We start from the raw sequence: 115343 nt of genomic DNA, 5'->3' as shown, positions 1-115343 counted from the left end.
GATGCGGGGCAACCGTCATCCCATTAAATGATAAGCTGGGTGTTAGAGAGATCGAGTTTATCTTGAGAGATGCCGAGCCCCAAGTGTTCATTATGGCAACCCAGAAACACATAATTCCTGTGCTTGACTATCAAAAAGAGAAGGATAATGAAATTGTAACGGTTATCGGCCTCCCAGGCTTCGGAATTGAATACCCTGATGAAATCCAATCTATTAATTTAGATGACAAAAGAGGCAGTATGGCATTTCCTGTTGCCACATTAGATGATTTAGCCACTATCTCGTACACCGGTGGTACAACAGGCACGCCAAAAGGGGTTATGCACTCTCAACGGGGTTTTGGAGCCTCTCTCATGGCTTCATGTATGGAATATCCATACGATGACCAAGATAAGATCTTGTTTTGTACTCCGCTTATTCATTCAGCAGGTGTGCTCATGCAGCGGTCATTAGTTTCTGGCTGCCATATCTACATTATGAAAGCGTTTCATCCAGAGGTGTTTTTACAGACGGTACAAGAAGCACGGATTACAAGTACTTTTATTGTTCCGACAATTATTTACCGATTGATTGAGGAGGCTAAGAAAAAAAGCTACGAGGTGAGCTCGTTGCGAAACATTAATTATGGTTCATCCCCTATATCTACAGAACGTCTAAAAGAAGCGTTTGAAATCTTTGGACCTATTTTTAGGCAGCAGTATGGGATGACTGAATGCAGTATCTTGATCGCAAGACTAACAAAAAGCGATCATCTCTGGGCGTACGAGAACTACCCTGAAGTGTTAAAAAGCTGCGGAAAACCGTGTAAAATGACGCAAATTCGCTTGATTAACGACAATGGAGATGACGTGGAATCTATGCAGCCAGGAGAAATTGCTGTCAAAGTCCCTTCTGTCTCAGTGGGTTATTACAAAAGACCAGACCTGACAGAAGAGGCATATCGTGATGGCTGGTTTTATACGGGAGATATTGGGAAACTGGATGAACACGGTTATCTTCATATTGTTGAACGGAAAAAGGATATGATCATTTCTGGCGGTTTCAATGTATACCCCGCTGAAGTGGAAAGGATCGTGAACCAGCACCCTGCGGTAGCACTGAGCGCTTGCGTTGGCATACCACATCATGATTGGGGTGAGGCTGTATGTATATTTGCTGAGCTTCGTGAAGGTGAAACCTGCACAAAGCAAGAATTAATCGAGTTCTGTAAAGACCGAACTTCTGTCTATATGGTTCCAAAAGAGGTCTATTTTGAGACTTCATTACCTCTAACAATGGTAGGGAAGATAGACAAGAAAGAGCTGAAAAAACCTTTCTGGGAAGGGACAGAACGTCTGGTAAATTAATAAGACATCAACAGGCAAAGGGCATCCCCAATATGTCCCTTGCCAAGACTTCTATCAGTATTTTTTAATAAGATGTTTTACAATAAAATGAAAGCCCTTTCATTTCGTGCTTTTGAATGGTTAAGTATAGTATTGATTACGGCTAACCGTGTTGATTCATACTGCGAAAGGAGGCGAATGGAATGCATGCGTATGCGACCAATAAAAAGCGTAAAACCATTATTATCATTCTACTATTTATTGGAATGACACTAAGTTACATTGATAAAGCGTCGATAAACGTAGCCATTATTCCAATTCAAAAAGCCCTGCACCTTAACTCTTTTGAAACAGGCTTGGTTTTGAGTATCTTCTTTTTTAGCTACGCTCTGATGCATCCAATTGGAGGGTGGCTTACCGATAAGTACGGTGCACGAAAAGTGTTAGTACTTTCCATCTTAGCTTTTTCGCTTTTTACTACTTTTACGAGTTTTGCTTGGTCATTTGCATCACTACTTTTGTTTCGTTTCCTGTTTGGTATCGGGGAAGGCAGTGTTTTTCCTGCAAGTATACGATCGATTTCGGATAACTTTCCCGAAAATGAAAGAGGGAGAGCAAGTTCATTCTTTCTATCCGCACAAACGTTCGGGGGTGCGATAGGTTCCATTACGATCGGGGTTTTGGTGGTTTCCCTTGGATGGAGATCGATGTTTGTCAGCATAGGGATTATAGGTGTTTTAGTCGCATGGGCATTTTGGGTCTTTCTAAAATCTCCGGCAGATGCACAAATCAATAACGAAAAGCAGAATAAAAAGAAGGTTTCTTATAAAAAGGTATTTAAAACAAATAATTTTTGGAAAATCTTCTTTACTAAATTTTCTTCCAATATCGTGAATTGGGGGATGATTACCTGGATGCCCTCTTATTGGGTAAGTAAAGGGTTAGACTTATTGTCAGTAAGTGCCTTAATGACCATCCCGTATCTTGCTTCCTTTCTTATGTTTAATGCAAGCGGATGGATTTTAGATAAATATATGACAGGGAGAGAAAAATATCTGGCAGTAGCAGGATCCATATCTTCTGGTGTATTTCTATATATGATGTTTAATGCAACATCTGTGACACTAGGGATTGTGTATATGACTTTTAATGCTATTTCCATCGCATTTATCGGAACGTCCCTTTACACGATGGTCATTAAATACTCGCCAAAGGAAGTAACTGGTTCTGTGACAGGACTTGTCGGTTTTGGCGGGCAAATTGCCGGGGGGATTTCTCCTGTCGTCATTGGGACTGTGCTTACTCTTTTCAATGGTTCATACAATGCTGCTTCCTGGTTTTTAATTGCTGCTGCTATTGCAGGGGCCATAGCTTCCATAACGATAAAAAATAATGTCAAAGATACAAAAGATTCTATGCTTATAGAGCAATCCTTTTAACGGATAGGAGGTTTTTATTATGCAGGCCATTACAAAGAATGAAATAAAGATTTTTCCGCCAAATTCAGAGGATATCGTGACGAAGGATAATTGGTTTACTACTCAAAAAAAATTGCAAGGGTACTGTCATAGCGGTGAACTGAGTTCCAACCGTATTATCTGGAGAGGAAACCATAAGCCGACCCCATTATCATATGCTAAAGATTCATTAGATTTAGCAAAGATAAACGTTACCAATGCTGAAAGTGTTTTAGTGTATCTAAAGAGAACGAACACTGATGCTTTTTTAGTGATGCATAAAGGAGAAGTATTATACGAGAACTATTTTAATGGATATAAATCGTATCAGCCACATGCATTGAACTCCGTTACAAAATCATTTGTCGGCTTGATTGTTAGTTTGCTTGCTGATAAAGGAGTATTGGATTTAAACGAAAAAGCTTCCTTCTACATTTCCGAGTTAGAAGGAACAGGACTTGGTGAGGGAACTGTTCAGCAATTGCTAGAGATGCAAGTTCCTGTGAAATATATGGAAGCTGACACGCCAATGGGATTAGGCCGCGGGACACCGATTTTTATTGCATCCGGTTCAATGCCAAAACCTGAAAACTATAATGGGCCGGAAAACTTATACGAATTTATGATATCGAGCAAAAAGGATAAATTGCCTGGTACTGTTTTTAAGTATGAAAACGGACAAACAGAAACGTTGGGATGGATTGTCAAACGCTTGACAGGGAAAAACTTAGCGGAATTAATTCAAGATTTCATCTGGTCTAAACTGGGGGCAGAAGAAAACGCATTGATGCATATGGATCAAATCGGTACGGATATAGCCAGCGGAGGTATGCGGGCTACACTGTGTGATTTGGCACGATTTGGTGAAATGATGCGCAACAATGGTTACTATAATGGCCAACAAATCATTCCGGAACATATGATTAGGGATATTCAAAAAGGAGGAAATCAAAAATATCTAGCGGAAAGTGGCCATCATTATCTATCAGGATTTTCTTATTATAATAAATGGTGGGTTAGCCATGATCGATATGGGGGATATTCAGCTCGAGGAAAGTTTGACCAACGAATACACATTGCCCCAATAGCTGATACAGTGATTATAAAATTATCTTCATATCATTCTGCTGATTCAGAGGGTATAGATGCATTTCAAGCAATAATAGAGTATTTAGTAAAGTAAGAGCATCAATCCGGGAGAATTGTGGCTTTAAAGGCACTATTAGCAGTTACTTTCAAAGAAAACAAGACAAGAAAAGGATAGGATAGGGGGGATCGATTTCAAATACAAAAAATGAAATTCGTAAAAAAATAATGGGATACAGACGAAACATTACTAAGTCCAATACTTGAGGGATTTTAGGGGGTAGAGGACTTAGAACTAAAAGCTTTAAAAATAACCAAAACAAAAACTAAATTGTATGAATTTAGGGGTAGAATATATTCTACCTCTTTTTGGTAGGTGTTTGGATTTTATCATTTGGTGTACCCGTTGATTTCATAATGGCTATGACTCGAACTGCAACAATGTGGTAGGGAATGCATTGGCTACAGTAGTAATAGCAAAGTCGGAGGAAATGTTTCACAAAAAAGAAATTGTAGTTGTTGAACAAGAGGAAATAACAAGCTCTTAAGACTTTAAGCAGGCTTCCCCTATGGGGAGTCTGCTTCATTTTAAATATATGCATCGCTTCTACTCAGAAACCATGGCCTTTACTTTTTTGAAAGAATATAAATCCTAACATCGTACGAACATACTTGATAAAACGAATTATGTTATTCAATATGGACATCTTTAATAGTTAGGACGGTTGTATAAAAAGTCAGAAAAATATAAAATATATTTAAGATTATTAGAGTATTAGAGTATGTACCTGTTACTATCGAATCATTACATTTTTAGCATGAAATTACATTTAAAGAAAAGAGTGAGTTTAGTAATGAAAGACATTAAAAATATCTATTGTGTAGGTCGAAACTATGCTTTACATGCAAAAGAATTAAATAATGAAATACCAACTTCCCCTTTTTTATTTTCAAAACCAACTCATTCGCTTGCAGAAGCAAATGGCCAGTTAATTACGTTGCCAAGTAATCAGGGTTCCATTCACTATGAAACAGAACTTGTCATACATATCGCAAAGCAGTACCAAACAGGAATGAAAGTAGATGAAATAGTTGATGCTATGGCCATTGGGTTGGATTTAACACTAAGAGATGTTCAAGCACAGTTAAAGCAAAAACAGCATCCTTGGCTTTTGGCTAAAGGATTTAAAAATTCAGCTGTTGTTAGTGATTTTATTCCATTTCAGGGTGTCGAAGCATGTGAACAATTAGATTTTTCTCTTTTAAAAAATGGGGAGCGTGTACAAGTCGGAAATATTAAAGACTTACTTTTTGATTTGCAAACGATTATCGAGTTTACGGCAGAGCATTTTGGGCTTGGGAAAGGAGATATTATTTTTACCGGAACCCCTAGTGGCGTTGGTCCTCTTTCAGATCAAGACAAGCTTTCACTAAACTGGGGTGGAAATGAAATTGGTTCCTGTTCAGTCACACTATAACCATAAAGAAGAGCAGTCATTTTTGACTGTTTTTTTTATGGAAATGCTATAGAAAATGTAGTGGACACGTTAGTTCAATGTTTGCAAGATCCTAATACCATTTGAAAAGTCATCACAATGAGCTATGGTAAAACTCCTATATCAGATGCTTTGCGAAATTTATAAGAATAGCTTTTCTAGGTGCTAATCAAATAAAACGAGCCTGAGTTAGAAAACTTTTTTATCGTTAAATGGACGATTTATATTGGGTTTTAACCCATAAAAAAACAGAAAGCGAATATTTCTGAATGAATAGAGCCGATGATTCTTACGTAGGAATCATCGGCTTTTTACAATTAACCTGAAACTAATAGAAAGGAGAAATTTAATAGAATTATCTCTCTCTCCTTCATTGACATCGCTTATTGACGGACCTGAGTTTTTTAATTGGCATACAGGCGATATTGGTCACTTAATGTATCTCCATTACCGTAAATGTAGGCTTTTGATCCTGATGTATAAGAAGAATCGTCGTACTTCCATTTGATTCTGAGACCCATGTACCCGCCTGCTCCATAGGTGTTCTCGCCATTCTTTTTAATATATTGCGAGAAACTGGCCCACGTCTTGGGGCCAACCACACCATCCACTATAAGATGGTTTTCTTTTTGATATTTCTTTACACCCGCTTCGGTTTTCGGCCCAAAAATCCCATCAACGTCAACCACTGCTGAATCAGTATAAAAACCCATGACATTGAGGATATACTGCATATTTTTGACTTCCACCCCATGAGTGTCCTTCCGCAAAATCGAGTTTTTATCCCAGCTTTGCGGGTGGTGAAATCCTCCAGCAGATGCTGAAGCGGTGGAAAAAGATATCCCCAGGGCTATTGTTAATACTATCAAACAGCTAAGTAATTTCTTCAAAGCGCCATCTCCCTCTTTTTTGTATTTTCAATACACCTTACTAGTTCCCCCCAGATTTTATATTCCCCTTCCGACAAATGTCCTGTTTATTTTGAAACGGCTAAACAAACATAGTCACCAGTAGGACCGCAAAATGGAAAATCCTTAGGGCTTTAAAAGTATATGCTAGCTCTTACTCATTGTGTTCAAAGGAGGAACAGAACATCTGATACTTCTTTTAAATGATGCTTATGCTTCAATAACATAAAGAAAAAGTGATACCATGATACTTTCAGCAAAATAGCGCGAAATTGTTGTTGAGTGCGTTCGTAGAAGGGAGAAGTTAAGTAGGCAGGAGGGGACCAGGGTGGGGTGCCCCAGGTTTTGAAGGAAAATTAACCCCTTGGGCTTTTTAACGCGAATAGAATCCCGATAGAATTATCTATAGGCGCCGAAGAATTTGTCAACTTTGTTTTTTCTGAAGTGGATTAACAAGCAAAATTATACAATCGAAATACTTCGGTCAAAAAAATTCGACATCAAGCAGAATTTTTAAGGATTTATAACTCTAAAGAAGGGATGCATGAATTTATTTATAAAAAAAACTTGTAAATAGTAATTGTTACGATTTATAATGTTAAAGTTATAACTATAACTCATAGCGGGAGAGAAGCTGGGTATTATTACGCATTAAATCGTAATTGTTTCGATTTGAGGAAGGAGAATTATTATGGCGAAAAAATCAAAAGTTGTTAAAGAACAAAAAAGGCAGGAGATGGTGATGAAATATGCAGCCATTCGTGCAGAGTTAAAAGAAAAAGGTGATTTTGAAGGACTAAGAAAACTTCCTAGAGATTCTTCACCTACACGGCTTAAGAACAGATGTGAAGTAACTGGAAGGCCAAGGGGATATCTAAGAAAGTTCAAAATGTCTAGGATTGCTTTTAGAGAGTATGCTCACATAGGTCAAATACCGGGTGTGAAAAAATCCAGTTGGTAAAATATTCAATCTCCTAACTACCAGATGTTCAAATTTGGTAGTTGGTGTTTTTATGGAAATATTAAGGGGTGAAAATATGGAGCGGATTAATCCTATCTTAATGGAATTTTTACTTCGAAGTGTTATCAAAAAATTACCTAATATACACAGAGAAGTTTACCAGTATATTGAGAGTATGGAATATCAATTAGAGGAAGTATCTGTGAATGAAAAGCAATTTCTTCAGTTAATGATTGAGAAATCTCCATTTAAAGCGGCAGCAGATCACTTCTCTCTCCATATCTCTACAATAAAGGAAATAATGGATGAGGCACAAATGGAAATAGATAAATCTATAGATGAACGGTGTAATCGAATTAAATGGATTGATTATACTGATAAATTAAAGCAATCCGATAAAACTACCCAGCGAGCTTTTATCTTCTTATCTTAACCTTAAAACCATCTGTGCACTTTATTAGTCTCCTTTTTAGATAAGGGAAAAATACTAAGCTGGTGACTCCCCTACAATTTAAGATTGGATGCATGGACATACAGCTCTGTACGGATATTATAAACCGTCCTTCACTGATGCTATCAATGAACACTGTAATTAGCTCATGGAAGAAGTGGTAATTAAAAAAGCCTGGATACATTGAAAAGACAGATGATCGTTGGTCTGTTTCCTTACCTAATGGACAGAAGGTATATGGAAAAAATCTTGTCTTAGCTTTGGGGATAGGTGAACAATTTATGTGGACTGAATGATAAAAAACAGATAAGGTATTACAATTTTAGTGATGAAATACTGGATTTCACTTCAATTATGGCACCTATTGCTATCATGGGGTGGTGGCATGATAGTGACCAAGCGTGCCTTGGACCAAAGAAAACATTCACGTAAATCGAAATGACTACTATTTATTAGAAGGTGAGGGAAATGATATGAAAAAAATTCCGGTTACGGTATTAAGTGGTTATCTAGGGGCAGGGAAAACAACTTTACTGAATCATATTTTAAAAAATAGCCTAGGATTAAAAGTAGCAGTGATAGTAAATGACATGAGTGAAATAAATATTGATAGCGAACTGGTCAAACAAGGTGGTCATGTTTCTCGGGTAGAAGAGAGGCTTGTTGAATTGTCCAACGGCTGCATTTGCTGTACTTTACGTGAAGACTTACTTCAAGAGGTAGAAAAGTTGGCTAAAGCAGGAGATATTGATTATATTCTCATAGAATCAACTGGGATTAGCGAGCCTATTCCCGTGGCACAAACATTTTCATATATAGATGAGAATATGGGTATCGATTTAACTAAATATTGCCGATTGGATACTATGGTTACGGTTGTAGATGCGAATCGATTCTGGCATGATTTTCAATCAGGGGATTCCTTACTGGATAGAAAGGAAGCAGTAGGCGAGAGTGATGATAGAAATATTGCTGATTTATTGATAGATCAAATTGAATTTTGCGATGTACTCATTCTTAATAAATGTGATTTGGTAGAGGATGAAAACTTAAATCAATTAGAGAATGTATTACGTAAATTACAACCTGATGCTAAGCTGATCCGTACAGAAAATAGCCAGATAGATCCAACAAACATTTTGGATACTAGACTGTTTGATTTTGATAAAGCAAGCACCTCAGCAGGTTGGCTTCAAGAATTAAATGAAGGGCATGCTACACATACACCCGAGACCGAAGAATATGGAATATCATCGTTTGTTTATGCAAGAAGATTGCCTTTTAATTCAGAGAAATTTTCAAATTGGATCCATTCAATGCCTAAAGAAATCGTACGAGCTAAAGGGATTGCATGGTGTGCGACCAGAAATAATGTAGCTTTGCTATTTTCACAAGCAGGGCCATCAGTGACACTTGAGCCATTGTCTTATTGGGTTGCCTCTCTATCGGAACTACAACAAGAGGAGATATTTAATAAAGAACCACAAATCATTAAGGAATGGGATATTGAGTATGGAGATCGTCATACTAAGCTTGTCTTCATTGGGATGGATATCAACACTAGAAAACTCACAAAAGAATTGGATGCGTGCTTGTTAACGGTAAGTGAGCTAGAAAGCAACTGGGCAGGGCTTCCAGACCCATTTACTTGGAATGTATAAGATAAATCCGTTTATGAATAGGTAAGATTATATGATAAGTAATCAATTTTGCGGAAATAAGTTTATTTAAAATGAGCAAACATGAAAACCTGGTAAAAAGGATAACAAAAGTTTGCATCAAATATAGACATATTATTACTAACATAATTTTAAAGTAACATGTTTATTAAGGAGTAGTTAAAATGGCGCAAGTAGAGGTAGTTATCATAGGTGGATTTCTCGGAAGTGGAAAAACTACTTTGTTGCAGAATCTATTAATGGATGAAAAAGGTAGCGGAAGAAAAGTGGCAGTTTTAATGAATGAATTGGGCGAGAAATCCGTTGATTCAGACATAATAGGGGACAATGTTCCTCTACAGGAATTGTTGAATGGATGTATCTGTTGCACGGCTAAAGATGAATTGGAAATCTCTTTATTAACATTATTCCAGATGCATCAACCTGATGTAATATTCATAGAGGCATCTGGTGTGGCCCATCCTATTGAAATCCTGGATGCTTGTCTGTCTCCTGTCATTGCTGACCGTATATCCATACGCTCAATCATAACAACGGTTGATGCATACAGATGGTTACAAAGGAGCAGAAATAGCCCTCAACTGAATCGCTTATATGAAGAGCAAGTAAAACATGGAGATACCTTGATCATCAATAAAACTATTCGGTTAAGTAAAAAAGAATTACAGCAAATTAAAGCTGATATAAAATCAATAAACCCAGGTGCAACTCTTCATATAACTAATTATTCGAACATATCATTATCAGGTATTCCTTATTCCAATCGTAATTCCATTTGTGAATTTGAGAAGTTGAATGTTCATCAACGTTTGCATATCCAATCATTAACCTATACCTTTACGAATGAAATTAAAAAAACAGATTTTGAAAATTGGTTAATGAAACTTCCTGATACAATTCACCGAATAAAGGGCTTTGTTCGATTCGAGGAAGAAAAAGGGAAAGTTAATCTATTCCAATATACATACGGGGTTCCTTCTTATTATCCACAAGATATTGTTTTTAAAAATCATTTCGTTGTTATTGGAGAAAATCTAGACAGTAGGGAAGTTTACTCTCAATTAAAAGATCTCGAAAATAAATAGTAATAAGACGTGAACTTAAAAAACTTCTATATTAAGATATGAGCTGCCATAAAGGAGAATCACCCAACTAGCGAAAAATCTGCTCATTCACACTATTGGAAGCCTGTTATACGGTTAAATGTGGACTTTTTAGGCGTGGACTATTTGTTTCTTTGACGTAATGAATTACGTTCTCCTGTTTTAGTGCATGTTAATTATCACCATACCCCTAATAATCCATTACATTACTCTAAAATTGTTTTAAGATTTAAAACGAAATAATTCCGATTTGAAAATGGAAACCTTCGGGGTGGGGATTGAAGGTTTTGCAGAGAAAGCAGCTGAAACCTTGAAAAAGGAAAAAGGTAGTATTTTAAAAGTAGCAGATGGAACTGAGCTCATTGCCCCAACTTATTCTGACGAACATGAACATGAGGGCGAAGGAACACACTTTGACGAACTTAGATACGAAGGCGAGGAAGGGGCAACTGAAGATCAAAGACAGCATTAAATGAATAAAACCAAACATAGTATAAGAGAAAAAATATTTAACATAGCTAGAATCTAAAACTTTCATAACCCTTCCATCTTTTTGTGGAGGGCTTTCTTTACTTTAGTCATATGAATTTAATTGTTAAAGTTTACCATATACTATGAAGTGTATCTTTCATTCATACTCTACAACTTTCTAATATATTTTATGGAAGAAGCACTACATTTTGAGGGAGGTACCCATGAATCGGATTATTCGAGGTTATATGATAGATATAACCGGTATTATCATAATAGCGCTAACTCTTTTCCTGTTTTCTTTCAGTTCTAATATAAAAGAAACCTTTGTTATTCCACCGTCATTGTTAAATTTAAATACTATTTTTCTAAGTATTTTAATAGAAGCCCTGCCCTTTGTTTTAATTGGGGTCCTCATCGCTGGAGTAATCCAAATTTTTGTTACTGAGGAACATATTCAAAGGTGGATACCAAAGAATAAGGTTATGGCTGTAATCATGAGCTGTATTGTAGGAGCGCTGTTTCCTGCCTGTGAATGTGGAATCGTCCCCATTGTTCGACGTTTAGTTGTAAAAGGAGTACCTATTCATGCTGCGATGGGTTTTATGTTAACAGGCCCTCTTATCAACCCGATTGTTATTGCTTCTACATATTTGGCATTTGGAAACGATTTTAAAATTGCTGGATTGCGTATGGGGTTAGGTTTTCTGGTGGCTATAATTGTTGCCTTTGCTGTCAGTTGGATTTTTAAAGGCAATCAATTTAAGGCTCCTATCAATTCCGTTTCAACCCATAATCACAGTAAAAATCAATCACTTTCCAGTCGCTTTTGGTCGATGCTCACACATTCAATTGATGAGTTTTTTGATATGGGGAAATACCTGGTTATAGGAGCTTTTTTAGCTGCTGTTGTACAAACCTATATGCCAGCAAAATCCTTGTTGGAGGCTGGAAACGGTCCGGCTTCTTCTATATTTGTTATGATGGGATTGGCTTACGTTTTATCTCTATGTTCTGAAGCAGACGCGTTTATAGGAGCTTCTTTTAGCGGTATTTTTCCAGTTTCATCAATCCTTGGCTTCTTGATTTTTGGACCCATGATTGATTTAAAGAACACACTTTTGATGATGAGCGTTTTTCGATTTAAATTTGTTATGGTTTTGCTAGCATTGGTTGTTTCCATGGTGTTTATCACATTAATGCTGCTGCAAAGCTTTTTATAAGGAGGGAAAATCATGCAACTCCAATTTCAGCAAGTTGCTAGAGCTTTAATTTTACTAGCTTTTTCGGCCCTCATATTTAAGCTTCATGTGACCGGTGAAATTACAAAATTCATCAATCCGAAATATGGAAGTTTAAGCCAGGTAGCTGCTGTAATATTTTTGATTTTGTTTTTTATTCAAATTACAAGGACATGGAAAGCAAAGAACAGCAGCTATCATCATTGTGATCATCACGACCATGGGTGCGACCATAACCATGATCATGGAGATTCTTCTTTTAACACAAAAAAACTAATTTCGTATTTTATTATTGTGTTTCCATTACTAACTGGGTTTCTGCTTCCACCCAAAGTACTCGATGCTTCTATTGCCAATAAGAAAGGGGCAATGCTGGCACTGTCAAACCAAAAACAAGCACCTAAAGAAGACAAAAATAAAGAAAATAGTAACCCGCCAGAAGAAATGGAAGAGAGTAACATAAATGGTCAGGATGATCCCTATATAGATGGCAACCCTGTATATCCAGCACTTCTAGAAAACCAGCAGGAAGAAATCTCAAAGGAAGAATATAATCAACTGATACAACAGTTAGAACAAAACCAAAATATAGAGATGAATGACTATGTTTATGCAGCCTATTATGAAGAAATGAGTAAAGATATTAATAAGTTCAAGGGAAGAAAGATCGAATTGAAGGGCTTTGTTTATAAAGAAGATGGATTTGCTCAAAATCAGCTGGTGATTTCAAGATTTTTAATTACTCACTGTGTCGCAGACGCAAGTATTATTGGATTTCTTTCAGAGTTCCCAGAGGCTTCTTCCCTAGACATGGATACATGGATCAAAGCAAATGGTGTCATAGAAATTACGACGTATAACGGGAAGGAGCTTCCTGTAATCAAAATTACTAATTGGGAAAAAATCAGTGAACCTTATGAGCCTTATCTCTATCCGATTAATGTAAAAATATAATAAAATTAAAAGTCCCTAAAATAAAACAGGTGAAGAAAAACGTTTCGTTTTTCTTCACCTGTTTTTCTAGTTTTATAATTATTCATTGTAAGTAGCTGGTGAAAGCTAGCTACCTTAGATTATGGGCCAAGGCTAAGATGCGAAAACATTCTTCACCGGAGTTAAGCAATTATTTCATGTTTTCTTAGAACAGTTGAGTTAAAACGAAGTCATATCTAGCCGATTTTGATAATTAAGGTATAATAATAGGGAAAGATATTTTGTAACGGATTAGGTGAAGATGATCATGAAGCTAATCATTGCGGAGAAACCAGATCAAGGTTCAACGTTAGCAGCTCAATTTAAAACGAAGAAACAGCAAGGATATATAGAAATCATGCCGAATGAACTTTTTCCCGACGGAGCTTATGTAACTTGGGCCGTCGGGCATTTATGTCAACTCGTTTCGCCGGAAACCTATCATTCAAAATGGAAAAAATGGTCGATGGAAACATTGCCGATGATTCCAGAGAAATTTCAATATGAAGTGACCCGACAAAAGGCAAAGCAATTCAATGTAGTGAAGACTTTGCTTAGGAAACCGGATGTCGATGAAATCATTCATGCAGGCGATGCTGGGCGTGAAGGAGAATTGATTGTACGCAATATCGTTAATCTATGTAATGTCAATAAACCGATGAAACGTTTATGGATTTCCTCTTTGACTCCAAAAGCGATTTATGAGGGATTCCAAAACCTGATGGGCGAGGAAAAAACCAGGCCACTCTATCATGAAGCGTACACGAGAGCTTGCGCAGACTGGGTTGTGGGAATGAATGCATCGAGAGCATATAGTATTTTATTGAAACAAAGAGGTGTTTCGGATGTGTTTTCAGCTGGAAGGGTGCAGACACCGACTCTCGCTTTGATAGTGAAGCGGGAAATGGAAATTGAGCAATTCAAGTCTGAACCGTTCTGGGAAGTGTTCGCTGACTTTAATATGGATGGTAAGAAGTATCAGGGGAAATGGCAGCAGAACAATGATCCGAGAATCAAGACAAAAGAACTTGCTGATAAAATTGCCGACTTTTGCAAGGGTAAAGAAGCTGAAATTGCGGAAATGGCTACAGAGAGAAAAGAATTTCAGCCACCTTTGTTATTTAATCTATCGTCATTGCAGGCAACCGTAAACAAGATTTATAAATATTCACCGAAACAGACGCTTGATATTGTACAAAGTTTATATCAAAAAGGGATCGTTTCTTATCCACGTTCAGACTCCAATTATGTTACGGAGGGGGAAGCCGAAACATTTCCTGATATATTGCAAAAACTAAGTGGATTTTCAGAATATGAATCCCTGTTTCCTTTGCCACAACCGAGCATTATGAATAATAAACGGTTTGTAAATGAAAAAAAAGTGACTGATCACTATGCAATTATCCCGACGGAGCAAGTGACCGATCCAAAGCGGCTTTCCGCTGAAGAACGGAATATTTATGACTTGGTGGTCCGCCGGTTGATTGCGGCTCATTATGAGAAAGCCATTTTCGATTACACCACCATTAAAACGCTTGTCGATAAGCGTGCCGAATTCATTTCTAAAGGCAAACAGCAGATCCAAGAGGGATGGCGCAAAGTGATTTTTCAAAATGAGAAGGATGATGATGATATCCTTTTGCCGTCCGTTTCAAAAGGGGATTTTGGAAAGGTCGCCAAAATAAAGGTGAAAGAAGGAAAAACTCAGCCTCCAAAGCGCTATACAGAAGGCCAGTTGATCACCTTAATGAAAACGGCCGGAAAACACTTGGATAATGAAGAGTTAGAAAAGGTGCTGATGAAAACCGAAGGCCTCGGCACAGAAGCAACTCGAGCTGGCATCATTACCATGCTCAAAGACCGTAAATATATTGATGTCAAAAAAAATCAGGTGTTTGCGACGGATAAAGGGAAAGTGCTGATCACTGCAATCGGGGAGAAAATCCTGGCTTCACCTGAAATGACAGCCAAATGGGAACAGCGTTTAAGGGAAATTGGTGAAGGGAAGGCCTCAGCCGGCGTCTTTATGGAAGCTGTTAAAAAGATGTCAGCAAAAATTATCAGTGATGCCGTGGAATCATCGGAAAGCTGGAATTTTCAAGGACTGGACACCGAGTCGATTCAACGGAGCGGACCTAAAAAGAGAAGCTCCGCATCTGTGGGCAGCTGTAAGCTATGCGGTTCTAAGATTGTCGATAAAGGGGAATTCTATGGATGTGTAAATTATCAAAAAACCAAGTGTAACTTTACGATCTCCAAAAAAATCCTTAATAAGAAAATCAGTCAAGCAAATATAAAAAAACTGTTGTCGAGCGGTGAAACGGATTTGATAAGTGGTTTTAAAAAAGGTGAAAAAACCTTTGATGCCATTTTGTCTTGGTCCGATTCTGAAAAGAAGATCAGTTTTACATTCCCAACAGAACAAAACGTAAAACAAACTTGAGAAGAAACTTCATTTAAAAGCGCCCTGAGACGTTATCTTCTTGTTTCAGGGCCGTTTATATAGTAAAATTTTTAGATATGCGTTTGAATGGGAGGATTCCGAATGCCTACACCTAGCATGGAGGATTACATAGAACAAATTTATTTACTTATTGAAGAAAAAGGATATGCAAGAGTTTCCGATATTGCCGAAAACCTTTCCGTCCACCCATCTTCTGTTACAAAAATGGTTCAAAAACTGGATCATGAAAAATATTTGATATATGAAAAGTACCGGGGTCTCGTTTTAACTGCAAACGGGAAAAAGGTTGGTAAAAGACTCGTATACCGCCATGAACTTTTAGAACAGATGCTTAGATTGCTTGGAGTCAAGGAAGAAAATATTTATCATGATGTTGAAGGGATTGAACATCACCTTAGTTGGAATGCCATCGATAGGATTGGCGACCTGGTTGAATTCTTTGAGGAATCTCCCGATCGTGTCGAGGATTTACGAAAGATACAAAAAAGAAATGAAGAAAATTCAAAATAAGCTGCCGCAGGCAGCTTATTTTATTTTGGTTATGTTAAATGAAAAGGTGGATTTATCGCCTGCCCTACATCTTATAAAATTATTTTAATTTATTTTACAAATAGATAATAATAGAACGTATATTCGTGTTATATTTTATTTGATAATACAAACAAGGGGGATAATTGTGAAATTAAAAAACATACACATTGAAGAACGAATGAAACATTATAATGTGCAAGGTTTAAGTATCACATTGCTTGAGGGCGGTGAAATTAGTGGAACAGAAAATTACGGCATATTAGAAGTGGAAAGCAATAGAAAAACAAATGAAGATTCTATTTTTAGTGCGTGTTCAATTAGCAAGTTCTTAACAGGAATTCTTTCTATGAAGCTAGTAGAGGAAGGAGTTCTTGATTTAGATGATGATGTGAATGAAAGTCTTGTATCGTGGAAAGTACCAGAAAATGCTTTTACTAAAAATAAAAAAGTGACATTGAGGAACTTACTAAGTCATCAATCTGGAATTAAAGACCCTGAAGGTAGTTTTCCTGAACTGAATTCAAAAACAAGGGTTCCTTCGATGGTTGAATTATTAGAGGGGCAAACTCCTTATTGTAAAACTCCTATTGACGTCAAGTGTGAACCAGAAAGTGAATTTCATTATTCGGATGCAGGTTTTTGTATCATTCAGCAACTGATAGAAGATGTTACTGAAAAACCCTTTCATCAAGTTATAAATGAGCAAATATTTGAACCATTAGGAATGGCAAATAGCCAATTCAATACAGCAATGTTGGAAGTGGATAGACAAAATTTTTCTTGTGGTCACAACAAAAATGGTGAATTAGTAGATGGAAAATATCCTATATATCCTTATCCAGCGGCTTCTGGATTATGGACAACTTCCTTGAATTTAGCTGAATTAGTTCGTGAGTTAATGAATGCTGTAAAAGGAGAAAGCAAGGTTGGCATTTCGGAAAGTTTAGCAAAAGAAATGATAACCCCACAAAGAGGTAAAAGTTGGACTGGGTTAGGTGTGTTTCTTGAAAGCTCTGAAAAAGAACTAGAAATTACATCACTTGGTTGGGGCGTGGGTTTTCAATGTATGATGGTGGCGTTTCCGTATTTAGAGAAAGGTGCAGTCATAATGACGAATGCAGAATTGGGTGTTCATCAAATGGAAGGCATTATAGGTGAAATATATAAATCTCTTTTGTCTTAAAAAGCGTTAAGGGGGGAGAAATATCCAGATAGCCTTAGCAAATCCAACTCATATACCTGAAGTGGTGTCGTTCATCAACGAAAATTCAGACCGCAATAACAGTGCGGTTTAGGCTGAAGAGTTTTTGTCCTCTTGGAATTAAAGCAGCCATAAGAAGAAAGCACAAATGATACTGGCGACAGTAGAAGTTCAAGTGGTAGGGGCTATTCTGTTTTACGAAAAAACAAAACAAAACAAAATATCTTTATACCAATTTAAATGATTTTACCTATCATTTCACTATGTCCGACTGATTCCTTTTTAAATGATTAGAAAAAAATGAGGAATTTAAGTGTGGATTTTTAATGACTAACACGATATTCTTTTTATCAAATAAGTAGTATAATCATTTTCTTCTTCAACTAGGGTGTACAGGGCTTTCCTATTTAATGGCATGTTACTATCATCCAACTCACGGTGTCTTTTTATCGTTAGATCCAGATCCTGGTGATGAAGATGACATTCTTACTCAAAATGGGTATAGTTATGTTGGAAATAATCCTGTACTAAATTAATTAGAAGCTCAAATGCGATTAAGAGAAGAAGATAGGAGATTTAATCATGTTAGTATGGTTGCTTCATATTTTGATATGTTTCATGGTGTTAGGAATAACATTGTTTCCTACACAAATAGTAGAAAGTAAGAGTAGTATCCTAAGTAATCTAATTGCGATATCTGTACTATTAGGGGTTATGTTAGTAGGTACAGGTATTTACATTGGAAAGGGAGAGTCTTTACATGCATATATCTATATAACATTTATATTACAATTGATTATTCTAGGTCTTCTCTTATTAATCTACCATCTTTTTAAAAAGGTGGGGTATTCAAAATTAATAAATATCTGTTCGCTTTGCTTAGTCACAATTAGTCATTTAACTTATGTTTACTATATTATCGGGAGTTTTATATATTATTAATAGGAGAAAGATATAAAAAAAAGATACTGAACAGTCTGTGTTTTTTAGTTAAATCTATTTAGCCCGTCTAATTAGTCAGCTTAGTTATTGGATCTAATCAATGTACCAGGCTAATATACTCCCAATCAAACGCATCTTCCCAAACAGTAAATTTTATAGTCGAACTAAACTCCATAGCATCATATTTTGTTTTCAGATTCTTCAATTTGGTAATCATCTAGTGTAGGCTTTTGTTGGCGGTAGTATAAACCTTCTAACATTTTAATGTGTTCTGGCATACAGAAGCCTTGCCATTTTACCTTACCTCGATCTTTTAATGACTCCATTCGTGTATAATTGTATTCGTTCTTACAATTCCACTATCCATTAAAGGAGCATTCTTAAATGTTTAATCAATAAATTAAACAAAAATTCTTATCCACTCACCAGAAGTTTATACACCTCTATTCCTAAAGTTACAGCAACTTGAGCAGCACTACAATATAGACTTATGCGACTTCCATGTACACGAGGTGAAAGCCTTGTATGCGACTTAAGCCAGCTACAGAGCAACATGCAGAATCAATCTTCAGGCTACTGGCTCTATATACTAACTGGAGTATATCTGAGGGATTAATGGAATCAAATGTGTCGTCTTTTATGGCATTCATGGAGGATTGGAGCTATCAGTTTATAATCCTTTTCCTATTGTCGAGGAATTGAAACCACACTAAATTAAGTTGTAAATACTTCGTAGAAACACCATTAAAACGACTTATCCATTTTTTTAAACGGAAATTGATATTTTTTTATGACATCACTGTTATTTAGAACTGGGCATTTATCAATAAGTATTTTAAAAAAGGATTTTTTAATGAAGAGCAGAATAGCTATAATGAAGCCTTGTATTTTGGTTTTTGGGAAAACTGTGTATTGATTAACGAACGGGATTGTAATTTCAGTATGCTTCAGGTACTAATATAATTGGGGGTTAATTGGGAGGGGGAATGTCTAATGAATTTACATACTTGGCATAAAGAGTCGAAAAAGGAATGGGATGTCTTTGCACCTATGTGGGCGAAGAATTCGCAAGAAATGTGGGAATCGGGGAGCCGAAAAAACATTATTCCGTTCTTTTCTGAATATGTACCATCGGGAGTGAAGGTAGCTGACATAGGCTGTGGAGATGGAGTCGGTTCTTTAAAATTGGCCGAAGCGGGATTTGAAGTAACTGGAGTCGATTTATCCAATGTCATGATTGAATTTGCAAAGGGAAAAACAGCTCTACAACCTGAACTTTCTTTCATTCAAGGAGATTTTTATGATCTTCCATTCAAGGATGAGGAGATGGATGCGGCATTGGTCATTAATTCTTTGGAATATACAGGTGAACCATTAACGGTGATGAAGGAAATTCAACGTGTAATTAAGCCGGGCGGCTATGCCTGTTTTGGAATTCTTGGTCCTACGGCTGAACCACGAAAAAAATTCAGTTTTCAACGATTATTAGGAGATAAAGTCATTATGAATACAATGCAGTCTTGGGAATTTGAAAAAATGGCAGCAGATACAGGATGGAAGGTGGTTGCTGACACCGGCGTTGCGAAGAGAGGGGTGGACTTTGCAAAATTGGGGCATTTTTCAAAGGAATTAAAACAAGCTGTATCGTTCATGTGGCTGTTCCTCCTTCAAAAAAAGGAGGATCAGTGATGGAGAAGTATCAAATTGATCAATTCGTTGAAAAGACGAAACAGCAGGATAAAGGGCAAGGCTTATTTGAACTTGAAACGGAACGAATTCTGGAAATTAATCTTGAACAGCAGATCTGGGCAAAAATGGGTACGATGATTTCTTATCGCGGGCATATTAAATTCGAACGGGAAGGTATCTTGGAGCATGGTTTTGGTAAACTCTTCAAGAAAGCCTTGACTGGTGAGGGTGCATCCTTGATGAAAGCGACCGGTAGCGGCAAGCTATACGTCGCCGATCAAGGGAAGAAGATATCAATTTTACAGTTGAATGGTGAATCAATCTGTGTTAATGGTAATGATTTACTTGCTTTTGAGCCGGGTATTCAGTGGGATATAAAAATGATGCGGCGCATTGCAGGGTTATTGGCGGGTGGATTGTTCAATGTAAGACTCGAGGGGAGAGGAATGGTCGCATTCACTTCCCATTATGAGCCACTCACTTTAATGGTTGAATCTGGGAATCCAGTCTATACGGACCCGAATGCCACAGTAGCTTGGTCAGGGGAGTTGCAGCCTGAATTCGTAACGGATGTTTCATTAAAGTCGTTTTTTGGAAGGGGAAGCGGTGAATCCGTTCAAATGAAATTCGAAGGGAAAGGATTTGTAGTCGTCCAACCTTTTGAAGAGGTTTATTTCGGTAATAAAGAATCATGAAAGAAACAACCTGAGTCAAAAACTCAGGTTGTTTCTCATGATAGCCGAAAGTTAATGCCTACAAAAAAACTAGTCGCTTTCTTTTTCCTTACCCAATCAATCCCACTCATATGGAGTTGATTGGTAAACATAATAGTTCAGCCAATTCGAGAACATCAGACTGCAATGGCTCTTCCAGCGGTGAAGGGGTACCTTGGTCGGATCGTTATCAGGAAAGTAATTTTCAGGGAGCTGCGTATTGATCCCTCGCTCCCTATCACGCTTATATTCTTCACCGAGGGTATCGGCATCATACTCGAAATGGCCGGTCACCATGATTCTTTTTCCATCAACTGAAGCAGCTATCAATACCCCAGCTTGATCGGACTGTGCCAGAACCTTCAATTCTGGATGGTTAACTAATTTTTGATAGTCAATATCCGTATAGCGCGAATGAGGGGCCATAAAATAATCATCGAATCCGCGGACTAGATTTTCAATTGGTTCAAGGACTTCATGGGTGTATATGCCGAAGCATTTCACTGGCAGTTCATGTTTTCCTATTCCATAATGATGGTATAGGGCTGCTTGAGCTCCCCAACAGATATGTAGGGTGGATGTGACATTTTCGGTTGACCAATTCATGATATTCTGCAGTTCTTCCCAATAATTAACGTCTGAAAATTCCAGTTTCTCGACTGGAGCGCCCGTAATGATCAAGCCGTCATATTTCTTCGTGCGAATCTCATTAAATGATTTATAAAACTGATCTAAATGAAATTTACTAGTGTTTTTTGATTCATGTGTGCTCAAACGCAGGAATGATATGTTTACTTGAATGGGAGTATTGCCAAGAAAGCGCAATAACTGAGCCTCTGTTTTTTCTTTCTCTGGCATAAGGTTTAAAATTAATATATTCAATGGACGGATTTCCTGATTGGTAGCTCTACCCTCATCCATTACAAAGATATTTTCCTGTTCTAAAATTTCCTTAGCCGGCAGTTGTTCCGGAATTCTGATTGGCATGATTAGCCTCCTTCTTCAAAAATCATAATATTTTAATTATATAGAAAATTACCGAATAGAAAAGCTATTTTAATAATTTCTTCTAAATCCTGAGGGAAACGGCGCGGGGATGGTAAAATGGTGAGATCATGAATACATAAACTTATGAAGTTGGAGAGGTGTATGGAGATTGTTCGATCCTACAGCATATGAGAACATGAAAGTGGTATTGGAAGGTGCGGTCTATGATCGTGACTTCATTGGAGATATATTGGTCATAAACCGTGATGATATTGTGAATCTCGCAAACATGTCCAGATCATATAAGATTGAGATGGAATTGAAAGAATCGCTGGCGCCTATTTCGGTTATCGGAGTCATCGAGTTACACGCGTCACTCCAAAATCTAAGTTCGGAGTTACTCGATTCCACTATTAATGAAACGAATTCCGGTTGCACGGTTAATATTTTCATTTCTTTTCCTAAAAAGCTTGATGAAGTGACTGCTGAACAATTCTTGATCGATTTGGAAGAAATTTGGGGAGATCAGAGAATCATTACAGTGACGACCAGCGAAACGGTCAGTAAAAAATTGCAACCCGTTCATTCATCTTTATTTAAAGTTTCATTTGGAAGGCTTGTAAAAGAAGAGCAAATGGATGATTTGGAAGATATGGTAGAATATTTGATACAATCCATACAAGCGCTGAAGATTCCGGGATAATTGGAAAAGGTAAGATTATAAAAGTTGGTAAACGTACCTTTAAATACTGTAAAATGACATCATCATACTAAAGGGGGAGATCATACATGTCCATTTACGAATTTGAAGTCAATAAAATCAATGGCGAAACCATCTCGCTTGAGGATTATAAAGGGAAAGTGATGATTATAGTGAATACCGCAAGCAAATGCGGTTTTTCGCCACAGTATGATGATTTGCAAAGCCTGTATGTACAATATAAAGAAGATGGGTTAGCTGTGCTTGGTTTTCCATGTAATCAGTTTTTGAAACAGGAGCCTGGTGATGATCTGGAAATCGATTCTTATTGTAAGTTGAATCATGGTGTAACATTCCCGATGTTTGCAAAAGTGAATGTCAATGGCAAGGAGGCCCATCCCTTATTCAGCTATCTGACTGAAAATGCTCCTGGAGTTATGGGGTCTAAATCGATAAAATGGAATTTTACAAAGTTCTTGATTGACCGTGATGGAAATATCGTCAGTCGGTATGCTCCTAAAACAAAACCACTGGAAATGGAAGAGGATATAAAAAAATTATTATGAAGAATGATATCGAGTTCAACGGAAGACGTACCTTCTGTTGGGCTCTTTTTGTAAGGCAAGATATTTATCCACAACGCTTTCTAAAAGGGACAGATGGTGGGAAAGTTGAATATAATAGGAGACACCGATTGAGGGGGGAAACCATGGAACGAATTGCATGGGTAACGGATAGCACGGGAACTTTAGACGAAGAATTATCATTGAATGAACATGTTTACGTCGTTCCGATGATCGTTATCATCGATGGGAAGGAATATGAAGATGGTGTAGACCTATCACCTGAGGAATTATACAGAAGAATGAGTGAGGAAAAGAAAAACGCGACTACATCACAGCCCTCGGTCGGTAGATTCCAAGAGTTATATAAGGAGCTTGAAAAACGTTATGATCGAATCATTGCGGTTCATCTTTCAAGTGAATTAAGCGGGACCGTTTCCGCGAGCAGGCAAGCTGCGCAAATGGTTACGATCCCCGTCGACATTTTTGATACTTTACTTATTTCCTTTCCAATGCTTTTAATAATGAAACGGCTCATGCATTATATTGATAATGGCCATTCCATCAATGAGGCCTTCGTTAAAACGAGAATATATGCAGATAATCATGAAACCTATGTATTAATAGGTTCTTTGGATCAGCTGCATCGCAGCGGAAGGTTAACGAGCGCACAGTATATTTTAGGAAGCCTATTGAGCTTTAAACCCATCATTTCAATCGAAAATGGCTTGCTTCATACTAAATCTAAACCCCGGAACCTTAATAAAGCGGAAAAACAGATCTTCACTGATTTTCGCAGATCAGTCGAAGCAGGTAAAGTAAAAGAATGCACCATATTATATGGAGCTGTGTCGGAGCAGGCACAAAGATGGAAAAAGATGATTTCTGCAGAATTTCCTCATGTGTTGACACATGTATCCCCACTGGGCAGTGCAATCGGGGTGCATACCGGAGAACAGACGATTGGACTCAGTTGGTTCAATGAAGATTAAAGCACAACATTATTGAGAACCATGGTAAAATAGAAAGGACATGGAGTGGTGAAATGAATCAAACGATGATTGATTTAACGGAGAAGTATGTATATGACCAATTGAAATCTGATGCCAGCGGCCATGATTGGTTCCATATCGATCGGGTTCGTAAGCTGGCTTTACATATTGCAAAAGAAGAACGCAAAGGGAATGAGTTTATCATTGAATTGGCGGCACTGCTTCATGATATCCCGGATGATAAATTAAACCGGGAAGCTGATGAGGGATCGAAAAAGCTGGATGATTGGTTTGATGAAATAAAATTGGAAATTGATAGCGTGAATGCCATTAAACAGATCATTAACACAATTTCATATAGTTCCGGGCAGTTGAAGCTTCCTTCCATCGAGGCTGAAATCGTTCAGGATGCGGACCGCTTGGATGCAATTGGCGCCATAGGGATAGCAAGGACATTTGCATTTGGAGGGAAAAAGGGACAACCCATGTTTGATCCTTCATTGTCAATAAGGAAAAAAATGACAAAAGAGGAATACAGGACAGGGAAAAGCTCTTCCATTCATCACTTTTATGAAAAACTATTACGTTTGCAAGATATGCTCAATACTTGTACTGCCAAGAGGATTGCAAGTGAAAGGCATGAATATATGGTTGGATTTTTAGAGGAATTTAATAAGGAATGGGATGTACGATTATGAAAGTTTTTAGCATGGAACATGTAATGAAAACACAAGGGGAAAAGCTTCTTTTTAAAGATGTTTCTTTTTCCATTACCGAAGGGGAAAAAATCGGGATCGTTGGTATAAACGGCACTGGTAAATCAACATTATTGAATATCATTGCAGGATTGGAAGACAGTGATTTAGGAACGAAGGATCATCCGAATGATTACACAATTTCCTACCTATCCCAAGATCCGCATTTTGATGAGAAATTGACGATCATGGAATATATGTATGAAAGTTCAACGCCTGTATTTTCATTGATTAAGGAGTATGAAAAGACGCTCGTCCAACTCCAAGTAGATCCACAGAATAGCGCAATACAGGACCGTTTGTTAAAACAGCAACAGGATATGGACACGCTTGGCGCTTGGGATACAAGTGCCAATGCCAGAACGATACTGACCAAGCTGGGCCTTCCTGATCACTCAAGGAAATTGGGGGAACTGTCAGGCGGCCAAAAAAAACGTGCGGCCCTGGCAAAAACCTTGATTGAGACCCCGGATTTACTGATTTTGGATGAGCCTACGAACCATCTTGATTTTGAAAGCATTACCTGGCTTGAAGAATATTTGGGAAAATATCAAAAGTCCGTTTTATTTGTAACCCATGATCGATATTTCTTAGATCGGGTTTCCAATAAGATTTGGGAAATCGCTCAAACGCAGCTCTTCGAATACAAAGGGAACTATGCAGACTATTTAGAATCAAAGGCCATTCGTGAAGAGAATGAATCGACGGAAAGAACGAAAAAAGAAAGTCTATTCAAAAAAGAACTGGCCTGGATCCGTAAAGGTGCCAAGGCCCGTACAACGAAACAAAAGGCCAGGATCCAACGCTTCGAAACATTGGAATCAGGTGTAAAGGATAAGCAGAAAACCGAGAACCTGGAAATGGAATTAAGCGGTGCCCGTCTGGGGAAAAAGGTACTGGAAATGCAGGATGTCTCTAAATCTTTCGGGGATCAGTCCATCATCAACCATTTTTCCTTCCTCTTCAAACCAGGTGATAGGATTGGAATCGTTGGTAATAATGGCAGTGGAAAGTCCACCTTGTTAAATATTTTGGCCGGCCGGGAATCTATAGATGATGGAAATCTGGAAATAGGGCAAACCGTGAAAATAGGGTACTATACGCAAGAAAGCGTCGATATGGACGAGAATCTGCGCATGATAGAGTATATTCGGGAAACAGCGGATTCAATCGCCCTTAAAGATGGTAGCTACATATCAGCTGCGCAGATGCTTGAAAGGTTCTTGTTTCCAATGGGGTCGCATGGGACGCCAATTCGTAAGCTGTCCGGAGGAGAGAAAAGGCGTTTATATCTCCTTAACATATTAATGTCGGCACCTAATGTCCTGCTTTTGGATGAACCGACGAATGATTTGGACACGCAAACCTTGACCGTTCTTGAGGATTATTTAGAAACATTTTCAGGTGTAGTCATTACCGTATCACATGATAGGTATTTCCTGGATAAAACATGCCATCAACTCCTTGTCTTCAAGAATAAAGCTGAAATTGATTTCTATTATGGCAGTTATTCAGAGTTCTTGGAAGAAAAGACTGAAGAGGCCGTGCCAGTAAAAGCACCAGAGCCTCAGATGAACCGGACCGAAAAGAAAAAGAAAAAACTAACTTATGCGGAAAGTAAGGAATGGGAAGAGATAGAAGGAAACATGGAGCGGGTCGAGTTGCGCCTGAAAGACATCACGTCTGAAATGTCAGCTGCGGGAAGCGATTTTGAACAAGTCCGCCTGTTACTTGAAGAAGAAAAGGGACTAACGGAAAAATTAGAGCATTTGATGGAAAGATGGACGTATTTAGCGGAAAAATTGGAAGAGGAATGAGCGGGGTGACTGGTCCAGGGGAACGAACTTGGACCAGTTTTTTTTTAGCCAATCTCAATTGCATGAGAATCTTTTGCCGTTGTGATAATATCTAGTACATGGAAACGTCTTGTTAAAGGAGAGAAATGCATTGAAAATTAAGTCGATAGAACCTACACCAAGTCCAAATACAATGAAAATCAATTTAACTGAAGAGCTATTAGCTGGTAAAAGCAATAATTATAAGAAGGATCAAGCTGAACACGCACCGCAGCTGATTAAAGATTTATTTACAATCGATGGGGTCAAGGGAGTATATCATGTTGCGGACTTCTTAGCCGTTGAGCGCAATGCGAAATATGATTGGAAAGATATCTTGGTCCAAATTCGTCAGGTGTTCGGGGAAAAAACCGAAGGACAAAATCAACAAACGGCATTAAATGAACATTACGGTGAAGTAACGGTTGCGATTCAACAATTCAAGGGCATTCCGATGCAAATTAAAGCGAGTGATAGCCAACACGAAAAACGTTTTGCTTTACCGGAATATTTCATAAAGGGCATTGCCGCTGCCCAAAAAGAAGATGATAATGTAGTCCTGCTACGAAAATGGAAGGATTATGGCGTAAGATATGGTGATATGGAAGATATCGTGAAGGAAGTATCGGATGAACTGATTGCAGCTTATCCGGAAGAACGAATTAATCGGCTAGTGGCTGCTGCTAAAGAAATGGTGGATACAAAGGGAGCATTATTGAAACGACCGAAAATAAAACTGAGTGCAGAAATGCTGAATGCCGAAAGTTGGGAAAAGCGGTATCAGGCTTTAGAACAAATGGAAGATCCAACTGTGGATGATATTCCAGTATTGGACATGGCACTATCCGACAGTAAGGTTTCCATTCGAAGGCTTGCCGTTGTTTACTTGGGTATGATCGAAGATAGAAAAGTGCTTCCGAGCTTGTATAAAGCATTGAAAGATAAAAGTGCAGCCGTAAGGCGAACGGCCGGTGACTGTTTATCCGATTTGGGCTTTGAAGAAGCGATGGGAGAAATGTCGCAAGCACTATCAGATAAGAATAAATTGGTTAGATGGAGGGCGGCGATGTTTCTATATGAAGCTGGAAATGAAACGACCCTCCCTCTTCTAAAGCAAGCGGAACAGGACCCTGAATTCGAAGTGGCCCTACAGGTCAAGATGGCCATTGATCGCATAGAAAATGGGGAAGAAGCAAAAGGTTCAGTTTGGAAGCAAATGACAGAATCAAGACAAGCGAATGATAAGTGAGATTAAATGGGAATCACTTAATGGAATCTATAATGGTAACAGGCAAAAGGATTATTTAAGCCGAAATTGAGTAAAGTGAAAGGCAGAAACGTTGATTTAATAACATTTCTGCCTTTTTTTACTTTAAAAAGGACTTATGGGACAGCCTCTCCGTAAAGGGGTTCGGAATGAAAACATTCATTCCGAACCCCTTTTGAAATTCATATTGAATTTTGTTCAAGATTATTGGGCCTCTATGAGCCCACAGGAGATAATTTGCACTTATTTTAAATGCTATTTTGCACCCTATATTATTAGACAAGCACCGATGCCAAATTAGTAATGTAGGTGCTTGGATTTGAGAACCAATATCAATATAAGTAAGAGTATTGGATTTAAAAAGGGGGGCGGGATAAACCTACATTTCTTTCTTGTGCAACGGATTCATAAGATTTTTGCCCTTCCAAGTACTCTAAAACTGCATGTGATTTTTCGTCCATCGTATATTTGGTCAAAAAAAACTGCACCTCCTATTGTTAGCTGTTGTCTAACAATTGGGGTGCAGTTCAGAATCATCGGCTTTTATTTTATTGGATAGGCTCTTTTCGTAAAGATTGTTGTTTTTAAAACGGAACTATTTAAAGTTGATTGGAGCGGAAGTGCGAGACTACTAAGGGAGCAGCGGGACAGGTGAGACTCAAGCAGGCGTTCACGCCGAGGAGGCTCACCGCCCGCTCCAAGGAAAGCGAGCATCTGGAGGGGAAATCAACCACACCGCACTACTTGGTAAATAGCAACAAAGTATAAGAAAACAGCCATTGGATAAGAAGTACATAAATAAATCGAGCATTTGAAAACTTAATTGCTAATAGTATCAAGCATAACCACCCGGAACTAAAATTAGGGTCATACTTCATGAAGACCTGTCTCAACCTAGACAAATTCGCATTTTAATTGAAGATAATGGTATTTCGAATATATAAAGATATATTTTCTTACAAGTAATGGTTAATTAATTTCATCAAAAATAGCTACTACACGGCTCCACCCAGCACTTGCATTAGCAATATTGATAGGAAACGCACATACTGTAAAACCACATGGTTTTAAAATTTTATCAAGGTTACAAAGCTTTTCAATTTGACAATATTCTTTACGTCTGCCTACTATATGGGCTTCCCAAAACTGTGACTTCCCTTCCTTTGCCTCTTTGGCTGTTACATTAAATGGACGATCTAGACCCCATGCATCTATCCCGATTAGTTTTACCCCTTGGTCGATAAGCCACTCTGTTGCTGAAGCAGTTAGTCCTGGATGCAAGTACTCATAACCAGGCTGATGAAAATGCTTGGAAGTTCCAGTGTAAATAAGTATGATGTCATAAGGTTTGATTGAATAATTCATCCTTTGTAGTTCTTGTTGCAAATCATCAATACTAATCCCTTCGCCAGCTTGCTTGTAAGTCATATTAATGAGGACACCATCTCCATAACACCAATTTAAGGGGATTTGTTCAATTGTTTTTGCAGGTTTTCCATTAGATGTAGAACCATAATGATAAGGAGCATCAATATGGGTGTAGGAATGAGTTGATAATGTTACTTCCTCTACTGCCCAGCCTTCCTCATCTGGCCAATAAGACTTATCAAGCCCTAAATACTTTTCTGTTACTGTAATTGAATCTTTATGATCTTTGTAAATAATTTTATGTGCATTTGGCTCAAATTCCCGAGTAGCGTTTGATAATTGATCGCTTAAATCGATAATTATTTTCCTTTTTCCATTTCGTATAAAACTTTCAATCATAACTCCATTCCCCCTAGTTTCTTAAAATTCATAAGCTATCTAACTTTCACTAGAAATTTTTCTACTTTTGATTATATGCAAAACTTATTTACAACTTTAACCATTTTTGATTGATAGTTTTTTACCTACATCTGTATTCTTTAATCGGTATTTACCACTAATGTAGGTAATATATAAATTAGGGTTTTATTTATCAATCGAGCGCGATTGTGGAACAAGGAGCAGTCGCCTTTTTACTAAACCAATCAGAATAGAGTTCTATAGATGATTGAATGTAAAAGCGCGTCAAAGGGAGACACCAAAGGCGTAAAAGCGCCGAGGGCGGACCGTTCGCGGAAAGCGAGTGCCCTACGTTGCAAACAACGGCCACATTATACAAGCCATAAAAAAATGTAGACAACTCGATTTACATCGAGTTTGTCTACACTCTTAGGCATACGGGTGATTCAATCCGTATGCCTTTTTATAATTGCTTGACCATATGGTTCGGTGGCATTCCAAAATATTAAAATGGCTAATTTTCGATAAGATACAGTATTTTAAAGGAAATAAATCTGTTCTCTATTATTTTAGTAAAATGATATTTGCAGATATTTAACGTTGAAAGGTTGCATTTGCATGTAAATATGTTAGAATTTTTAGAGTATACTAAAAATTATATTATATTGAATTGTCAAACATTTAGTGGGAATTGGGGGTACAACAAATGTCTACATCAAATATGAGAAGTGACATGATTACTAAAGGAGTCGACCGTGCTCCGCACAGAAGTCTGTTGCGGGCAGCAGGGGTTAAAGAAGAAGATTTTGGAAAACCGTTCATCGCGGTTTGTAATTCATACATCGATATCGTTCCGGGCCATGTCCATCTTCAGGAATTCGGAAAAATAGTGAAGGAAGCGATTCGCGAAGCAGGCGGTGTTCCTTTCGAATTTAATACGATTGGGGTAGACGATGGAATTGCGATGGGACATATTGGTATGCGCTATTCATTACCAAGCCGTGAAATCATCGCGGACTCCGTGGAAACTGTTGTATCTGCACATTGGTTTGACGGTATGGTTTGCATTCCAAACTGTGACAAGATAACGCCGGGAATGATGATGGCAGCTCTTCGTGTCAATATTCCTACAATATTCGTAAGTGGCGGACCCATGAAGGCAGGCAAAGACAAAAACGGTAAATCTCTTTCATTAACATCCGTTTTTGAAGGGGTGGGCGCCTATCAAGCTGGTAATATCAATGAAGAAGATCTGCAGGAAATCGAGCAAGTTGCATGCCCCACTTGCGGTTCTTGTTCAGGAATGTTCACTGCAAATTCCATGAACTGCCTGGCAGAAGGTTTAGGACTTGCACTTCCAGGAAACGGTACGATTTTGGCGGTAGCTGAAGAACGCAAAGAATTCGTTAAAAAATCCGCTAAACAATTGATGGAGATAATCAAACAGGATATCAAGCCTCGTGATATTGTGACGATTGATGCAATTGATAACGCATTTGCATTGGATATGGCGATGGGAGGTTCGACCAACACGGTTCTGCATACACTCGCATTGGCGCATGAAGCAGGTTTTGAATATCCAATGGAACGCATAAATGAAATAGCTAACCGTGTACCGCATCTAGCGAAAATTGCACCGGCATCCGATTATCATATTGAAGATGTACATAATGCCGGAGGTGTAAGTGCGGTCATTAATGAGTTACTCAAAAAACCAGGTGCCTTTAACGGTGACTGCCTTTCCGTTTCAGGTAAAACACTCCGCGAAAATGTTGCCGGTTGTGAAATCTTGGACAAGGATGTTATCCATCCGTTAGATAATCCGCATTCCGAGCGAGGAGGGCTTGCGGTATTGTTTGGTAACCTTGCTCCTCAAGGCTCCATCATAAAAGTGGGGGCAGTTGACGAATCAGTTGGTGGCTACCATAGGGGTCCTGCCATTTGTTTCGATTCCCAAGAAGAGGCACTTTCCGGAATCATTACTGGAAAAGTAAAAGAAGGGAATGTAGTGGTCATTCGTTACGAAGGACCTAAAGGGGGGCCGGGTATGCCGGAAATGTTGGCACCAACTTCCCAAATTGTCGGGAGGGGACTTGGAGCCAAAGTCGGTTTGATCACTGATGGCCGCTTTTCAGGCGCATCTCGGGGCATCAGCATTGGTCATATATCCCCCGAAGCAGCTGAGGGAGGCCCAATCGCTTTCGTGGAAGATGGAGATATCATCGAGTTGGATTTGAACAATCGTAAAATCGAATTGGAAATTTCCGATGAAGAATTCGAAAAACGTAAAGCAAATTGGAAAGGCTTCGAATCAAAAGTTAGAACAGGCTATTTAGCACGTTATTCCAAACTTGTGACGAATGCCAGCTCAGGCGGAGTGATGAAAGTTTAATTCAAGGTAGATACTAAAACATGGTGGCAGAATGAAATGGATTCTGTCACCATGTTTCTTTTTGCAGCGTAAATGAATCTTTGATTATTGATCATAAACTTGAACGCCGAATTTGCAAAGCTCTAAGCGTCATTTTTGCATATGCACATAAGAATATAGTATGATTAAACTAATTGAAGAATTGTAATCAAGGGGGTTTTTTTATGTCGATGGCATATGATGAATATATGAAACAAATGGTGAAACCAATGCGTGCGGAACTGGTGCAAGCAGGTTTTGATGAGTTGGAATCCGCTGAAGCGGTTGAAAACTTTATGGATTCAGTAGAAGGTACGACACTTGTCGTCGTTAATTCAGTTTGTGGCTGTGCTGCTGGGTTAGCCCGTCCCGCTGCTACCCAAGCCGTACTCCAGGCAGACGATAAGCCTGATCATCTGGTAACAGTATTTGCCGGACAAGATAAGGAAGCTACAGCTAAAATGCGGGAATACTTCAATGGAATCGAACCTTCTTCACCATCCATGGCTCTCTTAAAGGGCAAAGAGGTTTTACATTTCATTCCTCGCCATGATATAGAGGGACAGCCAATGGAAGCTATTATGGAAAATTTATTGGCAGCATTCAGTCAAGTAAATAAGTGATGAAGCGGAATGTCCTGGAAACAGGGCATTCTTTTCAAATTTAAGAGTATGAAGGGGTAGGATTGATGTTCGTCACTACAGTAGGAAGAGCCGATAAAGAAACGATGATATTAGCCGAAAGGTTAGCTGAAGAATTACATATCCCCTTTATAGCGCGAAGAAAACGGTCGGTGAGAGATATCCAATCGGAACATGATAAGGATGATTGCCTCGTTTTTGGTAAAAAGCGGATGGAGTTATATCGGTACCAAGAAAAAGAACCTTTCTTTTTTCACCCGAACCTTGCAATGATCCGTATAAAAAGAATAATTCGCGGCGAAAGTGATCCATTTCTCATTGCCGGAGATATATATGAAGGGAATTCTGTGCTTGATTGTACATTGGGTTTGGGCTCTGATGCGATTGTCGCAAGTTTCGCAGTGGGTGAACATGGACAGGTTGTTGCATTGGAAGGAAATCAATATTTGGCCTTGCTCGTGGACCATGGTATGAAGACATGGGAGAATGCCGAAGAAAAGATGATTTCTGCGATGAGAAGAATAGAGGTCATTCAAGCGGATCATTACGAAATATTGAAAACAATGCCGGATAATCATTTTGATGTCGTATATTTCGATCCGATGTTTGAGGAAACGATTCAGGAATCAAATGGAATCAAGGGATTGACTCATTTTGCGGAAGGTAAGGATTTATCAATGGAAATAATAAAAGAAGCCAAGCGGGTTGCGCGAAAGCGAGTCGTGTTGAAAGACCATTTTCGCAGCTCCCGCTTCGAGGAATTTGGGTTTGAGGTAGTAAAGAGAAAAACATCCAAATTTCATTTTGGCTTCATTTCCATTCTGTGATCAGGGATCAGGATTTATAATCTGTCTCGTCCAGACCCATGGCACAACCTTCTCGGCTTGAATCTGCAGCACCATAATTCGAGCCATCAGGATTGATTTGAATGGCTTGGACATTCCCTATGGAGTGGGGAACTTCATTAAAGGCAAAGCCCATTGCTTCCAAGTGACCTTTGCTGGTCATATCCATTCCTGCTTCCCATTCGATATGAGGGCCCATTGGAGTGAAAATTCTAGGTTCTTCAATGGCTGCTTTCAAGTCCATTTTTAAATCGAGTACATTGATGATTGTTTGAACGACGGAACTGATGATGGTCGGTCCTCCTGGGGATCCCAGCGTCAAGATCGGCTCGCCGTCTTTAAAGATGATGGTCGGGCTTTTACAGCTGACAGGGCGTTTATTGGGCTGTACTTCATTCATGCCCCCTGGAATGGAATCGAAATCAGTCAGTTCGTTATTCAGCATGAAACCATAGTCGGAAACCATGATGCCCGAACCGAATGGATGCTCCACTGTAGAAGTGCATGCCGTGATATTACCCCATCTGTCACGGACAGTGAAATGTGTCGTTTCACTGATATCTTCGTCATTTGGTTGTGGAATGACTTCCCTTTGTTTCACGGTATCATATATCCAAGGGTTTCCGAAGTCAATGGCATTATTCCTTGCTTTGAAATTAATGAATGAGCGGCGTTTAGCTATATATTCATCATGCAATAGACCTGCCAATGGCAATTCGGCAAATTCGGGATCAGCAAGAAATGCCTTTTTGTCTATAAATGACAGGCGCATCGCTTCTGCAATTAAGTAATATTTTTCCCAAGAACGGACGTCATATTGTTCGATATGGAAGCTCTCCAATATTTTCAGGATTTGGATGACTGTGAATCCGCCCGCACTAGGGGCCATGGAAGATGCAATTCGATAATCCTTATAAGTCCCAAACATTGGTTCATCAATGGTCGCTTTATAGTCCTTTAAATCAGAAAGTTCCATGAACCCTCCAAGTTCCTGGATACAGGAAATGATGCCCTCACCGATTTCACCCTCATAAAAAGCGGAAATCCCTTCTCGTTGTAATATCCGATAGGTATTCGCCAAGTTTTCTTTTATCAGTAAATCGCCATCCTGATATGGTTTTCCGTTTGGCATGAAGAACTTACGGGCTTCCTCACCCAATCGGTACTCAAAGTTTTTAAGGGCATCGCAAAGAACCCAATTGACGGGAACCCCTTTTTCTGCAAATTCAATGGAGGGCTCGATGAGGTCAGCTAAAGGCTTACTTCCATATTCGTTGAGTGCTTCGTCCATAGCTTTCAGTATTCCAGGAACGCCAACTGCTGTAGCTTCGATCGAACGTTCTTTAAATGGGATGACTTCCCCTTTTTCATCTAGAAACATGTCTGGATGCGCAGCTTTAGGTGCCCTTACATGGCCATCGAATATTTTTGTATCCTTATCTTTTGCGTTATATACCATAAGGAAACCACTGCCGCCGATACCAGTCATCATGGGTTCTACAATATTTAGGGCAAATTGGATGGCGACAGCCGCATCGACTGCATTTCCGCCTTCACGTAATATTTTTTCCCCGATGGAAGTGGCTACGGGATGAGCGGTAACGACCATTCCGGCCTTTCCTGTGGCGGTTTCCCTCTTGTAATCCTTATCTTTAGTGTTTTCATTGTTGTTTTCCAAAATGATTCCTCCAGTATTCAGTCCTTTTATCTGCCGAAAGGTAAGCTTTATGTGAAAAGAAAACCTTGCCATTGGAGATAAATGACAAGGGATTTTTCGTAGGTATTTATTATTCTTAATCAGCAAATGTTAAATATACGAAAAATGCTAATGTTACAAGACATAAAGCCACCATGGCAGTCGTAGTCAAAGCCATATAAGACCCCTCCTTAAAAAGACTTGAATCTAATTAAGTTCTCCAAAAATCGTCAAAATCCTTCATTTAAATATAGAATTGTTGATAATTAGTGAAAAAGTTCGGGTTAATAAAGTTTATATGTATATATCCTTTTTTTTGATTTTTGAAACATGGGTAACTATATATTCGTAATTATTAAAAAATAAAAGTATACTAAGTATAAAGATAATACAAAAAAAGGAGGGGGAGTGTGAGTTGAAAGCAGCGGTTTGGTTCAAGAAAAGTCTCGTTATTTTATTATCCGTTTTGACGTTTGGTCTTGTAACGCCTTCAGATCTGGCGTGGCTTGCTGAAGCCGATTCGTTAAAGGATACTAAAAAAGGGTTAGTGGATGAAGAAGGGTTAACCTATCTTTCTTCACAGCAACCGACTGAACCTGAAGAGGGATTCAACCGGGAAGAATTTTTATCGGGCATACTGAATAAAGCAGAGGAAAACTCATTTATGAAATTTGGCGATAAGATCAATCCTAAAATTGGCGATGAGTTCAAAATGACCATATTACCAAAAATGGAAGAAGCCATTACGGAAATGGCTGCCCAATTTCCAGATGAAAAATTACAGCAATTAACGATCACTGAACAGCCGAGTGCGGGCAGGGCTGAGAAAATTTTTCATATTTATGATTCAAACAGCGGCAAGGATATTATCAGATTTCATGTCAGGCAGGAAAATCCACCACTGGAAGGGTATTGGTTCGATTTTCACTATCATACCTATCATGATTCATTTGCCACCCATTATGATATAGGGAAAATATATTGGGACAAAAATACGCCTCCAGAGTGGACGAGTAAACAAAGGCTCTCATAATGGATCGTTTCTTTGATTTTATTTATGTGTAAGAGTATGATGAAAATGAAACTTCTAATAGGCATTAAATGATACGTTGTCATGCAACGTATTTATTTTGTGTGTAAAATAAAGTAGAGTTTTTTTAACATTACAGGGAAGAATGTTATTTTATATAGTTTCTAATTATGCAGGTATAGTAGCAGAGGAGTCTTTATCATGTCAGAGTTGTTAAATAATATCATTCAAACATATGCTCAATTTTTTGACTGGCATATGTGGGTGGAGGTTTTATCCGACCCAGTGAGCTGGGGGCTAATTGGAACCCTCGTTTTAATGGAAGGATTACTATCGGCGGATAACGCTTTGGTATTAGCTGTAATGGTCAGGCACCTTCCGGAAAAACAACGGAAAAAAGCACTTTTTTATGGTTTATTAGGGGCTTACGCTTTTAGATTTGTAGCGATTGGAATCGGTGTATTCCTCATTAAGCTATGGTGGGTGAAGGTGATGGGAGCAGCCTACCTTGGTTGGCTCTCATTTAAATACTTTCGGGATAAAAGAAAAAAACAAGCTGGGATTGATGAAGATATCCAGGGAATTAGTAAAAACAGCTTGTTAATCCGTATGTTTGGTACGTTTTGGGGGACGGTTGCGGCAGTGGAATTTATGGATATAGCATTTTCCGTCGATAGTGTCTTGGCCGCTTTCGGGGTGAGTGAAAAGGTCTGGGTCCTTTTGACCGGTGGGATGATTGGTGTCTTGATGATGCGAGGAGTGGCGGGGTTATTTTTAAAATTGATAGATAAGGTTCCTGAATTGGAAACTGCCGCTTACGTTCTTATCGGATTCATTGCTATAAAAATGCTAATTGCCATTGCAGGGATCGAAATCCCGCCTGCGATATTTTTTAGCTTTATTTTGATGATTTTCGGCACCACGGTCGTATTTCATTTGAAGAAAGGGAAAAAGCTCAAAGAACATGGTTGATCACCATTTAAAAAAAGCAGACATCAAAATGATGTCAGCTTTTTTTTTGGAAAATATCAAGTATTTGAAGAAGGGCTGTAAACGTACTGAAGAAAAGCAAAGGCACTAAAAAGTTAAGCCAGAGAGAAGACAGTAGCGGATGCAGCAGTACGCCAAAGAAAATGGAGAACAGAAAAAGGTCGAGAATGATGAACACTTTTAAACTGTAGATATCAAGGACTTCATCAGCAAGTTCCCGGTTCTCATTCAAGCTGGCTTTTTTATTATGGGTTTCCATGCAATCACCTTAAACCTTATATGATTATATACTATTGATATATGAAAAGACTGGAAAAGTGGTTCTTCTAAAGGAAGAGCTGCGACAAAATTACCAAAAAGTCATAGAGTTTTTACACTAAATTAATATGTTATACTAATATAATAGTGTGGAAGGTTCAGAGACTTTAAAATACATATATACTCATAACGTTAATGAGAAATGAAGAAAGGGGAGAAGGTTATGAAAAGTAAAAAATGGTTAACTTTACTTGCGTTATTTGCCTTTCTCCTCTCAATGCTCTCCTATTCCCTAGCGAAGGATGAAGGAGTAAAATGGCGGAATTTGCCCAAAGATAACCTTTTAAGACAAGCTGGAATTTTTAAGGATAATAAAGAATTGCAAAGAATATTTTTATTTCCAGATGGGGAATACGATGAAAAGGAAGCACTGAAAATTGTGGGAACCATTGATAAATTGCCCCATTCCCTTTTAGTGAAAACTGCTGACAGTGGTGTGAGGGTCAAACTTTTTAATGGTTCTTTAACTGAAAATCAATCTGCGGCTAAATTAAAGGGGAAAACGCCGCGTGGGTATTTGAATAAAGAAACAACTTGGGATGATGTGCCTGGTATGGGCGGATCACATACGGTATTGGTTAAAATCGGGGCAAGTGACAAGGGAAACGGGCATGGTTCCGTTAATTTGGAACTGCATGAGCTTGGGCACTCAATTGATAATATAGTGTATGATGGAATCCGTGAAGACATGGATTATTTGAAGATTTGGGGTAAGGAAGTGGATGGGCTTTTTCCTGGGATTACGTATTTTTCCAATTATCCTGAGGAATACTTTGCAGAAACGTTTGCCATGTTTTATGTAAATTTCGAACAAAATCAATTGCTTAGACAAAAAGCACCCGAGACTTATAATTTTATTAAACAATTAGATTAAACATTGGGCTATAATACGTTAAAATAAGGAGAATGAAAGTAGAAAAGGTGGTTTATCATGAAGCAATATTTAGATTTATGTAAGCATGTACTCGAAAATGGCACGCAAAAAGGTGATCGTACGGGAACAGGAACGATCAGTACCTTTGGATATCAAATGAGATTCAATTTAAAAGATGGATTCCCTGTACTTACAACGAAAAAGGTTAGTTTAAAAGCGATTATCCATGAATTATTATGGTTTTTGAAGGGTGATACAAATGTTGGCTACCTTCAGGAAAATAACGTTCGCATTTGGAATGAATGGGCTGATGAAAAGGGAGAATTAGGTCCAATTTATGGCCATCAATGGCGTTCTTGGGGAACGGCTGATGGAAGGCAGATCGACCAAATCAGTGAATTGATCGACCAAATCAAAACGAATCCAAATTCAAGAAGGTTGATAGTGAATGCTTGGAATGTTGGGGAACTGAACGAAATGGCCTTGCCGCCTTGCCATGCTTTCTTTCAATTCTATGTCGCTGATGGCAAGCTTTCATGCCAGCTATACCAACGTTCAGCGGACGTCTTTTTAGGTGTTCCTTTTAATATAGCTTCGTATGCGCTCTTAACGATGATGATCGCCCAGGTGTGTGATTTGGAAGTTGGCGAATTTGTACATACTTTTGGGGATGTCCACATCTACTCTAACCACCTTGAACAAGTGGAACTGCAGTTGACACGTGATCCCAAACCATTGCCAATCATGAAAATTAATCCAGAAGTGAAAAATATCTTTGATTTTAGCTTCGAGGACTTCGTTTTGGAAAATTACGAAGCCCATCCCCATATAAAAGGTGAGGTTAGCATATGATATCGTTGATAGTGGCTATGGATCAAAATCGTGTGATAGGTAAAAATAATGAACTGCCATGGCATTTACCGGCAGATTTGCAGTATTTTAAAAAAGTGACGATGGGCCATCCAATCGTCATGGGCCGAAAAACATTTGAATCGATCGGAAGGGTACTGCCTGGCCGTGAAAATGTCATCATTACCCGCAATCCGGAGTATAAAGCGGAAGGCTGCGTAGTTTTACATGATACTTTACAGATCAAAACGTTTGCGGACAACAGTGAGGATGAAGTCTTCGTGATTGGCGGAGCCGAAATCTTCAAGGAAATCCTTCCTTATGCCGATCGACTGTATATAACGGAAATTCATGAAACCTTTGAAGGTGATACTTTCTTTCCAATGATCGATGAAAATGAATGGGATAAAATCTCCTCAACTCCAGGAAGCATCGATGAAAAAAATCGATATGCACATGATTTTATTATTCTACAAAAAAAATAAACGATAAATCCGATATGGGGAAATGACCATAATCGGATTTTTTTGATATGGAACGAACAAAAGAAAGAATTTTTAGAAAAATCAATTACATTAATGTCAGTAAAGTGCTATAATGATTGAATTGATTAGGAAGGAAATGAGGGATTGTTATGAATCAGACTGCATCCATGAATAGGGGGATTCAATTGGAAGATATTCTAATTGCCTATAGAGAACTAAAAGAGATCGTTTTACACACTCCTTTACAAAAAAATCAGAGGCTCTCTGAAAAATATGAATGTAATGTATATTTAAAACGCGAGGATCTTCAACACGTACGTTCCTTTAAATTAAGAGGGGCTTACTATAAAATGAAAAGCTTGACCAAGGAAGAGACGAAGAATGGAGTCGTTTGTGCCAGTGCAGGAAATCATGCACAAGGAGTTGCGTTTTCCTGCAGTCAATTAGGTATCCACGGGAAAATTTATATGCCTGCTACAACACCAAGGCAAAAAGTCGATCAAGTTCAGCTATTCGGTAGGGATAATGTGGAAATCATCCTGATCGGAGATACATTCGATGATGCATTTGCCATGGCGATGGAATGCTGTGAAAAAGAAGATCGTTCCTTTATCCATCCATTTGACGATGAAAAGGTAATCGCCGGGCAGGGGACAACGGCTGTAGAAATCCTGAATGATTGTGAAGATGGAATCGACTATGTATTTGCAGCTATCGGCGGTGGCGGTTTAATGGCCGGATTATCAAGTTATTTCAAATCGGTTTCACCAAAAACGAAATGCATTGGAGTGGAGCCGCTTGGTGCTGCTTCGATGAAATACTCCTTCGATGAAGGTAAAGTTTCTGAACTTGAAAGCATAGATACATTTGTTGACGGAGCAGCTGTCAAGTGTGTGGGACAGATGACATATCAGCTCTGTAAGGAAAACCTGGAAGATATCGTTGTCGTTCCTTCAGGGCAAATCTGCACGACGATTCTCGATTTATATAATCAGCATGCGATTGTCTCTGAGCCGGCTGGGGCCATATCTGTAGCCGCTTTGGATTTGTACAAAGAACAAATCAAAGGCAAAACGGTTGTTTGCATGGTAAGCGGAGGGAATAACGACATTGGGCGCATGCAGGAAATTAAGGAGAAATCCTTATTATATGAAGGCCTGCTTTATTATTTTATCGTGAATTTCCCACAACGCGCTGGAGCTTTAAGGGAATTCCTTGATGAGGTGTTAGGACCGAATGACGATATTAGCCGTTTTGAATATACGAAGAAAAACAATAAAGAAAGCGGGCCGGCCCTTGTTGGTGTTGAGCTGAAGGATAAGAATGATTATGAAGGTCTCATTCTAAGAATGAACAAAAAAGGATTCTCTTTCGTTGAAGTCAATAAAGACAGTAATTTATTTCACTTATTGATTTAATCATGGACAAAGTGTTAAATTAGGATAGAATAATACTTAAGTTTTTACATTTTATTCTACCTGCCCAGTCGATAAGGGCATACTGTCGATAATTGTTACCATTCTATGACGAATTGCCAGTGCTCTTTCAATTGGTTGGAAATGGTATTATAATCGGGGTAGGGATAATTACAAAACCAAAGGGGATGTATCCATGTCGAACATTGGAGTACCTGGTCTAATTCTCATCTTAATATTGGCATTAATTATTTTTGGTCCGAAGAAACTACCAGAGATAGGCCGTGCTTTTGGACAGACACTTCGTGAATTTAAAAAATCCACGAGTGACTTAACAAAAGATGATTATGATGAAGATAAAAAAATACAACAAAAAAAATCATGAATGATTGAATGCTGGGCGTAAGATGGAATCGTCTTGCGCCTTTTTGCTGGAACAAAGATACGGATTTTCAGATGAAGGCGTGATCAACTTTGGAAGATAAAGAATTAAATATTATCGATCATCTCGATGAATTGAGAAAACGGCTCATCATTACAGCTGTTGCTTTTGTCATCTTTTTTATCGCCAGTTTTATTTATGTGGAAGATATTTACAAATGGTTCGTGAAGGATCTGGATTTTGACCTGATGGTATTGGGACCTAGTGATATTATCTGGATTTACTTTATGCTTTCAGGCGTCGTAGCCATTGCGGCAACGATACCGATAATTGCTCTGCAAATCTGGTTATTCGTTAAACCCGCTTTGATGCCAAATGAAGTAAAGGCGACCCTTGCCTATATTCCAGCGCTTTTCTTGCTTTTTATTGGAGGGCTTGCTTTTGGTTATTTTGTTATCTTCCCGACCATTCTTCATTTTTTGATTGAATTGGGCGATGGGATGTTCATAACCAGTTTTACAGCGGATAAGTACTTTTCATTCGTATTTAATATGACGATACCTTTTGCAGTTTTATTCGAGCTTCCTGTCGTTACCATGTTTTTGACCTCCATTGGTATAATTAATCCTTATGTGCTTCAAAAGCTAAGGAAGTATGCGTACTTTGTACTGGTTGTCATAGCGGTATCGATAACGCCGCCTGACTTTATGTCGGACTTTATGGTAATGGTTCCACTGCTGTTATTATACGAAATCAGTATTTCATTATCTAAAGTTGTCTATAAACGCAGGGTGAAGCGTGAAAGTTTGCGGGAAGAAGCATTAAACACCGAGGAAGGTTTATAAAAAAAGGCCCTTGAAGGCATTTGGCCTGAAGTATACCCCGAATAATGGACACTTAAAAAAGGTCACTTTAGGGACTAACCCTCGTAGACAGTTTAAAACGACTTAACCATCGAGATTCGATATTCAATCGGAGCCCGATCGTTAAGTCGTTTTAGGAACCGTTTGTAGTTATAATGAAAGATGTATATTTCAATTACTTGAATCTGTTCTTCTTCTGATTGAAAATAATTGAGATAAAACATTTCAGATTTAAAATGAGAGAAAAATGATTCGACACAAGCGTTGTCATGGCAGGTTCCTTTGCGAGAGCGGCTTTCGATGGCACCTACTGTTGAAGTTTGCGATGATAATCATGAGATGTGTATGGGAATCCTTGATCTAAGTGGATGAGGGCTCCTTACACATCTCTTTTTTGTGGCTAAATCAAGTGTTTCTAGAACAAGGTGTGCGATATGAGAGTTTCCAAGCAACGATTTCATTATTGTAAATGTTCTGGACCGGTATCCTTTGAAAAAAGCATCGCTTTTTACGAATGATTGATTCTATTTGAAGCTCTCGCATAAGTCTATATACTTTTTTGTGGTTCACTAAAAAGCATTCGTAAGGTAATTGTCATGGAGGGTAGCCATATTCCTTGTGCTTTATGTTAATTTGTTGTATCCGTTCACGTAATTTATCGTCCTTTGAAAGACTGAATTGTGTTTGAGGACTTGTTGAACGCCATTTATAGTAGCTGGAACGATTTAACTGAGCAATGACAATAAGCGAGAATCTTTGTATTGAGATCGTAGTTCTTCAATAATCTCGTACTTAGTCGTTTGAGCAAGGACACCTCCTAGTAGATTTGGGTCCTTCTTTATTAAGTATTCCAATTCTTCCACGCTATCGAATTTCGTACGAGAAACGGCCCTTCAATGGGTTTTTTAAGCCCTTGTTACCGCTGCTTTTCCCCTTTAGTCTGAAAAACCGTCAGTATCTTGATATTTTCGCACCCAATCCATTAACTGCGTTTTACTTTTAAGACCATATTTCTTCATATGAGCAGATTGGCTGCCCTCATTATTTAAATAACTTTGGACAACCTGTATCTTGAATTCCTCTGTATAAGTTTGAAAATTTATCCCCTTTTTTAACCATAATAAAATCCCTTCCAACATCCATGTTTTTTCATGGACGTTTCACACTGTCTACTTTAAGGGGATAATATCACTTATGGGTCTTTTTTCAAATGGATGTCAAGCGTGATTTGTCTGTTTTTTTACACATTTGAATATTTATACTTTTAGATTTATTGTGTATAATGTAAGCAATCGGTTAAAAATGAGGATTGATATATTGATGTTCAAATGCTTGGAATTCAAAGATTGTTTTGGACATAAGGTCACAATTACAGAAATACCTGTCTTACTGCCTAGTGATCCGAATTTTTTTATGTTGACCGTGCGTTTGGAAGTGTTTGTAAAGAAAGTTTTTGCTAATAAAGATCATAAAGAAAATTACTCATTTAAGCATTACTTAGCATCCGTACTCAAATGGCCCGTTTATAACAAGATTTTCTTTGGGAGCTTACTCAATAATGCGTGATGCGGACTGTCCCATAGCTAATATCTCCGATAAAAGAGATGCCACGAATGCCATGTTAAATCGGCTTGTGTTATGGTTAGCTCATGGGTCGGTTTTTTTTTGCGATCATTTCAATAGATGAGTATTCTCTCACTTGAAAAAAGATAACATTTGGTTTGAATGCGTAACTTGAATAGGTATAATACAATAGATATGTTAATTTAGGGATGTGTAATCATGAATAAAGTAAAAATAGTAACAGACTCAACAGTCGATATGACACCGGAAGAACTAGAATATTATGATATAACAATGGTTCCTTTATCGATCTATATAGATGGGGAAACTTTTTTGGATAAGGTTGAAATAGAACAAGAAGAATTCCTGAAAAGGATGAACCAGTCAAAAGAACTTCCAAAAAGCTCACAGCCAGCCGCAGGTACCTTTGTTGAGGTATATAATGAACTTGGAAAAGACGGCAGTGAGATTATTTCCATTCATATGACAGGTGGGATGAGCGGCACTGTACGCTCAGCGGAAAGTGCAGCAAGCATGTCTGAATCGAAGGTTACCGTTTTTGATTCGAAATTCATTTCAAAAGCGATGTCATTTCAGGTGATCGAGGCAGCGAAGATGGCGAAGGAAGGAAAATCGGTAGCAGAGATAATCGATCGCCTGGAACACATTAAAAAGCAGTCAAGTTTAATCATTGTCATAGAAACACTTGATAACCTCGTTAAAGGCGGAAGGATTGGCAAAGTTTCTGCTTTTATCGGTTCACTGCTGCACATAAAGCCGATTGCACTTCTGGATGATGGTGTACTGAATCCTGTATCCAAAGCCAGGAGCCAGTCACAGGTCGTGAAGTTCATCATCAAGAAATTCATAGAAGATACACAAGGAAAAAAAATTAGCGGCATTGGCTTTGTACATGCGAATGGGCTTGAAATAGCGGATAAGGTCCGCAAGGCTATTGCAGATTTAACAGGGTATCAAGACATAAAAATAGAAGCAACCACAGCCGTTGTCAGTACCCATACAGGTGAAGGCGCCATGGCAATCATGTATTATTGGGACTGATAAGGATAAAGCTGCATGAAATTGCGTTTGGCAGATGTCTTTCATTTATAAAATTGTTTTAAATTCGTAGAAAGTGTTGCTGTCCTCATTCCTTTTGGTCTGTTAGAATAAATGAAGTAACAGAATATTTTATACATAAAGGACGGGGTAGGGATGAGAAAGCTGCATTTGCTTATGGCAGCTATGGGGGCATCAATTTTATTGCTGTTGACAGCATGCGGTTCCAATGGTGTACCTGATGCTAAAAATTGGGACCTTGAGGATTTTAGTTACATTGATCAGGAAGGTAAACCTTTTTCAAAAAGTGATCTAAAAGGTAAGGTTTGGGTAGCGGATTTTATATTCACCAGCTGCGAGACGGTCTGTCTGCCCATGACTTCCAATATGACGAAACTGCAGCAGCAATTGAAGGATGAGGGTATATCGGATGTTGAGTTCGTTTCATTTTCTGTGGACCCGGAGATTGACAAGCCTGATGTTTTAAAAAAGTTTGGTGACCAATTTAATGTGGATTACAGCAATTGGCATTTTCTAACCGGTTATGGTCAGGAAGAAATCGAGCAGTTTGCACGGGATAACTTTAATCTAATCGTCAAAAAACCAGAAACGGAAGATCAGGTGATTCATGGGACCAGCTTTTTTCTAATTGATCAAGAAGGAAAGATCATGAAGGATTATACAGGTCTGCAGGATATTCCCTTTGATGAAATTATTAAGCATATTAAAATTTTACAGAATTATTGAACAGGTTAAATGACCTGTTCTTTCTGTTTTCATTTATTCATTCGGATTTCTGGTAGTGCCCATTGACGTTGTGAAAATGAGGTAATTGGTTTTTGAAGAATCAGCGGAAGTGAAGAATGATTTTACATGCTCAGTACATGCTAAATTTTATAGGACTAGCTTTTATTCCTTGCATTTTTCATATTGTATAGTAAGGAATGCTCAAGAAAGGTATATTGATTGCAATCTTTCGTTTTCTTCATGATATAATACATGGGTAGGAAGGTGAGGGTCATGAGGTACAGAATCACCTGTCTTTTCATATGCCTAGTTTGGATTTCCGGCTGCGGTCAAAGTGAAACGGCCTCAAATCAGCCAACTGTTCAGCAGAAAAGCATAGTTGAGCTAAGTAAAAAGGAAACCATTCCTGCCAGCTTTTTTCCGGACCCTGTGAAGATCGTATCGATAGGCGATTCCTTGACTCAAGGTGTCGGTGATAGTAAAGATAATGGCGGGTATCTGCCTTATTTACAAAATAAGCTGGAAAAAGAACCATCGATTACTTCCGTTGAGATGATTAATCATGGCATACGTGGAAATAGGACCGACCAACTATTGAAAAGACTGGATAAAGCTAGGATTAAAGAAGACATAAAACAAGCTGACTCGATTGTTGTTACGATCGGTGGAAATGATATCTTGAAGGTCTTTAAACAGAATTTCTCCAATTTGGAACTGGATCAGTTTGATTCGGCTAAATTAGGGTATGAAAAAAGATTGAGGCAAATCCTCGATAAGGTCCGTTCTGAAAATGATCATGCCCAAATTTACCTGGTGGGCGTATATAATCCCTTTTCCAAATGGTTCGCAGATTTTTATGAACTTGATATGATCATGAATGATTGGAATGAAAGCGGGAAAGAGATTATTAAGGAATATGATTCAGCCTATTTTATTGAAATAGCAGATATTTTCAAGGATTCCGAAGAGGATTTGCTTTATACCGAGGATTATTTTCATCCAAATGACCGCGGATATGAATTAATCGCGACAAGAATCTACAATGATATGGATATTACCACTATCGGAAAGGACACATTGGAAGCGAGTGCCAAAGGAGATGATGACCAAGAATGACAAATGTCAAATGGAAGACTTTATTTATTTCCCTATTAGCCCTAAACATCCTGGTCATCATGACTATTTTGATTTTAGTTAATTTGCCGACTAAAGATAAAGAACTGATACCAAAAGTAAGCCACGAAGAAGATATCCAATTTCAAATTCACACAAATCGGGAAGATCTGACAAGATTAATTAATCAGTATCTTGATAAAGAAGGCCTGACGGGATCCGTTCATTACGAAGTATATTTAACGGATGAAGTCGAGTTATACGGTACAATGCCATTTTTCAATCGTGAAGTGGAAATGAAATTGACTTTTGAACCAATTGCCCAAAAGAACGGGGATTTGATCTTAAAGCAAAAATCAATTGCTATCGGACGAATGAACCTTCCTGTTTCATATGTAATGAATATAATAAATGAGCGTTATAACATGCCGGATTGGGTAAGCATCAACCCCAATGACGAAAGTATTTATGTATCATTACAGGATATGGACTTGAAAAGCGACATTAGGGTCAAGGCGAAAGAATTCGACCTTAAAAATGATGACATTTCATTTTTATTGACCATCCCATCTTCATTACAGTGATAGTGAATAAATGGATAAAAAACCAGGATTAATGCATCCTGGTTTTTTATTCATTTATGGAGAGAGTGTTACGGTTTCCAGCGTGGATGATTCCCGATTCAATCCGATTAAATAAAGGGTTGAGGGAGTATTTTTGCGGAAACTATTATTTGGCAAATGAAGCGCAATCTCTTTTGTCCCAGCTTTCCTCACTTCAAAGTCGACTATCATGGGATGTATATTAAGATATTCGCTTGCTTTTCTGAAATGGAGATTTTCAAAAACGACATCACCATCTTTGACGGCAATATCTACCGACGGTAAATCATCTGAAAGATGGATGAATCGGACCTTGGCTTCATTTTGAGGAACAAACGGATTATCTTCGAAAGTTAACATTTTCAACGACTCATTAGCCAAGGTAGCGGCTACGGTATAAGACCTCCCGCTTTCGAGCGTCACTTTACGGCTTAAAAGTGAGGTGCTTTGCCCGCTGCGGTATATATCCAATTGGTAATCGCCAGGGGGGAATGTCGAATAACTATTGTTCTCTTTATATGAGAAATCTTTAAGAATACGCATTTCATTTACATAAACATCAAACGATGGAGCTGTTGGGGCAGCATGAATAATGCGAACATGTGCAGGCAGTATGACATTCATTTGTTCAAAGCTCAATTGTTGTGTTGCTTTTTCGAGACTTTTCAAATGTTTATGGTAATAATAATCATGCAATTGCGGATTGCTGTATTTATAATAAGACGATAGTAAATCATAAGTTACCGCTTTTTGTAAATATGATTGTTTATCGCTCATTTCTTACACCTCTCATTTTTCCATTATGATCCCATCATATGGTGATATGCTTGGGCGTGTGTCTGGAAACATTTTTGTTAATAGGGACGATTGACAAATTATTTTACAGGGCAAAATAAAAACGTTAAAATGCAATCAATGGTTTGTTTGTAAAAAAGGGGGATTTTCATTTGACAAAGCAATTAGGGAAAGCAACATTCGCAGGTGGATGTTTCTGGTGCATGGTGAAACCGTTCGATGAGCAGCCTGGTATCGAATCCGTTATCTCGGGTTATACTGGCGGGACTACGGAAAATCCTACTTACAAAGAAGTTTGTTCTGAAACTACGGGACATTATGAGGCTGTTCAGATTACTTTTGATTCAAGTGTATATCCATATGAAAAAATAATCGAGATGTTTTGGCAGCAAATTGACCCGACAGATGCTGGCGGGCAATTTCATGACCGGGGAAGTTCTTATCAAACGGCCATTTTTTATCATGACGAAAACCAACGTGAAATTGCTGAAGCATCCAAAGCTAAGCTGCAGGCGAGCGGGAAATTTTCCAAACCGATCGTAACGCCGATTATACCAGCTCAAACGTTTTATCCAGCTGAGACATATCACCAGCATTATTATAAAAAGCAACCTGAGCATTATGAAAGATATTCGATTGGCTCAGGCCGAAAAGCATTTATACAACATCACTGGGGGGAAAAAAATGAAAAGTAAAGAAGAATTAAAACAGAAACTTTCAGCGATTCAATATGAAGTCACGCAAAATAATGGTACGGAACCAGCTTTTAACAATGAATATTGGAACTTGAAGGAGGAAGGGTTATATGTAGACATCGTTTCAGGTAATCCTCTTTTCACTTCAAAGGAAAAGTTTGATTCAGGCTGCGGTTGGCCAAGCTTTACTAAACCGCTAAAGGAAGAGGAAGTGGTGGAAAACCTTGATTCGAGTTACGGTATGAGAAGAATCGAGGTTCGCTCAAAAATTGCCGATTCTCATCTTGGTCATGTTTTCAATGATGGGCCGGGACCATCGGGATTACGCTATTGCATCAATTCTGCCTCATTGAAGTTCATCCCGCTCCAAGACCTTGAAAAAGAAGGATACGGAGAATACAAAAAGCTTTTTGATTGAATGGAACCCCCCTGCCTGAGAATGATAGGGGGGTATTTATTATTGGATAGGATTCAATTGGTGATGATCGATGCGATCCGGACATATGGGATGATGGTAAGGTCCATTGCTTTAGTTCTGCCAGTCACCTCAAAACGGACCGTATGTGAACCGGGAGGAAGCCCATTTGTGACAAATAAATATCTTTCACGGGCAAATGGCCACCACGTATTCAAAGTCGTGGTTTCATTTCCATCGATCCATACTTTAACTTCCCCGCCATCGGGACTCCTAAGGAGTTTCACCCCAAGTATACTTCCATTGAAGTTATATTCAATCACACTGCCCTTTTCACTACTAGTAAAATAGCCGCCCCGTGGACGGAAACCGTTCATTTTTTCATAGTGGTCAATCTCCGATAATTTAATATCAGAATGGGCATGAAGCTTAGATGGAAGGTTTGCAACAGTCTTCCCCCGTTTTATATTATCCAGGAAGCGTTCATATATTGCATTAGCATAAAGTTTATAACCCAGCCCATTTGGATGAACCATATCTTTGGTCAACTGCTTTTCCGTATATCCTGAATCTTTGAATATTGGACGCATATCCACATTAGTTGCACCATAATGTTTGGATAAAAGTCCAATGGCTGACGCAAATTCCTCATATTTCAAGGAACTCTCTGTTATTGTGAACAATTCAGCATTAGGGTGGAGACGTTTTGCCTTTCTTATTAAAGCTTCATATGTCATGGTAAAATCATCAACATTCATATATTTGCGGTCATTTTCACCGAAAATGAAGAAAATCAAATCTTTATGGTCATGCTGCCTTCTTTGGGAAAGCTTAAATAGACCTTCAAAAGCAGTGGAGCCGCTTTGGACCACGTAATCTCCGTGTAAAGGAATATCATTGGTTTCAATCATCTTATTTTCTAACTGTTTGAACCATGTTAGATTAGGATTTTCAGCTCCTGACCCTCTTCCGATACTGTCACCAATAACGAGATACTGAATGGGCTGGCCAGTTTGGAATCTTTGATAAACATTTACTGAATCATCTGATCCATATGTTTTAGGAGCTTTTTGAAGGGCATAGCTGATGAGAAGGATCGTGGCGATTGCAGCGAAAGGGATGAAGGATTTTGCGTTCTTTTTCAATTATGTTCCCCCGTATTAACCTTTTATGTATCTATATAGGTATGAGATAGCTTAAAGAGGCTAAGAAATGTTTTATCCTTATTATATCCCAATTTTAAAGTAACACAATAAATTATGAAACGTTTTTTTGACATTTTGGATGGTGCTCCTGGTGGTTCTCCTATTGTAAGTTTAACGGTTATGAAGGTGTTGATTACATAAGTTTTTTCTTAAATTCAAAAAAATAGGCAAATGCACAGACCGAGGCGGGCGTAATGACATATGGTAAGGTGTAAAGAGAAATCAGAATTCTAAAAGGAGTGGAACTTAATGTACGGATATGGTGGATATGGTGGAGGATATGGTTATGGTGGTGGATTCGGTGGCGGCTGCGGTGGTTGCGGATTTGGATCAGGCTTCGCATTAATCGTTGTCTTGTTCATTCTGTTGATTATCATCGGTGCTTCATTCTGTTGCTAATTGAATAACTAAAAGACCAGTTGATAAAGCTGGTCTTTTCTTTATGTAGGGAATTTGGTGGTTTGACTGGGGATCTTTATAAAATCCATTATTGTACTGATAGGGCAAAGGTAAATACAGTACAGGCAATTATACATAACCATTCTTTTTTCCAATACGGCACAACGGGAATGACGAGAAGATAGCAATATGAGGAAAACGGGGCCAAAAGGATTCGTAAGGAAATTATGATTCCTAGTTTTTTTGTAGGGGATATTTGGAAAAGTGAATTTCAGTACTTAAGAGTCTTGGTTTTTCTTTATTCACCTTTTCTGCTAAAATAACGACAGATGTAATTAATTTAGGGGGATAAAGATATGAAACCTTCCCATTTACAAGCAGGGGATGAAATTCGCGTAATTGCTCCTTCAAGAAGTTTGGCGATTGTCAAAGGGGAACAGCGCAGATTGGCAGAAGAAAGATTGACTGAGCTTGGTTTTAAAGTGACATATGGTAAAACGGCTTTGTTCCATGATGACTTTTTCTCGAATTCGATTGAAGACCGGGTCGAAGATTTGCATGAGGCCTTCAGGGATCCTAATGTTAAGGGAATCTTTACAGCCATCGGGGGGTATAACGCTAACCAATTGTTACGATATATCGATTACGATTTGATAAAGGAAAATCCAAAAGTGTTGATGGGGTATAGTGATATAACCGCAATTTTACTGGCCATTCATAAAAAAACAGGCTTAACTACATACTCAGGTCCTCATTTCTCGACGTTCGGGATGAAGGCTGGTCTGGAATATACGATGGAATATTTTAAAAAGGCAGTTATTGAAAGTGAAGGCTTTTATCTTGATCCAAGTGAAACGTGGAGTGATGACTCTTGGCATTTAGAACAGGATGACCGAACTTTCCACCCGAATGCTGGATATATGGTCATTCAGGAAGGCGAAGCGGCTGGGACGATCATTGGGGGAAACCTTTGTACACTCAACTTATTGCAAGGTACAGAGTTTATGCCTTCTTTAAAGGACAGTATCCTTTTCATAGAAGATGACGAAGAAAGCCATCCATTCAGCTTTGACCGGGATTTACAATCCTTGCTGCATCAGCCAGAAGCAAGTGGGATTAAAGGAATCGTCATAGGCCGTTTCCAAAAGGATTCGGGAATGACTGAATATGCTTTGCAGGAAATCATTGCTTCCAAAAAAGAGATAAATGGGATACCTGTAATTGCTAATGCCAATTTTGGTCATGTACATCCATTTGTGACGGTGCCGGTTGGTGCAAGTGCAGTAATGAAGGTGGAGAACGGAAAAGCAACGATCCAAATCCATTCATGATACAATTTGATGACGCCGTTCAAAAAGTGGACGGTGTTTTATCTGTTCAGGGTATGTATAAATGTATTTTTCATTTTGGAGTATTTTAGGAGTCATTCCGCTTACCAACACTGGAAATAGTCCTATTTTACAAGCATTATTAGGGAATATGAGTCTAATTGTTCAAATTCTATATTTTTCTGATATAATACTAAGAGATTTAAAATAGAAAAGGTGATTATGTGTTATTAACAATTCCCGCATCCATTCGTTTAGAAGGGGCTTTGGCCGAGTATAATAAAAAAGGCCGTGTGAGCCATACATGTTTCGTATGTAACGAAGACACTTCTAATGGGGATGCAAGTAACTTGAACTACTATAAGTTAGGAACCAAAAAAGTTTGTCATTCCTGCATGAAAAATGTTTTGCGTCATCCGTCTTTAAAAGAGTATGAATATGTACATACTTCAGTTATCGATAAAACTGCTTTTTATAAAAATGTGCTGGCTGTTTTAAAGGATGAAAGTTTTTTGGAGTCAATTCGTGAAGAAAAACTAAATAGCGTATTGTAAGAAAAAAGTGTATCTCTTGTGGGATACACTTTTTTTGTCCCATTTTTTTCCTGGACATAAAACTAAGAAAATTATCCGTTTACATGCATAGGTCAATTTCCTTAGCAAGATTGCCTTCATCTGGACATACACTTTACAATATTGCATTTGTTTATAAAGAGAAGGAGTGTGTGGGCTTATGGAGCAGTCTTCATTGATCAAGCCGGTCCTGGGAGGAGCCTACCCGACTATCAGCCATGGTCAGGGAGTGTTTTTATACGACAAAGAAGGAAAGGATTACCTGGATGCTTCTTCCGGTGCTGTTACTGCCAACATTGGGCATGGAGTCCAGGAAATCATGGATGCGATGGTAAAACAGGCAAAACAGGTTTCATTTGTCTATCGTTCCCAATTTACCAGTGAAGCTGCAGAGAATCTTGCCGGAAAAATTGCTAAATTGACCAAAGGGGATCTGACATATAGCTTTTTTGTAAACAGCGGCTCCGAAGCGACTGAAACTGCATTGAAAATTGCCATCCAGCATTGGCAGGAAAAAGGGAAGCCCAAGAAACAGAAAGTCATATCGAGGTGGATGAGCTACCATGGCATCACGATGGGGGCTCTTTCAATGTCTGGCCATCCGATTCGCCGGGAACGATTTACTCCTTTACTTGAATCATATCCTTCTGTATCTCCTCCATATTGTTACCGGTGTCCACTTCAACTTGATCCCCATACGTGCGGTATGGCCTGTGCTTCTGAATTGGAAGCGTCGATCCGGCGTATTGGCAGTGAAAATATAGCGGCTTTCATCGCAGAACCTGTTATTGGAGCAGCCGGAGGTGCCATTGTTCCTCCTGATGGTTATTTTCAAAAACTCAAGAAAATCTGCGAAGAGAATGATATTTTATTCATTGCCGATGAAGTCATGACTGGATTTGGGCGTACCGGTAGGCTGCTTGCTTCCGAATATTGGGATGTGGAACCTGATATCGTAACATTTGGCAAAGGAATGAGTGGCGGGTATACTCCGATAGCTGCCGCAGTAATGACCAAAAACGTGATGGAGCCAATAATCAAAGGCTCGAAGTCAATTATCGGAGGCCATACGCTCAGTGCAAATCCATTATCATGTTCGGTTTCTTTGGCCGTTTTAGAATATGTCGAGAAGAATGAACTTGTCGAAAAATCAGCCGATAGAGGAAAGGGCCTGATTAGGGGCCTGAAGAAGTTAGCTGGGAAGTATTCCTTTATTGGTGATATACGTGGCAGGGGTTTATTGATTGGCATCGAATTTGTCCAGGATAAAGCCACGAAGTCCCCATTTCCGAAGGAGGCCGATGTGACCAATGAAATCATTGAATTGGGAATGAGGAACGGAATACTGCTGTATCCCGCAGCAGCAGGCCTTGACGGTGTGACCGGGGCAGCCATCATCATCTCCCCCCCGTTAACGATATCGGAAGAGGAGTGTGCAGAATTGTTAATGAGGATCGATATAACTTTTCAGCAATTCAATGAATCCAAAGGAAAACGGCCAGCACAACAAGGAAGTGAGTCATAGTGCCGGAAAATACATTTCAGAAGATTTGTCGTTTGGAGGATGTCCTCCATCTCTTTAAAGATAATCAGTCCATCCTGTATGGGGGATTCGGTGGCATAGGGACACCTCCAGGATTGATCAATCTGATTTTGGAGTCAGGGATAAAGGATTTAACCTTGATTGGGAACGATACAGGTTTCCCTGATATAGGAATCGGAAAACTAGTCACCCAACGCCGTGCGAAAAAAATCATCGTTTCCCATATCGGTTCCAATCCAAATGCAGGACTATTGATGAACAATGGGGAGATCGAAGTGGAGTTCTCTCCGCAAGGGACGCTTGTCGAACGCATCAGGGCCGGAGGGATGGGGCTAGGTGGGATATTGACTGATATTGGAATTGAGGCCGATTTCGTTCGGGATGGCAAGCAAATCGTAAAGCTAGGTGAGAAAAATTATCTGGTGGAATCTGCATTAACTGCCGATATTGCCATTGTTTATGCAGAAATGGCAGATCCTTATGGAAATCTCATCTTTGATAAAAGCGCCAGGAATACGAATCCACTTGTAGCTGCGGCCGGACAAATCACTTTAGTCGAAGCCATGCAAATCGTTCCGCTTGGCTCTTTGGATCCAGAGGACATCATTGTACCGGGTGCCTTTGTGGATTATATCATTCCATCAAAAGGAGTCGATTGGAAATGGGTTTGGGAACCGAAGATAGAAATCGAATAGCGAAACGGGCAGCATCAGAAATTAGCGATGGGATGCTGGTCAATTTGGGAATTGGCATTCCATCCCTTGTACCGAATCATCTTTTGAATGACCATAAGGTTATGTTTCATGCTGAAAATGGCCTTGTAGGTATTGGCAGTTCTCCTGAAAAGGGTAATGAAGATGCCCATCTTTGCAATGCTGGGGGACTGCCGATCACCATTAGAGCGGGGGCTTCCTACTGCGACAGTACGGTTGCATTTGGGATGATACGGCGCGGCAGGGTGGATGTCACGATTCTTGGAGCCCTTCAAGTAAGTGAAGTGGGGGATCTCGCTAATTGGATTGTCCCGGGAAAACGGGTGCCAGGCATGGGAGGTGCCATGGAATTGGCTGCTAAGGCAAAAAAGGTCATCGTCTTAATGGAACATACCGATAAAGCGGGCATGTCTAAATTAGTCAAAAAATGTACGTTGCCGTTAACCGCCAAGAAATGCGTACATATGATCATCACCGAGCTAGGAGTGTTTTCTGTAAATTCGGAAGGCCTTTTATTAACGGATGTATTTGAACCGTTCAGTATTCAGGAAATCAGGAATCGGACCGAAGCCTTGTTTACCGTCTCTGAAAACATCCATATTTTAAAAGAATGAGAGAGGAGAATGGATATGTATGAGGAAAAAATAAGAAAATGGTTAAATGATTCAAGGACGGATGGGATTCAGCTTTTGCAAAAACTGGTTCAGGAACCGAGCAAAAGGGGGCAAGAAGGAAGTGCACAAGCGATAGTGGTCGAGAAGTGCAGACAACTTGGTCTTGAAATAGATCTATGGGAAATCGGGGATGAACAATTAAGGAAACATCCCCATTTTTATTGTGACCGCAGGGATTTTAAAGGGAATCCGAACCTCGTCGCTATTAAAAGAGGAACCGGTAAGGGGAAATCCCTAATTTTAAACGGCCATATTGATGTAGTTCCTGAAGGAGATCATGCAGCATGGCATGATGATCCATATAGCGGCAAGTTAAAAGACGGGAAAGTGTACGGGCGGGGAACGACAGATATGAAAGGCGGCAATGTTTCTTTATTGCTAGCCATTGAAGCGATCGTCGAATCTGGAATCCAATTAAAGGGGGATTTGATTTTTCAGAGTGTGATTGAGGAGGAAAGCGGTGGTGCCGGTACACTTGCGGCAGTCATCCGAGGGTACGAAGCTGATGGGGCAATCATTCCGGAGCCTACCAATATGAAACTCTTTCCTTTACAGCAAGGTTCGATGTGGTTTCGACTGAAAATAAAGGGCAAGTCTGCACATGGAGGCACGAGGTATGAAGGAGTCAGTGCAATTGATAAATCGGTTGGTGTAATGAAAGAAATCAAGAGGCTTGAACAAGAACGGAATGAGTCACTCCGTCATTCACTCTATAAAAATGTACCGATCCCCATTCCGATCAACATAGGGAGCATTCAAAGTGGGAATTGGCCTTCTTCCGTGCCGGATATAGCCGTTCTTGAAGGCAGATTCGGCATCGCACCGACAGAGACCATGGAAGAGGCACAGAATTCGCTGATACAGCGAATAGATGCTTTAAACCAGAGTGATGAATGGTTCAAAGAAAAACCTATTGAATTAGAATGGTTTGGTGCCAGATGGCTGCCTGGCAATCTCGAAATGGATCATCCGCTTATGAAAACCATTGGCACATACTATGAAAAAGTGTTGGGGGAAGCAGCGCTTGTCGAAGCGTCCCCTTGGGCGACGGATGGTGGGTATCTTTCATCGGTTGGCTCGACTCCCGTAGTTGTATTTGGGCCAGGGGAAACGAAAATGGCCCATGATTCCAACGAATATATAGAAGTGGATAAAATGATGGAGGTTGCAGAAATCATCGCATTAACCATAATTGAATGGTGTGGCGCGGAACAGCAATAATTATTTTCCCCGGGGTCTGATTCTAGAAATGGTCAGGCCTTCTGTCACAATCATCGATTGATGTGAAAGGAGCGAGACAAATGGAGGCGGGAATGATTGAAAAAAGAATTCAAAAGCAAAGGTGCACAATACATATCACGATCGACCAATTTAATAAGCGGGTCAGGGTTGATGATTATCTAGGTAATTTTCAAGAATGCGTAGAGGAGTCTTTGAAGGTGGCTAAAGGTATTTCAGCAGAGAAAATCATTTTCAAGGCACGCAAGGAAAACGTTATGGAATTGCTTGCCCAAGGCTTTCTATATGAAGGAAGCATCGATAAATTCTTCTTGGGAAGCGATTGTTTCTTCCTTGTTAAATATAACCGGAATGAAAGACGTAACAGTGCAGAATGGGAGAAGGAAGATCAAATCCTTACCGATGTTCAGAGTCTGCCGACAAAATCCGGACTAGATGATCCGCCGTCAGCCTATCAAGGTCGTAAAGCAGAAGTTACCGATGCACTTCAGCTGGCCCAATTGTATGGTAAGGTTTTCGAAGTGTATCCCACACCGATGAATGATCCGGTATATGTGAAAAAGTGCATCGAAATGGGAACAGTTTTTTATATTTATGTCCATGAAGGCAGGATCGTCAGTGCTGCTTCAGCAGAAATTGATTCCTTTTATCATAATGCGGAAATCACTGATTGTGCGACATTGCCGGAACATCGGCAGTACGGTTTGATGAAACACTTAATTTCCGCACTTGAAGACTATCTTATTTCGCATGGAATTTTTTGTATCTATTCAATTGCCCGGTCGCTTTCATTCGGTATGAATGCTGCATTGCACCAGCAGGGTTACTCGTACCGCGGACGTTTAGCTAATAATTGTTACATATACAATAAACTGGAAGATATGAACCTTTGGGTGAAAAATTACACATGATGGCTCATTTTTAGGCGGTTCATGACAAGTTTTTGGCATTTCCTCATATACATCTAGCAAGAGACTTGAGGAGGGATATCTTGCCAAGTGAATTTTTTAATACAAGTGAAGTATTGGAAGCGATATTAGAAACCATCGACGAAGGCATTCATGTGATAGATCCAAAAGGACAGACCATATTTTATAACGGAGTGGCGGCCAAGCATGATGGAATGAAAAGAAGTGAAGTGCTTGGAAAACCGTTGCTTGAAGCCTTCCCTTCTTTAAATCACAAATCATCGACATTACTACGAGTCATTAAATCTGAAAAACCTATCTACAACTATAGCCAATCGTATGTAAATGCACATGGGCGAATCATTGAGACGCTAAATACGACGCTCCCCATATATGTAGATGGAGTTATGATAGGTGCAATAGAAATTGCTAAGGATTATTCAAGCTTAAAGCAGTTATCTGAAAGGTTAGCTGACCTGGAAAGCTCGCTCAAAACAATCAAAAGTCCTGAAAAAAAACCGCATGGGAACGTCGGTTTGTATTCGTTCACTGAAATCCTCACTAGTGATAATGGGTTTAAAGGTTTGATATCACAAGGGAAAAAGGCTTCCCGCTCCTCATCATCGGTATTGGTTTATGGGGAAAGCGGTGTGGGAAAAGAGCTTTTCGTTCAGAGTATCCACCAGGCTTCCACTCGCAGGAAAGAACCATTCATCGCGCAAAATTGTGCTGCCCTACCAGAAAGTTTATTGGAATCGCTTCTATTCGGTACGGCAAAAGGAAGCTACACTGGTGCTGTTGAACGTCAGGGATTGTTTGAATTAGCCAACGGCGGAACCTTGTTTTTGGATGAATTGCAATCGATGCCGATTGACTTGCAGGCAAAGCTTCTGCGTGTGCTAGAAGATGGCTTCATCAGGAGGATAGGCGGCACAAAGAGTGTACGGGTGGATGTCAGGATCATGGCAGCGATGAATATAGATCCGAAAAAGGCGGTATCGGAAAACAGGCTAAGGCCGGATTTATTTTACCGATTGAACGTATTGAGCTATGAGCTGCCTCCGTTAAGGGAGCGGACTGATGACATCGCCCTTCTTACCGACCATTTCATCTCAATTTTTAACAGTAAATTAGGACTGTCCATAAAGGGCATTGATGAGAAGGCAAAGGTTTTTTTTCGGAAATATCATTGGCCTGGTAATGTAAGGGAGCTTAAACATACGATAGAATTCATGATGAACCATACGGAGAATGATGTTTTGAATCTTGAAGTTTTGCCCCAATTTTTAAAAAAGCCCACTCCATCAGAAAAAATACTTCCGCTTCGTGAAGCCATGATTGAGATGGAAACAAAATTGATTACCGAGGCCCTTCTTCAAACGAACGGCAACGTTTTCCAGGCATCGAAACTATTGCAAATTCCAAGACAGACCTTGCAATATAAAATAAAAAAACATATTTGAATGGAAAAAAACCGGATGCAGCCAGCGATCCGGTTTTTTTTATGGGCATTCGAATTTTTGGGTCATCTTGGCACCCTTCTTGCATTTAATACTATTATCATAATTCAGGAGGGAAAACCATGTTATTTGACTTATATAAGCCAGATCGCAATTGGAAAGATATAGAGCTCTGGAAAGATGTAACCGAAGAACAATGGAACAACTGGCTGTGGCAGCTTACGAATACGATCCGGACTGTTGATGATTTGAAAAAAGTGATAAACCTGACACCGGATGAAGAGGAAGGTGTGAGGATTTCCACAAAAACCATTCCATTGAATATCACCCCATACTATGCTTCGTTAATGAATAAAGATGACCCAAGGTGTCCAATCAGGATGCAATCGGTCCCAATCTCGGAAGAAATGCATAAAACCAAATATGACATGGAAGACCCCCTTCATGAGGATGAGGACTCCCCTGTACCGGGACTGACCCATAGATATCCTGATCGCGTCCTTTTTTTGGTAACGAATCAGTGCTCCATGTACTGCCGTTATTGTACGAGAAGACGTTTTTCAGGGCAAATCGGAATGGGCGTGCCCAAAAAACAATTGGACGCTGCAATAGGTTATATACGTGACACACCGGCTGTTCGGGATGTCCTTATTTCCGGCGGGGACGGATTATTGATTAATGACACGATCCTTGAATATATTCTTAAAAACTTAAGGGAAATCCCTCACGTTGAAATAATTAGGATAGGTACGCGGGCCCCGGTTGTTTTTCCTCAACGAATTACTGAAAATTTATGTACCATTTTAAAAAAATATCATCCGGTTTGGCTGAATACTCATTTCAATACCTCGATAGAAATTACCGAAGAGTCAAAGAAAGCGTGTGAGATGCTTGCCGATGCAGGGGTACCTGTGGGCAATCAGGCCGTTATTTTAGCGGGGATAAATGACAGTGTCGCTATCATGAAAAAGCTGATGCATGACCTTGTCAAGATTCGGGTGCGACCTTACTATATTTATCAGTGCGATCTGTCGGAAGGCATCGGTCATTTCAGGGCTCCCATATCAAAAGGGATTGAAATCATCGAGGGGCTACGTGGCCATACATCCGGGTATGCTGTACCTACATTTGTCGTCGATGCTCCAGGGGGGGGAGGGAAAATCACACTGCAGCCGAATTATATCCTTTCACAATCTCCAACAAAAACGGTGCTGCGAAATTTTGAAGGTGTGATAACCACATATCCTGAACCTGAGCAATATACTCCTGGACTTGCGGATGATTATTTCAAAGGGGTATATCCTGAAATGGAAGAAAAACATTCAGATTTAGGAATCGCTGGTTTGATGAACGACAAGCAATTCAATTTAGTACCTGAAGGGCTGAAGCGAATGAATCGCCGGGAAAATTACGTGACCAACCCAGAACATGCTTCATTGAAAAACCAGCGTGAAAAGAGAGATCTGTTAAAAGAAAAGAAATACCAGGCACAGCAAAAAAAGAGCACTCCAAAGGGAGATGAATAGCATGGAGATGTGTCCATGGTGTGAGAAAGGGAAGCTTGCATCAGTAAAGGGGACGGTGTATTGGGAACTGCCGGATGGTTCGAGGGCTGTTGAAATTGATGAAACGCCATCGTTCTATTGTGATAATTGCCATGCGCTATTTCAGAGTGATGAAACGACTAAAGAGATTGAAGACCAGCTGTTTTTAATTGATGCGAAACAGTTAGGGAAACAGACGACGTATGACGAGTTATTCAAGATGAAGCGGGTGTTAAAACGGAATTATTTTGATTTTGGGAAATAACCAAATAATTAGAAGTTGCCTCATCTCTTTTTTGGTGAGGTTTTTCTATGCGCCCGGCTGTGCGGTCAATAGGGTGCACACCCCGAACGGTAAAGGCATTAGTCGCGGTTGCTTTCCGTGGTGAAGCGGAATTCTGAAGGGAGCAAGCGTTAAAAGAGGTCTTTTGAAATTTCTTCAATGGGTATTAGGGTAGATGAAAAAGCACTGTTAAAACGCTTTGGTAATGTGCTTGTAAATCTTACCAGGTAACAGCAACACAGTGACAATAGATGCAATTAATCCGATTATTGCTAGACATAATAAAGGACGAGGGAGTTCCTTAAATTTTTTTAGCTTTTTAGAGAACAAAGCTGGAGCATCACCGCCATCTGGGAGGTTCATAAGGAGTGTTGTTACCCTAAAAATTTTCATCTTCACTCCCCTTACTTTGCCCACTAGGAATAAAAAAATCCATGCAGTATCTCCTCACATATTCAAATTCCTTTTCAAGTAGGTATTTAGATTACCTGTTTCTCTGAACATTCCCCAATTGAATTCCTACATATTCATCCCGCCTTTAAATGTGATTGTGAGAAATTACCACTCTTAATAAGCATTTTTTGGGATAACTTAGAAATGAAATCTTAAAAGAAAGGATAAATATATGAAAACAAAATGGGTTTTATTAGCCATTCTTTCTTCCATTGTGCTTTCTGGCTGTGAATCATTAGCGGTCTTAGATCCTAAAGGACCTCAAGCCCAAACGCAAGCCAATGTGATTTGGCTATCAATTGCGATAATGGCAGTTATTGTTATTGTTGTTTGTGCTATTTTAGTCTTTGTGTTAACGAAATACCGAGACTCTAAACTACCTAAAGATTATGAACCACCCTACATTGAAGGGAATCATGTTGTTGAAACGATTATTGTTGGGGTGCCAATTTTAATCGTCATTTTCTTCTCCGTTGTTTCTGTAATTTCCAACAATAAAGTGGAAGCCACTCCAGAAGGGTACAAAGGTCAAGATCCATTAGTTATTTATGCTTCTTCATCTGACTGGAAGTGGCATTTTAGTTATCCAGAAAACGATATCGAGACAGTAAACTACTTGTATATTCCAACAAATCGACCGCTTGAATTTAAACTTTATTCATTCGGGCCTATCACGAGTTTCTGGATTCCACAACTTGGCGGTCAAAAATATGCCATGTCTAACATGGTGACCACATTACACTTAGCAGCGGACGAATCAGGGGAAATGATGGGTCGAAATGCAAACTTTAGTGGGAAAGGATTCGCTGAAAATATGTTCCACGTCGAAGCGATGTCTCAGGATAGGTTTGATAAATGGGTAAAGGAAGTTAAAGAAACTGCGAAACCTATTACTGCAGTAAGATTCAATGAACTATTAAAACCGGGTCATGAAGGACAGTTAACGTTTACTGGAACTCATTTAGACTTCTCACCAGCCCCAGAAGGTGAAAATGCTGGACATCATCATGGCTCAAGTGACTCTAACGTAAATTCAAAAGGTGAACATATGGAGCATGATCATAAGTCAAGTAATAGTAAAGAAAAACCAGTACACAATCATGAATAATTTCTTAGTCTATCTCAAGAAAAATATTTTCAGAAAGGAAACACAAACGTATGGGTTTTTTCTCTAGATTTCTTATACCTAATCCTAGTCCCGTTCTTTACTCATCAATGGTGGCCATTGGTATTACTGTTCTCTTGATCATTGTTGGTTTAACCCACTTTAAAAAATGGTTTTTTTTATGGAGTGGCTGGCTTACAACAGTCGATCATAAAAGAATAGGTATTATGTATCTAATATCTGCTTTGTTGATGCTATTTCGTGGTGGGGTAGATGCTGTGATGATGCGTGCGCAACTTGCCGTACCGGATAACAAATTATTAGATTCACAGCACTATAATGAAATTTTTTCAACACACGGGGTTGTGATGATTCTCTTTATGGCGATGCCGTACATTATGGCCTTAATGAATTTCGTAGTGCCATTACAAATAGGAGCCCGAGATGTAGCATTCCCACGTCTAAATGCCATAAGTTTCTGGTTATTTTTTATGGGTGCGATGCTATTCAACATCTCTTTTGTAATTGGTGGTTCGCCTGATGCAGGATGGACATCTTATTTCCCGCTTGCAGGTAATGAATTTAGCCCGCATGTTGGAACGAATTATTATATGATTGGTATTCAGATAGCCGGAATAGGTACATTAATGACGGGGATTAACTTTTTGACGACTATTCTTAAAATGAGAGCACCCGGTATGACATTAATGAAAATGCCAATGTTTACATGGTCTTCTTTAGTCACAAGCATTATTATCATCTTCGCATTCCCTGTATTAACAGTGGCGCTGATCATGGGAACAATGGATCGACTATTCGCAACCAAGTTTTTCACAATGACTGATGGCGGTATGGATATGCTTTGGGCAAACCTGTTCTGGGTTTGGGGACATCCTGAAGTCTATATCTTAATCTTGCCTGCATTTGGTCTTTTCAGTGAGATTATCCCAACCTTTTCACGACGTAACCTATATGGCTATCGATCAATGGTTGCTTCAATGGTATTTATCTCTATATATTCATTCTTCGTTTGGACGCACCATTTCTTTACAATGGGGCAAGCTGCATATGTTAATAGTATTTTCTCGATTACAACGATGGTCATTGCTATTCCGACTGGAATCAAGATCTTTAACTGGTTGTTCACGATGTGGAAAGGTAGAATCAGATTTACCGTACCTATGCTTTATTCAATAGGTTTCATACCTCTTTTCACAATCGGTGGAGTTACCGGGGTTATGCTTGCGATGTCAGCAGCGGATTATCAATACCATAATACAATGTTTTTAGTAGCTCACTTCCACAATGTCATTATTCCGGGTGTAGTATTTGCTGTGCTTGGTGCCGGAACTTACTACTGGCCGAAAATGTTTGGTTTCATGTTGAATGAAAGGATTGGGAAATGGGCGTTCTGGTTTTTAACCATTGGTTTTTGCTTAGCATTCTTCCCTATGTATATCACTGGTTTAGATGGTCAAGCACGTCGTATATACACTTACTCTGAATCGACTGGATTTGGACCATTGAATATGATTTCGTTTATCGGGGCAGCTTTAATGGCAATCAGCTTTGTATTAATCGTATATACGATTTACTATAGCATTCGCCATGCTCCAAGAGATGTTAGTGATGATCCGTGGGATGCACGTTCCCTTGAATGGGCTACTCATAATCCAGTACCAGAATATAACTTTGCTATTATTCCACAAGTGAACTCAAGGGAAACGTTTTGGGATGCTAAATATAAAGGTCATGAATTATTCAAGGGTGACTATGAAAAAATTCATATGCCCAATAACAGCGGCGTACCGTTTATCATGTCCTGTATCTTCTTTGTCTTTGGATTTGCGTTAGTATTCAGCATCTGGTTTCTTGCGATTATTGGGTTAATCGGTATCTTTGTTTGCATGGCTCATCGTTCATTCGAAATAGATCATGGGCATTACATTTCTGTAGAAGAAATTAAAGAAACAGAAGCAAAATTTAGGGGTGTTAATAAATGGAAATAGATCACTCGCAACCTCTTGAATATAGTACAGAACAAAATCGTCTAAATATTTTAGGCTTCTGGATTTTCCTTGGAGCCGAAATTATGCTTTTTGCAACACTCTTTGCATCATATTTTACATTAGTTGATCGTACGGGTAATGGTCCTACTGGAGCAGAAATTTTTGAAATCACTCCAGTTCTTGCTGAAACATTCTTGCTCTTAACAAGCAGTTTTGTCATCGGGCTTGGAATTCATGCCATGCGACTTGGCAACAAGAAAGCCATGTTGACATTCTTCGTAATCACTCTCCTGCTTGGGTTAGGATTCTTAGGATTTGAAATTACTGAGTTCATTACCTATTATCGCGAAGGAGCTACACTGCAAACTAGTGCATTTACATCGATACTCTTTACAACATTAGGGACACATGGAGCACATGTTACGCTAGGACTTTTCTGGGGGTTATTTATTATCCTTCAAGTGAAAAAACGCGGGTTGACACCTGTAACAGCCAATAAATCCTTCATTTTCTCTCTTTACTGGCATTTCTTAGATATCGTTTGGATCTTCATCTTCACCTTTATCTACATGAAAGGAATGACATAAACATGAAGGACTTATTCCCGGCTAAACAAGTATGGGGTTTTGTATTTTCATTGATTTTGACGTTTGTAGCTCTTTTGGTTTACTTCTTCAATATGTCAAAAGCAACAGGCATGACGATTTTTATATTGACAGCATTCATACAAGCAGCTGTTCAACTAGTTGTGTTTATGCATGCTCGTGAAACTGATGATAGCAAATCAATTTTTATGACTCTATATTGCGCTATATTCCTAGCTCTAATTACTGTCTTCGGTACAATACTATGTATGGTCTGGGGTTGGAGTTATTGATATGAAACAGCTTGGGAAACAGAAGGCGTATTATGAGTAATTGAAGTTCAAATAGGGAAAAGCTTATAATGCCCTATCATAATATAACTGCTGATAAATTCCAATTTTAAAAAGCGACCTTCATTTAAGGGGTACGGCTTTTGTCATTACCTTTTAAGGTTATTCCAACCCCTATGAGAATTCAGTCTTAGCTACTGGATCTCAACGTTCTACTCTAATGGATTTATTGTTATTTTAGTATATGTATTTAATGTTTTGTCAGAAGTACCTCTTTTGGAATCTAACTAATGAGGGGTAAAAGTAGAAAGATTCTTTCATTTTCTAACGGAGAAATCGATTCTTTAGTGACAGAAACATGCGAAATGCTGGGGGGAAATAGCCGCTGATAGTGCGGATTCAGATAGCCATCTAAGGGGAAAAATGTTTAATAAACTATTAGGGAAAAGTAATAGCAAGGTGTTTGGAGGATGGGAAGAGTACCAAAAAGAAATTTCCTATTTCTCCAGATGCAATGAAAGCTTATCAAGAACTTCATCGTGAAAATCCTACTCGTGAGTTAAAGACTGGATTTTTTACAGCAAATAAAAGCAATAAATAATATAGAAAACCTAACAATAGAGTTCAATTGAAAGGCAAGTAGAGATGATTATTCTGTACTTGCTTTTTAATTTCCGAATTATAGCATTATACTCCTGGACTTGCGGATAATTATTTCAAAGGGTATATCCTGATATGGGAGATAAAGGATCAGATATAGGTGTATCAGGTTTAATGAACAACAAGCAATTCAATTAAGTGCCTGAAGGACTGTAGCGAATGAATCGACGGGAAAATTACGTGACCAACCCGGAGCATGCTACATTAAAAAATCAACGTGAAAAGCGAGATTAATTAAAAGAAAAGAAATTCCAGGCACAACAAAAAAAGAGTACTCCAAAAGGGGATGAATAACATGGAAACTTGTCCATGGTGTGAGAAAGGGAAGGCTGCATCGGTAAAGGGGACAGTATATTTGGAACTGCCGGATGGTTCAGCGTGTATAAGTACAAAAAATTTCCCGCCTTTAAAAGGATGGAAGTAATCAAAGAATGAGAAGGATATTTACATTGCATTTGCAGCTTATGTCGAATGCAGTTCTTGTTGAAAAATTGTGCATTTCCGTAATTCTAGGAAGAAAAAACCAATTTGATTTCTAAAAAAGTGGACGGAAGCGAAAGTTTCCGATATATTAAAGCAGAAATCTTAGTAATTTAGGGGGGCTCGACATTATGAGACCATTTTATTTATATTTAATGAAATTTCGACAACCAAAGGAAATTGATGCAATCACTAAATTTGCCAATCATGCCTATCAGGATCATGGCTTCCCAAAACAGTCGACTGATTATAATGAAGTGAGCAGCTATTTAGAATTGAATGCAGACTATCTCGAAAGTATGTCGGTATTCGATCATGCATGGGAACAATATGTCCAAATAGAAGAAGGACTCTTATTGGGAGATCAGGAATAGGGAGGATTGGAAGGATGCTTAAAAGCCTTCAAACTCGAATTTTGCTTTATTCTTTACTTATAGCAAGTGTTCCTGTTCTGATATTGGGAATCATATCCTATGAATCACAACGGTCCCTGCTGGAAAAGGAAGCAAAAAATTCCTTGAATGCAGGTTCGCTGAATATTGTTAATGAAACATATATCTATTTGAACGAACGGATCAGTGATGTGAAGTTAATGAGTGCAAATTCGGTAATCATCAATCCCGACTCTTCAAAAGAAGAGAGGTCAGTTGAACTAAAAAAGTTTATCGATGCAAAAAGAAATTATTACGGTGTCTTGCATTTGGATATGGAAGGTAATGTCATTGCAGATACCTCCAATAAAATGATCGGGGATAACCTCGCGAAGAGAATATGGTTCAAAGAGGCCAAAGAAGGTCATGTATTCCTTTCTGACGTATATAAAACCCAGGCTTACTCAAAACCCATAATAGCTTTAAGTGCGCCGGTATATGATAATACAGGGAAGATGACCGGTGTTGTGTCTCCAGCTTTCCGATTGGAAGGGCTTTGGGAGATGATGGAGAAAAAGGCTGATGAAATTAGCGGTAAATACCCAGTGAACTTTTTCATGATTAATCAAGAAGGTATCATGATTTCGAAAAAAAACCCACATGGCGTCATTCAGGATTCAGCCTTGGAGGAAATGGGATTAACGAAGGAAAAATTGATGGAAGCTTCGTTATCGGATGAATTGTACAGTGCAGAGAATGGGGAAAAAATTCATTCTATCCAGCCTGTCCATACGACAGCACAAACGGAGAATAAATGGTTTGTTGTTGTTGGTGCAGATAAGAAACAGGTGTTTCAGCCTTTGAATGACCTTTTATCACGGTATCTGACCATCTACAGCATCGTATTTGTTTCAATCATTCTGGCAGTCTATTTACTTACAAAGACTCTTGTGCGGCCAGTTCAAGATCTTGTCGAAGCGACAGAAGATTTCATTGAAGGGAAGGAATTCGTCGTTTCCCATAAAAGAAGCTTCGAAGAAATGGAAAAACTGAACCTCGCCTTTCTAAGAATGATGGAAACGATAGAAGATCGTGAAAAGGAAATCGTCCGTACGGAAAAATTAAAATACGTTGGCCAGCTTGCTGCCGGGGTCGCCCATGAAATCAGGAACCCGCTGACGACAATAAAGGGCTTTTTCCAACTATTGAAGAGCCAGGATCATGATAAAGCATTAATAGAAAAATATAGTGATGTCATGCTGCATGAAGTGGATCGGGTAAATGTATTCGTGACACAGCTTCTTGATTTGGCTAAACCTCATCAATTAGAATGGGAAAAAATAGATTTAAAAGATTTCCTTGATGAAATTATAGCTACCTATACTTCTTCAATTCCTAGTTCTCCTGTAAAGTTAATTAATGGAGTGACACAATCCGTCTTTGTTTATTCAGACAGAAACCGGTTAAGACAGGTCCTCTTGAATGTCCTGAATAACTCTTATGAAGCTATCGAAGCAAAAGGGCAGATTGAACTGCAACTGACTGCCGAGTCCCAATATATAAAATTAATGGTCAGAGATGATGGAAAAGGCATCAATCCCAAGAATTTAAAAAATATCGGCATGCCTTTTTATACCACTAAACCTGATGGAAACGGCTTAGGTGTAGCGACCTGCATCCAGATAATGGAGGAATTAAAAGGGGAATTCCAAATTGAGAGTGTTCACGACGAAGGAACGAAAGTGACACTGATTATCCCTACTACGAACCGTCTCATCAAATGAGACGGCTTTTTAGTCGTAGTAAAATAATGTACAAGGTTTTTCATTCCCCTTTAATAAAATGGCAAGTTACTTATCTAAATGAGCAAAATGCCCTCTCTTTTCCATTAACCTCCATGTTTGTTTGTGCATATAATTTACTAATCAACGATAAGGACCATATTGGGGGATGTCTCTTATGGGCAAAAAAAAACAGCCGAAATTCAAAATAGGCGATACAGTCGTAATAACAATGTATGGGACAGTCGGGAAAATAACCGATGTAAAATTTCTCGATGGTGCTTATGTGTATGAAGTGAACTACAGTGAAGGTCTTTATATCGAAAAAACATTGCAATCCATAAATGAATATGAAGGAGAAATCCTTTATCAAAAAGAACAAATCGATATTGAATATAAATATTTATTAGGTGACTTAGTCCAGGTAGATGGATATGAACAGGATTATTTCAAGATTATCGGTTATCGAACGGAGATTTGGCGCTATAAGGAAAATGCCTGGGAGGATGTAATCTATGAGTTATCAAGAATCTCGGATGGTGAATGGCTTGAAGCGCATGAAGAAGAACTGACTCTGATAGCCGATGCTAAACGTGCAGATGGAATCATTAAAAAGTTAGGACTGCTCCTTTCTAAAAAGAATAATGAGCTTGCTATCATTGCTAAACAAAACAACCCTGGTAAAGGTGAGCGAGAAATGACAATGACAAAAAATGAAAAAAAGGAAATGATTGATGGACTGTTGGATTTATATAATGATTATTGTAAGCTCTATGAACATTTTGGCGATGATGAATATCGTCATATCATGAAGATCGCCCTTGCTAAAATTGAAAAAGCGGCAGAGGAAATTTACCCAGATCATAAAAAAAAGCAAACGAAGTAAAAGGTATGCCAAATTTTTAAAGGGCCAATTTCCAAGTTTCTAAAAAAAACCCATATAATTGGCCGCGAATGGACCATGGTAAATGTAGGTCCTTAAAATGATTTTCCATAATGGAATGCCTTACTGGAATATTTGTCTCTACACACTCATAGACCTTTAATTAAGGGGGCGATGATTTGCGAGAAATTGAGGTTTTTATTGATACAGAAGAGATAGCGGAATTCTTTTTTCAAGAATTGATAAGACGGGGCTATCTTCCAACAGAAGCTGAAGTTGAAGATCTTGCTGACATCACATTCGAGTATCTTCTTGAAAAATGCATAATTGATGAAGAAGTCGATGAGTAACCTGTCATACGACGGTTAGCAGCTTCCTTTCCCTTACTTTTAAAAACCATTAAAAAAAGACGGCGGGCCTCCGCCGTTTTGTTTGCAATTTAGAAGAGGGCGCCAAAAGCCTTTTCTAGATTACCAATTTCCTTATCTTTTAAGTCTTTTGGATAAGGTTCAATTTTCCTAACTTGTGGCTGATATGGTATAGTAGTTTTTGAATATCATTTCAACCACAAGTTAAGGAGGACATAGTTGTATGAGCGTACATATTGGTGCAAAAGAAAATGAAATTGCGGAAACGGTCTTACTTCCTGGTGATCCGTTGCGTGCAAAATATATTGCTGAAACGTTTTTAGAGGATGCTAAACTTTACAATGAAGTTCGTAACATGTTCGGATATACAGGGACGTATAAAGGGAAACGAATTTCTGTCCAAGGCACAGGCATGGGTGTCCCGTCCATTTCCATCTACGTAAATGAATTGATGAACAGCTATAATGTCCAGAAACTGATTCGTGTGGGAACTGCGGGAGCCATTCAAAAAGATGTAAAAGTCAGGGATGTAATCCTTGCGATGAGCGCTTCCACCGATTCCCAAATGAACCGCATGACTTTCGGAGGAGTGGATTTTGCCCCAACCGCGGATTTCGATTTACTAAGAAAAGCTTATGACGCGGGCACGGCTAAGGGCTTGCAATTGAAGGTCGGCAATGTGTTTACGGCCGATCAGTTTTATAACGATAATAGTGAATTGGAAAAATGGGCAAAATACCAAATCCTTGCGATAGAAATGGAATCAGCGGCCCTATACACGCTTGCTGCTAAATTTGGCCGCCAAGCTTTATCTGTATTAACAATTTCCGATCACATCTTAACAGGTGAGGAAACATCGTCGGATGAGCGCCAGTCAACTTTTAACGAAATGGTTGAAGTGGCATTGGAAGCAGCTATCCAAGACTGATAATTGACTGTGTTACAGGCGGGTGGCCAGGAATAAGTGATGCTGTTTAATGACAGTTGGGATAGAGGCTCATTCATTCCTTGGTATCCGCATTTTTGTAATGTCAGAGGCTCCATTCAGGAATTGCCTGGGTGTCCTTCGTGCTTTCCATTTGATTTAACATTTACTAGGGGTTAAAAAAATACATATGATCATAAGTTGTTATTTTTGATAACAATTATTTTTCGATTGACATGAAAGCTGATAAAATAGAATGAAATCGTTTATATCGTCATGAAGAATGAAAGTGGTGAGGCTAAGTGGAAGAAGAAAATCAAAAACAGCCAAAAGAGGCAGGGAAATTCATTAAAATAAAGAAGTTTACTTTTATTATGGGGATTTTCTTAGTCATATTTCTAACAGCAGGGATTACTACAATAGCCTTGACCTTTGGAGATGAAAAAGTAGAGTCATTAGCACCTGATAAACATTCGGAATTTGAAAAGCTGTATTCTACATACGATACAATAAAAGATAACTATTATGAAGAAATTGATCAAGAAAAGCTGGTGGACGGGGCAATTAATGGAATGATCAAATCATTGGATGACCCCTACTCTGCTTATATGGATAAAAAGGAAGCATCAAGTTTCCATGAGAGCATCTCTTCATCTTTTGAAGGAATCGGTGCTGAGATCCAGGAGCAGGATGGAAAAATCATGGTCGTCTCACCAATAAAAGGGTCCCCAGCAGAAAAAGCAGGGGTAAAACCGAATGATATCATTTTGAGTGTGAACGGTAAAAGCGTTGAAGGACTAAGTTCTTCTGAAGCTGTCCTGAAAATAAGGGGCAAAAAGGGTACGAAAGTGGATTTATCCATCTCAAGAGCTGGTGAGTCGGAACCGATGGAGCTCACGATTAAACGTGACACAATTCCGATTGAAACAGTTTATGCGGAAATGCTTGATGATGGAGTTGCAAAAATTCAAGTGACCAGTTTTTCCGAACATACTGTCGGAGAGCTGAAAACGTCGCTTGAAGAGATGTCGAAGAAGGATATGAAGGGTCTGGTATTGGATTTGCGAGGAAACCCAGGGGGACTGCTTGACCAAGCAATAGAAATGGCAAGCCTGTTCATACCTAATGGGAAAGTTGTCCTTCAAGTTGAGGAGCGCAGCGGGAAAAAAGAAGTTTATAAATCGAAGAATGATGGAGAACTGAAGATACCGGTAGTCGTATTGATTGATGATGGCAGTGCCAGTGCTTCTGAAATTGTCGCGGCCGCTGTCAGTGAATCTGCGGACATTCCTTTGATTGGTGTCAAATCATTTGGAAAAGGGACTGTGCAGACTGCCCAAGACTTTAAAGATGGGTCTAACTTCAAATATACGGCAGCCAAATGGTTGACTCCTGAAGGCAATTGGATTCATAAAAAAGGGATCAAGCCGGATATTAATGTGAAACTTCCCGATTATGCTAGCCTTCCGTACATTTCACCTGATAAGGAATTGAAAGCTTCTGATTCTTCCAGTGAAGTGAAAGCAGCCGAAGAGATGCTGAAGGAAGCAGGCCATGATCCAGGTAAGATAGATGGATTCTTTGATGAAGCAACCACAAATGCGGTAAAAGCGTTCCAAAGGGAACAAAAAATTAAAGAAACTGGTACCATTAAAGATGATACTACCGTGAAATTGATGCAGGTCATCCGGGAAAAAATACTTAAAAATGACACACAAGTGAAAAAAGCGGTAGAAGTATTAAAAAAAGAAATCAAATAATGTTTTTTACTGAAAAGCCTGTCAGCGATTATCGTTGGCAGGCTTTTTTGTCGTTCAATGAATAGTATTCCAATATAAGGTAAAGATATGGTTAATTTTCCGATGAGGTGAGGTAATGAAAGAAAAGGTACTGTTCATATATCTAATGGTCTTGATTCTGGCACCTATGCCCCTTTACCCAAACAAAATGGAAATGCAGGTACGGAAAAAAAGCTAACAAAAGAAGTGATTCAAGAAGGCGTGAAAACATTTCTGTTAATTGGTGTTGATTCTCGCGGGGAGGAAAAATCTCGTTCAGATGCGATTATACTGGCAAAATACTTTCCTGAGCAGGAGAAACTAAAGCTGGCTTCCATTATGCGTGATAGTTATGTGAAAATCCCTGGGGATAAATCAGGATATAACAAAATAAATGCAGCGTATTATTATGGTGGAAAGGATCTGCTAAAGAAAACCATTCAGGAAAACTTTAATGTCAAGGTCGATCATGTGGCAGTAATTGACTTTCAGGGATTTGTGAAGATGGTTGATTTACTTGCCCCTGAGGGGGTAGTTGTGGATGTGGATCAGGAAATTATTGATGATATGAGCATTCAAGCAAGCGTTGGTAAAAATGTTTTACATGGTAATGAAATATTGAAATATGTCCGTTTTAGACATGACGATGAAAGTGATTTTGGAAGGGTAGAGCGTCAACAGGAAGTATTGGTTCAATTAAAATCAGCGTTTATAAATCAAATATCATCCTTCGAAGGGATGGCGGTCCTTCCTAGCATAATCGAACAAGGACTTTCGTATTTAAATACTGATATTGGGGTGAAAACGATTATGGAAATGGGTCCAAAAGCCGTCTTCCATACACCTGATACCGTTGAAACTCTAAGGATCCCCGTAGAAGGAAGCTATAAAGATGAAATATATCCCCATACCGGAGCCGTGTTGGAAATGGACTATGCTAAAAATAAGAAGGCACTTCAAGAATTCTTTACAAAATAAGAATAACTAATCATCATTTAGTATCGAAGACATCAATTGAAAGAAGTGATTTGTTCAAATCACTTAAATTATTTTATAATAGACCTCGCAAGAATATTACTATTTGATTTTCTTTAAAAAACGAGAAGGATACCTTAAATCCGTCTCGTTTTTTAATATCAATAAAATGACCTGGATCACTAAACAAAATGCGGAATGTTTTTTACAAAATCCGGTGTAATGAGGCCGTTTTCTGTAATGATGCCCGTAATTAGATGATTCGGTGTAACATCAAAGGCTGGATTGAATATCTTCACGTTTTCCGGAGCGATCCGTACACCTTGAATGAAGGCGATTTCCGCTTCATCCCGTTCTTCGATCGGGATGGATAAGCCGGATTCGATTGAAAGGTCGAATGTGCTTGATGGAGCGGCCACATAAAAAGGGATACCAAAGTGCTTGGCTAATATGGCCAATCCCAATGTCCCGATTTTATTGGCTGTATCCCCATTAGCCGCAATCCTGTCGGCACCAACTATAATTCCATTGATCCGTTTTTGATGAATCGTATGTGCAGCCATATTATCAGAAATTAAGGTGACGTCAATCCCCGATTGCATCAGTTCCCAAGCAGTCAAACGTGCCCCTTGCAGCACAGGTCTGGTTTCACAAGCGTACACTTTTAGCGGAAAGCCCCTTTCTTTTGCAAGGTGGAAGGGAGCCAAGGCTGTTCCATAACGTGCTGTGGCAATCCCCCCAGCGTTGCAATGCGTTAGGATGGAATCTCCTTTAGCGAATAAGGATAAACCATGTTCCCCGATTTTCCTGCACATTTCTACATCCTCAGTAAAGATGGCTTTGGCCTCCGTTACAAGTGCTTCTTTGGCAGCTGATATGCTTTGTGCTGCTTGCAAGGTGCTTTCCATCCTCCTTAATGCCCAAAAAAGGTTGACTGCAGTAGGCCTGGAAGAGGCGAGCTTTTCAATATGCCGAATTACATTCTTCTTGAATTCCCCTAATTCAGTAGTTGTTTCCTGTTTGGCACCAAGTGCAACGCCAAATGCTGCCGTCAGTCCAATTGCTGGGGCGCCGCGTACTTTTAATGTCAAAATGCTGTCATATACATCATCAACTGAATGAAGTTCAATGAATTCAGTTAAGGAAGGCAGGGCTTGTTGATTTAATAATGTAATATGGGTATCATCCCATTGTACCGAATATGGTAAGGGTGCTAGTGTCGTCATGTACAGGTCTCCTTTTAAAGGGCTGAATAGGATGGAAGAGTATGTTTTTTCAACGAATCAATGACAGCTGGAACATCCAATTTTCCCCGTTTTTTAATTAAAAAAGCACCAATCTTCAATGTTGTCGCTTTCGCGGCGATCCTAGTTTCTTTATCTTCAATGACATTTAGATCGGCAACATGGGATAGGCCAATGGTTCGCCGAATCAGTTCGCACCCGGCAAAACCGAATGCGTCCCTTTTGAATTTAGCCAGTAAATATGGTAGATAACCCTTCACATTGCGGAATGGACTTATATTTTGGGTGTTCCATAGTTCAGTATATGCTCTATCAAAGGCATTCCAAAATTGATGGAGGTGTGTGAAAATCTCTTCCTTTCCAGCGCCGTTACGTGTGACTGCCTGAAAGAGAAGGTTGGCTGTGTATTGACCTAGGTCAAAACCAACTGGGCCATAAAAAGCGAATTCTGCATCAATAACCTTTGTTTCAGTTTCACTTGCAAATATACTTCCTGTATGTAAATCTCCATGAATCAAGGATTCCTGCTCGGTTTCAAAGATTTGTTTCAGCTTGGCGACTTCAAGTATCACATCTTGATCATTCCAAATACTTTTGGCGGCATCAGTCAATTCTACCTCGAAATCTCCGGGGAGCTCCTCGAAAAAAGGATCCGTGAAAATGAAGACCTCAGTGATTTTGCAAAGCTCCGGATTCGTGAAATGTCGGGCCACTTCTTTTTTCGCAGAGGGTTCTAAATGATAATCGGATGTATAAAATGCCGTCTTCGCTACATACTCACCGATATGCTGCGAAAGCAATGGATATGGATCACCATCGATCAATCCTGTTCTAACGATTTTCAAATGCGATAAATCTTCCATGACTGTGATGGCAAGCTGCTCATCCGAATAATAGACTTGCGGTACGAATTCGGGACAATAGCTTTTGAAATGAATAAGGGCATTGGCTTCAATGGCAGCCCTTTTCAATGTCAGCGGCCAGCTTTCGCCAAGTACCTTGGCATATGGGACCGCTTGTTTGATTATTATTCCTTTATTTGTATCTGTGTCTGTAATATGAAAAACATAATTTAAGTTACCATCTCCGATTTCTCTACAGTTTAAACTGGCATCCGCATTGACCAACCCAAGTTTTTTTGCAAAGGTTATAGCTGTTTCGTTTGTTAATCTTTTAAAATTCGAATGGTTTTGAGTCATTTTTTTCCCTCCAGGTTCAAAATAAGAATAAAAAAGCCTCTTTCATATAGAAAGAGGCAGAAGTTTTGGCTTCGGACCTCTCATCTCCCAGAAAAATGAATTCTGGTGGAATTAGCACCGTGCTCTGTGGATTTTATAATCCGGCGGTGGATCCGCCCCATTTCACAATGGTATTACAGTCGGTTGCTGGGCTTCATAGGGCCTTTATCCCTCAGCCTGCTCTTGATAAGAGTATATGTTTTCTGAAATTTTAATCTTCGGGAAAATAATATCAATTTTTTAAATAGTTTGTCAATGGGGAAATTAATAAAAATCCGGCCGGCGATCTTCGAATACAGGTATTTTGTTACGAGCATCCGTAACTTTAGTGAAATCCAAGGTACCTGTCAATAGCTCGTTTTCTTCTCCCGCTTCACTTACGATATCTCCCCATGGATCAATAATCAAGGAATGACCAGCAAATATATTATTGACATCCGAACCTGAACGATTAACGGCTACAACATAGGCTTGGTTCTCGATGGCACGGCTAATCAATAAGGATCTCCAGTGATCGAGTCTGGGCTTAGGCCATTCTGCGGTTACGAATAGAACTTCGGCACCTTGAACAGCATGGGCGCGCTGCCATTCCGGGAAGCGGATGTCATAACAAATGAAACCAGCACATATTTTTTCATCAAGAGTGAATAAACCTTCTTTTTCACCTGGCTGCAGGAAGTGATGTTCATCCATCAATTGAAATAAGTGGAGCTTATCATACTCTTTAATGAGATTTCCATCCTTATTGATGATGATCATGGTGTTATAGATACCTTTGCCTGTTTTTTTGGCAATGGAACCTCCAATGATGTGAAACTGGTGTTGCTTTGCCTGGGTTTTTAAAAATTCCATCGTTTTTTCTGCCTCTTCATCAGCAATCTCATTTAACCTGGTCAAGTCGTATCCGGTTGTCCAAAGTTCTGGTAAAATAACGATATCGCTTTTGGATCGTGCTGCTTTTTCCATCCATTGTTCTGCAACCTGAAAATTGATTTCTGGTTGCCCGAAGGCAATATCCATTTGAATACAGGCTATTTTCCACTTCATCGTTTAAACCCCCCACATGTAAAAAATACTTTACAAGACTATGATAAACATATATCATTTGTGACTAGAATTTCAAGAAATTTCAGAGAAGGTGTATAAATGTTGCAATTCGAAAAATCCAGACAGCTTCAGGACCTGCCAAAGCAGTTTTTTGCCTCACTTGTCGCAAAAGTCAATGCGATTACGGCACAAGGACATGAGGTCATTAATTTAGGCCAGGGAAATCCTGATCAACCGACGCCTGAACATATCGTGAAAAGTTTACAGACTGCCGCTGAAAGATCAATTAATCATAAATATTCACCGTTCCGGGGATATCAGTATTTAAAGGGTGCCGCTGCCGTCTTTTATGAACGTGAATATGGTGTCAAGCTGGATCCAAATAGTGAAGTGGCGATTCTCTTTGGAGGAAAGGCAGGTCTTGTCGAACTGCCGCAGTGTTTATTAAATCCAGGTGATACGATCCTAGTTCCCGATCCCGGCTATCCGGATTATCTTTCAGGTGTAGTGTTAGCCCAGGCAAAAACCGAACTCATGCCCTTGACAGAAGAAAATGGTTTTCTTCCAAATTACAAAGTTATACATAAAGACGTGCTTGATAAAGCCAAAATGATGTTCTTGAACTATCCGAATAATCCCACTGGTGCTTCTGCAACTGAAAGTTTCTTTGATGAAACCGTCTCCTACGCAAAAGAGCATTCAATTTGTGTGGTCCACGATTTCGCTTATGGAGCGATAGGGTTCGACGGAAAGAAACCGACAAGCTTTCTCCAGGCAGAGGGAGCGAAGGATGTAGGAATAGAAATATACACACTATCGAAAACATACAATATGGCAGGGTGGAGAGTGGGCTTCGCAATGGGGAATAAAAGTGTCATAGAAGCTCTTGAACTATTACAAGACCATCTTTATGTGAGTCTCTTCCCGGCGATACAGGAAGCAGCGGCAAGTGCTTTGCTTGACTCGCAGAGCTGTGTAGAGGATTTAGTGAAGATGTATGAGGCCCGCAGGAATGTTTTCATTGAGGGATTAAGGGCAATCGGATGGGATGTCAAAGCTCCTGAAGCATCATTTTTTGCCTGGCTCAAGGTACCAAAAGGTTTTACGTCAGAGAGTTTTGCAGACTATTTATTAACGCATGCCCACGTAGCTGTTGCCGCAGGGAATGGATTCGGTGAATTTGGCGAGGGTTACGTAAGGGCAGGGCTTCTGACTTCGGAAGAACGGCTAAAAGAGGCTGTGGAACGGATTCGCACATTAAAATTGTTTTAACGAAGGATTGAGGTATCCAATGTATCCACCTTTAAATGGTTAAAAACGTATTGACAAAGTATGGATTACCTGTCAGAATACAAAATAAATTCTTAATCTTTCGACACTTTAATGTAACTATATATCAGCGTTTTCTTATTTTGAGCAGGTGGAGGGACTAGCCCTATGAAGCCCAGCAACCGACCGTAATTCCATTGTAAAATGGGGCGGAATTCTTCGCCGGATTTTCATGAAATCCACAAGGCACGGTGCTAATTCTTGCAGCCAATGGCTGGGAGATAAGAAGATGGCTTTTTAAAGCCTCTTCTTTATATGAAGGGGTTTTTGCCATTTTGAGCAATGTCAGGTTAATGACTTCGAGAGTTTACTAACGTAATAGGAGTGATCAGATGAGCGAGATAGTCGCTACTTATTTAATTCATGACTTTAATGGAAATCATGAGAAAAAAGCAGAGAGCATTGCGTTAGGTTTGACTGTGGGGACATGGACGGACCTGCCCCATTTAGTCCAGAAGCAACTGGAAAAGCATAAGGGACGTGTAGTATCCGTAACGCCACTATCTGAAGAAGAGAGGGCAAACGGCTATTTTAATTGTAAAGTGTACCGTTCGCTAATAAAAATTGCCTATCCGGCAGGGAATTTCTCTAATGATTTACCTGCAATCCTTACGACGGTCTTCGGCAAACTTTCATTGGACGGTGAAATAAAACTGATCGACCTGGATTTTGTCGGTGATATTCAAAAAGCATTCCCAGGACCGCAATTTGGCATTACAGGCATAAGGGAAAAGATTGAAGTATTTAACAGGCCCCTGGTGATGAGCATCTTTAAAGGTGTATTAGGAAGGGATCTAACCTTCCATAATGAGCAACTGAAGCAACAAGCATTAGGAGGTGTCGATCTAGTTAAAGATGATGAGATTCTCTTCGACCAGGAACAGACTCCATTTTTCGATAGAATAAAAACGGGAAAAAGAATATTGAATGAAGTCTTTGAAACCACTGGCCACCGAACTTTATATGCTGTCAATCTATCAGGGAAAACATTTGATTTATTGGATAAGGCAGAGCAAGCGGCTGAAGCAGGGGCAGATGCTTTATTGTTCAACGTTCATACATATGGTTTGGATGTATTGCAAGCCTTGAGTGAACATGATCATATCAAGCTACCGATCATGGCGCATCCCGCATATAGCGGGGCATTGGCATCTTCATCATTTTATGGGATCGGCTATCCATTATTGCTTGGTAAATTAGTGAGGTTATCAGGTGCGGATTTATCCTTGTTCCCATCCCCTTATGGAAATGTCGCACTTGAAAAAAACGAGACATTAGCGATTGCTGAAGCTCTGACAAAAGATGAATTTTCATGGAAAAAGGCCTTCCCAGTTCCTTCTGCAGGCATTCATCCGGGCATGGTTCCCGACCTGATCAAGGATTTTGGGCTGGACAGTGTGATTAATGCCGGAGGTGGAATTCACGGACACCCTGACGGAGCAGAGGGCGGGGCCAAGGCTTTCCGTTCTGCTGTGGAAGCCGTTCTCGCAGGAAAGGACTTATCAGAAGCGGCGGCTGAGGAAGAAGGACTAAAAAAAGCTCTTGTTTTATGGGGAGGCTTGTAAGAAATAATGAAACCGATCATCTTTTGCGATTTCGATGGAACGATCACCAACACAGATAATATCATTTCCATCATGAAAAAATTTGCGCCTCCGGAGTGGGAAAAGTTGAAAGACGATGTCCTTCAGCAAAAAATCAGTATATCTTCAGGGGTCGGGGATATGTTTTCCTTGCTTGATAGTGGCTTGAAGGATGACATCGTACAATATGTAATCGAGACGGCCGGCATTCGTCCCGGATTTTATGAATTCGTTGAGTATACGAAAAAAGCCAACATCCCTTTATATATTGTAAGCGGAGGCATGGATTTTTTCATTGAACCTCTTTTAAATGATATCTTGCCACCAGATTCCGTTTATTGCAACAATGCATTTTTCAATAAGGAAAAAATTTATATTGAGTGGCCTCACGCTTGTGATGACCAATGTAATAAGGATTGCGGTTGCTGTAAGCCATCAATTATGAGGGGAATTGCGAGTGCGGGTGATTTTAAACTCGTTATTGGAGATTCAGTGACGGATTTTGAAGCGGCAAAACAGGCCGATTTTGTCATAGCCCGTGACATGCTGCTTGAGAATTGCGATAAAGAAGGGATTCCTCATCAAGGTTTTGAAACGTTTTATGATGTAATTGATATTTTAAAGCGGCGGGAGGAGGTAAAAGCTTGAACACTCATACTGAAGAATGGCTGGAGCTAGCGGATATTAAAGCTGAACTGGCCCAAAGGGATTGGTTTATGGGAACAAGCGGGAACTTGTCCATCCGCGAGCCGAAAAGTCCTTTCTTTTATATTACGGCAAGCGGTAAGGATAAAAGGAAGCAAACGGATTCGGACTTTTTATTGGTGGATTTAAAAGGAAAACCAGTTGAAGAAACGGAGCTAAGGCCATCGGCCGAAACCTTGCTTCATACCGTAATTTACGGGAAAACCAATGCGAACTGTGTACTCCATGTCCATACAGTTGAAAATAATGTGATATCCGAATTGTATGGAGATGTAGGTCAAGTTTCTTTTCATAATCATGAAATCATAAAAGCGACCGGACGGTGGGATGAAGATTCAGAGCTTCGGATTCCAATCATATATAATCACGCTGACATTCCACAGTTATCCGATAAGTTCAAGCCACATGTCGAAGAAGACTCTGGCGCCGTGCTGATCCGCAATCATGGTATTACGGTTTGGGGTAAAAGCGGATTCGAAGCAAAAAGAATACTTGAGGCTTGCGAATTTTTATTTCAATTTCAACTGTTGCTTAATCAACAAAAGGCGTTTGCAGGTTCTTTAAGATAAAAGATCATTGAGGAGGAATGAACGATGGCGACGATTAGGTTCCATGAAACAAACGAGGTTATTGAAAACTTTGAACAGGTAAAAGCCTTTTTAGAAACACAAGGGGTTATTTATGAGCAATGGGACATTTCGAAATTACCGGCCCATCTTGTGGAAAAATACGATCTGACAGATGCTGACAAGGATGAAATCCTTTTCACATTCAAATCAGAAATAGCGGAAATTTCCGAAAGAAGAGGCTATAAAGCCCAAGATATCATCACATTATCCGATGCAAATCCAAAGTTGGATCAAATGCTTGAAAACTTTAAGCAGGAACACCACCATGAAGATGATGAAGTGCGTTTCATAGCAGGCGGAACGAGTATTTTTGCCGTTGAGGGCAGCGATAAGCAGTGGTTTGATGTACGGCTTAATCCAGGAGATCTTATTAGTGTACCAGAATTCACACGGCATTTTTTCACGCTGGCAGAAGATAGAAAAACTGTAGCTGTCCGTATTTTCGTTACAGTGGCAGGATGGGTGCCGATTTACGAAAAAGACGAAGTTCAAGCATGATTCATTATTGAAAAACCAGCTTACGGGCTGGTTTTTTTGCAGTTCAGGCAAGTGCTTTAAAAAGATAAGTATGATAAAATTAACGGAATCGAATTTAACAGGATTATAGGAGCAGATACGAATGAAAACAACTGAAGTTTACATATTAGGCGGATTTCTCGGCAGCGGGAAAACGACGCTTCTACGAAATATATTAAAACAGGAAAGTGAAGCGAATAGGAAAGTGGCCGTCCTTTTAAATGAGCTCGGCAGTGTATCGGTGGACAGCGGCCTGATTGGTGATGAAGTGCCACTGAAGGAGTTGTTTGACGGGTGCATTTGCTGCACAATTCAGGATAAGCTGGAGGTTCAGCTTCATGAATTGCTAACTGAAAACGACCTGGATGCCGTTTATATTGAAACGACGGGCGCCGCGCATCCAGTTGAAGTATTGGATGGCATCATGTCGCCGCTTTTCGCCAAAAGACTGGATTATAAAGGGATTATAACGGTCGTCGATTTATTACGGTGGCGCGACCGGGAAGAACTGTCTCCGCAGCTTCGGCAGTTGCTTGCTGAGCAAATCCACCATGCGGATTTCATATTATTGAATAAAGCGGACCTTGTAAGTGAGATGGAGGCCGGACAGCTGATATATTCGATACAGGCGCTGAACACCGATGCTGTTTGTTTATTGACGGAATATGCGGCCATTTCCTTGATATCGTTGCAGCAGATTCAAAGAAAACGGCAAAATGGCCATCAAAAGCTTGATGTACATGACCATTTGCATTTAACTGCAGTGGTCCATACATTTGAGGGGGCCGTGGCACAAACTGACTTTGAAGATTGGCTTAGGGGCCTTCCGGAAACGGTCTATCGAATGAAAGGATACATTTCCTTTACACATTCACAACACCCCCATTTATTCCAATACTCATACGGAATGCCGATGTATATGAATGAAATGATGAAAATGCCATTGAATATCGTCATTATCGGTGAAAAGTTGGATAGGGAAATTATCATCAGCCAGTTGAAGTCTTTGGAAAAGAAAGCGGCCCAATAAACGTTTGCCGTCCATTAAAGAAGGGAAACATAAAAGGACACTTTCTTATCAAGGAGGCGGTAATATTGCCATGGAATAAGAATGATTATCCGAATTCGATGAAGAATCTAGATAAAGATGTCAGGGAAAAGGCTATTGAAATCGCGAATGCATTATTGGATGATGGATATGAGGATGGAAAAGCCATTCCAATTGCCATTGACCGGGCTAAAATGTCGGTGGGAAAAGATTGAAAAAATGGTCAGACCATATATGGGTCTGACCATTTTCATTGTTGCAATCCAAAGGCGGCAAATGTCTTTTCGTCTTCAATTAATCCGCAAGCAGCACATTGCACCCGAATTTCTGGACCATTATATGCTAGATGGAACGGTTGAAGCGAATCGTTCGAATATTGTTCAACAATCTCACCGGATTGCGGATCCTTTTTAATGGGGGTTGATACTTGCTTAATGAGGTTGAAGCGAGATTTATTTGTCCGGCAATTCGGACAGCGGTATACTTGAGACATTGTACTCACTCCTTTTTTTGAATTTTTTTATAGCGTAATCTTAATATTAAGTTAGTCTTTACAAACTTGATTAATAATATGTATAAATTAGTAATGGATGGAAGGGATAATATGAAAGATAATGTCAGGCAAGAAGCAATACTGGAGGCTTATTTAAGTTTATGGAATAATCGTAAGCTGCCGGATGGAGGTGGAAGGGAAGTATTATCGGAACTCATTCGCCGTGAGCTTTTAGATGAAAATGCACACCCCCGTGCCCGGAAACCGGTACTGGAAAAGTTTTACCTCTGTATTAAACGCGTGATGGGATCTTCGCTTTCAGAAGAAATGAAAAACGCAATCGTCATGTCCTATGTCACTGAATTGGAAAGGTTATGATACGGATGCTTGTTTAAAGAATATTCTTTTCCGCTTCATACTTTTTTCACAAATCATTGTTAAAATTTTAAAAAAATAGATATTTAATGAATAAGGAGCTTAAAATATGAAGTGGGGCATTGGGCTTTTTCTTGCCATCGTACTGCTTACTGGTTGTAATGGCAGTCATACATTTACAAAAATAAATGAAAGTGAATCTTTCTTGGCGACAGTCAATATCAAGGATACCTCCCTGACTTTCATAGATGAAAACTATCATCAATTTGCCAAATGGGATATTTCAGAACCATTTACCGGAGCCCTGCTCTTGGCAGACAAAGATACTATCCTGCTTTATGGAAAAGATATGGAGAAAGTCCAAGTGTACTCTTTATCTGAAGGAAAACTGATAAACAGTTGGGAAATTGGGAAAGGGATCGTCAATATGCAGTTATTACATGATGGAAAAAGCATCGTGGCAGTCAATCAATCGAATCACTCCATTTATTTTTTAAATGATGAAGGTGAGGAACAGGATATAGTCAGGGTTGGTAAAAGCCCTTTGACCGTTCTTCAGGGTGAGCAAGCGAATCGCTTGTATGTAATTAATTTTGGGGATACCAAATGTTCAGTGATAAATCTTGAAACCAAAAAGGTCGAATTCGAATTTCCCATACATAGTTCCAGCACTGGCTCATTATTGAGGGAAGAAAAGGATGAAATATGGATCGGAGGACACGGTGATGGAGATCAAGTGGAAGAAGATCTATATATTTATTCGGCAAAAACGGGAGAGTTGAAGAAAAAGTTGAAGGCTCCCACCATGCCGATAAAGTTCCTGGAGAATGCTGAAGGCATTTTTGTCCTTAGTCATGGTACAAGCTCCTTATATAAATTGAATGATCAATATGAGGAAGTGAAAAGCAAGGTGGTCGGCGTCAACCCTTTTGAAATGGCGAACTTTAACGAAGATGTGGTCGTAGCGGGATATGATAGTGATGAAGTGTATGTAATGGATGCTGGAACAGTCGATGTTAAAAAAACGATCAAAGTCGGTGAAGGTCCATTCCAATTGATATTGAGGGAGTAGTTGACATGCATGTTTACACCATTTTAGTCGTGGATGATGAAGAAGATATGCGGAATCTAGTTGAAATGTATTTGCTGAACTCAGGTTATCGATGCCTTCAAGCTGCGAATGGAAAAGAAGCCATTAGTATGGTTGAAACACAGGAAGTGGATTTAATCCTATTGGATATCATGATGCCAGGTATGGATGGTTTCTCGGTATGTGAAAAGATTCGTGAAAATTGGGAGATTCCTGTAATATTTGTTAGTGCGAAAGGTGAAGAGTGGGATAAGGTGAAAGGGCTGAAGCTCGGCGGGGACGATTATATCGTCAAACCGTTCAATCCAGGAGAATTGGTCGCTAGGGTCGAAGCGGTATTGCGAAGGACAGGAAAACTATCATTGAAAGAAGAGGATCAAAACCATGTAGGATTCGGTAAAATCAGCTTAAACTTACGATCCAGAACGGTTTTGGTGGAAGGGACCCCCATCAATTTAACCTTGAAAGAATTCGAGTTGCTCTTATTCCTCATGCGTCATAAAAGTCAGGCACTTAGCCGTGAACAACTGCTTGAAAATGTATGGAACGGGGAGTATGGGGGATCTTTACGTACAGTGGATACCCATATCAAAACGTTAAGAATGAAATTAAGCGCGGCCGATTACATTCAAACCGTCTGGGGAATCGGTTATAAGATAGAGGAAAAGAAATGATTAATAAATGGAGATCCCTCTCTTTTAAATTATGGCTTACCATCATCACCGCCATCATCCTCTCCGTGCTGTTCGCTTACTCCCTTTCCCAATATTATTATAAAAATCTATATGTGGAGAAGCTTAAAACAGATTTAGTCAATGAAGCGTCATTGCTTGGTGCTGATTATACCGGCGGTGAAATCAGTGAAGACTTCAAACAAAAAGTTGAATGGTTTAACAGTAAGAATGATAGCGAGGTCTTTGTCGTCAGCAATCCCAGGGAATTGAGTGCCTGTCTCCCTTTTGAAATCAATTATGACACCCTCATTTCTGAAGAAGAACGACAAATGCTTTTAGACGGGAAAGCCGTTGAAAAAGAGGGGTACGAGAAAAGGTTTGAAAAGAACATCGTAGCGGCCATCATACCCCTGATTGACGAGAATCGCCTCGAAGGCATCATCTATACGTATATTCCAGTAGATTCTATTACGGTCTTGCTTAAGGAATTTGCTGCAAAGTGGATGGCAGCGGTTCTTTTATTCTTGATTGTGGCGATTTTTTTTACTACGAAATGGCTAAAAAAGCTAATCAGTCCAATCAAGGACATCGAGACTGCTGCCCATCGAGTCTCAGAGGGCAATTATGACATACAGGTTCAGGTAAGGAGTCATGATGAAATAGGTAAACTGGCAAAAGCCTTTAATGATATGGCGAACTCCATCCATTTGGAAGAAGAAAGAAAAAAAGAGTTTCTTGAAAATGTTGCACATGAGCTCAGAACCCCGCTTAGTTACGTAAAGGGATACACGCAGGCCATTTTGGATGGTGTAGTGAAAAATGATGAAGAGGAACGTAAATACCTTCAACTCATTTCAAGGGAGACTCTTAGGCTGCAGCGGCTTGTGGGAGATCTGATGGACTTATCAAAAATGGATAGTGCTCCATTCTTGTTAAATAAAACCCCGATTGCCTATGCGCAATTCATTGAAGACGTACTTGTGAAATATGAACCGATAATAAAGGAAAAGCAATTGGGCTTGCAGGTCGATCTGGATCCAGACCCGATTATTATTGGGGATGAAGGCAGGATGGAACAAATCCTACATAACATTTTTGATAATGCCATTCAGTACACGGATCCTGGAGGATCAATCAATATTACCTTGATTCAGCATAAAGAAAATTGCGAACTGGTGGTTACTGACACGGGTAACGGGATTCCTGAAGCGGATCTACCATATATTATGAATCGTTTTTACCGGGTGAACAAAGCACGCAGCCGTTTTGATGGCGGGTCAGGGCTCGGACTGTCCATCGTCAAAAAATTGGTAGAATTGCAAAATGGCAAAATCGAAATAGAAAGTAAAGAAAAAAGAGGAACAAAAGTCAGAGTAGTGCTACCTATAATAGGAGAAGAATTGATTACATAAAAAGGGGATACGTTCAAAAATGAAAAGAATCATGTTATTTTGCATGGCGTTAATTTTATTGGCTGGATGCGGTAAGGAAGAGGAAATTCCGAAAATGTTAAATGTCGATTTAGCTGTCGACCCAATTCATGGAAAAGTGAATGAGCCTGTGAAGTTTCAGGCAAAAGTTACCTATGGGGATGAAGAAGTGACAGATGCGGATGATGTCAGCTTTGAAATTTGGCTTGCAAATAGCAATGACCATGACAAGATTCCTGTAAAACATAAAGAAAACGGGATTTATGAATTGGAAAAGACTTTTGAAGAAGAAGGAACCTATTATGTATATGCCCATGTAACGGCAAGGGATATGCACAACATGCCAAAGAAGAAATTCGTTATAGGCAAACCAAGCCCTCCTGAACAAAATGGTGGTAAAAAGGAAATGGACGAGATGAATGATGAAGAAATGAAATGATGAATGTACAATCAACCAAAACAATTCGGTGGAATCCGGATTGTTTTTTTATTTGGAAAAATGTTCATGGGGGATAGGGTTGAATGATGAAGTTTAACGGCGAAATGTCGAAGTTAAATTGAAAAAAATGTAACATAAAAGTAAAGAAAGTCATAATAATTAACTTGAAAACGATATGTCAACGGAAAGTTATTAGTATTCCATGGAAATGGTTCTATGTAACTACCATTGACAAGGAATGTCTGGAAAAATATGAGTATTTATACTACCTTTCAGAAACATAGATAGTTAAAGCATTTTTGCAAGATTTCTCTAAAACTTGGATAATAATATTTTCTCATTCGCATCCTGTGAATTTAATGGAAATTGATGGTGCAAATATTACGAAAAATGCATGATATGATAATTCCAGAAGCAAAACACAACACAAAATGAACATCACAGGAGGAAATAAGAATGAAAAAGAAAATGTTTATGTCCGCAGCAGCAGCAGCAGCTATTATATTCACAGGAGTAGGAGTTAACCAAGCAGAAGCAGCCAACTGTGATACTGTGAAACAAGCAACTTATCAATCTATGAATAAAGAGGATATGCAAAAAGTCCTTAACAAATACTTAGCTAAATACAATATCACTTTACCTGCACCACAAGTGCAACAAAAACCAGTTCAAACACCTGGTCAACCAGAAGCTGGAACAACGAACCAAGCAAAACCTGAAGCAAAACCTGAAGCAAAACCTGAGGCAAAACCTGAAGCACCAGAAGTAACACCTGATAAATCGACTGATGAAAAAACAGAGACAAGCTCTGAATTAAGTGCTTTTGAACAAGAAGTTGTTAAATTAACTAATGCTGAACGTGAAAAACAAGGTTTGGCAGCACTTAAAGTCGACACTGAGTTGAGCAAAGTTGCACGTATTAAGTCTCAAGACATGAAAGATAAAAATTACTTTGATCACAATAGCCCAACTTACGGCTCACCATTCGATATGATGAAAAAATTCGGAATCAGCTATACATCAGCTGGCGAAAACATCGCACAAGGTCAAAAAACACCTGAAGAAGTGGTACAAGCTTGGATGAATAGCCAAGGACACCGTGAAAACATCATGAATTCTAGCTTTACTCATATTGGAGTAGGTTACGTAGAATCTGGTAACTACTGGACTCAACAATTCATCGGAAAATAATAGATTAATAGAAGAGTGCATTCCATTAACATGGGGTGTGCTTTTTTGTACGCAATTGATCAATTAATTCTAATGGAAAGGCATGATTTGTGACATCGGATTGGTTTTCTGTAATGTGCCGAAATCTAATCGAATGAATGGGTGGTTGTTGGCAACAAGACAAAGAAGGAACCGCACCATAAAACTTGTGTGGTCCCGTTGAAGCCAAATCAAATCTCGGATACATCGATTTCTGAATACTGAGAATTGAAACTTTTCTGAAGGCGTATTTCCAATGTTGATTCTTTATATTGGGCAGATGCTCCTTTTTTCTTAACAAGAGCGGGAAGTGTTATGACATGCCGATCTGACTCTTCTGGAATCCCCTCGATGATGGATTGGTTAGAGGTATGGTAAAGTTTCATTTTCTTTAGCCAAGATTCATCCTTAATGGGAATTCTCACAAAGACATATAAATGGGTTTCAAAAACATCTGCATGTAAAGGATGTTCAGATTTGGCATTTTCTTTTTGTGGCCCGCCTTCACTATGGTTCATCATTCCTTGCATATTGTCAGGGATCATCTGTGAAAATACCTTTTCAATGAATGATTGTACATCACTTTGCTGCATATTTTTCATGAAGTCCTTTTGGTTCGGGTTATTTTTAAAAGAAAAAAGTGAATTCCAGGGAAACATATTGAATTCCTCTCTCCTGCTTAAGGGCTGACAGGTTTATTTCTTATATTTTATGCTGGCTAAAGCCCATAGGTTCGTTTTTATAATTACTAAATTATAGAAAATGGGTCAAACTTATGTATAATTAAGTAAAATCCATTAGATAAAGAGGGTAATCCTGTGGATGAAAAAGTAGCTTTTATTACTGGTGGAGCAACGGGAATCGGCAAAAGGATGGCAATTTCACTTGCGGATAATGGAATGTCCATTATCATTACTTATCGAAAAAGTAACAAGGCAGCCTTAGCATTAGTGGATGAATTGCAGGAAAAGTACAATGTTAAGGCACTTGCGATTCAAGGTGATTCGTCAAGTGAGAAAGATTGCCGAAATATATTGCAGTTGGTCTTGGAGGCTTTTGGCCATGTTGATATCTTCATTCATAACGCAGGGCCTTATATGCATGGTCGCAAGTCCATGACTGAATATGACAGTGATGAATGGAAGTACATCATGGATGGAAATTTAAATGGTTTTTTCTATTTTGCCAAGGAGCTTATTCCGCAAATGCGCAGTAGAAGATGGGGGAGAGTCATCACTTTAGGGTTTGAGAGGTGTGAAACTGCACCAGGTTGGATATATCGTTCTGCTTTTGCCGCTGCAAAGAGCGGATTGACCTCCTTAACTAGAACTTTAGCTGCCGAAGAAGCTAAACATGGGATCACTGTGAATATGGTCTGTCCTGGAGATATCATAGGTGATTGGAAAGAGGAGGAAATTAAGGTTGCAAGAGGAGAAAAGGATGATACGGTTCCAGTCGGCAGGCCGGGTACAGGGGAGGATATAGCAAGGGTCATCACGTTTCTATGTGATGAAAAATCAGATTTCATTACCGGGAGCATCATACCGGTAACTGGAGGTAAGGATGTTCTTGGGAAAATATATAAAGCCTAGTGGTTTAGGGTAAAAAAGGTGGGGCTGGTGTAATCCAGCCCCACTCTTTATCATGCCATTTTTTTATACTCTACTTGCTGTATGAACCTTAAGCGAGCAGCCAACCCTATAGCTCCGAGAGCCAAGCCGGAAATTAAGCCGATCCAATACCCAAAGGCTCCCATATCCGTATACTGTGCAAAGAAATAGCCAATGGGAAGCCCAAGAATCCAATAGGAGACCAGGGACATTGCAAATGTGACATTTACATCTTTATATCCACGCAATATACCCTGTATAGGTGCCTGCAGGGCATCTGATATCTGAAAGAAGATGGCATAGATTAAAAAATGTGATGTCAGCATCATTACCTCATGGTCTTTAGTGTATACAGAGGCGACAGGTTCGCGGAAGAGGAATAGGATGGTCGACAAAACGAGCGACATCGTCAATGCCATCGATATGCCAATCCAGGTGTACTCTTTGGCATCTTTATAACGGGCTGCCCCAATTTCAAATCCAATGACGATCGTCAATGCCATGGATATACTCAACGGCATCATATAAAGCAGTGACGCAAAATTCATGGCAATCTGATGTGAAGCAATCGTCACGGTATCATACTTACTCATCAAAAGGGTAACGGCCGAAAAAATGCTTGTTTCAAAAAAGATGGCCAGCCCGATAGGCACCCCAATCAATAATAAGGCACGCCATTCTTTCCAGGAAATCGGGAAAAATTCATTGAAAACCTGATATGTCGAAAATGGGTTGATTTTCACCACTACAAGGATGGCAACCAGTGCAATTAACCAATAAGTAATGGCAGTAGCGTACCCGGAACCGACTCCCCCGAGTTCTGGGAATCCAAACTTCCCGTATATTAACAGGTAATTAAATATGACGTTAATCGGGAGTGCACACAAGGTAATGATCATGGAGATCCTCGTCTGCCCGAGTGCATCTATGAATGCCCTCAACGCATTATAAACGAATAAAGGAATGATTCCGATAGAAAGGGCAATCAAATAATCATGCGCCACCCGATGGACATTATCTTCAAGATCCATGGCATTCAATATGGGATTCAAAGAAAACGCCCCAACGATTAAAATGGCCAAGGCTAAAGCGACAGCTAAATAAATGGCCTGCATCACGGAATAGGGAACGGATTTGGACTGCCTGGAACCAACGAGCTGTGAAACCACCGGGGTTAAGGCAATCAATATCCCACTTAGCCCCGTGTACACGGGGGTCCATAGCGAACTGCCGATCGAGACGCCGGCAACGTCCTGTGTACTGTATTGCCCTGACATCATTACATCAAAAAAAGTCATGGCAAATAGGCCGATTTGAGTTATCAGGATAGGTATCAATATATAAAATAACATGCGGGTTTTTTGCGATTTAGTATATGTCTGATTCATCAAAGTACCTCAATATAAATATTTGAAATTTTCAACACAATGAAAGAATTATATCACATAAGCGTGTGATGTTTTAAGCTTTTAATTGAAGTTAAAAAAGACTTGCCATTTTAGGGCAAGTCTCAGTTTGTAGACAAACTCCATAATAATTGAGTTTGTCTACAGATTTTTTTATGGCTTGTAAAATTAGAACAGTGATTTCCACTCCAGGCACTCGCTTTCCGCGGGCGGTCCGGGAGCCTCCTCGGCGCTTTGCGCCTGCGGGTCTCCCCTAGACGCGCTTTTCCCGCAGGAGTCTCGCACCTTCCGTTCCATCAACTTTGTTATAAAATTAAATCTCTTTTGTCAGTCGCGCATTGATTCAAAATCATTCATGGCTTCTATATTTGAATCTTTTTGAAGAATGAAAGCTTGGGAAGGGATGGCAATTTGTACATCTTCCTGCTCCAATATCTCCATTATTTTAAAGTTCACATCTTCTTTGATTGATAAATATCCTCCAAAGTCAGTCGCATTCGTAAAGAAATAGAGGTAAAGGTTGAAGCCGGAATGGCTAAACTCATCAAACTTTACAAGAATCGTTTCCGGATGTACTTCTGAATGATTAATCAACATTTTTTCTATGTCTCTAATGACATTTTCCAATTTTACTTTTGGCGTTGTAACATTCACACCCAAATGGAAGGCAATCTGTCTTTTACCCATCTTTGACCAGTTAATGATCGGTTCATTCGAAAGGGTCGCATTTGGAACCGTAACTAAAGCTTGGGCGAAAGTCCGAACTTTGGTGCTTCGGAATGTGATGTCTTCAATGGTTCCCTCCACACTTGGAGTTTTGATCCAATCTCCTATTGTAAAAGGTTTTTCGGTGACGATGACAATACCCCCGAAGAAATTGCTGACGGTATCTTTAGCGGCAAGAGCGAAAGCCAATCCACCCAAACCAAGGCCTGCAACAAATCCATCAACATTAAATCCCCATTCTTCCGCAATGATGGACGCACCAAAAGCAATGATGATTAACTTCATGATTTTCGTAAAGAACGGCATGACGATTTGATCGACTTCAAGTCCCAATTTACTTACTAATTTCGGAAATAAAATAGTTAAGATCGAACTGATATTGAAAATCGTCCAAAAGAATAAGAAGACAAAAAATGATCTGTATATTTTCAATCTTAATTCAGTCGAAGGTGAGTCAAGCGGGAAATATTGCATCGAAATAATAATACCAATCAAAACGATAAGCAATCTTACCGGCTGTTCGATAGCGAGCATTAAGTTGGCCGCAAATTCAACTTTACGTTTTTCTGCAATTCGAAGAAAGAATTTAAATATATATTTAGTAAATACTTTCCGAAGCAAAAGGAATATTAGAAAAATACCTATGGAAATTCCTAATTGGGTCCAGGCTTCGATTCCATCAAAATGATGGAGAGATTTAGAAACTTCTTGCAATGTATTACTCCTCCAATGTATCTTGTAGTATTGTAGAATACTAAGATTATAATATATTCATGTTGAAAAAGGAAAAATAATCGATAATTACATTCATCATGGGATTTTACGCACTTAATGCTTTTTCAAGCTATTAATGGCATGGATATATGGTAATATGGATGCAAAGTGATTTTTTAAGTTTGGAAGGTGGAAATATTGACTAAGAAAATAGTATTTACCGGAGGCGGTTCTGCCGGTCATGTATCTGTTAATGCAGCAATCATCCCGGAATTTTTAGAGCATGATTGGGATGTTACTTATATTGGTTCAAAAAAAGGCATTGAAAAAAATATCATCGAAAAGGAATTTCCTGAGGTCCGTTATGAAACGATTTCAGTCGGGAAATTCCGACGTTATCTTTCTGTTGAAAATATGAAAGACCCTTTCCGGGTCATAAAAGGGATTTTTGATGCACGAAAAATCTTAAAAAAGACCAAGCCGGATTTCATTTTCTCTAAAGGTGGATTCGTATCCGTTCCAGTCGTTTTGGCAGGCAGGATGCTGAGAATTCCGATTGCAATCCATGAATCGGATTATACACCTGGACTGGCCAATAAAATTGCCATGCCACTTGCATCGAAGATTTTCACTACCTTCCAGGAAACGGAAAAAGGTCTTCCGAAAGAGAAGGCGATGTATCTAGGAGCAGTATTGCGCGATGGGATTTTTACGGGAAACCCTTCCGCCGGAAAGGCGTTTTGTGGATTCACGAATAACAAACCGGTTTTACTCGTTATGGGCGGCAGCCTTGGAGCTGTAAAAATTAATAACTTGATTACAGATAACCTTGATGCCCTACTAAAGGATTACCAGATTATTCACATTTGTGGCAAGGGAAATGTGAAAAACGAATTGAAACAAAGGGGATATGCCCCATTTGAATTCGTACATGAAGAATTATTTGATCTATTGGCTGCTGCTGATGTCGTCGTATCAAGGGCAGGTTCAAATTCAATATTTGAATTCCTTGGTTTGCAAAAGCCTATGTTGCTTATCCCTCTAAGTGCCAATGCATCCCGTGGAGATCAAATCTTGAATGCTTCAAGCTTTGAAAAACAGGGGTTTTGTAAAGTCATTCAAGAAGAGGAGCTAAATGAGGGGATTTTTAATGCTACATTAGCGGATTTAGTGAATCAATCGGAAGGTTATCAGGAGAAAATGCGTCAAAAACGCCCATTCAAAACGGCAGCGGAAATGTATGAATTATTACTTGAAGTAATGGCTGCAAAAAAATAAGTATCAATCCCCTCTTTAAAGCATATCTTTTTCGAACAGAGGAGGGGGTAGAATGGCTTATGAATATTCCAAAGGATGGTTCATTCAGCAATTAAAAGCCGCAGGGATTAGGTATCATCCAATTGAGAAAAAAAAGTTGGAGCTGTATAAAACATATATTCTGAGACGTATATATGACGACCTGCAAAAGGATAAATCATAAAAGAACCGCAACGTCATTGACGTTGCGGTTCTTTTATAGGAAATTACTTATAAACGGAAAGAAACAGGAAATGAGGATACCTGCAATAGCCATTGCCGCACCTGCGACTGCCCCGGTAAACTCACTTTCCTGAGCAGCTTGAGCCGTTCCAAGGCCATGAGCGATTGTACCATAGGCAATACCACGCGCAAAGGGCATTGTAATGTTTAATTTATCCATCATTTTTGGAGCGATCATCGTACCCAGCACCCCAGTCAAAATGACGAATGCTGCTGAAATATTAGAATTACCACCATAAAGTTCCGTGATTTCTACTGCAATTGGCACTGTAATTGATTTAACCGCCAATCCCTGGAGTATATATTGCGGAAGAGAAAATGCTTTAGCAATGGTGAAGGCAATGATTAATGTGACCATAAGACCAAAAATCATGCCGCTGATTGCCGGCATTGCATATTTAACGATTATCTTCCTATTTTTATAAAGTGGTACAGCCAAAGCAACGGTAGCTGGTCCCAAGAAATAGGTGATGATGTCTTTTCCCGGTGAATAGTCATCAAAGTCCAAACCGCTTATCAGCAGTACGAGAATAATTGTAACCGTACTGAAAAATACGGGCGTCGTGAAAGGTGATGGATGTTTAGCATATATTTTCCTTCCTATGAAATAGGAAAGGATGGTTATCAAGATGCTATATGTTGTGATGAGCGCTGTCATGCCGCTTAACCTCTCCTCTATTGGATAACTTTTGAACAGTCCAAGCCGAAACGATGAATCCAAATATCAGGCTGACTCCCAATGTAAGTGCCAATGGTAAACCAAATTCAATGAAAAGCCATCCCATGGTCATTAAACTGATTGAAATTGGAATGAAGAAAAAGGCTAGGTGCTTTACCAAGAATCCTGAAGTAAGTTCAATCCACTCGACTTTTATAACCTTCATCTGTAATAAACTGAATAACAGAATCATGCCGATGACGTTGCCTGGAATAGGTAAATGAAGTAAAGTGGCTAAATAATAGCCGACCTTGCAAATGATGAGCAGCATGAAAAGCTGCACGATAAAAGCAAATGTTTTTTTCATGATTAGGTCCTTTCAATGACGCTTTGAATATATTTTTGAATGGGTCAATTGTATTCATTATAAAAAAATATCCCTGAAATGAATAGGGAATTGCAGCAATCTTTCCTAAACATCTTGTGAAAATAGAAAAAAGAGCTTTCCAATATTGGAAGCTCCTGACCATTATATGAAAAGATAAACAAAGCCATCTTAAAATGTTTTCCGTTTTATGCTTCAAGTAACTGCTGTTCGTCATCATCATGCTGTCTAAGGATATGAAAGGTGTATAAATCTTTCGGGATTTCATACAAATCGAAGATATCTCCTTCATGATTGATTTGATCATAAAGGGACTTTCTTGTTTCGTTGGCATTTACAGAATAGGGAAGCTTTTCCGCGGCTTTAATCGAGCGGATATTTTTTTTGCGAATACGCATGAATACCGTTTCCAAACCGAGCTCGAAAAAAAGCTCTTTAAAGAAAGCGTCCTTTGCAATGGCATTATACCCTTTTCCGTGAAATGGCTTGCCAAGCCATGTGCCTAAGAAACCTGCACCATTTTCAATATCGTATAAAGAAATACAACCGATGGGATTTTCCCATTCATCCAAGATTGTTCGTGAAATGAGTTCCCCGGCATCTTCGGCCTCGATCGTTTGCTTAGTAATGAAAACATATTCTTCATATGAATCTACTTTATGGCGCACGAAAGGGAAGACATCTGGATGCGTCATTTGTTCATAAAGAGAAAAACAATCTGTGAAATCTCTCTTTTTTAACATTTCCGTCCCTCCGTTTGAGGGCAGTTCTTATGCGTAGTCGCTGCCCACCCTCGAAATTTTTTAAGTCGTTCATCAAAAAATTTCGGGGTGGGAATCGAACCCACTAGAACCGGAAACCGGTGGCGCACCATTTGCCTTCCCTATTTTTATTGTCAGAAATTATACAAATCAAAAGACCCTTACGAAGGTATAATACTAAAAAAAAAACGGTTTGGGAATAGGTTTTTTGCCTTTTTTTTTCGTCAAATTTCAACTTTTTTATGAAGGGTGAAAATTGAAGGCAAACGCTTGCTTTTTTACATGAAAAACTGATTTCTTCGCCCGATTTTTTAGGGTAACTTGATGCCCTCCTTTAAAACTTCCCTGTGAATTGCATGAATAAAATGATTACTCCGAGGGCCCATACATAAATGGAGAATATTTTCAGTGAACGCTTTTTTAAGAAATCGATCATCCATACTACAGCAATATAACCAAAGATTGCTGCGGCTAGGGTACCAACGAAAAGCGCAGTGACTGGAAGCCGTTCAACTTCTCCTGTAAATATAGGTTTCATCTGAAATACAATGCCCCCCGTAATGGCAGGAATTGAAAGCAAGAAGGAAAAATAAGCTGCGGTGGCCCTATCCAGCCTGCAGAAGAGCCCAGCGGCTATCGTTAGGCCGGAACGCGAAAGAGCAGGCATGATGGCAGCAGCTTGGAAAGTACCGATGATCAGGGCATCTTTAATGGAAATTTCATTAATTGACTTGCCACCTTTTCTTACACCGTCCGCTACCCATAAAATCAGCCCGGTCGCTAAAAATTCCCAGCCAATGGTCACCCCTGTTTTTGAAAGGCCATCAAACCAATCCCCGAGTAAAATGCCGGCAATCACTGCAGGGATCGTCCCCGCAATGAGAAGCAGAGTCATTTTGGAGAAAGGGTTTTTCAAAACTGAAATAATGTCATTCTTGTAGACGACCAATAATGCCAGCAATGTACCGATATGGAGCATGGTGTCAAGAAAAATGCCGGCCTCGTCAAGATGGAATATATGCCGTCCTAAATATAAATGTCCAGTACTTGAAATAGGTAAAAACTCAGTCAAGCCTTGAATGATTCCAAGGATGAAGGCTTGAAATTCGTTCAGCAAAAAAACATCACTCCATTCTAGAAAAGATGGACAATCCATTATTTAATCTGTATGCACAAGACGGGAGAACATGTTCGGATTTTTCGTCAAATGTATTGCCAATGGGGTTTCATGAAGAAAAGGCAGTCCATTTTACTTTTTTCGAATATAATGAAAGGAGAATGAAACTATTTTTCATTTGATTCGTAATTATTAATATGAGAGAGGAGGAGAAGACACACTATGCCTACTAAAGATGAAAAAGTGTTTGCTGCCCTTATTTATGTAATCAGCTTTTTTACAGCATTTATCGGTCCTTTAGTGATTTGGTTATTGAAAAAGGACTCTTCACAATTTGTGGATTATCATGGAAGGGAATATATGAATTTTTTCATTTCCTACACTGTATATACAATAGTTGCAGGGATACTTACGATAGTATTGATTGGATTCTTGCTATTGCCGGTTATCGGGATAGCTTTAGTCGTATTCACCATCATTGCTGCTGTCAGGGCTTATGAAGGAACGGATTACAGGTTCCCCTTAATTTTTAGGATATTATAGAATGAGGTAAAAGGATTCCGTTCAATTCGGGGTCCTTTTTTCATCTGAAATGAACCATGTTGGGAATTGCTCATGATTAAAAAAGGGAATAGATCACATTAAAGCGAATAAAGTATTATGATATTTACTTCAATGCACTTTAAGGGAAGTGGGTGCCCAGGCGGCTTGTGGTACACCTATTCATTGGTGCCATTAAGGAGGCAAACTTTCTTGTAAGGGGTGAGGAGCAAAGCAGAATATGAATATACGCGAATATTATCAAAAAACGAGCAATTCAAATTTTAATGCCTCTTGGATATCTCTTGTTTTGGCCGTTGTATTTTTCATTTGCCATATTTTTTCGATGATACCTGGCAATATACTATTGATAACGTTTCCTTTTATTTTATTTAGTATTGCCCAATTTATCAGTCACAGGATATATGAAAGTAGAATTAAGGAATTGCCTGGTGAACTCATCGGAGTGAATGCCGGTTTATTAAAAAATGAACATGTTTTATTGGCTTTCATGCCAGCACCGACATTGCGGTTACTTCTCTTTGCGCCTGATGGATCTTTAATGGGTGAGATACGTGATTTGAACATGAAGTGGTTCATGTGGATGATTCCCAATTTCTTATCGATGCTCTTGGCCAAGCGATATGAACTGGTGGACCATAGGGGGAGTTTACTAGCTAAGTACCATATCAAAAGAGGGCTTTTCAATAAAATGACGATCATGGATGATCAGGGAGGCCTTATTGGATCGTATCAAGAAAATCGGTCATTCGTGAAGATTAATGGGATGATATATAAGGAAGACGGTACAGAATGGATGCCCATTCAAACGCCGGGAAGTGTAAATTCCTTTGAGATTAACACAAAAGATGGGGAAAGGATCGTTTCATACCAAGAAGGATGGATGCCTTTGGAGTGGGGGAAACGATTCAAGACAAATACCCCCATACTTTCTTTTTCATCCAATGTTGATGAAATTCCAAAAATAATCGTTTTTGGTTTCTGTGCCGCCACTCTAAATCATCGTTCAAATTGACTATGTTAACCCTTTAGCAAATCTTTTAGTTATTTGATATAATTATAGAGAGCTACATAGATTGATTACATAACAAAAAGGTGGTAAATATGAGTTTACTTAATGAGATTCTTGATTTTAATGAACAGTTTGTAGAAAACGGTGAATATGTTAAGTACAGAACTGATAAGTACCCTGAGAAACGTATGGTCGTCATTAGCTGTATGGACACTCGGCTTGTTGAACTATTGCCAAAATCCTTGAATGTCAAAAATGGCGATGTCAAAATCCTGAAGACTGCCGGGGCAATCGTCTCACATCCATTTGGAAGTGTCATGCGGAGTATCCTTGTTGCCGTTTATGAGCTAAAGGCAGACGAAGTATTGGTCATTCCTCACCATGACTGCGGGATGGCGTCAGTCGATGCAGATTCTGTAGTAGGGAAGATGCTCGAACGTGATATTCCACAGAGCACCATAGATACCCTTGGAGCTTCAGGAATAGATATTCGCAGTTGGCTTCGCGGATTTGATGATGTTTATGAAAGTTGTAAGAAAAGTGTGGAAGTGATTAAAGGGCACCCTTTGATCCCTAAAAATATTCCTGTACATGGTCTTATCATTTCACCTGATACAGGGAAGCTGGAATTGGTAGTCGACGGGTATGCGGAAGGACAAAAATAATAAATTCATCGAGGCTGTCGGGATTATTTCCGGCAGTTTTTTTCAAATTTTAAGCAATACTATTTATTTTTAGCCTTTTTTTTGTTAAAATCGCCAAGTGTAGTTTGTCACTAATACAAACGGGTGGGCGAGGGACAAATTTAATAAGGATACAACATGAAGAAATTAAACTTGGAAACGTTTTTTCATTTTTCAGACTATGGAACGAATGGAAAACGTGAAATCCTTGCTGGAGTCGTCGGCTATTTTACGATCGTCTATATACTCATCGTGAATTCCCTGATTTTATCGGAAGCGGGCATACCGGTGAATGGTGCAGTGATTGCCACGATTCTTTTATCTGCTTTAAGCTGTGTCATGATAGGGATTTGGGCGAATGTCCCAATCCTCCTCGTTCCAGGAATGGGCGTAAATGCCCTTTTTGCTTATACCATGGTTCAAGGGATGGGTCTATCTTGGCAATCGGCACTTGGTGCTGTGTTTATCTCAGGGGTCATTTTTGTAATCATTGCTTTTACAAAATACTCTAAGTTAATCAGTGATTCAATTCCAAGTTCGATAAAAGAAGCCATATCTGTTGGTCTTGGCCTATTCTTGATGCTAATCGGTCTTGAAAAGGGCGGGATAATCACGGGAGGTTCATCATCTATCGTCGCATTGGGAGATTTAAGCGATCCAGCAGTGTGCGCAACGGTGTTGACCTTTTTATTGGCAATCACGTTATTCATCAAGAATGTCCCCGGTAACTTCATGATTACCATCCTGGCAGGTAGCCTTATTGCCTATTGGTTCGGGACGGTTCAACTATCGGAAATCCATTTTTCAGGCATGGACACAGCTTCCTACGGTGATCTATTCTTTTCATTATCGTTCATGGAAGCGGACCGGATTGAATTCTGGATAAGTGTATTTGCGATGACGATGGTACTTGTTTTTGAAAATATTGGTCTTGTACACGGACATGTAGACAGTATCAACCGCCAGGACGCCTATAAAAAGTCGCTGCAGGCGACAAGTGTTTCCGTTTTATTTTCAGGTATATTCGGATCGAGTCCTACGGTTGCCACAGTTGAAACCGCAGCTGGAATCGCATCTGGAGGCAGAACTGGTTTTACTTCAGTGGTGACGGGTTTGCTATTCATTCTATCATTGCTGTTTATACCAGTGATTAAAGTGATCCCTGATAGCGCCATTGCCCCCATTTTAATTATTATTGGCATTTTGATGCTCGGAAACATTAAAAAGCTGGATTTCAGCGATTTAACCGAGAGTATACCTGCAATCATGATCATTACGATCATTCCATTCACTTACAGTATCGCGGATGGAATGGCATTCGGTTTCATTCTGTATCCGTTCTTGAAGCTTGTTACCGGAAAAGCGAAAGAAGTGTCAGCCCCGATGTATGTGAGTGCTGGAATGTTTATCGTCTATTTCATCATCAGTATGTTCGGTTAATATTATGGAAGAGCGGTTGGAATGAGTTATCTCTTATTCCAACCGCTCTTTTTATTGTATATTTTTGACGGAAAAAATGGATTTATTGTGAATTACTCGATGACACATCCATTCTGAAAATGCTATGATATAGAATATTAAAAAAATGATAAATGACTAGCAGCATATTAGAGGATGTGACAGGATGATTATTGAAGGTTTAAAAAGCCATGGTTCAGGTAATGATTTCTTAATAATTGATGAATTGACTACGGCCTTGACGTTTACTGAAGAAGAGAGAAAAAATTTCGCGAAGGCCCTATGCAATAGGGAAAAGCTTGGAGCGGACGGTATTTTATTTGTAATGGAGAGTGAACAGGCTGATTGCCGGATGCGTGTCTTTAATGCGGATGGATCGGAAGCTTCGATGTGTGGCAATGGCCTTCGCTGTGTTGCGCGTTACGCGAACGACGTTCTAGGGCTCGATAAAATGATTGTGGAAACGATGAAGGCAAATCTACTCGTGGAGAAAACGGAAGATATTTATGAGGGCATCCCGACTTTCAAGGTGGAAATTTCCCCGGTAAGTTTTAATGTAAAAGATCTTCCTCTTGTATTAGAGAAAGAACAATTGCTAAACGAACCAATGCCGGAACTTCATGATACCTTATTATTTTCGGCATTGGCGGTTCCTAATCCACATTTAATCACGCTCGTCGATAGTGACGTTTTGCAAAGTGATTTGCAGGCAGACCTTTCGACAAAGGTCAATCAACCGAATGAGCTTTTCCCTGATGGTGTCAATGTCAGCTTTGTGAAAGAGCTGGAACCAGGGAGCATTTATGTGCGGACATTTGAACGGGGAGTAGGCTTCACTAATGCATGTGGAACGGCGATGTCGGCTTCAAGCCTAGTAACATGCTCTGTTGGATTAAACGCGTTGGAAAGTGAAATATCTGTCTATAATAACGGCGGAAAAGTTAAATGCGTCGTCCATCAAGATGAAGAAAGCCAAAAGTATTCAATAGATTTAATCGGGAATGCAACCTATGAATTCAAGGTGTTGATTGAAATAAACTTAGATCATCCTGAAAAATTCAAAATGCTTGAAAAACAGGTTTTTGAATCGGAAACAAGCTTATATTCCAAGCTGCAGGATGAAGTTCAAAGTTATTTGAAAACGACATTATAAATTGAAAGACCAACAATGAAGTGAACCCAAAAAGTTAGACACTTTATTTAATAAGCAACCTTGAGGGCATGAACCCAGAAATCTACTGGGCTCATGCCTTTTAATTTCACATTGATTCGTCGGTGATTGTGATGCTGGATATAATCTTCCAGTTCTTTTTTGAAATACTTCAATAAGCAAGGACAGCTTTTAATTTCAACTCTAATGAATATTTTGTCATGGAAAATAGCACCTCCAATTGATAGATGGTGTCTAACAATTGGGGTGCAGTTCACAATTAGTTGGTCTTTTTTTGTTTTAGGAACGACAATACTTCCAAAAAGGCTGGGCCATTATCGACAAGTCTGTAATCCATAAATGCACACCCTTCCCTTTTTAATCTGTTTGGTACGGTTTCAATCGTATAGTCCTTTAACTGGAGACTTTCGTCCACTTCCTTCCAAAACAAAGGTGTAGCAACACCCGCGAAAGAATTTCCGCGAGAGGAATAAGGCACAATTATGGTTTTTCCTTCACTATGCTGCACAAAGTCCAAGTATAGTCGATTATGCCGATTTATTTTCATTCTTTCCATTGTAAAATCATTTGGGTTGGAACTTGTTAGGTAGTCGCCGAGAAAGTCGGTGAATATGCGTGTCTCCTGATAAGTAAATCTGTCTTCAGGCAGAGGGATGTGAATTTGCAGTCCTTTGTTACCTGAAGTTTTTACAAAAGCCTTTATCCTTAATGATTCCATCACTTTTTTAATTTCCTGTGCGGCCTTTATCGCCAATGAGAAAAATTCGATGGAAGGAGGGTCTAAGTCCAGGACGATTTCGTCGGGTCTTGTTTTACCCGCTTTCTGAAATGGGGCGTGGAATTCCAATGCAAGTTGATTACCAAACCAAAGAAGCGTTTCAATATCGTTACACAGCATATACTCGATATCCTCATCCATGAACGTTTTAATAAAGGCCGGCGCATAATCAGGTTTGTTTTTCTGGAAAAATCTTTCTTTATCCATAGTGCCATGAGGATAGCGGATTGTCGTAAGCAGTTTATCCTTTAAGAATGGTAAGAAGAAGGATGAAACCTCCCTTAAATAATGGAGGTATTCAACTTTTACCACCTTTTTTCCACCGGTTATCCAAAGCGGTTTATCCTTGGAGGTTATCTGTACAGTATCTGGAAAAGTGTACTGGCCAACCACGAATTTCTCCCAGGTACATTCTTCGGGAGCCATTTGTAAAAGCCATTGTGAAAACTGAGGTTCCCGCAATTCATTTTCCTCATATACGTGTAGGAATTGTACTTCGATGCAAATGGATGGGTGGATATAAAAAAATTGTGCATCTTCATCTGATGCATTTTGCTTGATCAGTTCATGCAATATCCTTTTGTCTTGTCCACTCATTCCATTTTTAACGCTACCGATTTTCGTTACTGCGCCTTCTTTAAAAACTGCGAGGGAAACGTAACCATTTTCTTTGTGCAATGCTGTAATGAAACAAGAAACGGTCTTCCAATTTTTCACCTTGATCCAAGATGCAGTACGTTTTCCTTCTTGCCAAGTACCCCGAACTTCCTTTGCGACAACCCCTTCGCCATCCAATAGGGTGACCATATTCAAGGCATTATCCAGTACGTCAAAACTCTCAATTAATTGTATCAAAGCCTTATCGTTGGGGTCAGGCGGCATAGGAAAACCAAGTACTTCACCCATATTCAGCATGGATCTCTTTCGTTCTTCCATAGGTTTAGCAGCTATGTCCTTTCCGCTGATGCGAAGCAGGTCAAAGGCTATAAACCGGCATGGCGAAAAATGAGCTTTTTCAGAAATTAAGGATTGTTTCCCAAGGCGACCCCGCCACTGTATTTGGAAAAAGTCTGCCTTTGCTTGATTGGTAAGCCAAACCAATTCTCCATCTAACTGCAGTGGGAGATAATCTTCCAGCTCCAGATCTCTAATGTAAGCAATGATTTCTGGGAATAGTGGTGATAATTCCTTCTCGTTTCGACTCGATATGCTTATCGTATCGGAGTCTATCGTTAAAATTGCCCTAAAGCCATCATATTTGACCTCATAACGCCAATCTTTGGAGGTAGGGGCTTCAGGGTAATAGGTTGGCAGCATCGGTTTCATTTAGTATTACCTCCGCAAATGATTGATTAACATTATTTTGCCAAAAAAACGAAGTGTTAGAGTTGGCAATTGTTTTTTCGGTTTTTTTTTTACAAAGGGGAATAATAAAATTGTTCTTCTCTTTAAAAATTAGTTATGAGGTGACGACTATGCATACGATGTGGAAGGGGAGTATATCATTCGGTTTGGTGAACATTCCAATCAAACTTCATGCTGCAACGGAAGATAAGGATATATCTTTAAGGACGTTGCATAAGGAGTGTCATTCACCGATTAAATACGAAAAGGTTTGTCCTGTCTGCCAGAAAGAAGTGGGGAAGGATGATATTGTCCGCGCTTTTGAATATACAAAGGGAAAGTTTGTAGTATTGGAAGACAGTGAATTAGAACAGCTAAAAAAACAAAATGAAGAAAAAGCAGTGGAAATCGTGGATTTCGTTAAAATAGAAGAAATAGATCCCATATATTTTAACCGGAGTTATTACATGTCGCCTAATGATGGAGGGATAAAGGCTTATTCACTTCTGAGACAGGCCCTCAAGGAATCGGATAAGGTAGGGTTAGCTAAAATCATCATTCGCTCAAAAGAACAAATGGCGGTAATTCGAGTCGTTGATAATACCTTAGTGATGGAAACGATCCATTATCCGGATGAAGTTCGCTCCGCAGCGGATGTTCCGAATATCCCTGCAAATGATACCATTGTAAAAAAGGAAATAGATACTGCCGTGTTATTAATAGATCAATTAACGACTACTTTCGATCCGGCAAAATACACCGATGACTATCGAACCGCATTACTTGAATTGATTGAATCGAAGAAAACGGGGCAAACGACGATCACAGCCAAAACAAAAGAGCCAATTTCCAACAATGTAACCGATTTAATGGAGGCTTTACAGGCTTCCATTGACCGAACGAAACATGATGAACCGGAAAAGAAAAAGACGACCCGAAAGAAAGCGGCACCGAAAAAAAAGAAACAAGCATAAAACAGGAAGCTGAGCGGATGACGCATTATGTCGCTTGGCTTCTTGCTCGTGCCTAGGGAAAGACTTTACAAAGAAATGATTCGTTAAAATTACATAAGTAATGCATGTAATAGGTAATTGAATCAAGAATTATGCTTATTGATGGGATTAAAAGAAAATGATGGATGTGAATGAAGGCAAAAAAATTCGCTCCCTAAAGAGCGACAATGAGGAATTCAATCGTGAAAATCAACATATAGGCGAACGGTTGTAGTTTTCGACTATATATTGTGTTCATATTCTACCATATTTAATTCTGAAATAGCAACAAAATTACTAACCTAACCTATGTTTTTTTCTGGAAATCATGATATTTCGTCCGCTTAACGGATCATGGGGGTTTTTGCATGTTCCGATCCGCTATATTCTCATAAAAAACTACAGAATAAAATGGATTTTTAGTATAATTTATACATATGGGATGATATAAATTAAAATATGAATGGAAGATGCAAAATGGAAAATGGAAAAATCAAATCTCTACATGCCGGGAAGCCGAAACAGGAAAATTATTCGAATATCAATATCTTTACAGCCATGGATAAACAAGCACAGGATAATGTGACAGTGACTAAATCAGGGATAATCGGTGATGGGATAGGTAATGTAAAGTTCCATGGAGGTCCTGATCGGGCTTTATGCTTTTACCCCTTTGAGCATTATTCATTATGGAATGAAAAATTCTCTAAAAAGCTGGATATCCCTGCATTCGGTGAAAATTTAACCATTACGGGGATGACGGAAGAAACAACATATATCGGCGATATTTATCAAATAGGCGAAGTGATTGTTCAAATTAACCAGGGGAGGGTACCTTGTTCGACCATTTCCCACTTCAATCAAGAACCTAAGTTTTTGGAACTTGTGCTAAAAACGAGTTTCACTGGTTATTTTGCAAAAGTACTTCAAGAAGGAACGATAAATAAACAAAATGAAATCGTGCTAATAGAACGTTTGCAAGAAAAAATATCAGTTCATTATGCAGCAGAGGTGGTCCTTCATAAACGAGATGGGCTGCAAGGCGCAAATGCTTTACTTAAACTGGATTCGTTAGCTGAAGACTGGAAACAAAGAATATGGAAGAGAGTTCAAGCAGCAAAAATTTGAATGGATTAGGCGTAGGTTTTTCTTTTATTGCATATGGATTAATAAAAAAATTGCTATGGTTATCGATATTATTTTACATATACAACTCTCAGTAACCAGATAAATCGTTACTATGCTAGATGATGAAGAGGGTTATATTCTTTATGGACATAGCATGGAAAGTTTAATTGCCTATGAATTAATTTATAAACTTATTGATAGAGGGTATAAAAAAACACTACACATCATTTTGTCAGGAGGTAAGGCTCCACACAGACGAATCAAGAAAAAGGATTGTCATAAACTCCCTTTAGAAAAAACAAACGGATAAAATATTTGAAAATAAGGAGTTAAGAGATTATTTTATCCCCATTTTAAGGTTGGATATTAAAATTGTGGAGGAATTATGGACTGTGGATATCTATGCTGTAAATATAACAAGTGAGTTAGAAGTAAATTTATACGAAAAATTTTTTTCGTTTGTAGCTGAAGACAAAGCTAGGAGGATTCTCCGATTAATAAATAGAAAAGATAAAATTCGAACCCTGATTGGTGATATTCTTATAAGAAGTGCGGCTTGTGATCACTTACAAATTTCCAATGAGGACATACAATTTGAGTACAATCATTATGGGAAACCTAGATTAAAAGATTGGCATCAATTTCATTTTAATGTTTCACATTCGGGGGATTGGGTTGTTGCAGCAGTAGATGAACGGCCAATCGGAATTGATATTGAGCGGGTGAATTCGATAGATTGCCTAGGAATTGCTGAACGATTTTTTAGTAAAACTGAATATCAATGGTTACGAACTCAAGATCTTGGTAGAAGACTGGATTGCTTTTATAAACTGTGGACCTTAAAAGAAAGTTATCTAAAAATAATTGGAGCTGGGTTGTCGATTCCTTTAGACTCTTTTTCTTTTATCATTAAAAAGAATGACGATATACACATTGATGTAGGAATCGACAAACGTGAAGATAAGTACTTAAGACTATTTTCAATTGATAATAATCATATAATGTCTATTTGTTCTGAAAATGATCCTGCTACTAGTAGAATCGTATTTAGAAATTATGGTGAATTGTATAATAAAATCATCCGTGTAGCTAAAGTGGAAGGACCAGCTTATTAAAACAATATCATGGAATTTTAATCGAATTCCAGCAACCAGACTTATTAAAAATAGGACAAAAATCATAATAATAGAAAAGCTACTGACGTTCCGTGAGATTTCCGGCGTTTTGTAATTTTGGTAGTGAAGAGATAAAGCTGGATCCTTGAATGAAGCTATGAAAGCAGCTGATCGATTTCTTGCTATCTAAAGACGGACAGCAGGTTTTGGCAGACTGGTACCATATTCCAATCAATCCTGATGTTGAGTCCAAAACTCTACTTACATTAAAAAGTGTTAAGTCACATGCGGTTGATTTAGACATTGATTGGGTGAATGAAAACTACGATCGTGTAAGGAAAGAATGGAATAGGAAAATCAATAATTAAAGGTGGCTCTTGTGGGCTAAGTTAAAGTTGATCAACTTAAGATAGATTTTGCGGTTCTGGTGCAAAAATTTCAAGACAAGTGCAAATAATCTCTAAATCTTGGACATACTGATCCTATGACTCTAAAAAAGGTGCGTGATCAGTATGGAAAAGCAAAATTTATTCAAGTGGAAACATTATCAGCCTGACATTATTTTGTTAACAGTGAGATGGTAACTGCGGTACAATTTGAGCTTTCGTAATTTAGTGGAGATGATGGAAGAACGTGGTCTATCGATAGCCCACACAACGATTATGCGCTGGGTTTATCAATATGGAGCGGAATTAGATGAAAGAGTAAGACGTCACCTTAAGCCAACAAATGACTCGTGGAGAGTGGATGGGACATATATTAAAGTAAAAGGGAAATGGATGTACCTATATCGTGCTGCTGATTCAAATGGAGATACCATTGATTTTCACCTCAGTAAAACAAGGAATCACAAGGCTGCAAAGCGTTTCTTCAAGAAAGCGTTGCGGCCTTTTCGTGTTTTTAAACCTCGTGGCATGACCGTAGATAAGAATCCGGCCTATCCTATAGCAATTGAACAGTTGAAAAAAGAGAAAAGTATACCTGATGGTATGCAACTTAAACAACAGAAGTATTTGAATAACATAGTGGAGCAAGATCATGGCTTTATAAAGAAGCGTATTCGTTCTATGTTAGGGTTGAAATCTTTTCGTGAGCCACTTTTATACTGAGTGGCATAGAACGTAGGAGTAAAAAGATGCAGGTTCATCAAGGGGGGAGTCTGCTCCAAAATGAAGTGGAATTCATACATAGACTGTTCGGGATAACCGCCTAAGGGGTTATCTAAAAGTAGACCAACGACTTTTTTCTATTTGTCTTGGTATTGCACCCGAACCTTTGGAAGTAGCTCAAAGTGTTTATCTTTAGAGAATATCCCTCAGTTAATTATTTTGGTTTCCACTTGGGGGAAACTGGCAACGGGAGGGAGGGCTAACGAAGAAAATATTTTTTACTTTCTCGCACATGAGGGGGGTACTTGAGTGTTGACTTTTACCGATAAATTAAACACTTTTAATTTGTATCATTTACTAACAAATTTCTTTTTTTTGGGCGTTTGACCTATCTAAAGATATTTTAAAAATGATTAAATGTATCTAAAAATATTGAACTTATTGTCAATTTATACTATAATTAGTAGATAAATGGAATAAAAAAAGGGAGATTATTCTACTAGGGAGTGTCTGAAAATGCATTACTGAGTCAATTTAAAAATGGCAGCCACGTACATCACATACGACAAAAATGGCTTCGCTAGCTTGTCGTAACGAGTAGCCGCGGCGAAAATGTTTGATTTTATTGAAAAAGCATTCAAATAAGTGGCGTTTTTTGTACAAATACCAATCCACTTTCCATGAATGTCGACTATTCGCTTTAGGTGGAATGGTATAGGATGCCTGTTTGGCCGTAATCCAATTCCGAATAGTTTCGGAACCATATGTTTTATCACCAAGAATATGGCTTCCCGTAATATCAATTTTCTGAAGTAAATCTATTGCTGGAACGGAATCATAGACTTGCAACCGTCAGAAGAAAAGCGAGGGGATTTCCTAATCCATCGACTAAAGTATGGAGTTTGGCAGCACGACTGATGCGATATGTTGATTTACTTCGTGTCCTCCTGCGTTTTTTAGCACCAGCACTGTGTTGATGGGCTTTAACCGATGTAGAATCAATGCTCAAGTTTTCCAAATCAGGTTCTACGTTAAGCCTTTGGAAAATGGCGACAAGCAATTCCGTATCTCTCCATTTGCAGAAACGACTGTAGACCGTTTTCCATGAACCGTAACGTTCTTCTGGTAGATCATGCCAAGCAACACCACTTCGAGCGATCCAAAGAATCGCATTGAACATGGTGCGATTATTTAATTTTGATGGACGTCCTGTTTTATAGGAAGGAAACATATCCTTAATTTGTTCCCATTGTTCATCGCTTATGGATCTAGTCCCAGATCAGCTACTAGTGCCGCATCCTTAGAAATTGGTAGGGTATTCTTCACATAACCCTGCAGTATTGTTGTTAATTTTACTAACACTTTTTTCTTCCTTTGATCATTTTGTAAAGTTTCTTATAATTTTCTTCGTTGTAGTCTTCTCAAATTCCCCTTCTCACTAGATGTTTTTTCTCTAGTTTCAAGGATTGAAGGGGAGTTTGATGTGGAAGTTTCAGAAAGAGCGATTTAGTGAATTGGTAGTGGTGCAATAATAATTGCTAATAACAGGCGAAAAGGGGAGAGAGAATTTACACAAAATATTTTACGCCTTAATAAGATACTATCTTGTGAAACTTGTGGAACTTTATACATAATTCTCAACAAAAATTTTAATATTAAAGATGCAAGGTCAATGCGTTTCATCAATTGTAATAAAAATAATATCATAGCATAAAACTTACTATTATGGAGGTAAAAAAATGGAATTTTCTGCAAAATCAGTATTAGAGGATGAAGTTAGTATAACACTAGATAAATTACTTGGACATTATTCTAATGAAAAATCAAGGGGAGTTTACTTTACTCAATCCGATGGCTCTGAATTGTTTGAGTCTTATGAAGATCTTTATTTTAATGCCAAATGCATCTTAGGGGCACTACAAAAGCAGGGATTTCAGAAGGGCTCTTATATTATCTTTCAGACAAACAATAATCTATTCTTTATAAGGCTGTTTTGGGGTTGTATTTTAGGAGGAATGATACCCGTTCCTTTGTCTGTGCCGCTACTTGCATCGCCTGATACGGAAGCTTTCAAAAAGTTGGTAAAAGTAAGCGAGCAGTTGTCAAATGCGTGGATAATTTCTGATAAAAGAAATTTAAATATATTTAGAGAAAATTATGAAGCAATTAATTTGAAATATTTAGAGTATGAAACATTAGCATCGAATCTGGAAGAAGGGCAATGCATTACAGTAGATTGTCAGGATATAGCATATATACAATATTCGTCTGGCAGCACAGGTAACCCCAAAGGAGTAAAATTGACACATGAAAATCTAATATATAATTTGGCACAGATAGTAGATCGTATGAAACTAGACAAAAATGATGTCATGGCTAGTTGGTTACCGTTGACACATGATATGGGCTTGATAGGTTATCATTTAACTCCGATATTTGCGGGTATATCTCATTCCCTTCTAAATTCTGGTACATTTTTAAAGAAATCTTGGCTATATCTTCAAAAATGTGCGCAATTAAAAGCAACGGTGCTTGTAAGTCCAAATTTTGGATTAGACTGGATGATGAAGACTGTAAAGGATTCACATTTAGAAAATATTGATTTATCTAGTGTGCGAAACATAATGTGTGGTGCAGAACCAATATCAATGGACACCATTAGACGATTTTATGAAAAATTTTCGTCTTCTGGCTTGCGTGAAAATACGATCCATCAAGTCTATGGTATGGCAGAAGCTTGTTTGGCTGTTACTATTCCTGAAGAAGGACATAATAGAAGTGTATGTATTAACCGTCATAAAGCTCGTATTGGACAAGAAGTGGAAGATTTAGAAACGAAGGAGCCAAATGCAGCAGAGTTTGCCATAGTAGGAGAACCATTATATGAATTAGAAATATTGATTGTAGATGATGAAGACCACATCTTAAGGGAAAATTACATAGGCAATATAGTGATCAAAGGGAAAAATGTATTTGAGGGATATATGAATCATGATAGTTCCCCTTTTAGTGAGCAGGGCTTCTTCCATACAGGAGATTTAGGATTTTTACGCAATGGAGAACTAATTGTAATGGGCAGAAAGAAGGATATTCTGTTTGTAAATGGTCAGAATTATTATGCTAGTGATATAGAAAATATGTTAACATTGGCGATCCCACAATTGTCTCAAGTCGTTGTGTGTGGTGTTCGCAATCAGTCATCTATCAGGGATGAAATTATAGTATTTGTACATAATCGAAAAGATGCCAAGGTATTTTTGCCACTTGCCCATCAAGTGCAGAATATGGTATTAGAACGGATTGGAATAGCTGCAGATTATGTAATTCCAATAAAAACGATACCGAAAACAACAAGTGGAAAGGTGCAACGATTTCTTTTAATAGAGCGATTTGAGAATCATGAGTTTGATGAAGTTATCGCAATAGCTCCATATTCTTATCAGAGTATCAAGGAATCTGCAAAGAAGTCAGCATGGAACAAAACGGAGATTGAAAATCAAATCGTTGAAATTGCAAAAGAAGTATTCTCTATCCCTTCTTTGAAAGTAGACGATACTATTTCTCGGATGGGAGTTAGTTCGTTAACGTTGATTCGTTTCCAGGATGAAATAAATCAACGATTTCAAGTTGAAATTCCTATTGTAAGCCTTTTTAAAATGTCTACGCTAGAACAAATAATTATGATCGTTGATGAACAACTAAAGGTAGAGGATGTCAATACATCTGAATTAACAGGGAATAAAGACATGTGGTATGAGCCGTTTCCGGTAACAGAAATACAAGGAGCCTATTTAGTTGGAAGACAAAATATTATGGAAATGGGCAATATCTCCACACATGCCTATTATGAGTTTGAAACAGCATTAGATATTAAACGCTTAAACGATGCATTGAATCATGTTTTAGAGCGTCAGCTTATGCTACGTACTATTTTTGATGATACAGGAATGCAAAAAGTTCGACGTTCTGCTTCTTCTTATGATATTTGTATTGAAGATTTACAAGACTTGTCTTTAGAGGATCAACAAAAACGTATATTGGAAAAAAGAAATCGCAGGTCACATTTTGTATTCCAACAAGATCATTGGCCATTGTTTGAATTATCTGCATTTATTCTTGGGGAGAAAAGAAATTACCTCTTCCTGGATATTGACTTGTTAATTGCTGATGGAGGCAGTTTATTAATTTTTATACAAGAGATAATGGATTATTATGAGAAACCGAATATGGAGATTAAACCTTTAACATTCCAATTTTCAGATTATGTAAGGGCATTGGAGAGCTTTCGTGAATCTTCCGCCTATCAAAGAGCTCAAGACTATTGGCAAGCTAAAATAGAAGATTTTCCATATGCACCTCAGCTACCATTAGTTTGTGAGCCAGAATCCATAGAGAGACCAATATTTCAGCGAATGGAGAAGAGTCTGACAACTGATAAATGGAATATTGTGAAAGGCTTGGCAACTCAGCATGGTGTAACACCATCCGTATTTTTATGTACAATTTATGCAGAAGTTTTGTGCAAATGGAGCAATCAATCCAGAATGGCACTTAATTTAACATTATTTAATCGACAGTCCTTTCATCCAGACGTAATGAAGTTGATTGGAGATTTTACATCAGTTTTGCTGTTAGATATTGATTTGTCTGTTCATAGTGCTTTTTGGGATAGAGCATCTATGGTTCAAGATATATTATTTGAAGCAGTAGACCACCGTTTTTATAGTGGTGTTGATGTTATACGAAATATTGCAAGTAAAAGAGAAATGACTAGTAAAGCGATTATGCCAATTGTATTTACTAGTATGTTATTCGATAAATCGGAATTTAAAGATACTTTGACAAAATTAGGAGAAAATAAATACGGAATAAGCCAGACCCCTCAAGTGTTTTTAGATTTCCAAGTTACGGAAAGAGACGGACAATTAATTATGACTTGGGATTATGTAAAAGATTTGTTTGATGAAGATATGATAAGTGCCATGTTTGAAACGTATCAACTTCGATTACAGCAAGTTATAGACAATAATCTTTCATCTATGCCGCTACCTTTGACACATTCTAAACTACTGCTTGATTACAATCGTACACAAGGAGATTATGAAGGAGATTTACTGCAAAGATTAATAGACCAGCAATGCCAGAAAACTCCCGATGCGATTGCAGTCAAATTAGGACAGGATACATTGACCTATGGTGAGTTGGCGAGAAAATCCAATCAGGTCGCTCGCTATTTAGCAGAACAAAACTATGCGCACAATTCTTATATTGGAGTTTGGGCAGAGAGACGAATCGAGACCATTGTAAATACGGTGGCTATTTTAAAAGCCGGGCATGCTTATATTCCTGTTAATCCGGAACATCCTGAGGAAAGAATAGAATATATCGTGGAACATAGTGATATCAAGCTCATGATTCATCCGGATTTATATGAAAAAGAGAACCTTTCCACCTATAACGATGGTGCCTTAGAATCGTTAGAAGGCTGCCAGCAGGATAAAGCCTATGCTATCTATACGTCAGGAAGTACTGGACATCCTAAGGGTGTTGTGATCACCCATGAAGCAGTAGTGAATACATTATTAGATATTAATGAGAAATTCCAAGTAGGTAGCGAAGATAAAATCATAGCCCTATCATCGATGAGCTTTGATTTATCCGTCTATGATATTTTTGGAGCACTCATTAGTGGAGCCCAGTTAGTATTAATTCCAGATCTCTTAGATGTGGCCAGCATTCATCAGATCATGATCGAAGAAGAAATCACGATATGGAATTCGGTTCCGGCAATTATGGATATGTATCTGGAAGGCACAAAACAAGATACAGTGCAGAGATCTGCAGCAGAGCGCTTACGTATTGTGTTGCTAAGTGGAGACTGGATTTCTCTTGGTTTACCAGAGAAAATCAAAACAAGAATGCCAAAAGCACAAGTCATCGGGTTAGGTGGAGCAACGGAAGGCTCTATATGGTCCATATATTTCCCAATCACAGAAGTGAAGCCAGAGTGGAAAAGCATTCCTTATGGCTATCCGTTGAAAAATCAACAAATTTACGTACTGGATGAATGTGGAGAAGAATGCCCGGTAGGCGTTCCAGGAGAACTGCATATTGGTGGAAAAGGAGTCGCCGTAGGTTATCTCAATGAAGAAGA

Annotated in this window: 112 protein-coding genes, 4 pseudogenes and 2 riboswitches (1 of these 118 running past the window's edge); of the genes and pseudogenes, 91 read left to right on the top strand and 25 right to left on the bottom strand. The window is 39.1% G+C overall.

Annotated elements, in window-relative coordinates:
* The 4 genes from ACQKKK_RS11620 to ACQKKK_RS11605 all read left to right on the top strand — a co-directional run.
* Positions 1–1346: the 3' portion of a class I adenylate-forming enzyme family protein gene (locus tag ACQKKK_RS11620; protein WP_427616330.1), read on the top strand. 232 nt of this gene lie to the left of the window's left edge; 1346 of the gene's 1578 nt are visible here — the last part of the coding sequence; its start codon lies off the left edge, out of view; its stop codon occupies positions 1344–1346.
* Positions 1347–1528: 182 nt separating this feature from the next.
* Positions 1529–2764 carry an MFS transporter gene (locus ACQKKK_RS11615; RefSeq protein WP_427616329.1) on the top strand — a complete coding sequence of 412 codons (1236 nt, stop codon included), beginning with the start codon at positions 1529–1531 and terminating at the stop codon, positions 2762–2764.
* 19 nt (positions 2765–2783) lie between these two features.
* A complete protein-coding gene (locus ACQKKK_RS11610) occupies positions 2784–3965 on the top strand; it encodes a serine hydrolase domain-containing protein (protein ID WP_427616328.1) in 1182 nt (393 codons plus the stop codon).
* Between the two features lie 757 nt (positions 3966–4722).
* Entirely contained in the window at positions 4723–5346 is a 624-nt protein-coding gene (locus ACQKKK_RS11605) for a fumarylacetoacetate hydrolase family protein (RefSeq protein ID WP_427616327.1), read from the top strand.
* A gap of 422 nt (positions 5347–5768) precedes the next feature.
* Here ACQKKK_RS11605 and ACQKKK_RS11600 read toward each other — a convergent pair whose 3' ends face one another.
* Positions 5769–6254 carry a peptidoglycan-binding domain-containing protein gene (locus tag ACQKKK_RS11600; protein WP_427616326.1) on the bottom strand — a complete coding sequence of 162 codons (486 nt, stop codon included), beginning with the start codon at positions 6252–6254 and terminating at the stop codon, positions 5769–5771.
* Positions 6255–6963: 709 nt separating this feature from the next.
* Between ACQKKK_RS11600 and rpsN the strand changes: the two genes are divergently transcribed.
* From rpsN to ACQKKK_RS11535, 13 genes and pseudogenes are all read left to right on the top strand, one after another.
* A complete protein-coding gene (gene rpsN, locus ACQKKK_RS11595; protein WP_427616325.1) occupies positions 6964–7233 on the top strand; it encodes a 30S ribosomal protein S14 in 270 nt (89 codons plus the stop codon).
* Positions 7234–7309: 76 nt separating this feature from the next.
* Entirely contained in the window at positions 7310–7666 is a 357-nt protein-coding gene (locus ACQKKK_RS11590; protein WP_427616324.1) for a hypothetical protein, read from the top strand.
* A gap of 491 nt (positions 7667–8157) precedes the next feature.
* Positions 8158–9345 (top strand): GTP-binding protein, encoded by a 1188-nt coding sequence (locus ACQKKK_RS11585; protein ID WP_427616323.1) that lies wholly within the window; start codon positions 8158–8160, stop codon positions 9343–9345.
* A 182-nt stretch (positions 9346–9527) separates the two neighbouring features.
* The gene (locus ACQKKK_RS11580) at positions 9528–10448 is read left to right on the top strand and encodes a CobW family GTP-binding protein (protein ID WP_427616322.1); all 921 of its coding nucleotides are present in this window, start codon (positions 9528–9530) and stop codon (positions 10446–10448) included.
* Positions 10449–10737: 289 nt separating this feature from the next.
* On the top strand, positions 10738–10938 hold the full coding sequence (locus tag ACQKKK_RS11575; protein ID WP_427616321.1) for a hypothetical protein: 201 nt from the start codon (positions 10738–10740) through the stop codon (positions 10936–10938).
* Between the two features lie 223 nt (positions 10939–11161).
* A complete protein-coding gene (locus tag ACQKKK_RS11570; protein WP_427616320.1) occupies positions 11162–12160 on the top strand; it encodes a permease in 999 nt (332 codons plus the stop codon).
* Positions 12161–12172: 12 nt separating this feature from the next.
* A complete protein-coding gene (locus ACQKKK_RS11565; RefSeq protein ID WP_427616319.1) occupies positions 12173–13132 on the top strand; it encodes a TIGR03943 family putative permease subunit in 960 nt (319 codons plus the stop codon).
* 286 nt (positions 13133–13418) lie between these two features.
* Positions 13419–15593, top strand: coding sequence for a DNA topoisomerase III (locus tag ACQKKK_RS11560; protein ID WP_427616318.1), 2175 nt, complete (start codon positions 13419–13421; stop codon positions 15591–15593).
* Between the two features lie 102 nt (positions 15594–15695).
* Entirely contained in the window at positions 15696–16124 is a 429-nt protein-coding gene (gene mntR, locus ACQKKK_RS11555; protein WP_061463662.1) for a transcriptional regulator MntR, read from the top strand.
* 166 nt (positions 16125–16290) lie between these two features.
* Entirely contained in the window at positions 16291–17328 is a 1038-nt protein-coding gene (locus ACQKKK_RS11550) for a serine hydrolase domain-containing protein (RefSeq protein ID WP_427616317.1), read from the top strand.
* 410 nt (positions 17329–17738) lie between these two features.
* Positions 17739–17876: pseudogene (locus tag ACQKKK_RS11545) on the top strand (RHS repeat-associated core domain-containing protein); the annotation flags it as partial.
* Positions 17877–19281: 1405 nt separating this feature from the next.
* Positions 19282–19977 carry a class I SAM-dependent methyltransferase gene (locus ACQKKK_RS11540; RefSeq protein ID WP_427616316.1) on the top strand — a complete coding sequence of 232 codons (696 nt, stop codon included), beginning with the start codon at positions 19282–19284 and terminating at the stop codon, positions 19975–19977.
* Positions 19977–20672, top strand: coding sequence for an AIM24 family protein (locus ACQKKK_RS11535; RefSeq protein ID WP_427616315.1), 696 nt, complete (start codon positions 19977–19979; stop codon positions 20670–20672). The genes ACQKKK_RS11540 and ACQKKK_RS11535 overlap by 1 nt, the downstream gene beginning before the upstream one ends.
* 96 nt (positions 20673–20768) lie before the next feature.
* On the opposite strand, the gene metA is transcribed toward ACQKKK_RS11535, so the two are convergent.
* Positions 20769–21677 (bottom strand): homoserine O-acetyltransferase MetA, encoded by a 909-nt coding sequence (gene metA, locus ACQKKK_RS11530; RefSeq protein ID WP_427616314.1) that lies wholly within the window; start codon positions 21675–21677, stop codon positions 20769–20771.
* A 169-nt stretch (positions 21678–21846) separates the two neighbouring features.
* On the opposite strand from metA, the gene ACQKKK_RS11525 reads away from it, so the two are divergent.
* The 6 genes from ACQKKK_RS11525 to ACQKKK_RS11500 all read left to right on the top strand — a co-directional run bounded on the left by ACQKKK_RS11525 (position 21847) and on the right by ACQKKK_RS11500 (position 27771).
* Positions 21847–22380, top strand: coding sequence for a hypothetical protein (locus tag ACQKKK_RS11525; RefSeq protein WP_427616313.1), 534 nt, complete (start codon positions 21847–21849; stop codon positions 22378–22380).
* Between the two features lie 86 nt (positions 22381–22466).
* Positions 22467–22943, top strand: a complete 477-nt coding sequence (locus ACQKKK_RS11520; RefSeq protein WP_427616312.1) for a glutathione peroxidase — start codon at positions 22467–22469, stop codon at positions 22941–22943.
* Positions 22944–23086: 143 nt separating this feature from the next.
* On the top strand, positions 23087–23932 hold the full coding sequence (locus tag ACQKKK_RS11515; protein ID WP_427616311.1) for a DegV family protein: 846 nt from the start codon (positions 23087–23089) through the stop codon (positions 23930–23932).
* A gap of 53 nt (positions 23933–23985) precedes the next feature.
* Positions 23986–24630 (top strand): HD domain-containing protein, encoded by a 645-nt coding sequence (locus tag ACQKKK_RS11510; RefSeq protein ID WP_427616310.1) that lies wholly within the window; start codon positions 23986–23988, stop codon positions 24628–24630.
* Positions 24627–26504, top strand: coding sequence for an ABC-F family ATP-binding cassette domain-containing protein (locus ACQKKK_RS11505; protein ID WP_427616309.1), 1878 nt, complete (start codon positions 24627–24629; stop codon positions 26502–26504). Before ACQKKK_RS11510 ends, ACQKKK_RS11505 begins: the two co-directional genes overlap by 4 nt.
* Before the next feature lie 130 nt (positions 26505–26634).
* Positions 26635–27771 carry a conserved virulence factor C family protein gene (locus ACQKKK_RS11500; RefSeq protein ID WP_427616308.1) on the top strand — a complete coding sequence of 379 codons (1137 nt, stop codon included), beginning with the start codon at positions 26635–26637 and terminating at the stop codon, positions 27769–27771.
* A 987-nt stretch (positions 27772–28758) separates the two neighbouring features.
* Here ACQKKK_RS11500 and ACQKKK_RS11495 read toward each other — a convergent pair.
* On the bottom strand, positions 28759–29556 hold the full coding sequence (locus ACQKKK_RS11495; protein ID WP_427616307.1) for a cyclase family protein: 798 nt from the start codon (positions 29554–29556) through the stop codon (positions 28759–28761).
* A 721-nt stretch (positions 29557–30277) separates the two neighbouring features.
* Between ACQKKK_RS11495 and ilvD the strand changes: the two genes are divergently transcribed.
* The 3 genes from ilvD (at position 30278) to ACQKKK_RS11480 (ending at position 33434) form a co-directional block, all read left to right on the top strand.
* Entirely contained in the window at positions 30278–31948 is a 1671-nt protein-coding gene (gene ilvD, locus ACQKKK_RS11490) for a dihydroxy-acid dehydratase (RefSeq protein WP_427616498.1), read from the top strand.
* A gap of 203 nt (positions 31949–32151) precedes the next feature.
* The gene (locus ACQKKK_RS11485) at positions 32152–32589 is read left to right on the top strand and encodes a BrxA/BrxB family bacilliredoxin (RefSeq protein ID WP_427616306.1); all 438 of its coding nucleotides are present in this window, start codon (positions 32152–32154) and stop codon (positions 32587–32589) included.
* Positions 32590–32654: 65 nt separating this feature from the next.
* The gene (locus ACQKKK_RS11480; RefSeq protein WP_427616305.1) at positions 32655–33434 is read left to right on the top strand and encodes a class I SAM-dependent methyltransferase; all 780 of its coding nucleotides are present in this window, start codon (positions 32655–32657) and stop codon (positions 33432–33434) included.
* A gap of 7 nt (positions 33435–33441) precedes the next feature.
* On the opposite strand, the gene ggt is transcribed toward ACQKKK_RS11480, so the two are convergent.
* A complete protein-coding gene (gene ggt / locus ACQKKK_RS11475) occupies positions 33442–35130 on the bottom strand; it encodes a gamma-glutamyltransferase (RefSeq protein WP_427616304.1) in 1689 nt (562 codons plus the stop codon).
* A gap of 433 nt (positions 35131–35563) precedes the next feature.
* Between ggt and ACQKKK_RS11470 the strand changes: the two genes are divergently transcribed.
* A complete protein-coding gene (locus ACQKKK_RS11470) occupies positions 35564–36181 on the top strand; it encodes a YpjP family protein (RefSeq protein ID WP_427616303.1) in 618 nt (205 codons plus the stop codon).
* Positions 36182–36379: 198 nt separating this feature from the next.
* The gene (locus ACQKKK_RS11465) at positions 36380–37150 is read left to right on the top strand and encodes a TerC family protein (RefSeq protein ID WP_427616302.1); all 771 of its coding nucleotides are present in this window, start codon (positions 36380–36382) and stop codon (positions 37148–37150) included.
* Between the two features lie 34 nt (positions 37151–37184).
* Here the strand turns inward: ACQKKK_RS11465 and ACQKKK_RS11460 are convergent, their stop codons facing one another.
* On the bottom strand, positions 37185–37427 hold the full coding sequence (locus tag ACQKKK_RS11460; RefSeq protein ID WP_427616301.1) for a hypothetical protein: 243 nt from the start codon (positions 37425–37427) through the stop codon (positions 37185–37187).
* Between the two features lie 222 nt (positions 37428–37649).
* Between ACQKKK_RS11460 and ACQKKK_RS11455 the strand changes: the two genes are divergently transcribed.
* From ACQKKK_RS11455 to tatC, 6 genes are all read left to right on the top strand, one after another.
* Positions 37650–38360, top strand: coding sequence for an anthrax toxin lethal factor-related metalloendopeptidase (locus tag ACQKKK_RS11455; RefSeq protein WP_427616300.1), 711 nt, complete (start codon positions 37650–37652; stop codon positions 38358–38360).
* 57 nt (positions 38361–38417) lie between these two features.
* The gene (locus tag ACQKKK_RS11450; RefSeq protein ID WP_427616299.1) at positions 38418–39212 is read left to right on the top strand and encodes a thymidylate synthase; all 795 of its coding nucleotides are present in this window, start codon (positions 38418–38420) and stop codon (positions 39210–39212) included.
* Positions 39209–39694: a dihydrofolate reductase gene (locus ACQKKK_RS11445; RefSeq protein ID WP_427616298.1), complete on the top strand. Its 486-nt coding sequence runs from the start codon at positions 39209–39211 to the stop codon at positions 39692–39694. Before ACQKKK_RS11450 ends, ACQKKK_RS11445 begins: the two co-directional genes overlap by 4 nt.
* A 149-nt stretch (positions 39695–39843) precedes the next feature.
* Positions 39844–41112, top strand: a complete 1269-nt coding sequence (gene ilvA / locus ACQKKK_RS11440) for a threonine ammonia-lyase IlvA (RefSeq protein ID WP_427616297.1) — start codon at positions 39844–39846, stop codon at positions 41110–41112.
* Positions 41113–41305: 193 nt separating this feature from the next.
* Positions 41306–41494 carry a twin-arginine translocase TatA/TatE family subunit gene (locus ACQKKK_RS11435; protein ID WP_427616296.1) on the top strand — a complete coding sequence of 63 codons (189 nt, stop codon included), beginning with the start codon at positions 41306–41308 and terminating at the stop codon, positions 41492–41494.
* 89 nt (positions 41495–41583) lie between these two features.
* Positions 41584–42336: a twin-arginine translocase subunit TatC gene (gene tatC / locus ACQKKK_RS11430; RefSeq protein WP_427616295.1), complete on the top strand. Its 753-nt coding sequence runs from the start codon at positions 41584–41586 to the stop codon at positions 42334–42336.
* Between the two features lie 92 nt (positions 42337–42428).
* Here the strand turns inward: tatC and ACQKKK_RS11425 are convergent, their stop codons facing one another.
* The 3 genes from ACQKKK_RS11425 to ACQKKK_RS11415 all read right to left on the bottom strand — a co-directional run bounded on the left by ACQKKK_RS11425 (position 42429) and on the right by ACQKKK_RS11415 (position 43493).
* Entirely contained in the window at positions 42429–42656 is a 228-nt protein-coding gene (locus ACQKKK_RS11425; protein WP_427616497.1) for an IS3 family transposase, read from the bottom strand.
* A gap of 103 nt (positions 42657–42759) precedes the next feature.
* Entirely contained in the window at positions 42760–42924 is a 165-nt protein-coding gene (locus ACQKKK_RS11420; protein WP_427616294.1) for an IS3 family transposase, read from the bottom strand.
* 365 nt (positions 42925–43289) lie between these two features.
* Positions 43290–43493, bottom strand: coding sequence for a transposase (locus ACQKKK_RS11415; protein ID WP_427616293.1), 204 nt, complete (start codon positions 43491–43493; stop codon positions 43290–43292).
* A 163-nt stretch (positions 43494–43656) separates the two neighbouring features.
* Between ACQKKK_RS11415 and ACQKKK_RS11410 the strand changes: the two genes are divergently transcribed.
* The 5 genes from ACQKKK_RS11410 (at position 43657) to ACQKKK_RS11390 (ending at position 47420) form a co-directional block, all read left to right on the top strand.
* The gene (locus ACQKKK_RS11410; protein ID WP_427616292.1) at positions 43657–43920 is read left to right on the top strand and encodes a DUF2535 family protein; all 264 of its coding nucleotides are present in this window, start codon (positions 43657–43659) and stop codon (positions 43918–43920) included.
* Between the two features lie 216 nt (positions 43921–44136).
* Complete coding sequence (locus ACQKKK_RS11405) at positions 44137–44979, top strand: DegV family protein (RefSeq protein ID WP_427616291.1); 843 nt, start codon at positions 44137–44139, stop codon at positions 44977–44979.
* 153 nt (positions 44980–45132) lie between these two features.
* A complete protein-coding gene (locus ACQKKK_RS11400) occupies positions 45133–45723 on the top strand; it encodes an SCO family protein (RefSeq protein WP_427616290.1) in 591 nt (196 codons plus the stop codon).
* A 273-nt stretch (positions 45724–45996) separates the two neighbouring features.
* On the top strand, positions 45997–46839 hold the full coding sequence (locus tag ACQKKK_RS11395) for an SGNH/GDSL hydrolase family protein (protein ID WP_427616289.1): 843 nt from the start codon (positions 45997–45999) through the stop codon (positions 46837–46839).
* Positions 46836–47420, top strand: a complete 585-nt coding sequence (locus ACQKKK_RS11390; RefSeq protein ID WP_427616288.1) for a YpmS family protein — start codon at positions 46836–46838, stop codon at positions 47418–47420. The genes ACQKKK_RS11395 and ACQKKK_RS11390 overlap by 4 nt, the downstream gene beginning before the upstream one ends.
* A 54-nt stretch (positions 47421–47474) precedes the next feature.
* Here the strand turns inward: ACQKKK_RS11390 and ACQKKK_RS11385 are convergent, their stop codons facing one another.
* Positions 47475–48215, bottom strand: a complete 741-nt coding sequence (locus ACQKKK_RS11385) for a DUF4397 domain-containing protein (RefSeq protein WP_427616287.1) — start codon at positions 48213–48215, stop codon at positions 47475–47477.
* Positions 48216–48436: 221 nt separating this feature from the next.
* Here ACQKKK_RS11385 and msrA point away from each other — a divergent pair, with 221 nt between their 5' ends.
* Positions 48437–48928: a peptide-methionine (S)-S-oxide reductase MsrA gene (gene msrA / locus ACQKKK_RS11380; RefSeq protein ID WP_427616496.1), complete on the top strand. Its 492-nt coding sequence runs from the start codon at positions 48437–48439 to the stop codon at positions 48926–48928.
* On the top strand, positions 48918–49346 hold the full coding sequence (msrB, locus tag ACQKKK_RS11375; RefSeq protein ID WP_427616286.1) for a peptide-methionine (R)-S-oxide reductase MsrB: 429 nt from the start codon (positions 48918–48920) through the stop codon (positions 49344–49346). The genes msrA and msrB overlap by 11 nt, the downstream gene beginning before the upstream one ends.
* A gap of 53 nt (positions 49347–49399) precedes the next feature.
* On the opposite strand, the gene ACQKKK_RS11370 is transcribed toward msrB, so the two are convergent.
* Complete coding sequence (locus ACQKKK_RS11370) at positions 49400–50488, bottom strand: GDSL-type esterase/lipase family protein (RefSeq protein ID WP_427616285.1); 1089 nt, start codon at positions 50486–50488, stop codon at positions 49400–49402.
* A 309-nt stretch (positions 50489–50797) separates the two neighbouring features.
* Here ACQKKK_RS11370 and ACQKKK_RS11365 point away from each other — a divergent pair, with 309 nt between their 5' ends.
* The 11 genes from ACQKKK_RS11365 (at position 50798) to ACQKKK_RS11315 (ending at position 61193) form a co-directional block, all read left to right on the top strand.
* On the top strand, positions 50798–50947 hold the full coding sequence (locus ACQKKK_RS11365) for a YjcZ family sporulation protein (protein ID WP_427616284.1): 150 nt from the start codon (positions 50798–50800) through the stop codon (positions 50945–50947).
* Between the two features lie 356 nt (positions 50948–51303).
* Positions 51304–52278 (top strand): S66 family peptidase, encoded by a 975-nt coding sequence (locus tag ACQKKK_RS11360; RefSeq protein WP_427616283.1) that lies wholly within the window; start codon positions 51304–51306, stop codon positions 52276–52278.
* A gap of 221 nt (positions 52279–52499) precedes the next feature.
* Positions 52500–52829 carry a hypothetical protein gene (locus tag ACQKKK_RS11355; protein WP_089364046.1) on the top strand — a complete coding sequence of 110 codons (330 nt, stop codon included), beginning with the start codon at positions 52500–52502 and terminating at the stop codon, positions 52827–52829.
* Positions 52830–53007: 178 nt separating this feature from the next.
* A complete protein-coding gene (locus ACQKKK_RS11350; RefSeq protein ID WP_427616282.1) occupies positions 53008–54372 on the top strand; it encodes an aspartate aminotransferase family protein in 1365 nt (454 codons plus the stop codon).
* Positions 54372–55085, top strand: a complete 714-nt coding sequence (locus tag ACQKKK_RS11345) for a CoA transferase subunit A (protein ID WP_427616281.1) — start codon at positions 54372–54374, stop codon at positions 55083–55085. Before ACQKKK_RS11350 ends, ACQKKK_RS11345 begins: the two co-directional genes overlap by 1 nt.
* Entirely contained in the window at positions 55052–55717 is a 666-nt protein-coding gene (locus ACQKKK_RS11340; protein ID WP_427616280.1) for a 3-oxoacid CoA-transferase subunit B, read from the top strand. The genes ACQKKK_RS11345 and ACQKKK_RS11340 overlap by 34 nt, the downstream gene beginning before the upstream one ends.
* A 9-nt stretch (positions 55718–55726) precedes the next feature.
* The gene (locus ACQKKK_RS11335) at positions 55727–56998 is read left to right on the top strand and encodes a peptidase (RefSeq protein ID WP_427616279.1); all 1272 of its coding nucleotides are present in this window, start codon (positions 55727–55729) and stop codon (positions 56996–56998) included.
* Between the two features lie 92 nt (positions 56999–57090).
* The gene (gene ablB, locus ACQKKK_RS11330) at positions 57091–57927 is read left to right on the top strand and encodes a putative beta-lysine N-acetyltransferase (RefSeq protein ID WP_427616278.1); all 837 of its coding nucleotides are present in this window, start codon (positions 57091–57093) and stop codon (positions 57925–57927) included.
* An 80-nt stretch (positions 57928–58007) separates the two neighbouring features.
* The gene (locus ACQKKK_RS11325) at positions 58008–59387 is read left to right on the top strand and encodes a sigma-54 interaction domain-containing protein (protein WP_427616277.1); all 1380 of its coding nucleotides are present in this window, start codon (positions 58008–58010) and stop codon (positions 59385–59387) included.
* A 119-nt stretch (positions 59388–59506) separates the two neighbouring features.
* A complete protein-coding gene (gene ablA, locus ACQKKK_RS11320) occupies positions 59507–60910 on the top strand; it encodes a lysine 2,3-aminomutase (RefSeq protein WP_427616276.1) in 1404 nt (467 codons plus the stop codon).
* Between the two features lies 1 nt (position 60911).
* On the top strand, positions 60912–61193 hold the full coding sequence (locus ACQKKK_RS11315) for a YokU family protein (RefSeq protein ID WP_427616275.1): 282 nt from the start codon (positions 60912–60914) through the stop codon (positions 61191–61193).
* A 207-nt stretch (positions 61194–61400) separates the two neighbouring features.
* Here the strand turns inward: ACQKKK_RS11315 and ACQKKK_RS11310 are convergent, their stop codons facing one another.
* A complete protein-coding gene (locus ACQKKK_RS11310) occupies positions 61401–61604 on the bottom strand; it encodes a hypothetical protein (protein ID WP_427616274.1) in 204 nt (67 codons plus the stop codon).
* 232 nt (positions 61605–61836) lie between these two features.
* Between ACQKKK_RS11310 and qoxA the strand changes: the two genes are divergently transcribed.
* The 12 genes and pseudogenes from qoxA to ACQKKK_RS11250 all read left to right on the top strand — a co-directional run bounded on the left by qoxA (position 61837) and on the right by ACQKKK_RS11250 (position 73876).
* Entirely contained in the window at positions 61837–62772 is a 936-nt protein-coding gene (qoxA, locus tag ACQKKK_RS11305) for a cytochrome aa3 quinol oxidase subunit II (RefSeq protein ID WP_427616273.1), read from the top strand.
* A gap of 50 nt (positions 62773–62822) precedes the next feature.
* Positions 62823–64778 (top strand): cytochrome aa3 quinol oxidase subunit I, encoded by a 1956-nt coding sequence (gene qoxB, locus ACQKKK_RS11300; RefSeq protein WP_427616272.1) that lies wholly within the window; start codon positions 62823–62825, stop codon positions 64776–64778.
* Complete coding sequence (gene qoxC, locus ACQKKK_RS11295; RefSeq protein ID WP_427616271.1) at positions 64769–65365, top strand: cytochrome aa3 quinol oxidase subunit III; 597 nt, start codon at positions 64769–64771, stop codon at positions 65363–65365. The genes qoxB and qoxC overlap by 10 nt, the downstream gene beginning before the upstream one ends.
* Before the next feature lie 2 nt (positions 65366–65367).
* Positions 65368–65655: a cytochrome aa3 quinol oxidase subunit IV gene (gene qoxD / locus ACQKKK_RS11290; protein WP_427616270.1), complete on the top strand. Its 288-nt coding sequence runs from the start codon at positions 65368–65370 to the stop codon at positions 65653–65655.
* An 813-nt stretch (positions 65656–66468) separates the two neighbouring features.
* Positions 66469–66543, top strand: a pseudogene (locus tag ACQKKK_RS11285) (lysine 2,3-aminomutase); the annotation flags it as partial.
* Positions 66544–66923: 380 nt separating this feature from the next.
* Positions 66924–67166, top strand: coding sequence for a YozE family protein (locus ACQKKK_RS11280; protein ID WP_427616269.1), 243 nt, complete (start codon positions 66924–66926; stop codon positions 67164–67166).
* A gap of 14 nt (positions 67167–67180) precedes the next feature.
* Positions 67181–68947 carry an ATP-binding protein gene (locus ACQKKK_RS11275; RefSeq protein ID WP_427616268.1) on the top strand — a complete coding sequence of 589 codons (1767 nt, stop codon included), beginning with the start codon at positions 67181–67183 and terminating at the stop codon, positions 68945–68947.
* Between the two features lie 175 nt (positions 68948–69122).
* Positions 69123–69830, top strand: coding sequence for a hypothetical protein (locus tag ACQKKK_RS11270; RefSeq protein ID WP_427616267.1), 708 nt, complete (start codon positions 69123–69125; stop codon positions 69828–69830).
* 176 nt (positions 69831–70006) lie between these two features.
* Complete coding sequence (locus ACQKKK_RS11265) at positions 70007–70177, top strand: YozD family protein (protein ID WP_064505166.1); 171 nt, start codon at positions 70007–70009, stop codon at positions 70175–70177.
* Between the two features lie 241 nt (positions 70178–70418).
* The gene (gene deoD / locus ACQKKK_RS11260; RefSeq protein WP_061463586.1) at positions 70419–71123 is read left to right on the top strand and encodes a purine-nucleoside phosphorylase; all 705 of its coding nucleotides are present in this window, start codon (positions 70419–70421) and stop codon (positions 71121–71123) included.
* Between the two features lie 299 nt (positions 71124–71422).
* The gene (locus tag ACQKKK_RS11255) at positions 71423–72880 is read left to right on the top strand and encodes a S41 family peptidase (RefSeq protein WP_427616266.1); all 1458 of its coding nucleotides are present in this window, start codon (positions 71423–71425) and stop codon (positions 72878–72880) included.
* Between the two features lie 240 nt (positions 72881–73120).
* Positions 73121–73876 carry an LCP family protein gene (locus tag ACQKKK_RS11250; RefSeq protein WP_427616265.1) on the top strand — a complete coding sequence of 252 codons (756 nt, stop codon included), beginning with the start codon at positions 73121–73123 and terminating at the stop codon, positions 73874–73876.
* Positions 73877–74055: 179 nt separating this feature from the next.
* Here the strand turns inward: ACQKKK_RS11250 and mtnA are convergent, their stop codons facing one another.
* The 3 genes from mtnA to ACQKKK_RS11235 form a co-directional block, all read right to left on the bottom strand.
* Positions 74056–75099 (bottom strand): S-methyl-5-thioribose-1-phosphate isomerase, encoded by a 1044-nt coding sequence (gene mtnA / locus ACQKKK_RS11245; protein WP_427616264.1) that lies wholly within the window; start codon positions 75097–75099, stop codon positions 74056–74058.
* 14 nt (positions 75100–75113) lie between these two features.
* Positions 75114–76316 carry an S-methyl-5-thioribose kinase gene (mtnK, locus tag ACQKKK_RS11240; protein WP_427616263.1) on the bottom strand — a complete coding sequence of 401 codons (1203 nt, stop codon included), beginning with the start codon at positions 76314–76316 and terminating at the stop codon, positions 75114–75116.
* A gap of 77 nt (positions 76317–76393) precedes the next feature.
* A riboswitch (SAM riboswitch) is annotated at positions 76394–76548 on the bottom strand.
* Between the two features lie 71 nt (positions 76549–76619).
* On the bottom strand, positions 76620–77402 hold the full coding sequence (locus tag ACQKKK_RS11235; RefSeq protein ID WP_427616262.1) for a carbon-nitrogen family hydrolase: 783 nt from the start codon (positions 77400–77402) through the stop codon (positions 76620–76622).
* Between the two features lie 99 nt (positions 77403–77501).
* Here ACQKKK_RS11235 and ACQKKK_RS11230 point away from each other — a divergent pair, with 99 nt between their 5' ends.
* The 7 genes from ACQKKK_RS11230 to ACQKKK_RS11200 all read left to right on the top strand — a co-directional run bounded on the left by ACQKKK_RS11230 (position 77502) and on the right by ACQKKK_RS11200 (position 83427).
* Complete coding sequence (locus tag ACQKKK_RS11230; protein ID WP_427616261.1) at positions 77502–78674, top strand: pyridoxal phosphate-dependent aminotransferase; 1173 nt, start codon at positions 77502–77504, stop codon at positions 78672–78674.
* A 132-nt stretch (positions 78675–78806) separates the two neighbouring features.
* A riboswitch (SAM riboswitch) is annotated at positions 78807–78959 on the top strand.
* Between the two features lie 104 nt (positions 78960–79063).
* Positions 79064–80296, top strand: a complete 1233-nt coding sequence (mtnW, locus tag ACQKKK_RS11225; RefSeq protein ID WP_427616260.1) for a 2,3-diketo-5-methylthiopentyl-1-phosphate enolase — start codon at positions 79064–79066, stop codon at positions 80294–80296.
* Between the two features lie 6 nt (positions 80297–80302).
* Entirely contained in the window at positions 80303–80962 is a 660-nt protein-coding gene (locus tag ACQKKK_RS11220) for a 2-hydroxy-3-keto-5-methylthiopentenyl-1-phosphate phosphatase (protein WP_427616259.1), read from the top strand.
* A complete protein-coding gene (locus tag ACQKKK_RS11215) occupies positions 80959–81588 on the top strand; it encodes a methylthioribulose 1-phosphate dehydratase (protein ID WP_427616258.1) in 630 nt (209 codons plus the stop codon). The genes ACQKKK_RS11220 and ACQKKK_RS11215 overlap by 4 nt, the downstream gene beginning before the upstream one ends.
* A 24-nt stretch (positions 81589–81612) precedes the next feature.
* Positions 81613–82146, top strand: coding sequence for an acireductone dioxygenase (locus ACQKKK_RS11210; RefSeq protein WP_427616257.1), 534 nt, complete (start codon positions 81613–81615; stop codon positions 82144–82146).
* A gap of 121 nt (positions 82147–82267) precedes the next feature.
* On the top strand, positions 82268–83194 hold the full coding sequence (locus ACQKKK_RS11205; RefSeq protein WP_427616256.1) for a CobW family GTP-binding protein: 927 nt from the start codon (positions 82268–82270) through the stop codon (positions 83192–83194).
* Between the two features lie 65 nt (positions 83195–83259).
* A complete protein-coding gene (locus ACQKKK_RS11200; protein ID WP_251429117.1) occupies positions 83260–83427 on the top strand; it encodes a hypothetical protein in 168 nt (55 codons plus the stop codon).
* 35 nt (positions 83428–83462) lie between these two features.
* Here the strand turns inward: ACQKKK_RS11200 and ACQKKK_RS11195 are convergent, their stop codons facing one another.
* On the bottom strand, positions 83463–83705 hold the full coding sequence (locus ACQKKK_RS11195; protein ID WP_061463574.1) for a hypothetical protein: 243 nt from the start codon (positions 83703–83705) through the stop codon (positions 83463–83465).
* Between the two features lie 111 nt (positions 83706–83816).
* On the opposite strand from ACQKKK_RS11195, the gene ACQKKK_RS11190 reads away from it, so the two are divergent.
* The 6 genes from ACQKKK_RS11190 (at position 83817) to ACQKKK_RS11165 (ending at position 88904) form a co-directional block, all read left to right on the top strand.
* Positions 83817–84083: a hypothetical protein gene (locus ACQKKK_RS11190; RefSeq protein ID WP_427616255.1), complete on the top strand. Its 267-nt coding sequence runs from the start codon at positions 83817–83819 to the stop codon at positions 84081–84083.
* A gap of 106 nt (positions 84084–84189) precedes the next feature.
* The gene (locus ACQKKK_RS11185; protein ID WP_427616254.1) at positions 84190–85152 is read left to right on the top strand and encodes a YncE family protein; all 963 of its coding nucleotides are present in this window, start codon (positions 84190–84192) and stop codon (positions 85150–85152) included.
* A 5-nt stretch (positions 85153–85157) separates the two neighbouring features.
* On the top strand, positions 85158–85844 hold the full coding sequence (locus ACQKKK_RS11180; RefSeq protein ID WP_427616253.1) for a response regulator transcription factor: 687 nt from the start codon (positions 85158–85160) through the stop codon (positions 85842–85844).
* The gene (locus ACQKKK_RS11175; RefSeq protein WP_427616252.1) at positions 85841–87256 is read left to right on the top strand and encodes a sensor histidine kinase; all 1416 of its coding nucleotides are present in this window, start codon (positions 85841–85843) and stop codon (positions 87254–87256) included. Before ACQKKK_RS11180 ends, ACQKKK_RS11175 begins: the two co-directional genes overlap by 4 nt.
* Before the next feature lie 19 nt (positions 87257–87275).
* Positions 87276–87713: a FixH family protein gene (locus ACQKKK_RS11170; protein WP_427616251.1), complete on the top strand. Its 438-nt coding sequence runs from the start codon at positions 87276–87278 to the stop codon at positions 87711–87713.
* Between the two features lie 456 nt (positions 87714–88169).
* Complete coding sequence (locus ACQKKK_RS11165; RefSeq protein WP_427616250.1) at positions 88170–88904, top strand: CAP domain-containing protein; 735 nt, start codon at positions 88170–88172, stop codon at positions 88902–88904.
* Positions 88905–89113: 209 nt separating this feature from the next.
* On the opposite strand, the gene ACQKKK_RS11160 is transcribed toward ACQKKK_RS11165, so the two are convergent.
* On the bottom strand, positions 89114–89581 hold the full coding sequence (locus tag ACQKKK_RS11160) for an Hsp20/alpha crystallin family protein (protein WP_427616249.1): 468 nt from the start codon (positions 89579–89581) through the stop codon (positions 89114–89116).
* Between the two features lie 159 nt (positions 89582–89740).
* Here ACQKKK_RS11160 and ACQKKK_RS11155 point away from each other — a divergent pair, with 159 nt between their 5' ends.
* Complete coding sequence (locus ACQKKK_RS11155) at positions 89741–90514, top strand: SDR family oxidoreductase (protein ID WP_427616248.1); 774 nt, start codon at positions 89741–89743, stop codon at positions 90512–90514.
* 50 nt (positions 90515–90564) lie between these two features.
* Here the strand turns inward: ACQKKK_RS11155 and ACQKKK_RS11150 are convergent, their stop codons facing one another.
* Together ACQKKK_RS11150 and ACQKKK_RS11145 are read right to left on the bottom strand one after the other, a co-directional pair.
* A complete protein-coding gene (locus tag ACQKKK_RS11150) occupies positions 90565–91920 on the bottom strand; it encodes an MATE family efflux transporter (RefSeq protein ID WP_427616247.1) in 1356 nt (451 codons plus the stop codon).
* A gap of 345 nt (positions 91921–92265) precedes the next feature.
* Positions 92266–93378 (bottom strand): mechanosensitive ion channel family protein, encoded by a 1113-nt coding sequence (locus ACQKKK_RS11145; protein WP_427616246.1) that lies wholly within the window; start codon positions 93376–93378, stop codon positions 92266–92268.
* A 189-nt stretch (positions 93379–93567) separates the two neighbouring features.
* Between ACQKKK_RS11145 and ACQKKK_RS11140 the strand changes: the two genes are divergently transcribed.
* Positions 93568–94656, top strand: coding sequence for an undecaprenyldiphospho-muramoylpentapeptide beta-N-acetylglucosaminyltransferase (locus ACQKKK_RS11140; RefSeq protein WP_427616245.1), 1089 nt, complete (start codon positions 93568–93570; stop codon positions 94654–94656).
* Positions 94657–94708: 52 nt separating this feature from the next.
* The gene (locus ACQKKK_RS11135) at positions 94709–94858 is read left to right on the top strand and encodes a DUF2639 domain-containing protein (RefSeq protein WP_427616244.1); all 150 of its coding nucleotides are present in this window, start codon (positions 94709–94711) and stop codon (positions 94856–94858) included.
* Positions 94859–94891: 33 nt separating this feature from the next.
* Here the strand turns inward: ACQKKK_RS11135 and ACQKKK_RS11130 are convergent, their stop codons facing one another.
* From ACQKKK_RS11130 to ACQKKK_RS11115, 4 genes are all read right to left on the bottom strand, one after another.
* Entirely contained in the window at positions 94892–95575 is a 684-nt protein-coding gene (locus tag ACQKKK_RS11130) for an LrgB family protein (RefSeq protein ID WP_427616243.1), read from the bottom strand.
* Complete coding sequence (locus tag ACQKKK_RS11125) at positions 95550–95942, bottom strand: CidA/LrgA family protein (RefSeq protein ID WP_427616242.1); 393 nt, start codon at positions 95940–95942, stop codon at positions 95550–95552. The genes ACQKKK_RS11130 and ACQKKK_RS11125 overlap by 26 nt, the downstream gene beginning before the upstream one ends.
* Before the next feature lie 206 nt (positions 95943–96148).
* Complete coding sequence (locus ACQKKK_RS11120) at positions 96149–96703, bottom strand: GNAT family N-acetyltransferase (RefSeq protein WP_427616241.1); 555 nt, start codon at positions 96701–96703, stop codon at positions 96149–96151.
* Positions 96704–97055: 352 nt separating this feature from the next.
* The gene (locus ACQKKK_RS11115; RefSeq protein WP_427616495.1) at positions 97056–97835 is read right to left on the bottom strand and encodes an undecaprenyl-diphosphate phosphatase; all 780 of its coding nucleotides are present in this window, start codon (positions 97833–97835) and stop codon (positions 97056–97058) included.
* A gap of 225 nt (positions 97836–98060) precedes the next feature.
* On the opposite strand from ACQKKK_RS11115, the gene ACQKKK_RS11110 reads away from it, so the two are divergent.
* From ACQKKK_RS11110 to dapF, 5 genes are all read left to right on the top strand, one after another.
* Positions 98061–98381, top strand: coding sequence for a DUF4870 domain-containing protein (locus tag ACQKKK_RS11110; protein WP_427616240.1), 321 nt, complete (start codon positions 98061–98063; stop codon positions 98379–98381).
* Between the two features lie 238 nt (positions 98382–98619).
* Positions 98620–99414: a hypothetical protein gene (locus tag ACQKKK_RS11105; protein WP_427616239.1), complete on the top strand. Its 795-nt coding sequence runs from the start codon at positions 98620–98622 to the stop codon at positions 99412–99414.
* Positions 99415–99503: 89 nt separating this feature from the next.
* Positions 99504–100076, top strand: coding sequence for a beta-class carbonic anhydrase (locus ACQKKK_RS11100; protein WP_427616238.1), 573 nt, complete (start codon positions 99504–99506; stop codon positions 100074–100076).
* 156 nt (positions 100077–100232) lie between these two features.
* On the top strand, positions 100233–101534 hold the full coding sequence (locus tag ACQKKK_RS11095; RefSeq protein ID WP_427616237.1) for an NCS2 family permease: 1302 nt from the start codon (positions 100233–100235) through the stop codon (positions 101532–101534).
* A gap of 184 nt (positions 101535–101718) precedes the next feature.
* A complete protein-coding gene (gene dapF / locus ACQKKK_RS11090; protein WP_427616236.1) occupies positions 101719–102705 on the top strand; it encodes a diaminopimelate epimerase in 987 nt (328 codons plus the stop codon).
* A gap of 47 nt (positions 102706–102752) precedes the next feature.
* Here dapF and ACQKKK_RS11085 read toward each other — a convergent pair whose 3' ends face one another.
* Complete coding sequence (locus tag ACQKKK_RS11085; RefSeq protein WP_427616235.1) at positions 102753–102980, bottom strand: IS3 family transposase; 228 nt, start codon at positions 102978–102980, stop codon at positions 102753–102755.
* 2 nt (positions 102981–102982) lie between these two features.
* A complete protein-coding gene (ligD, locus tag ACQKKK_RS11080; RefSeq protein WP_427616234.1) occupies positions 102983–104827 on the bottom strand; it encodes a DNA ligase D in 1845 nt (614 codons plus the stop codon).
* A gap of 149 nt (positions 104828–104976) precedes the next feature.
* Between ligD and ACQKKK_RS11075 the strand changes: the two genes are divergently transcribed.
* The 5 genes and pseudogenes from ACQKKK_RS11075 (at position 104977) to ACQKKK_RS11055 (ending at position 109293) form a co-directional block, all read left to right on the top strand.
* Positions 104977–105819, top strand: coding sequence for a Ku protein (locus tag ACQKKK_RS11075; protein WP_427616233.1), 843 nt, complete (start codon positions 104977–104979; stop codon positions 105817–105819).
* A 495-nt stretch (positions 105820–106314) separates the two neighbouring features.
* Positions 106315–106965, top strand: coding sequence for an MOSC domain-containing protein (locus ACQKKK_RS11070; protein ID WP_427616232.1), 651 nt, complete (start codon positions 106315–106317; stop codon positions 106963–106965).
* A 392-nt stretch (positions 106966–107357) separates the two neighbouring features.
* The gene (locus ACQKKK_RS11065; RefSeq protein ID WP_427616231.1) at positions 107358–108080 is read left to right on the top strand and encodes a 4'-phosphopantetheinyl transferase family protein; all 723 of its coding nucleotides are present in this window, start codon (positions 107358–107360) and stop codon (positions 108078–108080) included.
* Between the two features lie 179 nt (positions 108081–108259).
* The gene (locus ACQKKK_RS11060) at positions 108260–108448 is read left to right on the top strand and encodes a hypothetical protein (protein ID WP_427616230.1); all 189 of its coding nucleotides are present in this window, start codon (positions 108260–108262) and stop codon (positions 108446–108448) included.
* Positions 108449–108592: 144 nt separating this feature from the next.
* Positions 108593–109293: pseudogene (locus tag ACQKKK_RS11055) on the top strand (IS6 family transposase).
* A 417-nt stretch (positions 109294–109710) separates the two neighbouring features.
* Here the strand turns inward: ACQKKK_RS11055 and ACQKKK_RS11050 are convergent.
* A pseudogene (locus ACQKKK_RS11050) lies at positions 109711–110420 on the bottom strand (IS5 family transposase).
* 508 nt (positions 110421–110928) lie between these two features.
* Here ACQKKK_RS11050 and ACQKKK_RS11045 point away from each other — a divergent pair.
* Positions 110929–115343 (top strand): AMP-binding protein (locus ACQKKK_RS11045; protein WP_427616229.1); only part of this gene is annotated, 4415 nt, incomplete at its 3' end.

The sequence above is a fragment of the Peribacillus sp. NPDC006672 genome, from assembly GCF_050274955.1.
In the GTDB taxonomy this organism is placed as follows: domain Bacteria; phylum Bacillota; class Bacilli; order Bacillales; family DSM-1321; genus Peribacillus.
This window is presented reverse-complemented; position numbering and strand designations above follow the sequence as displayed.

Coding starts and splice junctions, on each gene's coding strand:
- ACQKKK_RS11615 (WP_427616329.1), top strand. CDS start 1,529: ATGCATGCGTATGCGACCAATAAAAAGCGTAAAACCATTATTATCATT.
- ACQKKK_RS11610 (WP_427616328.1), top strand. CDS start 2,784: ATGCAGGCCATTACAAAGAATGAAATAAAGATTTTTCCGCCAAATTCA.
- ACQKKK_RS11605 (WP_427616327.1), top strand. CDS start 4,723: ATGAAAGACATTAAAAATATCTATTGTGTAGGTCGAAACTATGCTTTA.
- rpsN (WP_427616325.1), top strand. CDS start 6,964: ATGGCGAAAAAATCAAAAGTTGTTAAAGAACAAAAAAGGCAGGAGATG.
- ACQKKK_RS11590 (WP_427616324.1), top strand. CDS start 7,310: ATGGAGCGGATTAATCCTATCTTAATGGAATTTTTACTTCGAAGTGTT.
- ACQKKK_RS11585 (WP_427616323.1), top strand. CDS start 8,158: ATGAAAAAAATTCCGGTTACGGTATTAAGTGGTTATCTAGGGGCAGGG.
- ACQKKK_RS11580 (WP_427616322.1), top strand. CDS start 9,528: ATGGCGCAAGTAGAGGTAGTTATCATAGGTGGATTTCTCGGAAGTGGA.
- ACQKKK_RS11570 (WP_427616320.1), top strand. CDS start 11,162: ATGAATCGGATTATTCGAGGTTATATGATAGATATAACCGGTATTATC.
- ACQKKK_RS11565 (WP_427616319.1), top strand. CDS start 12,173: ATGCAACTCCAATTTCAGCAAGTTGCTAGAGCTTTAATTTTACTAGCT.
- ACQKKK_RS11560 (WP_427616318.1), top strand. CDS start 13,419: ATGAAGCTAATCATTGCGGAGAAACCAGATCAAGGTTCAACGTTAGCA.
- mntR (WP_061463662.1), top strand. CDS start 15,696: ATGCCTACACCTAGCATGGAGGATTACATAGAACAAATTTATTTACTT.
- ACQKKK_RS11540 (WP_427616316.1), top strand. CDS start 19,282: ATGAATTTACATACTTGGCATAAAGAGTCGAAAAAGGAATGGGATGTC.
- ACQKKK_RS11535 (WP_427616315.1), top strand. CDS start 19,977: ATGGAGAAGTATCAAATTGATCAATTCGTTGAAAAGACGAAACAGCAG.
- metA (WP_427616314.1), bottom strand. CDS start 21,677: ATGCCAATCAGAATTCCGGAACAACTGCCGGCTAAGGAAATTTTAGAA.
- ACQKKK_RS11520 (WP_427616312.1), top strand. CDS start 22,467: ATGTCCATTTACGAATTTGAAGTCAATAAAATCAATGGCGAAACCATC.
- ACQKKK_RS11515 (WP_427616311.1), top strand. CDS start 23,087: ATGGAACGAATTGCATGGGTAACGGATAGCACGGGAACTTTAGACGAA.
- ACQKKK_RS11510 (WP_427616310.1), top strand. CDS start 23,986: ATGAATCAAACGATGATTGATTTAACGGAGAAGTATGTATATGACCAA.
- ACQKKK_RS11505 (WP_427616309.1), top strand. CDS start 24,627: ATGAAAGTTTTTAGCATGGAACATGTAATGAAAACACAAGGGGAAAAG.
- ACQKKK_RS11495 (WP_427616307.1), bottom strand. CDS start 29,556: ATGATTGAAAGTTTTATACGAAATGGAAAAAGGAAAATAATTATCGAT.
- ilvD (WP_427616498.1), top strand. CDS start 30,278: ATGAGAAGTGACATGATTACTAAAGGAGTCGACCGTGCTCCGCACAGA.
- ACQKKK_RS11485 (WP_427616306.1), top strand. CDS start 32,152: ATGTCGATGGCATATGATGAATATATGAAACAAATGGTGAAACCAATG.
- ACQKKK_RS11480 (WP_427616305.1), top strand. CDS start 32,655: ATGTTCGTCACTACAGTAGGAAGAGCCGATAAAGAAACGATGATATTA.
- ACQKKK_RS11465 (WP_427616302.1), top strand. CDS start 36,380: ATGTCAGAGTTGTTAAATAATATCATTCAAACATATGCTCAATTTTTT.
- ACQKKK_RS11460 (WP_427616301.1), bottom strand. CDS start 37,427: ATGGAAACCCATAATAAAAAAGCCAGCTTGAATGAGAACCGGGAACTT.
- ACQKKK_RS11455 (WP_427616300.1), top strand. CDS start 37,650: ATGAAAAGTAAAAAATGGTTAACTTTACTTGCGTTATTTGCCTTTCTC.
- ACQKKK_RS11450 (WP_427616299.1), top strand. CDS start 38,418: ATGAAGCAATATTTAGATTTATGTAAGCATGTACTCGAAAATGGCACG.
- ACQKKK_RS11445 (WP_427616298.1), top strand. CDS start 39,209: ATGATATCGTTGATAGTGGCTATGGATCAAAATCGTGTGATAGGTAAA.
- ilvA (WP_427616297.1), top strand. CDS start 39,844: ATGAATCAGACTGCATCCATGAATAGGGGGATTCAATTGGAAGATATT.
- ACQKKK_RS11435 (WP_427616296.1), top strand. CDS start 41,306: ATGTCGAACATTGGAGTACCTGGTCTAATTCTCATCTTAATATTGGCA.
- ACQKKK_RS11415 (WP_427616293.1), bottom strand. CDS start 43,493: ATGTTGGAAGGGATTTTATTATGGTTAAAAAAGGGGATAAATTTTCAA.
- ACQKKK_RS11410 (WP_427616292.1), top strand. CDS start 43,657: ATGAGGATTGATATATTGATGTTCAAATGCTTGGAATTCAAAGATTGT.
- ACQKKK_RS11405 (WP_427616291.1), top strand. CDS start 44,137: ATGAATAAAGTAAAAATAGTAACAGACTCAACAGTCGATATGACACCG.
- ACQKKK_RS11400 (WP_427616290.1), top strand. CDS start 45,133: ATGAGAAAGCTGCATTTGCTTATGGCAGCTATGGGGGCATCAATTTTA.
- ACQKKK_RS11395 (WP_427616289.1), top strand. CDS start 45,997: ATGAGGTACAGAATCACCTGTCTTTTCATATGCCTAGTTTGGATTTCC.
- ACQKKK_RS11390 (WP_427616288.1), top strand. CDS start 46,836: ATGACAAATGTCAAATGGAAGACTTTATTTATTTCCCTATTAGCCCTA.
- ACQKKK_RS11385 (WP_427616287.1), bottom strand. CDS start 48,215: ATGAGCGATAAACAATCATATTTACAAAAAGCGGTAACTTATGATTTA.
- msrA (WP_427616496.1), top strand. CDS start 48,437: ATGGTGAAACCGTTCGATGAGCAGCCTGGTATCGAATCCGTTATCTCG.
- msrB (WP_427616286.1), top strand. CDS start 48,918: ATGAAAAGTAAAGAAGAATTAAAACAGAAACTTTCAGCGATTCAATAT.
- ACQKKK_RS11365 (WP_427616284.1), top strand. CDS start 50,798: ATGTACGGATATGGTGGATATGGTGGAGGATATGGTTATGGTGGTGGA.
- ACQKKK_RS11360 (WP_427616283.1), top strand. CDS start 51,304: ATGAAACCTTCCCATTTACAAGCAGGGGATGAAATTCGCGTAATTGCT.
- ACQKKK_RS11350 (WP_427616282.1), top strand. CDS start 53,008: ATGGAGCAGTCTTCATTGATCAAGCCGGTCCTGGGAGGAGCCTACCCG.
- ACQKKK_RS11340 (WP_427616280.1), top strand. CDS start 55,052: ATGGGTTTGGGAACCGAAGATAGAAATCGAATAGCGAAACGGGCAGCA.
- ACQKKK_RS11335 (WP_427616279.1), top strand. CDS start 55,727: ATGGATATGTATGAGGAAAAAATAAGAAAATGGTTAAATGATTCAAGG.
- ablB (WP_427616278.1), top strand. CDS start 57,091: ATGATTGAAAAAAGAATTCAAAAGCAAAGGTGCACAATACATATCACG.
- ablA (WP_427616276.1), top strand. CDS start 59,507: ATGTTATTTGACTTATATAAGCCAGATCGCAATTGGAAAGATATAGAG.
- ACQKKK_RS11315 (WP_427616275.1), top strand. CDS start 60,912: ATGGAGATGTGTCCATGGTGTGAGAAAGGGAAGCTTGCATCAGTAAAG.
- ACQKKK_RS11310 (WP_427616274.1), bottom strand. CDS start 61,604: ATGAAAATTTTTAGGGTAACAACACTCCTTATGAACCTCCCAGATGGC.
- qoxA (WP_427616273.1), top strand. CDS start 61,837: ATGAAAACAAAATGGGTTTTATTAGCCATTCTTTCTTCCATTGTGCTT.
- qoxB (WP_427616272.1), top strand. CDS start 62,823: ATGGGTTTTTTCTCTAGATTTCTTATACCTAATCCTAGTCCCGTTCTT.
- qoxC (WP_427616271.1), top strand. CDS start 64,769: ATGGAAATAGATCACTCGCAACCTCTTGAATATAGTACAGAACAAAAT.
- qoxD (WP_427616270.1), top strand. CDS start 65,368: ATGAAGGACTTATTCCCGGCTAAACAAGTATGGGGTTTTGTATTTTCA.
- ACQKKK_RS11280 (WP_427616269.1), top strand. CDS start 66,924: ATGAGACCATTTTATTTATATTTAATGAAATTTCGACAACCAAAGGAA.
- ACQKKK_RS11275 (WP_427616268.1), top strand. CDS start 67,181: ATGCTTAAAAGCCTTCAAACTCGAATTTTGCTTTATTCTTTACTTATA.
- ACQKKK_RS11270 (WP_427616267.1), top strand. CDS start 69,123: ATGGGCAAAAAAAAACAGCCGAAATTCAAAATAGGCGATACAGTCGTA.
- deoD (WP_061463586.1), top strand. CDS start 70,419: ATGAGCGTACATATTGGTGCAAAAGAAAATGAAATTGCGGAAACGGTC.
- mtnA (WP_427616264.1), bottom strand. CDS start 75,099: ATGACGACACTAGCACCCTTACCATATTCGGTACAATGGGATGATACC.
- mtnK (WP_427616263.1), bottom strand. CDS start 76,316: ATGACTCAAAACCATTCGAATTTTAAAAGATTAACAAACGAAACAGCT.
- ACQKKK_RS11235 (WP_427616262.1), bottom strand. CDS start 77,402: ATGAAGTGGAAAATAGCCTGTATTCAAATGGATATTGCCTTCGGGCAA.
- ACQKKK_RS11230 (WP_427616261.1), top strand. CDS start 77,502: ATGTTGCAATTCGAAAAATCCAGACAGCTTCAGGACCTGCCAAAGCAG.
- mtnW (WP_427616260.1), top strand. CDS start 79,064: ATGAGCGAGATAGTCGCTACTTATTTAATTCATGACTTTAATGGAAAT.
- ACQKKK_RS11220 (WP_427616259.1), top strand. CDS start 80,303: ATGAAACCGATCATCTTTTGCGATTTCGATGGAACGATCACCAACACA.
- ACQKKK_RS11210 (WP_427616257.1), top strand. CDS start 81,613: ATGGCGACGATTAGGTTCCATGAAACAAACGAGGTTATTGAAAACTTT.
- ACQKKK_RS11205 (WP_427616256.1), top strand. CDS start 82,268: ATGAAAACAACTGAAGTTTACATATTAGGCGGATTTCTCGGCAGCGGG.
- ACQKKK_RS11195 (WP_061463574.1), bottom strand. CDS start 83,705: ATGTCTCAAGTATACCGCTGTCCGAATTGCCGGACAAATAAATCTCGC.
- ACQKKK_RS11190 (WP_427616255.1), top strand. CDS start 83,817: ATGAAAGATAATGTCAGGCAAGAAGCAATACTGGAGGCTTATTTAAGT.
- ACQKKK_RS11185 (WP_427616254.1), top strand. CDS start 84,190: ATGAAGTGGGGCATTGGGCTTTTTCTTGCCATCGTACTGCTTACTGGT.
- ACQKKK_RS11180 (WP_427616253.1), top strand. CDS start 85,158: ATGCATGTTTACACCATTTTAGTCGTGGATGATGAAGAAGATATGCGG.
- ACQKKK_RS11175 (WP_427616252.1), top strand. CDS start 85,841: ATGATTAATAAATGGAGATCCCTCTCTTTTAAATTATGGCTTACCATC.
- ACQKKK_RS11170 (WP_427616251.1), top strand. CDS start 87,276: ATGAAAAGAATCATGTTATTTTGCATGGCGTTAATTTTATTGGCTGGA.
- ACQKKK_RS11165 (WP_427616250.1), top strand. CDS start 88,170: ATGAAAAAGAAAATGTTTATGTCCGCAGCAGCAGCAGCAGCTATTATA.
- ACQKKK_RS11160 (WP_427616249.1), bottom strand. CDS start 89,581: ATGTTTCCCTGGAATTCACTTTTTTCTTTTAAAAATAACCCGAACCAA.
- ACQKKK_RS11150 (WP_427616247.1), bottom strand. CDS start 91,920: ATGAATCAGACATATACTAAATCGCAAAAAACCCGCATGTTATTTTAT.
- ACQKKK_RS11135 (WP_427616244.1), top strand. CDS start 94,709: ATGGCTTATGAATATTCCAAAGGATGGTTCATTCAGCAATTAAAAGCC.
- ACQKKK_RS11130 (WP_427616243.1), bottom strand. CDS start 95,575: ATGACAGCGCTCATCACAACATATAGCATCTTGATAACCATCCTTTCC.
- ACQKKK_RS11125 (WP_427616242.1), bottom strand. CDS start 95,942: ATGAAAAAAACATTTGCTTTTATCGTGCAGCTTTTCATGCTGCTCATC.
- ACQKKK_RS11120 (WP_427616241.1), bottom strand. CDS start 96,703: ATGTTAAAAAAGAGAGATTTCACAGATTGTTTTTCTCTTTATGAACAA.
- ACQKKK_RS11110 (WP_427616240.1), top strand. CDS start 98,061: ATGCCTACTAAAGATGAAAAAGTGTTTGCTGCCCTTATTTATGTAATC.
- ACQKKK_RS11105 (WP_427616239.1), top strand. CDS start 98,620: ATGAATATACGCGAATATTATCAAAAAACGAGCAATTCAAATTTTAAT.
- ACQKKK_RS11100 (WP_427616238.1), top strand. CDS start 99,504: ATGAGTTTACTTAATGAGATTCTTGATTTTAATGAACAGTTTGTAGAA.
- ACQKKK_RS11095 (WP_427616237.1), top strand. CDS start 100,233: ATGAAGAAATTAAACTTGGAAACGTTTTTTCATTTTTCAGACTATGGA.
- dapF (WP_427616236.1), top strand. CDS start 101,719: ATGATTATTGAAGGTTTAAAAAGCCATGGTTCAGGTAATGATTTCTTA.
- ligD (WP_427616234.1), bottom strand. CDS start 104,827: ATGAAACCGATGCTGCCAACCTATTACCCTGAAGCCCCTACCTCCAAA.
- ACQKKK_RS11075 (WP_427616233.1), top strand. CDS start 104,977: ATGCATACGATGTGGAAGGGGAGTATATCATTCGGTTTGGTGAACATT.
- ACQKKK_RS11070 (WP_427616232.1), top strand. CDS start 106,315: ATGGAAAATGGAAAAATCAAATCTCTACATGCCGGGAAGCCGAAACAG.